General features: G+C 32.7%; 100 protein-coding genes and 1 tRNA gene (2 of these 101 only partly in view). 57 read left to right on the top strand and 44 right to left on the bottom strand.

From position 1 onward, the window contains the following. From R6X41_RS05085 to R6X41_RS05120, 8 genes are all read left to right on the top strand, one after another. Nucleotides 1-1,805: the 3' portion of a DEAD/DEAH box helicase gene (locus tag R6X41_RS05085; RefSeq protein ID WP_318498054.1), read on the top strand. 58 nt of this gene lie to the left of the window's left edge; the window shows 1,805 of its 1,863 coding nt (coding positions 59-1,863); its start codon lies off the left edge, out of view; the stop codon is at nt 1,803-1,805. An 85-nt stretch (nt 1,806-1,890) separates the two neighbouring features. After that, entirely contained in the window at nt 1,891-2,658 is a 768-nt protein-coding gene (locus R6X41_RS05090; RefSeq protein ID WP_318498056.1) for a carboxypeptidase-like regulatory domain-containing protein, read from the top strand. Nucleotides 2,659-3,012: 354 nt separating this feature from the next. Further along, the gene (locus tag R6X41_RS05095; protein WP_318498058.1) at nt 3,013-4,782 is read left to right on the top strand and encodes an AMP-dependent synthetase/ligase; all 1,770 of its coding nucleotides are present in this window, start codon (nt 3,013-3,015) and stop codon (nt 4,780-4,782) included. Between the two features lie 121 nt (nt 4,783-4,903). Continuing rightward, complete coding sequence (locus R6X41_RS05100) at nt 4,904-5,356, top strand: MarR family winged helix-turn-helix transcriptional regulator (protein ID WP_318498060.1); 453 nt, start codon at nt 4,904-4,906, stop codon at nt 5,354-5,356. Between the two features lies 1 nt (nt 5,357). Next, entirely contained in the window at nt 5,358-7,766 is a 2,409-nt protein-coding gene (locus R6X41_RS05105) for a 3-hydroxyacyl-CoA dehydrogenase/enoyl-CoA hydratase family protein (protein ID WP_318498062.1), read from the top strand. A 112-nt stretch (nt 7,767-7,878) separates the two neighbouring features. Beyond that, nucleotides 7,879-9,069, top strand: coding sequence for an acetyl-CoA C-acyltransferase (locus tag R6X41_RS05110; protein WP_318498064.1), 1,191 nt, complete (start codon nt 7,879-7,881; stop codon nt 9,067-9,069). A 38-nt stretch (nt 9,070-9,107) separates the two neighbouring features. Then, the gene (locus tag R6X41_RS05115) at nt 9,108-9,464 is read left to right on the top strand and encodes a four helix bundle protein (protein WP_318498066.1); all 357 of its coding nucleotides are present in this window, start codon (nt 9,108-9,110) and stop codon (nt 9,462-9,464) included. Nucleotides 9,465-9,542: 78 nt separating this feature from the next. Beyond that, the gene (locus tag R6X41_RS05120) at nt 9,543-11,351 is read left to right on the top strand and encodes an acyl-CoA dehydrogenase FadE (RefSeq protein ID WP_318498068.1); all 1,809 of its coding nucleotides are present in this window, start codon (nt 9,543-9,545) and stop codon (nt 11,349-11,351) included. A 110-nt stretch (nt 11,352-11,461) separates the two neighbouring features. Here the strand turns inward: R6X41_RS05120 and R6X41_RS05125 are convergent, their stop codons facing one another. Continuing rightward, a complete protein-coding gene (locus tag R6X41_RS05125) occupies nt 11,462-13,288 on the bottom strand; it encodes a glycoside hydrolase family 15 protein (protein ID WP_318498069.1) in 1,827 nt (608 codons plus the stop codon). A 79-nt stretch (nt 13,289-13,367) separates the two neighbouring features. Here R6X41_RS05125 and R6X41_RS05130 point away from each other — a divergent pair, with 79 nt between their 5' ends. Together R6X41_RS05130 and R6X41_RS05135 are read left to right on the top strand one after the other, a co-directional pair. Further along, complete coding sequence (locus R6X41_RS05130; protein ID WP_318498071.1) at nt 13,368-15,578, top strand: bifunctional alpha,alpha-trehalose-phosphate synthase (UDP-forming)/trehalose-phosphatase; 2,211 nt, start codon at nt 13,368-13,370, stop codon at nt 15,576-15,578. A 16-nt stretch (nt 15,579-15,594) separates the two neighbouring features. Beyond that, nucleotides 15,595-17,256 (top strand): M1 family metallopeptidase, encoded by a 1,662-nt coding sequence (locus tag R6X41_RS05135; RefSeq protein ID WP_318498073.1) that lies wholly within the window; start codon nt 15,595-15,597, stop codon nt 17,254-17,256. A 104-nt stretch (nt 17,257-17,360) separates the two neighbouring features. On the opposite strand, the gene R6X41_RS05140 is transcribed toward R6X41_RS05135, so the two are convergent. From R6X41_RS05140 to R6X41_RS05150, 3 genes are all read right to left on the bottom strand, one after another. Beyond that, a complete protein-coding gene (locus R6X41_RS05140) occupies nt 17,361-18,827 on the bottom strand; it encodes a sigma 54-interacting transcriptional regulator (protein WP_318498075.1) in 1,467 nt (488 codons plus the stop codon). Between the two features lie 93 nt (nt 18,828-18,920). Then, nucleotides 18,921-20,045, bottom strand: a complete 1,125-nt coding sequence (locus R6X41_RS05145) for a vWA domain-containing protein (RefSeq protein ID WP_318498077.1) — start codon at nt 20,043-20,045, stop codon at nt 18,921-18,923. 130 nt (nt 20,046-20,175) lie between these two features. Then, the gene (locus tag R6X41_RS05150) at nt 20,176-20,760 is read right to left on the bottom strand and encodes a Crp/Fnr family transcriptional regulator (RefSeq protein ID WP_318498079.1); all 585 of its coding nucleotides are present in this window, start codon (nt 20,758-20,760) and stop codon (nt 20,176-20,178) included. A gap of 187 nt (nt 20,761-20,947) precedes the next feature. Here R6X41_RS05150 and R6X41_RS05155 point away from each other — a divergent pair, with 187 nt between their 5' ends. The 13 genes from R6X41_RS05155 (at nt 20,948) to R6X41_RS05215 (ending at nt 35,804) form a co-directional block, all read left to right on the top strand. Then, the gene (locus R6X41_RS05155) at nt 20,948-23,335 is read left to right on the top strand and encodes a heavy metal translocating P-type ATPase (protein WP_318498080.1); all 2,388 of its coding nucleotides are present in this window, start codon (nt 20,948-20,950) and stop codon (nt 23,333-23,335) included. 74 nt (nt 23,336-23,409) lie between these two features. Next, complete coding sequence (ccoS, locus tag R6X41_RS05160; protein ID WP_318498082.1) at nt 23,410-23,595, top strand: cbb3-type cytochrome oxidase assembly protein CcoS; 186 nt, start codon at nt 23,410-23,412, stop codon at nt 23,593-23,595. A gap of 12 nt (nt 23,596-23,607) precedes the next feature. Next, entirely contained in the window at nt 23,608-25,788 is a 2,181-nt protein-coding gene (gene ccoN / locus R6X41_RS05165; protein WP_318498084.1) for a cytochrome-c oxidase, cbb3-type subunit I, read from the top strand. Between the two features lie 17 nt (nt 25,789-25,805). Beyond that, nucleotides 25,806-26,000 (top strand): CcoQ/FixQ family Cbb3-type cytochrome c oxidase assembly chaperone, encoded by a 195-nt coding sequence (locus R6X41_RS05170; RefSeq protein WP_318498085.1) that lies wholly within the window; start codon nt 25,806-25,808, stop codon nt 25,998-26,000. Beyond that, a complete protein-coding gene (locus R6X41_RS05175) occupies nt 25,997-26,884 on the top strand; it encodes a cbb3-type cytochrome c oxidase N-terminal domain-containing protein (RefSeq protein WP_318498087.1) in 888 nt (295 codons plus the stop codon). Before R6X41_RS05170 ends, R6X41_RS05175 begins: the two co-directional genes overlap by 4 nt. A 36-nt stretch (nt 26,885-26,920) precedes the next feature. After that, nucleotides 26,921-28,345, top strand: coding sequence for a cytochrome c oxidase accessory protein CcoG (gene ccoG, locus R6X41_RS05180; RefSeq protein WP_318498089.1), 1,425 nt, complete (start codon nt 26,921-26,923; stop codon nt 28,343-28,345). Between the two features lie 21 nt (nt 28,346-28,366). Next, entirely contained in the window at nt 28,367-28,813 is a 447-nt protein-coding gene (locus tag R6X41_RS05185; RefSeq protein WP_318498090.1) for a FixH family protein, read from the top strand. Continuing rightward, the gene (locus tag R6X41_RS05190) at nt 28,814-29,518 is read left to right on the top strand and encodes a sulfite exporter TauE/SafE family protein (RefSeq protein ID WP_318498091.1); all 705 of its coding nucleotides are present in this window, start codon (nt 28,814-28,816) and stop codon (nt 29,516-29,518) included. A gap of 397 nt (nt 29,519-29,915) precedes the next feature. After that, the gene (locus R6X41_RS05195) at nt 29,916-30,542 is read left to right on the top strand and encodes a YceI family protein (protein ID WP_318498093.1); all 627 of its coding nucleotides are present in this window, start codon (nt 29,916-29,918) and stop codon (nt 30,540-30,542) included. A gap of 95 nt (nt 30,543-30,637) precedes the next feature. After that, entirely contained in the window at nt 30,638-31,168 is a 531-nt protein-coding gene (locus tag R6X41_RS05200) for an RNA polymerase sigma factor (protein ID WP_318498095.1), read from the top strand. 1 nt (nt 31,169) lies between these two features. Beyond that, nucleotides 31,170-31,982, top strand: a complete 813-nt coding sequence (locus R6X41_RS05205) for an anti-sigma factor (RefSeq protein ID WP_318498096.1) — start codon at nt 31,170-31,172, stop codon at nt 31,980-31,982. 361 nt (nt 31,983-32,343) lie between these two features. Next, nucleotides 32,344-35,091, top strand: a complete 2,748-nt coding sequence (locus tag R6X41_RS05210; protein ID WP_318498098.1) for a class I SAM-dependent DNA methyltransferase — start codon at nt 32,344-32,346, stop codon at nt 35,089-35,091. A gap of 185 nt (nt 35,092-35,276) precedes the next feature. Next, on the top strand, nt 35,277-35,804 hold the full coding sequence (locus tag R6X41_RS05215) for a hypothetical protein (protein WP_318498100.1): 528 nt from the start codon (nt 35,277-35,279) through the stop codon (nt 35,802-35,804). A gap of 136 nt (nt 35,805-35,940) precedes the next feature. Here R6X41_RS05215 and R6X41_RS05220 read toward each other — a convergent pair whose 3' ends face one another. From R6X41_RS05220 to R6X41_RS05230, 3 genes are all read right to left on the bottom strand, one after another. Then, a complete protein-coding gene (locus tag R6X41_RS05220) occupies nt 35,941-37,236 on the bottom strand; it encodes a tetratricopeptide repeat protein (RefSeq protein WP_318498102.1) in 1,296 nt (431 codons plus the stop codon). 70 nt (nt 37,237-37,306) lie between these two features. After that, complete coding sequence (locus tag R6X41_RS05225; RefSeq protein ID WP_318498104.1) at nt 37,307-37,867, bottom strand: DUF4331 family protein; 561 nt, start codon at nt 37,865-37,867, stop codon at nt 37,307-37,309. A 22-nt stretch (nt 37,868-37,889) separates the two neighbouring features. Next, nucleotides 37,890-38,540 carry a DUF4331 family protein gene (locus tag R6X41_RS05230; RefSeq protein WP_318498105.1) on the bottom strand — a complete coding sequence of 217 codons (651 nt, stop codon included), beginning with the start codon at nt 38,538-38,540 and terminating at the stop codon, nt 37,890-37,892. A gap of 151 nt (nt 38,541-38,691) precedes the next feature. Here R6X41_RS05230 and R6X41_RS05235 point away from each other — a divergent pair, with 151 nt between their 5' ends. After that, entirely contained in the window at nt 38,692-39,876 is a 1,185-nt protein-coding gene (locus tag R6X41_RS05235) for an LETM1-related biofilm-associated protein (RefSeq protein ID WP_318498107.1), read from the top strand. 19 nt (nt 39,877-39,895) lie between these two features. Here R6X41_RS05235 and R6X41_RS05240 read toward each other — a convergent pair whose 3' ends face one another. From R6X41_RS05240 to R6X41_RS05260, 5 genes are all read right to left on the bottom strand, one after another. Next, nucleotides 39,896-40,651 (bottom strand): LytR/AlgR family response regulator transcription factor, encoded by a 756-nt coding sequence (locus R6X41_RS05240; RefSeq protein ID WP_318498109.1) that lies wholly within the window; start codon nt 40,649-40,651, stop codon nt 39,896-39,898. 122 nt (nt 40,652-40,773) lie between these two features. Then, entirely contained in the window at nt 40,774-41,088 is a 315-nt protein-coding gene (locus R6X41_RS05245; protein ID WP_318498111.1) for a 2TM domain-containing protein, read from the bottom strand. After that, the gene (locus R6X41_RS05250; RefSeq protein WP_318498113.1) at nt 41,088-42,422 is read right to left on the bottom strand and encodes a 2TM domain-containing protein; all 1,335 of its coding nucleotides are present in this window, start codon (nt 42,420-42,422) and stop codon (nt 41,088-41,090) included. Before R6X41_RS05250 ends, R6X41_RS05245 begins: the two co-directional genes overlap by 1 nt. A gap of 13 nt (nt 42,423-42,435) precedes the next feature. After that, a complete protein-coding gene (locus R6X41_RS05255; protein WP_318498115.1) occupies nt 42,436-43,056 on the bottom strand; it encodes a tetratricopeptide repeat protein in 621 nt (206 codons plus the stop codon). Between the two features lie 138 nt (nt 43,057-43,194). Next, nucleotides 43,195-45,357: a TonB-dependent receptor gene (locus tag R6X41_RS05260; protein ID WP_318498117.1), complete on the bottom strand. Its 2,163-nt coding sequence runs from the start codon at nt 45,355-45,357 to the stop codon at nt 43,195-43,197. 268 nt (nt 45,358-45,625) lie between these two features. Here R6X41_RS05260 and R6X41_RS05265 point away from each other — a divergent pair, with 268 nt between their 5' ends. The 12 genes from R6X41_RS05265 (at nt 45,626) to R6X41_RS05320 (ending at nt 57,777) form a co-directional block, all read left to right on the top strand. Then, nucleotides 45,626-46,294, top strand: coding sequence for a lysoplasmalogenase (locus R6X41_RS05265; RefSeq protein ID WP_318498119.1), 669 nt, complete (start codon nt 45,626-45,628; stop codon nt 46,292-46,294). Nucleotides 46,295-46,556: 262 nt separating this feature from the next. Then, on the top strand, nt 46,557-47,051 hold the full coding sequence (locus R6X41_RS05270; protein ID WP_318498120.1) for an RNA polymerase sigma factor: 495 nt from the start codon (nt 46,557-46,559) through the stop codon (nt 47,049-47,051). A 4-nt stretch (nt 47,052-47,055) separates the two neighbouring features. Beyond that, nucleotides 47,056-47,700 carry a DUF8845 family protein gene (locus R6X41_RS05275; RefSeq protein ID WP_318498122.1) on the top strand — a complete coding sequence of 215 codons (645 nt, stop codon included), beginning with the start codon at nt 47,056-47,058 and terminating at the stop codon, nt 47,698-47,700. Nucleotides 47,701-48,309: 609 nt separating this feature from the next. After that, on the top strand, nt 48,310-50,754 hold the full coding sequence (gene thrA / locus R6X41_RS05280) for a bifunctional aspartate kinase/homoserine dehydrogenase I (protein ID WP_318498124.1): 2,445 nt from the start codon (nt 48,310-48,312) through the stop codon (nt 50,752-50,754). A 59-nt stretch (nt 50,755-50,813) separates the two neighbouring features. After that, nucleotides 50,814-51,737, top strand: coding sequence for a homoserine kinase (locus R6X41_RS05285; protein WP_318498126.1), 924 nt, complete (start codon nt 50,814-50,816; stop codon nt 51,735-51,737). Nucleotides 51,738-51,783: 46 nt separating this feature from the next. Further along, nucleotides 51,784-53,082: a threonine synthase gene (gene thrC / locus R6X41_RS05290; protein WP_318498128.1), complete on the top strand. Its 1,299-nt coding sequence runs from the start codon at nt 51,784-51,786 to the stop codon at nt 53,080-53,082. A gap of 285 nt (nt 53,083-53,367) precedes the next feature. Continuing rightward, nucleotides 53,368-54,438: a glycine cleavage system aminomethyltransferase GcvT gene (gene gcvT / locus R6X41_RS05295; RefSeq protein WP_318498130.1), complete on the top strand. Its 1,071-nt coding sequence runs from the start codon at nt 53,368-53,370 to the stop codon at nt 54,436-54,438. 29 nt (nt 54,439-54,467) lie between these two features. After that, nucleotides 54,468-55,298: a sugar nucleotide-binding protein gene (locus tag R6X41_RS05300; RefSeq protein ID WP_318498132.1), complete on the top strand. Its 831-nt coding sequence runs from the start codon at nt 54,468-54,470 to the stop codon at nt 55,296-55,298. Between the two features lie 54 nt (nt 55,299-55,352). After that, on the top strand, nt 55,353-55,646 hold the full coding sequence (locus tag R6X41_RS05305) for a 4a-hydroxytetrahydrobiopterin dehydratase (RefSeq protein ID WP_318498134.1): 294 nt from the start codon (nt 55,353-55,355) through the stop codon (nt 55,644-55,646). Nucleotides 55,647-55,717: 71 nt separating this feature from the next. Beyond that, entirely contained in the window at nt 55,718-56,449 is a 732-nt protein-coding gene (locus tag R6X41_RS05310; RefSeq protein ID WP_318498136.1) for a YebC/PmpR family DNA-binding transcriptional regulator, read from the top strand. Between the two features lie 165 nt (nt 56,450-56,614). Then, nucleotides 56,615-57,397 (top strand): DUF3050 domain-containing protein, encoded by a 783-nt coding sequence (locus tag R6X41_RS05315; protein ID WP_318498137.1) that lies wholly within the window; start codon nt 56,615-56,617, stop codon nt 57,395-57,397. Between the two features lie 53 nt (nt 57,398-57,450). Further along, a complete protein-coding gene (locus R6X41_RS05320) occupies nt 57,451-57,777 on the top strand; it encodes a DMT family transporter (RefSeq protein ID WP_318498139.1) in 327 nt (108 codons plus the stop codon). On the opposite strand, the gene R6X41_RS05325 is transcribed toward R6X41_RS05320, so the two are convergent. From R6X41_RS05325 to R6X41_RS05350, 6 genes are all read right to left on the bottom strand, one after another. Further along, nucleotides 57,774-58,325: a 1-acyl-sn-glycerol-3-phosphate acyltransferase gene (locus R6X41_RS05325; RefSeq protein WP_318498262.1), complete on the bottom strand. Its 552-nt coding sequence runs from the start codon at nt 58,323-58,325 to the stop codon at nt 57,774-57,776. The two genes, R6X41_RS05320 and R6X41_RS05325, sit on opposite strands and share 4 nt — an antisense overlap. A 20-nt stretch (nt 58,326-58,345) precedes the next feature. Beyond that, entirely contained in the window at nt 58,346-59,428 is a 1,083-nt protein-coding gene (locus tag R6X41_RS05330; protein WP_318498141.1) for an iron-containing alcohol dehydrogenase family protein, read from the bottom strand. Nucleotides 59,429-59,458: 30 nt separating this feature from the next. After that, nucleotides 59,459-60,163, bottom strand: coding sequence for an HAD family hydrolase (locus R6X41_RS05335; RefSeq protein ID WP_318498143.1), 705 nt, complete (start codon nt 60,161-60,163; stop codon nt 59,459-59,461). Beyond that, nucleotides 60,154-60,882 carry a 3-deoxy-manno-octulosonate cytidylyltransferase gene (kdsB, locus tag R6X41_RS05340; protein ID WP_318498145.1) on the bottom strand — a complete coding sequence of 243 codons (729 nt, stop codon included), beginning with the start codon at nt 60,880-60,882 and terminating at the stop codon, nt 60,154-60,156. Before kdsB ends, R6X41_RS05335 begins: the two co-directional genes overlap by 10 nt. 294 nt (nt 60,883-61,176) lie before the next feature. Then, a complete protein-coding gene (locus tag R6X41_RS05345; RefSeq protein ID WP_318498147.1) occupies nt 61,177-61,983 on the bottom strand; it encodes a lysophospholipid acyltransferase family protein in 807 nt (268 codons plus the stop codon). Between the two features lie 42 nt (nt 61,984-62,025). Continuing rightward, entirely contained in the window at nt 62,026-62,673 is a 648-nt protein-coding gene (locus R6X41_RS05350; protein WP_318498149.1) for an NUDIX hydrolase, read from the bottom strand. A 2-nt stretch (nt 62,674-62,675) separates the two neighbouring features. Between R6X41_RS05350 and R6X41_RS05355 the strand changes: the two genes are divergently transcribed. After that, nucleotides 62,676-63,389 carry a peptidylprolyl isomerase gene (locus tag R6X41_RS05355; RefSeq protein ID WP_318498150.1) on the top strand — a complete coding sequence of 238 codons (714 nt, stop codon included), beginning with the start codon at nt 62,676-62,678 and terminating at the stop codon, nt 63,387-63,389. Here R6X41_RS05355 and R6X41_RS05360 read toward each other — a convergent pair. Next, nucleotides 63,382-63,993, bottom strand: a complete 612-nt coding sequence (locus tag R6X41_RS05360; protein WP_318498151.1) for a trimeric intracellular cation channel family protein — start codon at nt 63,991-63,993, stop codon at nt 63,382-63,384. The genes R6X41_RS05355 and R6X41_RS05360 overlap by 8 nt on opposite strands. A gap of 134 nt (nt 63,994-64,127) precedes the next feature. Then, the gene (locus R6X41_RS05365; RefSeq protein ID WP_318498153.1) at nt 64,128-64,610 is read right to left on the bottom strand and encodes a Dps family protein; all 483 of its coding nucleotides are present in this window, start codon (nt 64,608-64,610) and stop codon (nt 64,128-64,130) included. Nucleotides 64,611-64,710: 100 nt separating this feature from the next. Between R6X41_RS05365 and R6X41_RS05370 the strand changes: the two genes are divergently transcribed. Further along, entirely contained in the window at nt 64,711-65,655 is a 945-nt protein-coding gene (locus tag R6X41_RS05370) for a LysR substrate-binding domain-containing protein (RefSeq protein WP_318498155.1), read from the top strand. Nucleotides 65,656-65,900: 245 nt separating this feature from the next. On the opposite strand, the gene R6X41_RS05375 is transcribed toward R6X41_RS05370, so the two are convergent. The 4 genes from R6X41_RS05375 to R6X41_RS05390 all read right to left on the bottom strand — a co-directional run bounded on the left by R6X41_RS05375 (nt 65,901) and on the right by R6X41_RS05390 (nt 68,737). Beyond that, a complete protein-coding gene (locus tag R6X41_RS05375) occupies nt 65,901-66,098 on the bottom strand; it encodes a hypothetical protein (RefSeq protein WP_318498156.1) in 198 nt (65 codons plus the stop codon). Nucleotides 66,099-66,231: 133 nt separating this feature from the next. Further along, a complete protein-coding gene (locus R6X41_RS05380; protein WP_318498157.1) occupies nt 66,232-67,029 on the bottom strand; it encodes a TIGR00266 family protein in 798 nt (265 codons plus the stop codon). A gap of 144 nt (nt 67,030-67,173) precedes the next feature. Next, nucleotides 67,174-68,064 carry a DUF6268 family outer membrane beta-barrel protein gene (locus tag R6X41_RS05385; protein ID WP_318498158.1) on the bottom strand — a complete coding sequence of 297 codons (891 nt, stop codon included), beginning with the start codon at nt 68,062-68,064 and terminating at the stop codon, nt 67,174-67,176. A gap of 217 nt (nt 68,065-68,281) precedes the next feature. Continuing rightward, nucleotides 68,282-68,737: a DUF4442 domain-containing protein gene (locus tag R6X41_RS05390; RefSeq protein ID WP_318498160.1), complete on the bottom strand. Its 456-nt coding sequence runs from the start codon at nt 68,735-68,737 to the stop codon at nt 68,282-68,284. Between the two features lie 143 nt (nt 68,738-68,880). Here R6X41_RS05390 and R6X41_RS05395 point away from each other — a divergent pair, with 143 nt between their 5' ends. The 4 genes from R6X41_RS05395 to R6X41_RS05410 all read left to right on the top strand — a co-directional run bounded on the left by R6X41_RS05395 (nt 68,881) and on the right by R6X41_RS05410 (nt 71,973). Then, nucleotides 68,881-69,252: a hypothetical protein gene (locus R6X41_RS05395; protein WP_318498162.1), complete on the top strand. Its 372-nt coding sequence runs from the start codon at nt 68,881-68,883 to the stop codon at nt 69,250-69,252. A gap of 25 nt (nt 69,253-69,277) precedes the next feature. Next, nucleotides 69,278-69,724, top strand: a complete 447-nt coding sequence (locus R6X41_RS05400; RefSeq protein WP_318498164.1) for a DUF4870 domain-containing protein — start codon at nt 69,278-69,280, stop codon at nt 69,722-69,724. 127 nt (nt 69,725-69,851) lie between these two features. Beyond that, a complete protein-coding gene (locus R6X41_RS05405) occupies nt 69,852-70,196 on the top strand; it encodes a PadR family transcriptional regulator (RefSeq protein WP_318498166.1) in 345 nt (114 codons plus the stop codon). Then, entirely contained in the window at nt 70,189-71,973 is a 1,785-nt protein-coding gene (locus R6X41_RS05410) for a PspC domain-containing protein (protein WP_318498168.1), read from the top strand. The genes R6X41_RS05405 and R6X41_RS05410 overlap by 8 nt, the downstream gene beginning before the upstream one ends. Before the next feature lie 172 nt (nt 71,974-72,145). Here the strand turns inward: R6X41_RS05410 and trxB are convergent, their stop codons facing one another. The 4 genes from trxB to R6X41_RS05430 form a co-directional block, all read right to left on the bottom strand. After that, nucleotides 72,146-73,108 (bottom strand): thioredoxin-disulfide reductase, encoded by a 963-nt coding sequence (gene trxB, locus R6X41_RS05415; RefSeq protein WP_318498170.1) that lies wholly within the window; start codon nt 73,106-73,108, stop codon nt 72,146-72,148. A 320-nt stretch (nt 73,109-73,428) separates the two neighbouring features. Further along, nucleotides 73,429-73,632 carry a hypothetical protein gene (locus tag R6X41_RS05420; protein ID WP_318498172.1) on the bottom strand — a complete coding sequence of 68 codons (204 nt, stop codon included), beginning with the start codon at nt 73,630-73,632 and terminating at the stop codon, nt 73,429-73,431. A gap of 3 nt (nt 73,633-73,635) precedes the next feature. Beyond that, nucleotides 73,636-73,983 (bottom strand): hypothetical protein, encoded by a 348-nt coding sequence (locus tag R6X41_RS05425; RefSeq protein ID WP_318498173.1) that lies wholly within the window; start codon nt 73,981-73,983, stop codon nt 73,636-73,638. A 3-nt stretch (nt 73,984-73,986) separates the two neighbouring features. Then, nucleotides 73,987-74,349 carry a YtxH domain-containing protein gene (locus tag R6X41_RS05430; protein ID WP_318498175.1) on the bottom strand — a complete coding sequence of 121 codons (363 nt, stop codon included), beginning with the start codon at nt 74,347-74,349 and terminating at the stop codon, nt 73,987-73,989. A gap of 443 nt (nt 74,350-74,792) precedes the next feature. On the opposite strand from R6X41_RS05430, the gene galK reads away from it, so the two are divergent. Continuing rightward, nucleotides 74,793-75,944 (top strand): galactokinase, encoded by a 1,152-nt coding sequence (galK, locus tag R6X41_RS05435; protein WP_318498177.1) that lies wholly within the window; start codon nt 74,793-74,795, stop codon nt 75,942-75,944. A gap of 78 nt (nt 75,945-76,022) precedes the next feature. On the opposite strand, the gene R6X41_RS05440 is transcribed toward galK, so the two are convergent. The 8 genes from R6X41_RS05440 to R6X41_RS05475 all read right to left on the bottom strand — a co-directional run bounded on the left by R6X41_RS05440 (nt 76,023) and on the right by R6X41_RS05475 (nt 87,531). After that, nucleotides 76,023-77,834 carry a hypothetical protein gene (locus tag R6X41_RS05440; protein WP_318498179.1) on the bottom strand — a complete coding sequence of 604 codons (1,812 nt, stop codon included), beginning with the start codon at nt 77,832-77,834 and terminating at the stop codon, nt 76,023-76,025. A gap of 314 nt (nt 77,835-78,148) precedes the next feature. Continuing rightward, the gene (locus R6X41_RS05445) at nt 78,149-78,676 is read right to left on the bottom strand and encodes a hypothetical protein (RefSeq protein ID WP_318498181.1); all 528 of its coding nucleotides are present in this window, start codon (nt 78,674-78,676) and stop codon (nt 78,149-78,151) included. 269 nt (nt 78,677-78,945) lie between these two features. Next, a complete protein-coding gene (locus R6X41_RS05450; protein ID WP_318498183.1) occupies nt 78,946-79,917 on the bottom strand; it encodes a Gfo/Idh/MocA family protein in 972 nt (323 codons plus the stop codon). Between the two features lie 214 nt (nt 79,918-80,131). Continuing rightward, nucleotides 80,132-83,611, bottom strand: a complete 3,480-nt coding sequence (locus R6X41_RS05455) for a PPi-type phosphoenolpyruvate carboxykinase family protein (protein ID WP_318498185.1) — start codon at nt 83,609-83,611, stop codon at nt 80,132-80,134. A 606-nt stretch (nt 83,612-84,217) separates the two neighbouring features. Further along, a tRNA-Arg gene (locus R6X41_RS05460) sits at nt 84,218-84,291 on the bottom strand. 241 nt (nt 84,292-84,532) lie between these two features. After that, nucleotides 84,533-85,201, bottom strand: a complete 669-nt coding sequence (locus tag R6X41_RS05465) for a bifunctional 4-hydroxy-2-oxoglutarate aldolase/2-dehydro-3-deoxy-phosphogluconate aldolase (protein WP_318498186.1) — start codon at nt 85,199-85,201, stop codon at nt 84,533-84,535. A gap of 18 nt (nt 85,202-85,219) precedes the next feature. Beyond that, entirely contained in the window at nt 85,220-86,437 is a 1,218-nt protein-coding gene (locus tag R6X41_RS05470; RefSeq protein ID WP_318498188.1) for a 6-phosphofructokinase, read from the bottom strand. A 47-nt stretch (nt 86,438-86,484) separates the two neighbouring features. Next, a complete protein-coding gene (locus R6X41_RS05475) occupies nt 86,485-87,531 on the bottom strand; it encodes a sugar kinase (protein ID WP_318498190.1) in 1,047 nt (348 codons plus the stop codon). A gap of 231 nt (nt 87,532-87,762) precedes the next feature. Here R6X41_RS05475 and R6X41_RS05480 point away from each other — a divergent pair, with 231 nt between their 5' ends. The 5 genes from R6X41_RS05480 to R6X41_RS05500 all read left to right on the top strand — a co-directional run bounded on the left by R6X41_RS05480 (nt 87,763) and on the right by R6X41_RS05500 (nt 93,032). Beyond that, on the top strand, nt 87,763-88,800 hold the full coding sequence (locus R6X41_RS05480) for a LacI family DNA-binding transcriptional regulator (RefSeq protein WP_318498264.1): 1,038 nt from the start codon (nt 87,763-87,765) through the stop codon (nt 88,798-88,800). Nucleotides 88,801-89,507: 707 nt separating this feature from the next. Next, a complete protein-coding gene (locus tag R6X41_RS05485) occupies nt 89,508-89,849 on the top strand; it encodes a hypothetical protein (protein WP_318498192.1) in 342 nt (113 codons plus the stop codon). 69 nt (nt 89,850-89,918) lie between these two features. Further along, nucleotides 89,919-90,266 carry a hypothetical protein gene (locus R6X41_RS05490; protein WP_318498194.1) on the top strand — a complete coding sequence of 116 codons (348 nt, stop codon included), beginning with the start codon at nt 89,919-89,921 and terminating at the stop codon, nt 90,264-90,266. Between the two features lie 62 nt (nt 90,267-90,328). Continuing rightward, nucleotides 90,329-92,554, top strand: a complete 2,226-nt coding sequence (locus R6X41_RS05495; RefSeq protein ID WP_318498196.1) for a TonB-dependent receptor plug domain-containing protein — start codon at nt 90,329-90,331, stop codon at nt 92,552-92,554. Nucleotides 92,555-92,888: 334 nt separating this feature from the next. Beyond that, nucleotides 92,889-93,032 (top strand): hypothetical protein, encoded by a 144-nt coding sequence (locus R6X41_RS05500; protein WP_318498198.1) that lies wholly within the window; start codon nt 92,889-92,891, stop codon nt 93,030-93,032. A gap of 149 nt (nt 93,033-93,181) precedes the next feature. Here R6X41_RS05500 and R6X41_RS05505 read toward each other — a convergent pair whose 3' ends face one another. Then, the gene (locus R6X41_RS05505; protein WP_318498199.1) at nt 93,182-93,721 is read right to left on the bottom strand and encodes an acyl-CoA thioesterase; all 540 of its coding nucleotides are present in this window, start codon (nt 93,719-93,721) and stop codon (nt 93,182-93,184) included. A 589-nt stretch (nt 93,722-94,310) separates the two neighbouring features. Here R6X41_RS05505 and R6X41_RS05510 point away from each other — a divergent pair. Further along, on the top strand, nt 94,311-95,180 hold the full coding sequence (locus R6X41_RS05510) for a DUF808 domain-containing protein (protein WP_318498201.1): 870 nt from the start codon (nt 94,311-94,313) through the stop codon (nt 95,178-95,180). 665 nt (nt 95,181-95,845) lie between these two features. Here R6X41_RS05510 and R6X41_RS05515 read toward each other — a convergent pair. The 3 genes from R6X41_RS05515 to rhaD form a co-directional block, all read right to left on the bottom strand. Further along, nucleotides 95,846-97,159 carry an FGGY family carbohydrate kinase gene (locus R6X41_RS05515; protein WP_318498203.1) on the bottom strand — a complete coding sequence of 438 codons (1,314 nt, stop codon included), beginning with the start codon at nt 97,157-97,159 and terminating at the stop codon, nt 95,846-95,848. A gap of 256 nt (nt 97,160-97,415) precedes the next feature. After that, nucleotides 97,416-99,203, bottom strand: a complete 1,788-nt coding sequence (locus tag R6X41_RS05520) for an L-fucose isomerase (RefSeq protein WP_318498205.1) — start codon at nt 99,201-99,203, stop codon at nt 97,416-97,418. Between the two features lie 18 nt (nt 99,204-99,221). Beyond that, nucleotides 99,222-100,016, bottom strand: coding sequence for a rhamnulose-1-phosphate aldolase (rhaD, locus tag R6X41_RS05525; RefSeq protein ID WP_318498207.1), 795 nt, complete (start codon nt 100,014-100,016; stop codon nt 99,222-99,224). Between the two features lie 101 nt (nt 100,017-100,117). On the opposite strand from rhaD, the gene R6X41_RS05530 reads away from it, so the two are divergent. The 8 genes from R6X41_RS05530 (at nt 100,118) to R6X41_RS05565 (ending at nt 110,398) form a co-directional block, all read left to right on the top strand. Then, entirely contained in the window at nt 100,118-101,017 is a 900-nt protein-coding gene (locus R6X41_RS05530; protein ID WP_318498209.1) for an AraC family transcriptional regulator, read from the top strand. Nucleotides 101,018-101,526: 509 nt separating this feature from the next. Beyond that, nucleotides 101,527-102,966, top strand: a complete 1,440-nt coding sequence (aldA, locus tag R6X41_RS05535) for an aldehyde dehydrogenase (protein ID WP_318498211.1) — start codon at nt 101,527-101,529, stop codon at nt 102,964-102,966. Nucleotides 102,967-103,073: 107 nt separating this feature from the next. Continuing rightward, entirely contained in the window at nt 103,074-104,375 is a 1,302-nt protein-coding gene (gene fucP / locus R6X41_RS05540) for an L-fucose:H+ symporter permease (protein WP_318498213.1), read from the top strand. A 277-nt stretch (nt 104,376-104,652) separates the two neighbouring features. Next, nucleotides 104,653-105,801, top strand: a complete 1,149-nt coding sequence (locus tag R6X41_RS05545; RefSeq protein WP_318498214.1) for an alpha-hydroxy acid oxidase — start codon at nt 104,653-104,655, stop codon at nt 105,799-105,801. Nucleotides 105,802-106,227: 426 nt separating this feature from the next. Then, nucleotides 106,228-107,355 carry a hypothetical protein gene (locus R6X41_RS05550; RefSeq protein ID WP_318498216.1) on the top strand — a complete coding sequence of 376 codons (1,128 nt, stop codon included), beginning with the start codon at nt 106,228-106,230 and terminating at the stop codon, nt 107,353-107,355. A 93-nt stretch (nt 107,356-107,448) separates the two neighbouring features. Then, on the top strand, nt 107,449-108,147 hold the full coding sequence (locus R6X41_RS05555) for a DUF5041 domain-containing protein (protein WP_318498218.1): 699 nt from the start codon (nt 107,449-107,451) through the stop codon (nt 108,145-108,147). Between the two features lie 112 nt (nt 108,148-108,259). Further along, on the top strand, nt 108,260-109,606 hold the full coding sequence (locus R6X41_RS05560) for a sensor histidine kinase (RefSeq protein WP_318498220.1): 1,347 nt from the start codon (nt 108,260-108,262) through the stop codon (nt 109,604-109,606). A 39-nt stretch (nt 109,607-109,645) separates the two neighbouring features. Continuing rightward, nucleotides 109,646-110,398, top strand: a complete 753-nt coding sequence (locus R6X41_RS05565; protein WP_318498221.1) for a LytR/AlgR family response regulator transcription factor — start codon at nt 109,646-109,648, stop codon at nt 110,396-110,398. Between the two features lie 1,019 nt (nt 110,399-111,417). Here the strand turns inward: R6X41_RS05565 and R6X41_RS05570 are convergent. From R6X41_RS05570 to R6X41_RS05585, 4 genes are all read right to left on the bottom strand, one after another. Further along, the gene (locus R6X41_RS05570) at nt 111,418-112,455 is read right to left on the bottom strand and encodes a family 43 glycosylhydrolase (protein WP_318498222.1); all 1,038 of its coding nucleotides are present in this window, start codon (nt 112,453-112,455) and stop codon (nt 111,418-111,420) included. An 11-nt stretch (nt 112,456-112,466) separates the two neighbouring features. Further along, complete coding sequence (locus R6X41_RS05575; RefSeq protein ID WP_318498224.1) at nt 112,467-113,669, bottom strand: DUF6786 family protein; 1,203 nt, start codon at nt 113,667-113,669, stop codon at nt 112,467-112,469. Nucleotides 113,670-113,816: 147 nt separating this feature from the next. Further along, a complete protein-coding gene (locus R6X41_RS05580; protein ID WP_318498226.1) occupies nt 113,817-114,788 on the bottom strand; it encodes a type I phosphomannose isomerase catalytic subunit in 972 nt (323 codons plus the stop codon). A gap of 73 nt (nt 114,789-114,861) precedes the next feature. Continuing rightward, a protein-coding gene (locus R6X41_RS05585; RefSeq protein WP_318498227.1) for a BT3233 family polysaccharide utilization protein crosses the window boundary here: on the bottom strand, nt 114,862-115,343 show its final stretch. 709 nt of this gene lie beyond the right edge of the window; only the last 482 of its 1,191 coding nucleotides appear in the window; the start codon falls outside the window, past its right edge; the stop codon is at nt 114,862-114,864.

Raw genomic sequence — 115,343 nt, forward strand, 5'->3', positions numbered from 1 at the left:
TGGGATTTGAAACTCCTAGTGAAGTACAAGCCAAAGCCATTCCCCTTTTATTAGAAAAAGAAATTGATTTAGTTGCATTAGCTCAAACAGGAACAGGTAAAACTGCTGCTTTTGGATTTCCAATGTTACAAAAAATTGATATCAATAGCAGAACAACTCAAGGATTAATCTTATCACCTACTCGTGAACTTTGTTTACAAATTACTAACGAAATTAAAGCTTACGGTAAATACTGTAGTGGTTTAAATGTAGTTGCAATTTATGGTGGATCTAGTATCCAAGACCAAGCAAGAGACGTAAAACGCGGTGCTCAAATTATTGTTGCAACACCTGGTAGAATGAAAGATATGATTAGCCGTAATATGGTTGATATTTCTAAAATCACATATAGTGTACTTGATGAAGCAGATGAAATGCTTAACATGGGTTTCAAAGAAGATATTACTGATATCTTATCACACACACCTAAAGACAAAAATACATGGTTGTTTTCTGCAACGATGCCTAAAGAGGTTTCGACTATTGCAAAAAAATTCATGCAAAACCCTACCGAAATTACTGTAGGAAATAAAAATGAAGGTAGTACTCAAGTATCTCACGAATACTATTTAGTAAATGCTAGAGATCGTTACCAAGCCTTAAAACGTTTGGCAGATGCTAATCCAGATATTTTCTCTGTTATTTTCTGTAGAACAAAACGTGATACTCAAAAAGTTGCAGAACAACTTATTGAAGACGGTTACAACGCAGGAGCACTTCACGGTGACTTAAGCCAAAACCAACGTGATTTAGTAATGAAATCGTTTAGAAACCAACAAATCCAAATGCTTGTTGCAACAGATGTTGCTGCTCGTGGAATTGATGTAGACGATATTACTCACGTAATTAACTACCAGTTACCTGACGAAATCGAAACTTACAATCACCGTAGTGGTCGTACAGGACGTGCAGGTAAAACAGGTATCTCTATGGTAATTGTTTCTAAAAGTGAAGTTAGAAAGATTAAAAGCATAGAGCGTATCATTAAAAAAGAATTCATCAAAAAAGAAATTCCAGAAGGAATGGAAATTTGTGAAGTTCAATTAATGTCGTTAGCTAATAAAATACACAATACAGAAATTAATCCTGAAATTGATAAGCATCTAGATAGCATTAATTCATTATTTGCAGATACATCTAAAGATGAATTAATTCAGAAATTTTTCTCTGTAGAGTTTACACGTTTCTATAACTACTACCAAAAATCTAAAAATTTAAACGTAGCTGAAGGAAATTCTAGAGATAGAGAAGATAGAGAGGGTAGAGAACAAGTAAGTAACGATAATGCTGCACGTTTCTTTATAAATGTAGGTACTCGCGATGGTTACGACTGGATGAAATTAAAAGATTTCTTAAAAGAAGTTCTTGAATTAGGTCGTGATGATGTCTTTAAAGTTGATGTTAAAGAGAGTTTTTCTTTCTTTAATACAGAAAAAGAGATTGCACCTAAAGTATTAGCTTTCTTTACAGACTTTAAACACGACGGACGTTTTGTTAATGTTGAAGAAACAGAAAACAAAGGTGGCGGTAGTCGTGGCGGAAATAGAAGTCGTGGCGGCGGAAGCGGCGGCGGTGGTCGTAGAGACAGAAAAGAATCTGGAGGATCTGGTGGTTTTAGAGGAGAAAGACGTTCTAAACCTAGCGGAGATGGAAGAAGAAGAAGTTCTGATTCAGAATCTAGACCAAAACGTTCTAGTTCTGGGTTTAATTCAGAAAAAAGTAGTGATTCATCGTCTTCATCAAGACCAAGACGTTCTAGACGCTAAGAAATTTGTTAATTTTAAGTCAAAAGAATAAGTCTTTTTCTAAATTGTTATTTAGTTTACTACTTTTATACCTTACAAAATTATAATGAAATATATATTTATCCTTTTAACCCTATTATTAACATCGACAACCGTCTTAGCACAAGATAACAAAAATGTAATTGGGGTAATTATTAATGGTTCAACAGACGAACCATTAGAAGGAGTAAATATTGTAAACATTAATCAGGTTACAGGTAGTACAACTGATTCGAAAGGTGAATTTGAAATTACTGCAAAAGTAAACGATACACTTCACCTATCTTATTTAGGATTTAAATCGATTAAAGTTAAGGTAACAAACGACTGGATAAAATTTGGGAGTTCGACAATTGCTTTAACCGAATTAGCACTAGCTTTAGAAGAGGTTGTTGTAAATCAATTTAGACTAACAGGGTATTTAGAAGTCGATATTAAGCAAGTTTCTATCAACAATAATTACCAGTATAGTATTTCTGGATTACAAAACGGATACGAAGCAGGTAGAGGTTCTAGCGTAAACAGTCTTTTAAGCTCTATTTTTAACCCGGCAGATTTCCTGTATAATATTTTTGGAGATAAGCCTCAGGAAATGAAAAAGCTGAAACAAATGAAACAGAGTGACGAAATTCGAGATTTATTAGCGTCTCGTTTCGATCGTGAAATGTTAACTGTTTTATTACAAGTGGACCGCGTAGATTTAGACGAAATTGTTAGACAATGTAAATATTCCTCAGATTTTATAAATTCGGCAAACGATCTTCAAATACTCGACGCCATTAGTGGCTGTTACGAAGAGTATAAGATACTAAGTCGGGGTCGGAAAAAATCATAATTTTAAAACTCATAATCAAGACTGTCTTTAAAAAGACAGTCTTTTTTTTGCCTTTTTTTCAGTAAGTAGCCATTTTAAAGTTTAGAATAAGTTGAAAGTTTAGAAATAACATCTCTCCCCTACTTATATTCCTAAAATCTATCAAAAGGAATTGTATATATTAAATCCCAACTAACCACACGAAAAGAAAAATTAAAGTTTTTATAAAAAACTCCACAATTATTAAATTCTTACTATATTGTCACTTTAAAAACAAGATTAACAATATTTTTGTTCACACATTCCTATTAATTTATTATTTGCAAAGTCTTTTATAAATTTATACTTTGCATTATAGATTCACATTAACGATTCATGACAAACATAACACGACTATTTGACTTCCCGTATTATCAGTTGGAAAAGTATAATTTAGACAAATCCTTAACTACGAAATACGGTGACTCTTGGGTTTCAATATCTACTCAAGAATATATCGATCAAGCAAACACTATTAGCCGTGGCTTACTCCGTCTTGGAGTAAAACCAAACGACAAAATAGCTGTAATATCGTCTACAAACAGAACAGAATGGAATGTTATGGATGTGGGAGTACTACAAATAGGAGCTCAAAACGTACCTATATATCCAACAATCTCAGAAACTGATTACGAGTATATTTTAAATCATTCTGAAGCAACGTATTGCTTTGTTTCAGATATAGAGGTGTTAGATAAAATAAATATGATTAAAGGAAACACACAGTTAAAAGGTGTGTATACTTTTGATACTATTGAAAATGAAAGTAGTTGGAAGGATATATTAGCTTTAGGAAAGGACACATCGAATCAAATTGATGTTGAAGCCATGAAAGCCAATGTTAAGTCTGATGATTTAGCGACTATAATTTATACATCAGGAACTACCGGTACACCAAAAGGTGTAATGTTATCCCACAAAAATATTGTCTCTAATGTTATAGCCAGTGAAAAACGAGTGCCATTTCATCATGGAAAATCACGAGCGTTAAGCTTTTTACCTATCTGCCATGTTTTTGAACGCATGCTTCTGTATTTATATCAGTATTGTGGTGTTGAAATTTATTTTGCACAGTCTATTGATAAAATGAGCGACAACATGAAAGAAATTCATCCTCATGTAATGTCTGCAGTACCAAGATTATATGAAAAAGTATACGATAAAATTGTAGCTAAAGGAAGTGAGTTAACTGGAATTAAAAAAGCTTTATTCTTTTGGGCAATAGATCTAGGTCTTAAATACGAACCTTATGGCAAGAATGGATGGTGGTACGAAAAGCAATTAGGCTTAGCTCGAAAATTAATTTTCAGTAAATGGAAAGAAGGTTTAGGTGGAGATATGGAACTTATGGTTTCAGGAAGTGCACCTTTACAAGCACGACTAACGCGTACATTTGCTGCTGCAGGAATACCAATTATGGAAGGTTATGGCTTAACAGAAACCTCTCCTGTAGTATCTGTAAACGACCAAAGAAATCATGGATTTAAAATTGGTACAGTTGGAAAATTAATTGATAATGTTGAAGTTAAAATAGCCGAAGATGGTGAAATCCTTGTAAAAGGTCCAAACGTTATGATAGGCTATTATAAAGATCCAGTAAAATCTGCAGAAGTCATGACTGGAGATTATTTCCATACAGGAGATATTGGAGAAATTTGCGAAGATGGCTTCTTGAAAATTACCGATCGTAAAAAGGAAATCTTTAAAACTAGCGGTGGTAAATATGTTGCACCTGCTGTTATTGAAAACCAATTAAAACAATCTCGTTTTATAGAGCAAGTAATGGTTATTGGTGAAGGTGAAAAAATGCCAGCAGCCTTAATTCAGCCAAATTTCGAATTCATTAAAGAATGGGCAAAACGCCATAATATTGATGTAAGTGATACGGTAGCTTTATGTAAAGACGAACGATTATTAGATCGTATTCAGAAAGAGATTGATTATTCTAACAAAGATTTTGGTAAGTGGGAACAAATAAAAGTCTTTAAAATCACTCCGGAAGTATGGTCTATAGAAGGCGGGCAACTTACTCCTACTTTAAAGTTAAAACGAAAAATCATCAAAGAAATTTACAAACCATTGATAGAATCTATATATCGTCCTTAAATTATTAAACTCCTTATTCTTTTAAGGAGTTTTTTTCTGCTTTATTTTTAGTTAAATTTTTACTATTTATTATGCATGCATAATATTTTTTATTATATTTGAGTGAGACTAAAAAAGAATAATGAAAGATAAAACAATCGATTATGTTTTGCGAACCACCTGGTTAGCTGTTACAAAAATGTACAACGAACAAGGTCATAAATTTGATAGCACAATGGCTACAGGATTCGCTTTATTAAGTATCGATCCAGAAAAAGGAACACCCTCAACCTCCTTGGGTCCCAAAATGGGAATGGAAGCCACAAGTTTATCTAGAATTATAAAAAACTTAGAAAAACAAGGACTTATAGAACGGAAACCAAATCCTGAAGATGGACGAGGCGTTTTAATTTATTTAACCGAATTGGGTAAAGAAAAAAGGGGCTTCTCTAGAGATCGCGTTTTAATCTTCAACGAAGCAATTAGAAAAAATATTTCAGCCGAAAAAATTGACCATTTTTACGAAGTTGCAGAAGTCATAAACGATTTAATATCAAATAAAAAAATATATAATAACGAAAGCATTTTAAAATAAAATGAGTACACGTAGAATAAAAAAAGTAGCCGTTATAGGTTCCGGTATTATGGGTAGTGGTATAGCATGTCATTTCGCCAATATTGGTGTAGACGTACTATTACTAGACATTGTACCTCGAGAACTTAATGCTACAGAACAAGCAAAAGGACTTACTTTACAAGATAAAGTGGTTAGAAACAGAATGGTTAACGATTCGCTTACAGCAGCTTTAAAATCGAAGCCCTCACCTATTTATCATCAAAAATTTGCCAACCGTATTAATACTGGTAATTTAGAAGATGATATAGCAAAAGTGAAGGACGTCGATTGGATAATTGAAGTTGTTGTTGAACGTTTAGATATCAAGAAACTCGTTTTCGAGAATCTTGAAAAACACAGAACACCAGGCACTTTAATTACTTCGAATACATCTGGTATTCCTATTCATTTTATGAGTGAAGGCCGTTCTGAAGATTTTCAGAAACATTTCTGTGGAACTCACTTTTTTAATCCTGCACGTTACTTAAAATTATTCGAAATCATTCCTGGACCACAAACTAGTCCTGAAGTTTTAGATTTCTTAAGTGGATATGGTGAACAGTTTTTAGGAAAAACATCTGTTGTTGCTAAAGACACACCTGCGTTTATTGGAAACCGTGTTGGAATCTTCAGTATCATGAGCTTATTCCATGCTGTTAAAGACATGGATTTAACTATTGAGGAAGTCGATAAATTAACAGGTCCTGTTATTGGTCGTCCTAAATCGGCAACCTTCCGTACTGTAGATGTTGTCGGATTAGACACCTTAGTTCATGTTGCTAATGGATTGTATGATAACGTCCCTAAAGACGAACGTCACGACCTATTCAAACTACCAGAATTCATCAGTAAAATGATGGAAAATAAATGGTTAGGAAGTAAAACTAAACAAGGATTTTATAAATTAGAACGTCATAAAGATGGATCTAAAGATATTTTGTCACTTGACCTAAATACTTTAGAATATCGTCCAAACAAAAAAGCAAATTTTGCAACTTTAGAATTAACGAAAACGATTGATAAGGTTGTAGATCGTTTTAAAGTACTCGTTTCTGGAAAAGATAAAGCAGGAGATTTTTACAGAAAGAACTTTGCTGCCCTATTCGCTTATGCATCTAATAGAATTCCTGAAATCACAAACGAATTATATAAGATTGACGATGCCATGAAAGCTGGTTTTGGATGGGAACATGGTCCCTTCCAAATTTGGGATGCCATTGGTGTAGAAAAAGGAATTAAAATCATGAAAACTGAAGGTTTTGAACCTGCTGCATGGGTTAACGATATGCTAGCCTCTGGAGTTTCATCTTTCTATGCTATAAAAGAAGGTGCGTCTTACTTTTATGATATTCCGTCTAAAAAATTAGGAAAAATTCCTGGTCAAGATGCTTTTATCATCTTAAATAATATAAGAAAGTCTAAAGAAGTCTTTAAAAACTCAGGTGTCGTTATTGAAGACCTAGGCGATGGTATTTTGAACTGCGAATTCCAATCTAAAATGAACACTATTGGTGGAGATGTTTTAGCCGGAATTAACAAAGCTATTGATTTAGCTGAAAAAGACTTCCAAGGTTTAGTTGTCGGAAATCAAGGTGCAAACTTCTCTGTTGGAGCAAACATCGGAATGATTTTTATGATGGCTGCCGAACAAGAATACGATGAGTTAAACATGGCAATTAAGTATTTTCAAGATACAATGATGCGTATGCGCTACTCATCAATCCCTACTATTTCTGCTCCTCATGGTATGGCACTCGGAGGTGGATGTGAATTATCACTCCACGCCGATAAAGTTGTCGCTGCAGCAGAAACCTATATGGGTCTTGTAGAATTTGGAGTTGGAGTAATCCCTGGTGGGGGTGGTTCTAAAGAAATGACTTTAAGAGCTCAGGACACCTTTAAAAAAGGAGATGTAGAATTAAATACACTTCAAGAATACTTTTTAACTGTTGGAATGGCCAAAGTATCAACCTCAGCATATGAAGCTTTCGATTTAGGTTTACTTCAACACGGTAAAGATGTCGTAGTTGTAAATAGAGACAGACAAATTGCAACAGCAAAATCGCATGCTAAATTAATGGCTGAATCTGGATATACGCAACCTATAAAACGTACCGATATTAAAGTGTTAGGAAAACAAGCTTTAGGAATGTTCTTAGTAGGCACAGATTCGATGGAAGCTAGTAAATTTATTAGTGCACACGATCAGAAAATAGCTAATAAACTAGCTTATGTTATGGCTGGTGGAGATTTATCTGAACCCACTTTAGTAAACGAACAGTACTTATTAGATTTAGAACGTGAAGCTTTTTTAAGTCTATGTACAGAACGTAAAACTTTAGAACGTATTCAACATATGTTGAAAACAGGAAAACCTTTACGTAATTAAAATCCCATCCCAGCCTTCCCAAAGAAAGGAAACGCGATGGATAAAAAATATTTTTAATCTTAAATAACCCGCAAAAATTCCCTCTCCTTTGAGAGGGTAGGGAGAGGAAAAAATGAAACAAGCATATATAGTAAAAGCATATAGAACCGCAGTTGGTAAAGCACCAAAAGGCGTGTTCCGTTTTAAAAGAACCGATGAACTGGCTGCAGAAACCATCAAATATATGATGAAGGAATTGCCAGAATTAGACCCTAAACGTATCGACGATGTTATTGTTGGTAACGCAATGCCAGAAGGCTCACAAGGACTTAACATGGCACGATTAATATCTTTAATGGGATTAGATATTGTAGATGTTCCTGGTGTTACCGTAAATCGTTTTTGTTCTTCAGGAATTGAAACTATTGGTATGGCAACAGCAAAAATTCAATCGGGAATGGCAGATTGTATTATCGCTGGTGGAGCAGAAAGCATGAGTGCCGTACCTATGACAGGATTCAAACCTGAATTAAATTACGACATTGTAAAAGCTGGTCACGAAGATTACTACTGGGGCATGGGAAATACAGCAGAAGCTGTTGCAACACAATTTAAAGTATCTAGAGAAGACCAAGATGAGTTTGCTTACAACTCCCATATGAAAGCGCTAAAAGCTCAAGCTGAAAATCGTTTTCAAGATCAGATTGTACCCATAGAGATTAATGAAACTTATGTTGATGCTAATGGTAAAAAAGCAACAAAAACGTATACAGTAACTAAAGACGAAGGTCCTCGTGCAGGAACAAGTATAGAAGCTTTATCAAAATTAAGAGCAGTATTTGCCGCTGGCGGAAGTGTAACTGCTGGAAATTCATCTCAAATGAGTGATGGTGCAGCATTTGTAATGGTAATGAGCGAAGACATGGTAAAAGAATTAGGTCTTCAACCCATTGCACGCTTAGTAAATTATGCAGCTGCCGGAGTAGAACCTCGTATCATGGGAATTGGTCCTGTTAAAGCCATTCCTAAAGCATTAAAACAAGCAGGATTAAAACAAAGCGATTTGGAGTTAATAGAATTAAACGAAGCTTTTGCTTCACAATCTCTAGCTGTAATTCGTGAATTAGATTTAAACCCTGGGATTGTTAATGTAAACGGAGGTGCCATTGCTTTAGGTCATCCACTTGGTTGTACAGGAGCTAAACTTTCAGTACAATTATTTGATGAAATGCGTAAACGTGATATGAAAGGAAAATACGGTGCCGTAACCATGTGCGTAGGTACTGGACAAGGTGCATGTGGAATCTTTGAATTTTTGAATTAATAATTTAAGAAGCTAGACTATTAGAATCAAGACACAAGATGATGCACAACTTCAAAAAATTAAAAATTTGGACAGAAAGCATGGAACTTGTTTCAGAATCTTACGCTATAACGCGAACGTTTCCTTCATTTGAGACCTATGGATTATCAAGTCAAATGAATAGATGTGCCGTTTCTATTCCTTCAAATATAGCTGAAGGGACTAGCAAAAGTTCTGATAAACATTTTAATAAATATTTAGAAGATAGTTTAGGTTCTGCTTTTGAATGGGAAACTCAACTAAATATTGCATTTAAAGAAAATTATATTTCAGAAATACAATTCGAAAATCTAGAACAAAAAATAAAAGACATACAAAAAATGATTTCAAGCTTCAAATCCAGACTAAAAACATAAGTCTTGATTCTTGATTCTTGATTCTTGATTCTTGAATCTTGAATCTAGTAATCATAAAAAAAACAAACAACTAAAAACATGGAAACTACACAAAAAGATATAATAAGAGGAGGACAATTTCTTGTAAGAGAAACCCTTTGTGAAGACATATTTACTCCGGAAGATTTCACCGAAGAACAAACAATGATGAAAGAGGCCGTTATGGAGTTTAACGACCGTGAAATCATTCCGCATAAAGCAAGATTCGAGGCTAAAGACTATGCCCTAACTGAAGACGTTATGCGTAAAGCCGCAGAACTTGGATTCCTTGGTGTTTCTGTTCCCGAGGAGTACGGTGGACTAGGAATGGGATTTGTATCGACCATGTTAACTTGCGATTATATCTCTAGCGGAACAGGTTCTTTTAGTACCGCTTTCGGGGCACATACTGGTATTGGTACCATGCCAATCACGCTTTATGGAACTGAAGAACAAAAACAAAAATACGTTCCTAAATTAGCAACAGGTGAATGGTTTGGAGCTTATGCTTTAACAGAACCAGGCGCTGGTAGTGATGCTAATTCCGGAAAAACAACCGCTAAACTTTCTGAAGACGGAAAATCGTATGCGATTAACGGACAGAAAATGTGGATTTCAAATGCAGGTTTTTGCAGTTTAATGATTGTTTTTGCACGTATTGAAGATGATAAAAACATTACAGGTTTCATAGTCGAATTTGATAAAAACAGTCCGAACGGTATTACTTTAGGAGAGGAAGAACATAAATTAGGTATTCGTGCTTCTTCTACCCGTCAAGTATTTTTTAGTGACACCATTGTGCCTGCAGAAAACATGTTAGCTGGTCGTGGCGAAGGTTTTAAAATCGCTATGAACGCTTTAAATATTGGCCGTATTAAGCTAGCTGCTGCATGTTTAGACTCTCAACGTCGTATTACCACAATTGCTGTGAAATATGCCAACGAGCGTAAACAATTTAAAACACCTATTTCCGACTTTGGTGCAATAAAAGTGAAACTAGCAGAAATGGCAACGAATTCGTATGTTGGTGAATCGGCTTCATATAGAGCTGCAAAAAATATTGAAGATCGTATTGCAATGCGCCAAGCTGCCGGAAATACACATCAAGAAGCAGAATTAAAAGGTGTTGAAGAATACGCTATTGAATGTTCTATTTTAAAAGTAGCTGTTTCTGAAGATGTACAGCATTGTGCAGATGAAGGAATTCAAATTTTTGGTGGAATGGGATTCTCTGAAGACACCCCTATGGAAGCGGCTTGGAGAGATGCTCGTATTGCTAGAATTTACGAAGGTACAAACGAAATTAATCGTATGCTTTGCGTTGGAATGTTAGTTAAGAAAGCAATGAAAGGTCATGTAGATTTATTAGGTCCTGCAATGAAAGTTCAAGAAGACCTAATGGGTATTCCTTCTTTTGAAACTCCAGATTTCTCTGAATTATTTTCAGAAGAAAAAACAATGATTGTTAAACTGAAAAAAGTATTCTTAATGGTAGCCGGTGCTGCAGTTCAAAAATTTGGACCAGACTTAGAACAACATCAACAATTATTAATGGCGGCTTCAGATATTTTAATTGAAATTTATATGGCAGAATCTGCTATATTGAGAACTGAAAAGAACGCTAAACGTTTTGGAGAAGACTCTCAAAAAGAACAAATCGCGATGTCTAAATTATATTTATATCAGGCTGTAGATATTGTTGAGAAAAAAGGAAAAGAGAGTATTATTTCTTTTGCTGAAGGCGATGAACAACGTATGATGTTAATGGGACTTAAACGTTTTACAAAATATGTTAACTACCCAGACATCGTAGATTTAAGAAACGAAATCGCAGAAAAAATAAAATCAGAAAACAAATATTGTTTCTAAAAATAATGTGTGACTAATTCAATTTTTTATTTTAAAAGGCCAATTCAATGCTAAGAATTGGCCTTCTATTTTTATACTGTTTTTAACAAACTAATCGTTCAAATTATACATTATAAAATATCACTGTCATCTGCATGATCACGCATAGATACCATTACTTTTTCTTCATCGGTAACATTCGATAAGTTTATTGCGGTTTCTATTAATGCTAAATGAGAATAAGCTTGCGGGAAATTACCAAGCAATCTTTTAGTTTCAAAATCAATATCTTCACTAAACAATCCTAAATGATTACTATATGTTAGTAATTGATCGAAAAGTGTTTTTGCTTTTTGCTCCTCTCCTATTTTGTACAAGCTATTAATAAACCAAAATGTACAAATGGTAAACGATGAAGAAGGCAATCCGAAATCGTCTTTGTTCTTATATCTATATAACAACCCGTCGTTACTTAAATCACGCTCAATCCCTTTTACAGTACTCACATATTTAGGGTCTTTTGCATCTATAAAACCATAAGGTTCCATAAGTAAAACCGAAGCATCTAAATCGTCCGAACCATAAGATTGTGTAAATGCTTGCACTTTTTCGTTCCAAGCATTAGTCATAATATCTTTCTTAATTTCTTCTTCTAAAGGTTTCCATTTTTTCAACTTTGCAGTTTTACCTAAAATTTCAGCAACCTTAATTGCTTTATCTATAGCAACCCAACACAATACTTTCGAGAATGTAAAATGACGTTCTTCTGTTCTAAACTCCCAAATTCCTTTATCTGCTTCCTTCCAATGTTTTTCAACCACCCAGACAATACCTTTTGTAATGGTCCAAATTTCTTCACCATTTTCAATATCAGTACTAAAGTTAACCAATTGCTGATGAATAACATCCATCAAAATACCATAAATATCGTTCTGTCTTTGCTCGTAAGCAGCATTTCCAACACGTACTGGTTTAGAGTTTTTATAACCGCTTAAATGGTCTAACGTTTCTTCGGTTAATTTCTTCTCCTTATTAATACCATACATAATCTGAAGCTTCTCATCTTTATCTGGTATTAAATCGATAATGAAGTTTAAATAGCGCTTCGCAATATTTTTATGCCCTAAATGCGATACTACTTTCACGACCATAGATGCATCTCGAATCCAACAAAAACGATAATCCCAGTTACGTACTTCCCCAATTGTTTCTGGTAAAGATGTCGTTGCAGCAGCTAGGACAGCTCCTGATTTATCATAAGTTAATAACTTTAATGTAATGGCACTTCTAGCAATTTCTTCGTTATAACGATCGTAAGACGGCGTACTATCCATCCAATTTAACCAATATACTTTGGTACGTTCGTATTCAACATAAGCCTTTTGAACATCTGGCTTAAATATTTTCTCGTTATAACCAATTAAAAAATAAGCGTCCTTAGTAAGCTCAATTTCTTTTGCATTTACTACGGCATCTTTATTTAAATCAGTATAAAGAAATAGCGTGTCAAATTTTTCCTTATCAGTTAAACTTACAATAAAATCCTCCTTTACATATGTATTTGTTTCTCCTAATGCATATTCTAATTTCGGAGCATAATCTACAGTAAATTTTGGATGTCCAGTTCTATATTTCAGAAATCGGATAATTTCTGGTGGCGATTGGTAACCTCCTGCAGTTTTATGATATCTGGGCATAAAATCCATAATATCGAAAGCATCAGCTCCATTACTAAAAGAAGTTACTAAAATGGCTGTTTTACCAAGGTATTTTTGTGTTATTGTATAACTTTCATCTACTGAAATCCCAAAATGACCTCCAATATTTTCATCTAAAAGTTTAGCAAAAACCGAACTTGAATCGAATTCGGGTAAACAACACCAATCTATAGATCCTGTTTTTGAAACGAGTGCAGCACTTCGGCAATTTCCTATAATTCCATAATCTAAATTATTCATTAAATCTTATTTTACATGGTTAGCAACCTATTTTTCTTTAAATTAACGAAAAACTTATTGCTAATCAAAATTCAACTCAATGAATAAAACAATAATCGTCTCCAACAGACTCCCTTTACAAGTAAAATTAGAAGATTCTAAGCTAGATATAAAACCTAGCATAGGTGGTTTAGCTACAGGAATGAAGTCTGTACACACCGAAGGCAATGGCATTTGGGTAGGTTGGTCTGGATTAACAGAAGATCAATTAACGCCCGATTTACGAAAGGATGTAAAAAAAGCAGTTTCCAAAGAAAAATGTGTGACTGTTCCCTTAACAACTGAAGATGTAGATAATTTTTATCTCGGCTTTAGTAATAAAACACTTTGGCCCCTATTTCATTATTTTATGGAATATACCTCTTTTGAACGTGCAGAATGGGAATCGTACAAGGAGGTAAATCAGAAATTCGCCGATGTCGTTCTCGAAAATGTTAACGATGGAGATACCGTTTGGATCCATGATTATCAGTTATTATTATTACCTAAATTAATTCGAGATAAAAAACCTAATATTTCTATAGGATTCTTTTTACATATACCATTTCCTTCCTTTGAAATTTTCAGAACATTTCCTTGGCGTGAAGAATTATTAGAAGGTATGCTTGGTGCCGATTTAATTGGTTTCCATACTTACGATTACGAGCGTCATTTTTTAAGTTCAATAAAACGTATTTTAAGACTCGAAGTTAATTTTAATAATATTGATTATCACGAGCGCACAGTAAAAGTAGATTCGTTTCCTATGGGAATTGATTACAATAAATTCTACAATGCAGCATTAGTTAACGATAAACAGCATCAAAAAGAACGTTCGGAATTACAACGCCGATTAGACGAGCACATAAAATCTGATTCCGATGCTAAAATTATACTATCTATAGATCGCTTAGATTACACTAAAGGTATCCCCAAACGACTAAGAGCTTTCGAATATTTCTTAACCAAATACCCGGAATACAAAGAAAAGGTTAGACTAATTCTTTTGGCTGTTCCTTCTCGTTCTAACGTGCCTCAATATCAAAAACTGAAACGTGAAACAGATGAATTAGTAGGTCGTATAAATGGAGAGTTTTCAACTGTAAGTTGGACACCTGTATGGTATTTTTATCGTTCTATGCCTTTCGAGAATTTAATCGATTTATACACAACTTCGGATATTGCGTTAATTACACCTATTCGAGATGGAATGAATTTGGTTGCGAAAGAATATGTAGCGACACGTACAAATCAAGATGGTGTACTTATTTTAAGTGAAATGACAGGAGCTTCTAAAGAAATGAATGAAGCCTTATTAATAAATCCTAATAATTTCGATCAAATAGCAGACACGATTAAGCAAGCTATTGAAATGCCAATTGAAGAACAGCGAACCAGAATTAAAATTCTTCAAGAACGATTAGAACGTTACAGCGTTGAAAAATGGGCTGAAGAATTTTTAAAAGCATTAACATTAACAAAAGAAAAGGAAGATGTATTTATCTCTAAACGCTTAAATTCTTCTCTAAAAAACACTATTTCTAAAGCCTTCAAATCGGCAAAAAAGAAACTTGTATTATTAGATTTTGATGGCACGCTAGTTGGTTTTAAAGACAACCCGAAAGACTGTAAACCTGACACAGAATTATTCGAATTATTAGATAATATAAATGCAAACGAAGGCATTAAACTTGTGATTATTAGTGGAAGAGATCGCGAAACTTTCGAAGAGTGGTTTGCAGGAAAAGATTACACTTTAGTTACAGACCATGGTGTTTGGTTAAAAGAAAAAGGTAAAGATTGGATGATGTTAGAACATCTTAAAAACGATTGGATGGAAAACATTCTTCCCGTTCTAGAAACGTTTGTAGACAGAACACCAGGAACTTTTGTTGAAAAGAAAAAATATTCTTTAGCATGGCATTATAGAAAAACAGATCCAGAATTAGCTCAAACAAGAACAATAGAACTAAATACAGTACTAAATAGTTTGATTGAAAATCATGGACTTACCGTTTTAAAAGGAAATAAAGTAACCGAAATTAAAAGCAGTAATGTTAATAAAGGTCGTGCGGCAGCGCGCTTATTAACACAAGATAATTACGACTTTATGTTTGCCATAGGAGACGACTGGACAGACGAATATATGTTTGAAGAATTACCAGATTCCGCTTATACTGTAAAAGTTGGCTTTAAGAAAACAAGTGCCAAATACCATATTAAAAACACAGATGAAGTTCGCGAATTATTAAAATCATTTACAAAACTTTAAATTTCATTTTATTTATATGCAAGTACTAGCAACAAAATTACGCTTTATAACATATGTTGTTCTTTTACTTTTCGGATTAAGTGGTTATGCCCAGGATGGGCTTTTTAAACATCAAGATAATTACTCACATCAAGACACGCTTCGCGGTAGTATTACTCCGGAGCGAGCTTGGTGGGATTTAACATATTATCATTTAAATGTAGAAGTTAAGCCTTCCGAAAAATTTATTTCAGGAAAAAACACGATTCAATATACTGTTTTAGAACCAGCAAATGTGTTACAAATAGATTTACAAGACCCCTTAAAAATCACGAAAGTAGTGCAGGATGGTGAAATATTACAGGTAATTGATGATGGAAACGCTCATTTTATAACCCTAATAAAAACCCAAAATAAAGGCGACAGTAATAGCATTGATGTGTATTACGAAGGTCTACCTAAGGAAGCAGAAAACGCACCTTGGGATGGAGGTTTCTCTTGGAAAAAAGACGCTAACGGAAACGATTTTGTTGCCACATCTTGTCAAGGTTTAGGCGCAAGTGTTTGGTGGCCATGCAAAGACCATATGTACGACGAAGTAGACAGCATGGATATTAGTGTCACAACTCCTAAGGGTTTAATGGATGTCTCTAATGGGAAACTTACCGCCGTAGACACACTAAGCGATGGTCGTAAAACGTTTACATGGTCGGTTAAAAACCCAATAAATAATTATGGTGTAAACGTAAATATTGGTGATTACGTTCATTTTTCTGAAATCTATCCCGGAGAGGATGGACCTTTAGATATGAATTATTATGTATTGAAAGACAATCTTGAAAAAGCAAAAAAACAGTTTACAGATGCGCCTAAAATGATGAAAGCTTTCGAACATTGGTTCGGTCCGTATCCGTTTTACGAAGATGGATTTAAATTGGTTGAAGTCCCTTATTTAGGTATGGAACACCAAAGCTCTGTTACTTATGGAAATAATTTTCAAAATGGCTATTTAGGTCGTGATTTATCTGGTACAGGTTGGGGATTAAAATTCGATTTTATTATTATTCACGAATCTGGACATGAATGGTTTGCTAATAATATTACAGATATTGATATCGCCGATATGTGGATTCACGAAAGTTTTACAGCCTATTCAGAAAATTTATTTGTAGATTATTATTACGGCAAAGAAGCGTCAGCTGAATATGTTATTGGAACACGTAAATCTATTTTAAACGACAAACCTATTATTGGTGTTTACGATGTAAATAGCGAGGGCTCTGGCGACATGTATTACAAAGGAGCGAATATGATCCATACTTTACGTCAACTTACTGATGATGATGAAAAATGGCGTAAAATTTTACGCGGGATGAATAAAACATTTTATCATCAAACGGTAAGTACTGCACAAATTGAAAATTATTTAAGTGCAGAAACAGGTATCGACTTAACCGCATTTTTTAATCAGTATTTAAGAGATGTTCGTATTCCTACTTTAGAATACAAGTTTGATAATAGTACTTTAAAATACAGATGGATAAACATAGTAGATGGTTTCGATATGCCTATTCAAGTTACTCTAGACAGTAAGTCGCAATGGCTCTACCCTACTGCGGAATGGAAAACTATACCTGTGAAAGATAAAACTTTAGTTATTGATCCTGATTTTTATGTCGATTCTAAAGCGTTAGAATAATTACACTGGTTGCTTCGTAAGATAAACCTGGATTAAATTTTAAAACGAAAACGCCATCCTTAAAAGATGGCGTTTTTTATATGTTATAAATCTGATTATTTTATTTATAGGCCGCTAATATAACTTCCGTAAGGATCTTTAAACTGAATACCTTCTGTGTAACGGTATTTGCTTAATTTATTATACTGTACCAAACCCCAGAGTACAAATTCTTTTACAAAATAAATCTCGTTTTCTTTTAAATCGGGTTGATGTGCTTTCAATAAATCATTTAAGGGAGTAATAGCATCTAAAGTTGATTTGTATGTTGCATCATCTAAATCGTCTAACAATTCAAATCCTTCCGAATTATTAAAAAACCATGAGACAATAGCATCATAGGGCGATTCTTCATTTTGTTTTTCTAACTTTTCAATTTTCGGAAAAAACTTAGGAAACATGGTTTTCACAGCATCTCCTATTAAATTAAAAGCCACTACTGAAGCCCCTTCTTGCTCACCTTCGTAAACTAATTCTACCTTTCCCGTTATTGCAGGAATAATACCAACAAAATCTCCTAAGCGAACCGTTGTCTTTTTGTCACCTGAAATCAGGGCTCTACGTTCGGCTGTACTTACTAAATTTTCTAGAGCGGTAATTCCTAAACGGGCACTAACCCCACTTTTCGCATCAATAAATTCGTTATCACGTGCTTCGAAAACAATTTGCTCTAAAATATCTTTAGCTAATTCTGGAATACTAACTAAAGCAGTCTGACTTTCATTTAACTTGGCTTCTTGCTGCGTTATTTTTTTAGCCGTTTCTATATCTACTGGATAATGCGTAATTATTTGCGAACCAATTCTATCCTTTAAAGGCGTAACTATACTTCCGCGATTGGTATAATCTTCAGGATTAGCTGTAAACACAAACTGAATATCTAGAGGTAATCGCAATTTAAATCCACGGATTTGAATATCACCTTCCTGAAGTATATTAAACAGTGCTACCTGAATTCTAGCTTGTAAATCTGGTAATTCGTTAATTACAAAAATACAGCGGTTGGCTCTCGGAATCATCCCATAATGTATCACGCGATCGTCTGCATAACTCAATTTTAAATGTGCTGCTTTTATAGGATCTACATCTCCAATAAGATCAGCAACTGTAACATCTGGCGTCGCTAATTTTTCTGCAAAACGTTCACTTCTAGGCAACCAAGTAATTGGTGTATCATCTCCTTTTTCTTGAACTAATTCTGTAGCAAATCTAGAAATGGGACGCAACGGATCGTCATTAATTTCAGAACCTTCTACAACCGGAATATAATCGTCTAACAAATTCACCATTAAACGGGCTAACCGTGTTTTTGCTTGTCCGCGTAATCCTAACAAGTTTATATTATGTCGGGATAAAATAGCACGTTCTAATTCTGGAACGACTGTGTTTTCATAGCCGTGCACACCTTCAAAAGTAACGTCGTCTTTCTTTAATTTTTCAATTAAATTATCTCGTAATTCATCTTTAATCGACTTACTTTTATATCCTGAAGCTTTTAATGCTCCTAATGTCTTTATATTTTCAATTTTCATTATTTTGTTTTTTAAGCATTTGCTATTCGCTTTACTTATATTTTAAAAATCTAAAATCGCTTTTAGAATGGTACTATTATAAAGTATTATTTATTAACCTTTAATTCGTTTTTTTCTATTGGTTTCATAATCTTCAAAAATCATTTCTCCCAATCCTTTTAATCCCGTGTAAAAAGCCTTCCCTTGATTGGCTTTTGTAAATTCACGAACAAACTGTGTTAAATATGGATCTTTTGCAATCATGAATGTAGTGATAGGAATATGCAACCTCCTAGCCTGCTGTGCTGAATCGTAGCATTTGTTGACAATAAAATCGTCTAATCCCATACTGTTTTTATAATACTGCCCGTCTGGCATACGCAAGCAACTGGGTTTTCCATCGGTAATCATAAAAATCTGTTTATTGGTATGTCGTTTACGTCGTAAAACATCCATAGCCAATTGTAAACCAGCCACAGTATTTGTATGATATGGTCCGACTTTTAAATACGGTAAATCTTTAATTTTGATAAGCCACGCATCGTTTCCAAAAACCAAAATATCTAAAGTATCTTTTGGGTATCGAGTCGTGATTAATTCAGCCAATGCCATCGCAACCTTTTTAGCAGGGGTAATACGATCTTCACCATAAAGAATCATACTGTGACTAATATCTATCATGAGCACCGTACTCATTTGCGATTTATGAAGTGTATCTTCGACCACCAAGTCATCTTCGGTAAGATTAAAACTTCCGATACCGTGATTAATTTGAGCGTTTTTTAAACTCTCTGTGATTGAGACTTTATCTAAAGCATCTCCAAACTGATACCCTCTAAATTCTCCCGTATGCTCGTCGCCAGCACCAATAGATTTACTTTTATGGTTTCCAGAGCCGCTACGTTTTAGTTTTCCGAAGATATTATTTAACGCTTGCTGCCTAATGGCACGTTCTGTTTTAGGAGTAATTTTAGTACCGCCTGTACCATCTTCGTCAATATCATCTTTTATATACCCTTTCTTTTTTAGATCTTCAATAAAATCATCTATGGTATACTCTGCTGTTGTAAGATGGTATTCTTTATCTAAGTCGCGCAACCAACTAATGGCCTCATCAAAATCGCCAGAAGTATGCGTAATTAGTTCTTTAAATATTTCAAAAAGTGTATCGAATGGAGATTGATTCTTCGCTTCGAAAACCTGAAATACGAACCCTTTTTTGTGAATTGTTTTTTTCATAGCATTATAAAAATACTAATTTATCGGATAAATCTACGGGCTTTCACATAATATTATAATTGAAAAAAGTTGAATCACTTTTTACGGTCATTCAACTTTATATATTTTAAAATTTAGCTTAGATTCTGGCCTATTCCATCACTTCTAATTCTTCGTGATTCAGAATTTGTATACGCTTCCCTGAGGTTTTTATTAAGCCCTCCTTTTTAAACTGAGACAAAGTTCTGATTACAGATTCTGTTGCTGTACCCACAATACTAGCAAAATCGTCGCGAGATAAAGGCACTTTTAAATAGTTGCTTTCATCTACTCCAAAATTATCATTTAAATATAAAATAATATCTGCTAGACGTTTTCTAACCGATTTTTGAGCCATGTTTACAATAGCAGTTTCAGCTTCTTTTAAATCTATAGCCATGCGCTTTAACATGCTAAAAGAAAAATCATTATTTTTTACTAAATCCTGTAATATTTCTTGTTTAGGAATGTAACACACTTCCATATCGTTTAATGCCGTAGCCGATAAATTTGCAGCTTGATTAATAATTACAGAACGTTGCCCTAAAAGCTCTCCTTTAATCACCAATTTTACAACTTGTTCTTTTCCCTTTTCTGTTAATTTGGTTAATTTGCAAACACCCGAGCTTATGCAATACACTCCATTAAGTACCTCTCCTTCTTTAAAAATAACTTCACCTTTTTTAATTTGTTTCATTATTTTAGAACAAGATATGGATTTTATTTCCTCACCCTTCAACACTTTTAAAGCACTAAGCTTTCTCACCATGCATTGTTCGCAATCCGCCATTTATTAAATATTTAATTCCTTACAAAAGTAGTGAAACCATGACAAATATCATATTTTTGCATGCTGCTATTTTAAACCTTTGATTAAAAAAAAAATGGATAAAATTTCCGAAGATAAAACATGCTTTCATTGTGGTAATAGCTGTGATACTGTTGAGATTAACTTCGATGACAAGTCATTTTGCTGTAACGGTTGTAAAACGGTTTATGAAATTTTTTCAGAAAGTAATCTTACGGCCTATTATGATATACAGAAATCTCCCGGAGCGATACCTAAAATTAACGAAGGTAAATTCGACTTTTTAAAAGATGCACAAATTTTAGAAAAATTACTAGAATTTAACGACGACTCCATTCAAATCGCAACATTATACATTCCACATATTCATTGTAGTTCTTGTATTTGGATTTTAGAAAATTTACATAAACTGAAACCTGAAATTACAAGTTCTCAAGTAAATTTTAATAAAAAAACTGTTCGCATAACATATCAAACTAAAACAACATCGCTTAAAGATGTCGTGCTTCTTTTAAGTACAATAGGTTACGAGCCCTATATTAGTTTAGATGATTATAGCGATGGGAAAAAACATATTAATAGATCCATAATTTACAAGTTAGGAATTGCTGGTTTTGCTTTTGGAAATGTGATGTTTTTATCGTTTCCAGAATATTTTGAAGTCAATGAATTCTGGCTAGACCAATACAAACCCGTTTTTAGATGGATGATGTTTGCCTTCTCACTTCCTGTTGTGTTTTATGCGGGCCGAGATTATTTTATTTCGGCATATAAGGGACTTCGGGCTGGACTTTTAAATATAGACGTGCCAATTGCAATTGGTATTGTTGTCCTTTTTCTGCGCAGTACAATCGAAATCATGTTCGATCTTGGACAAGGTTTTTTCGACAGTTTAACCGGACTTGTGTTCTTTTTATTATTAGGGAAATTTTTTCAGCAGAAAACCTATTCATTTTTATCGTTCGAACGTGATTACAAATCGTATTTCCCTATTGCGGTGACTAAAATTATATCTGAAACTGAAGAAATTCCAATTCAGATTTACGATATCAAAAAAGGGGATCGTTTACTAATTAGAAATGAAGAATTAATTCCAGTTGATGGTATTTTAATTAAAGGAAAAGCATCTATTGATTACAGTTTTGTTACCGGAGAGTCTGAAACTATAAGTAAAACCTCTGGGGATAAATTATTTGCAGGTGGAAAACAAACCTCTGGAAGTATCGAAATGGAAGCGGTAAAAGAAGTGAAGCAAAGTTATCTTACACAACTTTGGAGTCACGATGTTTTTAATAAGAATAAAGAAGAAGCGTTTGTTAATTTAACAAACACAATTAGTAAACGTTTTACAGTTTCAATTTTAAGTATTGCTGTTATTTCAACTGTGTTTTGGCTGTTTTACGACGCGAGTAAAGCGATGAATGTCTTTACTGCTGTCCTTATTATTGCTTGTCCGTGTGCTTTGGCTTTGGCTGCACCTTTTACCTTTGGAAACATGCTACGCATATTTGGTAGACATAAATTTTATTTAAAAAACGCTAGTGTTATTGAGCAATTAGCTGCTATAAACACTATTATATTCGATAAAACAGGGACTATTACTTCAAACAAAAAAAGCACAGCAACTTATCATGGTGTGCCGTTAACTTCAGACGAAGAACGTTTATTAAAAAACACTTTACGTGGCTCTAATCACCCATTAAGCAGAACGCTTTACGATATTTTAAAAGCGAACGAAATTGTTACTTTAGATTCGTTTGAAGAACACATCGGACAAGGGTTACAGGCTACCATAAAACATAATGCAATTAAAATAGGTTCGGCAAATTTTGTTGGAAAGAAAGAACTTCAAAAATCTTTAAATACCAGTGTACACATTAGTAGCAACGATGATTATAAAGGAAAATTCACCTTTTTTAATAGTTATAGGACAGGACTTTCAAAACTTTTTAATGATTTAAAGCAACAGTATGATTTGGTTATTCTTTCTGGTGATAATGAAGGCGAATTAAATAATTTAAAAAAATTATTACCTACAAAAACCAAATTATTATTTAACCAGAAACCTGAAGACAAATTAGAATACATTAAATATCATCAAACTGAAGGCGCCAAAGTTTTAATGGTTGGCGATGGTTTAAACGATTCAGGAGCTTTAGCACAAAGTGAAGTTGGTATTGCACTTTCAGAAAACATTAATATTTTTTCTCCTGCATGCGATGGTATTATGGATGCTTCAGTTTTTCATAAATTAGAACAATTCTTAATAGCATCAAAAGCGGCGATTAAAATTATAAAATGGAGTTTTTTATTATCTTTATTCTATAATTTAATAGGCCTATATTTTGCTGTAACTGGGCAGCTTGCACCCGTTGTTGCAGCGATACTAATGCCACTAAGTTCCATAAGTATAGTTGTATTTACTACGCTTTGTACCAATTGGGTTGGAAGAAAACTAATATAGCACAACTAAAACATGATAAATGTCATATTTTGAAAGCACCGAGCCTATTACTTTTACAGATTAATTGAGTAAAAATGAGTGTAATTTATATATTATTAGGAGTGAGTGTAATCGTCGCATTAATCTTTTTTGTTGCATTTATTTTTGCAGTAAAAAGCGGACAATACGACGATAGTTATACGCCTTCCGTTCGCATGCTCTTTGATGACGAATTAATTCAAGAAAAAACCGAAAAAACTACACTAACCAAAAAAGAATAATTAACTATCACTATGGAAATACAACAATTCTACTACGATAATAAAATCGTAAAAAAATTCATTTATGCAACCATTTTTTGGGGTGTAATTGGAATGGTAGTAGGTTTACTACTCGCATTCTTATTTATATTTCCTAATCTTACCGATGGCATTTCTTGGTTAAGTTTCGGTCGTTTAAGACCTTTACACACCAATGCTGTTATTTTTGCATTTGTTGGTAATGCCATTTTTGCAGGTGTTTATTATTCCTCACAACGTCTTCTTAAAGCCAGAATGGCGAGCGATGCTTTAAGTAGTATAAATTTTTGGGGTTGGCAATTAATTATTGTTGCAGCCGCAATTACACTTCCGTTAGGTTATACGTCTTCTAAAGAATATGCCGAATTAGAATGGCCTATAGATATAGCTATTGCTGTGGTTTGGGTCGTATTTGGATGGAATTTAATTGCAACCATTTTAAAACGTAGACAACGTCACTTATATGTCGCCATTTGGTTTTACATAGCAACCTTTGTTACTGTTGCTGTTTTGCACATATTTAACAGTTTAGAATTACCTGTAAGCGCATTTAAAAGTTACTCGGTTTATGCAGGTGTTCAGGATGCCTTAGTACAATGGTGGTATGGCCATAATGCTGTAGCATTCTTTTTAACAACACCTTTCTTAGGTTTAATGTATTATTTTGTTCCTAAAGCAGCAAACAGACCTGTATATTCTTATAAATTATCTATTGTTCACTTTTGGTCTTTAATTTTTATATATATCTGGGCTGGACCTCACCACTTATTATATACTGCACTACCAGAATGGGCACAAAATTTAGGTGTTGCATTTTCAGTAATGTTATTAATGCCGTCTTGGGGAGGTATGATTAACGGATTGTTAACCTTAAGAGGTGCTTGGGATAAAGTAAGAACCGACCCTGTTTTAAAATTTTTCGTAGTAGCCATTACAGGTTATGGTATGGCCACTTTTGAGGGTCCACTTTTATCACTTAAAAACGTAAATGCAGTTGGTCATTATACAGACTGGATTATTGCGCACGTACACGTTGGTGCTTTAGCATGGAACGGGTTCTTTGCTTTTGGTATGATTTACTGGTTAGTGCCTAGATTATTCAAAACAAAATTACATTCTACAAAACTTGCAAACCTTCATTTTTGGATAGGAACTTTAGGTATTGTAATGTATGCGCTTCCTTTATATGTTGCAGGATTTTTACAAGCAAGTATGTGGAATCAATTCAATCCTGATGGGACTTTAGTGTATGGTAACTTTTTAGAAACCGTTACTGAAATTATGCCAATGTATGCAATGCGTGCTATAGGAGGAACTCTATACTTAACAGGTATGATTGTTTTGGTATATAACATATTTATAACCGTAAAACGTGGTTCTGAAGTTACAGACGAATTAGCAGAAGCTCCTGCTTTAGAGCGTGTTTCTAAAAGACGTCTTGCCGGAGAACCTTTTCATACTTGGTTAGAACGTAAGCCAATTCAATTAACAATTTTAGCAACCATCGCTATTTTAATTGGAGGTGTTATTCAAATTGTACCAACCATAATGGTTAAGTCTAATATCCCAACAATTAGTAGTGTAAAACCTTATACAGCTTTAGAACTTGAAGGTCGAGATATATATATTCGTGAAGGTTGTGTGGGGTGTCACTCACAAATGATTAGACCATTTAGAAGTGAAGTTGAGCGTTATGGTGAATACTCTAAAGCTGGTGAATATGTTTACGATCACCCATTCCTTTGGGGAAGTAAACGTACCGGTCCAGATTTACATCGTATTGGAGGAAAATATTCGGATAACTGGCATTTAAATCACATGTATGATCCACAAAGTACTTCGAGTGGTTCTATCATGCCTGCTTACCAATGGATTGTTAGAGATGAATTAGATAAATCTAATACAGAAACTAAAATGGAAGCTATGGTTACTTTAGGTGTGCCTTATTCTGATGAAGAAATTGCTAATGCACAACAAAGTATGTTAGATCAAGGAACAGCGATAGAAAAGAATCTTTATAGCGATCCTGATTTTGCTGAAACGTACGAAAATGACAAAAAATCGGCTGCCGAAAGTGGTTCTGATTTTATTGAGATGAGAAATCGTGAAATAGTAGCTGTTATTGCTTACTTACAACGATTAGGAACAGATATTAAAGTAAAAGAAGTAGAATAAATTAAAAACAATTAATCATGTTAAGCTTCGTAAAAAACTATATGGATAGTATCGCGGGAATAGAAATATACCCGATACTATCGTTATTAATATTCTTCGGCTTTTTTGTTGTCTTATTTTGGTGGGTATTAACTGCTAAAAAAGACTATATAGATACCGTGAGCAACCTTCCTTTTGAAAACGATAACCACCAAAATGAAACCACATTATGAGAAAACACATACCAACTTACGTAAGAGTACCTGTCCTGTTCTTTCTAATAGCCGGATTAATTGAATATTTTGTTGATTCAGGTAACGAACCCGCTTTTATAAAATATCCAATAGTATTGGTGTTTTTAATTTTGGTTTTAGTTGTTATAGTTTCAATTGAAGGTATTGTATCTGCTCTAGACAATGTGTTATTTCAAAGTTTAGATGACGCTGCCAAGGCTAGATACATCGCGAATAACACAAAAACACCTAAACTTTTTCTGTGGATAAAAAACACTTACATTAATCTATTAGGTCAGAAACCAATATCTCAAGAAAGTGAAATCGTACTTCACCATGATTATGATGGTATTCGCGAATTAGACAACCAACTTCCGCCATGGTGGAAATATGCTTTCATTATATCTATTATTTTCGCTTTTGCTTATATGCTTAAATATGAAGTTTTTAATGGTGATACACAAATTGATGAGTATGAAACAGAACTTGCAGATGCAAGAATTTCTATTGAAGAATACAAAAAAAACGCTAAAGATTTAGTTGATGCAAACTCTGTAGTCTTACTAACAGATGCTTCAGATTTAGGAGCTGGGAAAGTTATATTCGAAACAAACTGTGTTGCTTGTCATATGGCAGATGGTGGTGGAGGTATTGGACCAAACCTAACCGATAACAATTGGATTTTAGGTGGAGGAATTAAAAATGTTTTCCACACAGTAAGTGAAGGTGGTCGTGCTGGTAAAGGTATGATTGCTTGGAAACAAAGTTTAAAACCTGCACAAATTGCACAGGTATCAAGCTATGTTTTAAGTTTACAAGGCACAACTCCTGCAAAACCTAAAGATGCAGAAGGTGATGTTTGGGTAGACGACACAGCAAAATAACTGATACAATTACAAAAGTAAAAATACCCTAAAATAATGGAAACACCAGAACACGAAGCATTTCGAGATTCTATAGGCACCTTAACCGAAGACGGAAAACGAGCGTGGGTATTTCCTAAAAAACCTAAAGGAAAATTTTACGACAAGCGTAAGCTTGTTAGTTATATCTTATTAATACTTTTAATTGTTTCGCCGTTTATAAAATTAAACGGCAATCAATTTTTAATGTTTAACGTATTAGAACGCCGATTTAATATTTTCGGATTTCCATTTTGGCCTCAAGATTTTAAACTCTTTGTGGTTTCTATGCTTATAGGGGTTGTATTTCTTTCGTTATTTACAGTAGCATTTGGTCGTATTTTCTGTGGTTGGATTTGTCCGCAAACTATTTTTATGGAAATGGTTTTCCGAAGAATAGAATATTGGATAGATGGAGATCGTGGTAAACAAATGCGTTTAGATCGTCAGCCTTGGAATGGTGAAAAAATAAGAAAACGCCTTTTAAAATGGTTTCTATTTCTTGTCATTTCATTCTTTATTGCAAATGTATTCCTCGCCTATTTAATTGGTGGAGACGAAGTCTTAAGTTACATAAAAGAAGGTCCTATAAATCACTTAAGCTCATTAATATCATTATTAATTTTTACAGCTGTTTTCTACTTTGTTTTTACATGGTTTAGAGAACAAGTCTGCATTATTGCTTGTCCTTACGGCCGACTTCAAGGTGTTTTATTAGACGACAAATCTATTATTGTGGCCTACGACCATAAACGTGGTGAAGGTGAAAACGGTAGAAAAAAATTCCGTAAAAACGAAGATCGCGAAGCATTAGGACATGGAGACTGTATTGATTGCTACCAATGTGTACACGTCTGCCCTACAGGAATAGATATTAGAAACGGAACACAATTAGAATGTGTAAACTGTACAGCTTGTATCGATGAGTGCGACACTATTATGGATAGCATTGGCTACCCTAGAGGTTTGATTAGATACGCTAGTGAGGATGAAATCGAAAAGAAAGAAAAATTTAAATTTACTACGCGTCTAAAAGGTTATTCTGCTGTATTAATTATTTTAACAGTCGTTTGGGGTGGTATGCTATTTTCTAGAAATGATTTAGAAGCAACAGTTCTAAGATTACCTGGACAATTATATCAGCATAAAGAAAACAATATTATTAGTAATGTATTTACTTATAAATTGATTAACAAAACGAATGATGAAATTGACGATGTGTCTTTTAAATTAGTTGATTATCCTGGCGAATTAAAATTGGTATCTACATCTGATACTTTTATTGTGCCTGGACAAGGTTTAGCTGAAGGCACACTATTTATAGAAATTAAACAATCGGACTTAAAAGGTGATAAAAACAAACTCACACTCGAAGTTTATAGTCACGACAAATTAATAGAAACCACTACAGTTAGCTTCTTAGGACCAAGAAGCTACAAATAATTTTTACTAAAGCTTATCATCATGAAAATTAATTGGGGAACAGGAATTATTATTGCTTTTGTACTTTTTATCGGATTCATAATGTATTTTGTTGTGAACATGCTTACTGGAGATCGATTCAATCACGATTTAGTGGTAGAAGATTATTATAAGCAAGAATTGTCTTTACAAAACGAAATTGATAAAGAACAAAATGCCCAAACATTAGCTGAAAATTTATCTTGGGAACACACTAACGAAGGTATTCTTATTCAATTTCCAGAATCGATTAGTGAAACTCAAATTTCTGGAACGGTAACTTTATACAGACCTTCTAACAAAACTTTAGATTTTCAACTACCAATTGTCTTAAATAACCATACGGTATTAATTCCTAAAGACAAGCTTGTAGACGGACGTTGGAATCTTACAGTCGACTGGAAAAACAATGGTTCTAGCTACCTTTATAAACAACATTTAGTCTACTAAATGTTTATATCTGCCTTTATATTTGGCCTTTTAGGAAGCTTTCATTGTATAGGTATGTGCGGTCCAATTGCGTTTATGCTTCCTGTAGACAGAAGTAATCCGGTTAAAAAAGTGACTCAGATATTTACATATCATTTCGGACGGCTTTTAGCTTATAGCATCATCGGATTGATTTTTGGTTTTCTTGGTAAAGGCTTATACATTTTCGGACTTCAGCAAAAATTATCAATACTAGTTGGTGTGTTATTAATTGTTATTGTACTCCTACCCTATAAGACCTTCAGCAAATACAATTTTTCAAAACCGCTCTTTAAGATCATTTCAAAAGTAAAAAAAGGAATGGGCGTTGCGCTTCAGAAAAAAACAGCGGACACCTTTTTAACCATAGGATTTCTAAACGGTTTCTTACCTTGCGGCTTGGTATACATGGCCGTATTATCTTCTATTGCAACAGCACATCCTTTAAAGGGTGCTTTATATATGTTTTTATTCGGATTAGGAACTATTCCGTTAATGACAACGGCTATATACTTTGGAAATATGCTAAGTGCTTTAGCGAAGAAACGTATTCAAAAATTAATACCTGTATTTGTAATTATTATAGGTGTATTATTCATTATTAGAGGCCTCGGACTTGGTATTCCTTATATGTCACCAAAAATTAATACAGATACTGTAGAAAGTACGATGGAATGCATAGAATAAAAAAAGGAGTTATTTTACATGTAAAATAACTCCTTTTTTAAACTAAAAATTAACTAACAAACTTTTTTAATTCTATTTTATAACCAACCAAATTATAATAGAACTGTTTTGAAAAAAACTAACTAAACTATTTATTACTGTAAATTTAAGCTCTTAGTTAGTACTACACAAATTTGCAATTAAAATTTACCTTTTATTTAACAGCTACTGTTAAAGGCTTCTAAATTTTACACTAATAAAACTCTGAATACTAAAAGTCCTTAACATACAATAGTATTCTGCTCTGAATTATCGAACAACTAGATCGAATTAAATAATTTATTTAGCTAGTACTATCATTTGAATTTGATTAAATATTCTGTAATTTCGAAATCCAATTTTAATAAAAATTTCTATCATGAAAAAAATAACAATTTTAATGGCAGCATTCGCTCTTACTTTCGCGACAGCCTGTAAATCTGACAAAAAAGAAACTGTAACACCTAACGATCCTATAGAAGAAACAGCACGATTCGTAATTAAACCAGAAGGTACTACTGTAAACTGGACTGCTTATAAAACCACAGCAAAGACTCCCGTATCTGGCGTGTTTACAACATTAGATTTCGAACCTCACACGGGATCTTCTGCTCAAGAAGCATTAAACGGTGTTAAATTCTCTATTCCTGTAAGCAGTATTTTCTCTAAAGATTCTCTTCGTGACACGAAATTACAAACGTTCTTTTTCGATGTCATGGCAGATACCAAATTCTTAAAAGGAACATTAAAAACAACTTCTGCAACAGAAGCTATAGCGACTATTACTATGAATGGAGAAACGCATGATTTACCATTAACTTATACCACAACAGAAGATAGACGTATTTCTCTTAACGGTGTTATGCTATTAAAAGACTGGAATGCTCTTGACGCTTTAGCAACTCTACATAAAGCATGTGAAGTGTTACATACAGGTACCGATGGTGTTAGCAAGACTTGGGACGAAGTCGCTATTAATATAGATACTTATTTAAGAGAAAACTAAATGCTCTAAAATCAAAATTGATAAAAGAAGGCTGTTTTACGACAGCTTTTTTTTATGGAATAAATTGACTAATTTCATCCCATACAAATAACTATATGCAGTTAGAAACCCTTATTGAACAATTTCAGAAAAAAGACGAAAAGGCTTTTGAAGCGTTATATAATATGTACGCCACAAATATTCATGGCGTTATTTATAATATCGTTCGAGATCAAGATATTGCCGAAGAAATTATGCAAGATGTTTTTATAAAAGCTTGGCATAAAGCCGAAAGCTATTCTGCTGAAAAAGGACGTTTTTTTACTTGGATTTTAAATATCGCTCGTAATGCTGCAATCGACAAAACAAGGTCTAAATCTTTTAAGAACAAAAAACAAAACCTTGATGCTCAATTTTTCGTAGATATATTACAACACAGTGATAACCTAGACGAAAAAACTGATGCTATTGGTATTGGAAAATTTGTGAGCAAGCTGGCAAAAAAATGTATTGAAGTTATAGAGTTGTTATACTTTAAAGGATACACCCAAAAAGAAGCTTCAGAAACTTTAGAGATGCCTATTGGCACCATTAAAACGAGAAACAGAAATTGTATTAACGAATTACGAACAATGGTCTTAAACTAATATGGATATTAATAAATATATAAATTCTGGTATTTTAGAACTGTATGTTGCAGGTGCACTTTCTGATGAAGAAAATAAAGAGGTGTATACGCTCATGCAGAAACATCCTGAAGTTTTAACTGAAGTTTTACTTATAGAGTCTGCAATTTTAAAACTTACCGAAGCTACAGCACCGAAAAACGCTGTTTTAGATTTTAATCCGATTGCTGAAAAAATTCGTAAACCAAATACAGAAACCAAAGTTATAAATATTACACCTGCTAAACGCAGAACCAATTGGCTAGGTTACACAGGTTGGGCAGCTGCCGTAGTATTAGCTGGAGGATTATTTTGGGCAACAGAACAGAACTCAACATTACAAACTCAAATTAATGTTACCGAATTGGACAACGAATTCCTTGAACAACAAATTGAGATTACAAACTCCGATTTAAAAGAAGCAGATAACTTAATTTCTATTTTACGTGATAAGAATGTTTTAGCCATTCCGCTTGGAGGACAAGCCGTTTACCCCGAAGCCTATGCAAAAGTGTATTGGGATAAAACAACCGAAAACATTTATTTAGATGCACAAGGTTTACCGGAACCACCTGAAGGCAAAGTCTATCAGGTTTGGTCGTTAACTTTAGATCCGTTAACACCAACAAGTTTAGGTACTCTAGATGATTTTGTTTCCGACGATAATAAGATCTTTACTATTGAAAACGCAAATGCATCTGAAGCCTTTGGTATTACTTTAGAGCCTGCCGGAGGAAGCAGCTCTCCTACTCTAGAGCAATTGTATACTCTTGGTACAGTAGCGTCTGTGTCTTAAAAACTCGAGATATTTCTAAAAACTAGAAAAGACATATATAAAACAGCCCAGAATTAAGACTAAACCTCTTCATTCTGGGCTTTCTTTATTGTAATAGAATGTCCGGTACTAAATACTCACTGATCATTTTTGACACCTTTGCACCATTTCAATATGTGTACGAATTATTAGCTGTTTTTTTTTAGAAATACCCTCTTCTGCTTACTGTATATTATGTAAATTGTATCTACACTTTAAACATTAGTTTATCCAGGTAATAGCAATTCTAAAAATGGGCTTTTATTTGTATATAACTAGTTGTAGCCAATGTCGGAAAAAACCAAAATCGAGAAAAAAACGAACTTAAAAACAAACTAACTGAATGGCATTAAGCTGGAATGAGATAAAAGACAGAGCTTTAAAATTCACAAAAGAATGGGAAGGAGAAAGCCGAGAGAGGGCCGAAAAGGATTCCTTCTGGAATGACTTTTTTAACGTGTTCGGGATTTCGCGAAGACGGCTTGCAACTTTTGAAGAACCAGTCAAAAAACTAAGCGGAAATCAAGGATTTATAGACCTATTTTGGAAAGGAACTTTACTTGTAGAGCACAAATCAAGAGGGAAAAATCTTGACAGCGCATTTGAACAAGCTACTGATTATTTTCATGGAATAAAAGAACATGATTTACCTAAGTATGTTTTAGTTTCTGATTTTGAAAAATTTAAACTTTATGACCTTGATGACAATGAAGAGTTTGAATTTAAATTAGACGAATTACATAAGAACATAAAACTATTTGGGTTTATAGCAGGGTATCAAAAAAGAGCCTTTAAAGATGAAGATCCCGTTAATATAAAAGCTGCAGAACTCATGGGAAAGCTCCATGATCAACTTGAAGAAAGCGGATATGAAGGTCATCCTTTAGAAGTTTTTTTGGTTAGATTGCTTTTCTGCCTTTTCGCAGATGATACTGGAATTTTTGAAAAAGACACATTCAAAGAATTTATTGAAGTCAAAACGAATGAAGATGGTAGTGATTTAGGAGCTTGGCTGGCTCAATTTTTTCAAGTCTTAAATACACCTGTAGAAAAACGATTTAAGAATTTAGACGAACATTTAGTTGGCTTCCCATACGTAAATGGGAAATTGTTTGAAGAAGCATTACCCATTTCTTCATTTAACTCTGAAATGCGTGAAATGCTATTGGTTTGCAGCGCCTTGAATTGGGGGTTAATTTCTCCAGCCATTTTTGGAAGTATGTTCCAAAGTGTAATGAATCCACAAGAACGAAGAAATTTAGGAGCACATTATACTTCCGAAAAAAGTATACTAAAGTTAATTAAACCTCTATTTCTAGATGAATTATACAATGAATTTAAAAAAGTAAAAAGCAATAAAAACAAACTCAAAGAATTTCATCAGAAGTTAGGGACACTTGAATTCCTTGACCCCGCATGTGGTTGTGGTAATTTTTTAATCATTACATACCGTGAACTACGGTTGTTAGAACTGCAAGTTCTGAAAGCCCTATACGGTTCACAGCAAGTAATTGGAATTGACCAAATCATGAATGTTGACGTTGATCAATTCTATGGTATCGAATATGACGAATTCCCTGCTCGTATATCGGAGGTAGCAATGTGGTTAATGGACCACCAAATGAATTTAAGAATTTCAGAGGAGTTTGGTTTATACTATGCTCGTTTGCCATTAAAAAAATCAGCCACCATTATTCATGGTAATGCTCTTCAATTAGCATGGGAGGATATCATTTCACCAGAAAATCTAAGTTTTATTTTAGGAAACCCTCCATTCTTAGGCCACCACTACCAAAGCGCTGAGCAAAAGGCTGATTTGGAAAATGTGTTTTCAGGAAGAAAAGGGATTAAAGTATTGGATTATGTTGCATGTTGGTATAAAAAAGCCGCGACGTATATCGAACAAATTAGTGATTCGAAAATTAAGGTTGCGTTTGTTTCCACCAACTCGATTACTCAAGGAGAACAAGCTGCCCTACTTTGGCAAGACCTTATAAATAATCATCATATTAATATACATTTTGCTCATCAGACCTTTAAGTGGGGTAACGAAGCAAAAGGTGTCGCTGGAGTTCATGTAGTCATTATTGGATTTTCCAATTATAGCGTTAAAAACAAGGTGCTTTTCGAATATGCTAGCTTTTCAAGTGACCCACATTTCAGGTCTGTTAAAAATATCAGCCCATATTTGGTTGAAGGTCCAGACGTAACAATTTCAAATAAAAGCAAGCCGATTTGTGATGTCCCTCGTATGATTTGGGGTAATAAACCTACTGATGGAGGTAACTTTTTATTTGATAATGAAGAAGAAAAAAACGCTTTTATTGCGAAAGAGACAAAAGCTACACCATGGATTAGACCCTTTGTAAGCGGCCGTGATTTTTTAAACAATCATTTTCGCTATTGTTTATGGCTTAAAGACATAGCACCAAGTGAATTAAGGAAACTTCCAAATACTCTAATAAGAGTTGAAGGTGTCAAACAAATGAGATTAGCAAGTAAAGCTCAATTAACTAGAAATAAAGCAAATACACCAACGATTTTCGCTCAAATATCTCAGCCAGAAACAGATTACATTGCGATACCCGAAGTTTCTTCAGAAAACAGAAGATATATTCCAATGGGATACATGCCCTCAAAAGTAATTGCTAGTAATACCGTGCAGATGGTACCCAATGGTACTTTATTTGTTTTCGGTGTTTTGACCTCATTTATGCATATGACTTGGACAAAGGCAGTCTGCGGTAGACTAGAATCAAGATTAAGGTATTCAAATACAATTGTCTACAATAATTTCCCATGGCCTAAAGAGCCAAGTGTCAAAAATAAAAATTCTGTAGAAGCAAAGGCTCAGAAAGTGTTAGATACAAGAGGTGAATTCCCTGAAAGTAATCTTGCTGATCTATATGATCCATTGACCATGCCTCCTAAACTAGTTAAAGCACATCAGGATTTAGATAAAGCAGTTGATTTGTGTTATAGACCACAAGAATTTACGAATGAAAATGCGAGAATTGAATACCTATTTGACTTGTATAATCAATATACAGAACCATTATTAAACGAAAAGAAAACGAAGAAACAGAAATAAAACACTGGGCACAACAAAGTACTGTAATAAAACATATGTAAAATCTATATATTTTTTCAGCAAACTACTTCTCCAACCAACTCTATAAATCTGAGCTTACTTTTACGGTAACAATCTAAAATATTAAAATTTTGTTAAAACGGTATAGTTCTTGATTTTAACTAACAACTATAAATCAAGTTATTATGAGAAACCTTTTCTTTATTTTTACGCTATTCTTAATAGTAAGTTGTGGCAGTAAAACAGATAAACCAAATCATTCTATAATTGGAAAGGAATTTCAAAAATTCGAACACATAAATGCTTTAGCAGATTATACTAAAATATCTGACACCTCCTTTTATGATAATACATTTCACGAACCCATGTATGGCATACTGCATTTACAAAATCAGAACCATAATTTACTCCTATTTAAAAGTATTGCTCGCGACTCCATTAATACTATAACTTATACCGTTTTAGACACCTTAGAAATTAAAGACCTGAATACACCTGAAGTTATAAGCATTGGTTATTGTGAATTTAATGAAGAGCAGAACATCAACTTGATTTCGCTTGTAGATAAAACGGATAGCCTATATATTCAGAATATTAAAAAAGTATGGCAAGCGAATACTGAAACTCATAAGATAGAACCTATAATCGATTTCACAGGTTTGAATTGTATCAATGAGTCCTATGAAGTATTAGATCATCCAAAACTGAAATAACGCACTGCTAAGCCAAATTTTCCTACTTTAAAAAATCTCTCAATATCATAATACCTCAACGAAAAAGGGTTTGTTATTAAAATAACAAACCCTTTTCTCTAACAAAAAAACCACCAACAAAAACTATTTCAAGTTTTTAAATATTTTTAATGTGTTGTATTGCCACTGGACCTAATTCGTAAGACGCAGACAACAATTCCTTTTTTAATGCTTTAGCTTCTGCTATTTTACCATTTTCTTTATAAATAACAGCAACATGACTTAATATTGAAGGTTCAAAACTCTTGTCTTTAACATGTGCTTCTACAATATCTAAAGCCATTTTTTTATCACCATTTTTATAATAACTCCAAGCCAATAAATCGTAAGAATGAGGTGTCGGTCTGTTTTCGACTTCTTTCTTTGCTAATTTTAAAGCCGAATCGAAAACCTGTAAATCGTCTGTATATACTAAAGTATTGTAAGCATTATACATGTCTCCATATTTTTCATTTCCAACTGCTTTTAGATAAGAATTTATATGATTCTTTTTTGAAGTATCATCTCCCATATACTCAGAGATTTCGGCTTTTAACAATTCGTAATCTGGCGTTTTATGATTCTGAGTCACTTTGTTTAAAATACGCATAGCTTCCTCAGGATTTTTATCGTTTGAATACGCAATCCAGGCGATACCTTTTTTAGAATACGCATCTGAAGGATCTATCTCCAATGCTTTTAAATAATATTGATACGATTTCTCAATCTGCCCATCATGTCCATAGAAATCTGCAATATTGGTATACACCCATTGTTTTGTGTTTGGGTTTTTAGAATTCTCAGCCATGGCTAATGCTTTTTCCATATATTTAATTGCACCTTCTAAATTCCCTTCATGGTCTTGCCATTTTGCTAAACGTATAACATAGTCAAAATCATTAAAATCCTGAATTTCAATTAAATATTTTTTAGCTTCAACTGTATTTCCTAATTCTAAATACACATCAAAAAGCATATTTTGAGTGCCTTTTAAATGTTCACCAATAGCTTCTGCTTTTTTCAAAAGAGATAAAGATTCTTTAAAACGGTGTTGCGAAATATAATTTCTAGATAAGGCTCTTAAATAGCCTGAATTATTATAATTTGTACGAGAATTAGCTTCAACTAAATCGTTTTCAGCTTCAATTAAATAATCAATATTACCCGTTATTTTAAACTTAGAAGATAAAGACGCCGCTTTCTTAAGTAGGTATGGAAACTGATTTGGGTGATTTTTTAATTTAGCACTCCAAAAAGCATAATCAGCTTCTACAGATAACAGCGTCTTTTGATCTTCCGTTTCTAAATAGGTATTATAGTCGCTCGTTTGAGCTATTTTTTTATCTTCAGAGGTATTGCAACTAAAACAAATTAGTGCTAATACCATAAGATTTATGAGTTGTAATGTTTTCATGATGTTGTGTTTTTGTTAGTAAAAACAATAGGACAAATCTAAATCTGTCCTATTGAACAATTGAATTAGTCTACCAAGCCGAAGCTAAGTATGGAAAAGAACTTAAAAATGCTTTATCGTTAGCATCTACATTGTCGTTTGAAAGTCCTGGGTTTTCTGTAAAATCTTCACCTCCAAAAATCAATAACAATTCAACAGTAATCACATCGTCTGTCAAAGCTCTACCTGTTAATACATTTTCACCATCGTAGAAGGTTGTTGTTCCATCTAAAGACACTGTTAACACATCGGTTGCTAAAAGCCCCGTAAATGTTGCTGCATCTAATCCTAAAGCATTTTTATCGCCTTCCATTGCGTAAGCAGGACTTAATCCTTCTAAGTTGGTTTGAAACATGCTTTGAAATGCAGCACCTTGGCTTGAAGGAATCGTTACATTAAATTGATCTTTTGCTGAAGGTGACACAAAAACCGTATTTACGGCTGGTCTTCCCATTTGATCGGCTTGCATATAAGTTCCTGTAAAATCAGGTCCTACTGGATCTATGGTCATATTATTATCATCGTCGTTCGAGCAGTTAAACGATAGTATTGAAACGCCTACTGCTAATAGCATATATTTTAAAGTTTTCATATTGTGTGTTTTTAAATATTAATTATTGTTTTGTTTTAGACTCTACCCAAGTGTTTATCATTCCAGAACCACCAATCATGTTTTTTGGCACTTCGATAACAACAGACATTACATTACTTCCTGCAAAGGTGTCGCTTCCCATTTCGTTAAAACGTGTAGCATTTCCAGAGATAATTTCTGTGTACTGTGCAAAATCCATAAAGAAAGGATCGTCTCTTGGTCCTGCGAAAAATTGCATTCCATTACTGCTTCCAATAATAGCAGTAGATCCGTATGGTGTAATATCTACCATAGCTGTAGTTCCCATGGTTTCAATTTTACTACTTAATCCTGATGCTGTAGGTTTAACTGGACCGAAGAAATACATTTTGCCATCGCGTGGAATTGCTTGAATAACCCAGTCTTCAATTTTATCATCGTTAGTATCGATGTTAATTTCGATTAAAGTACTTTCATTAAACATTGCATCTTTTGATGCCGACGGACTTAACAACCCTTGTACATTTGCTACAAACACTAAATTTTCTGTGTTTTCACCTTGAAAGGCATAAAAGTCTGTAATATCACTTGTACCACCTTTAACTGCTGGAGCGTCGATATGATCGGCTGCTACCATAAAGAAACCTGCTATTGACAAAGCTCCGATTCCTAAAATAATTTTAATTGTTTTCATAATAATTGAGATTTTTAGTTAATGTATTTTTTGTTTCTCAGTCATACCTACGAAAAAAAGAAAGGGTCGGTTTTGTTAAAATTATGTTAATGCAAAAAAATTGAATATTTAACCTTTAAAAACTACATTTGTAACACTAATAAAAAACGGCATGAACCCATCGGCTAATGGCTGGATAAAAAAACTGATTAAAGAGTTATCCAACCAAACCCTACTAGACAATCCTACAGATTACGACTTTTATAAGGCGTTCAGAAATTCGGGGTTTATCTATGGCTATAATATTAAAGTGGTAAACGACTACATTATTAATACAGACCTTACTGAAGAAGAGTTGTGTAAAGTTAATTTATGTATTGCGTTTATAAACACGCATAAAACTAGTGGAGTAGAAAATGATCTTTTTGAAAGTATTATTGATTTTTACACGGCTATAAACGAAAACAAAACCTCTTTCTTAGGAGACCTTTTAGGTCGAGATTCTGCTGAAATATTAGTTGAAAAGATAATGCATAAACGTATTCAAATACATGAAAACGTAATCTCTAAAAACTTCAATCACTATATTACTAATGTATTATTATATATAGATATTATTGCTTACGATCATTTCTTAAAATCAAAATCTATAACAAAATCGTATTTAGAGACTTTAGAATCGACAATAATCACCATAGTTATAGAGGCTTTAAATTTAAAATCTGAAAAGAGCAATTACGATAAGAGTTTAATTGAATTGTTTGAATCGTCTTTACGTTACGAACAAATAGGACAATTAACATATGCGGAAGCCATACAGAATGCAAAAAAACTAAATCACAATTTATACTATTTAGATATTGCATGTATGGCAGCGTGGAGCGACTCTTGGATAGAACCTGCAGAAGCTGAATTTCTTGAAAACCTTAGTGAAGCACTACATATTAAAAATGATGACCGTAACGAATCTTTAAACTCTATTAATCTGTTTTTTAATTCCAACCGTAATAAAATCCCATTATTAAGTGCTAAGAATGTGGTAAAAAGTTTCTACAACAGGTCTTCGCAAATGGTTAGCAAACTTATTATGAGAAACAGTCATCGGTTATTAAGGGAATTACGAGACAGTAAGGAGTTAATGGTTTTATTATCTAAATCTACCGTCCGAGACCTAACACCTCAAGAACAAAAAAAGGTAAATGAGCAACTCTTAGATATTTTTAAAAGTATTCCGAGTTTAGCTATATTTCTACTTCCTGGAGGTACTATTTTATTGCCAATCGTCATTAAGTTTATCCCTAAATTATTACCTTCTGCTTTTGATGACAATCGTATTGAAGAAGAAGACGAAGATTAAACGCAACCTTTTAGAAACACTATTCCAACCAATCTTTAAACGTTTTTACACGTTCTCTAGCTACAATTACCTGATCGTCTTTATACGAGTTTAGTTTAATTTCTAATCGTGAATTGGTATAGTTTACCATATCTGAAATTGTATTAATATTCACGATAAATTTTCTGCTCACTCTAAAAAATATTTGAGGCTCTAGATCATTTTCTAACTGATCTAAAGTCGTATTCAAGATATAATTTCGCCCTGTTGTTGTATGCAAATACGTCCCTTTATTTTCGCTGTAAAAACACTCGATATCCTCACTATTTATCAGTTTTAAATGCTGACCAACTTGCACCGAAAATCGTTTTTTGTATTGACGATCTAAAGGATTTACCAATAAGTTTTTTATATCATTAAAATCTAAAATCACTTGCTCTTGTTTCGGGATTCGGGATTTAAACTTCTCTACAGCCTGCTCTAAATCATCCTCATCTATTGGTTTAAGCAAATAATCTATACTATTCAATTTAAATGCTTTAAGCGCATACTCGTCATAAGCTGTGGTGAAAATTATAGCTGATTTTATGTCTACACTTTCAAAGATCTCGAACGATAGACCATCACTTAACTGAATATCTAAAAAGATAAGATCTGGATGTTCGTTGTTTTGAAACCATGTAATGGACTCTTCTACCGAATGCAACATCACATCTGCTTGTAAATTTAACTGAGATAACATACGCTGTAAACGCCTTGCAGATGGTTTTTCGTCTTCTATAATAATGACTTTCATAAGAGGTTCTGTTTTCTAATGTTTAGATGAATAATGATTGGTACTGCGTGAGCGATTGCAGCAAGCTACCATGTAGCGTGGAAAGTGCGGTTTTGGAGCTTTAGCCGAAAAACACGCCCAAATTACTCCCATTTATGGTTTTTCTCTTTTTCCATAATTTCCTTAATTTTATCGTCTTCCCAGTTTTTTCCAACTACTATCGATGGTAAAAACACAGATAATCCATGTGCTAATAAACCGATACCCCAAAACCCAAGCGTAGCGAAATTATGCCATTGAAAATAGCTCTCTCCGGGTTCTAAATTTTGCACATTTATAACAACAATCATAAGATTAATAACCACATAAACTAAGGCATGAGAGTAGAAGCCGCGTATACGTTTAACTTGTTTTTTAGCGCGATCGTATCGCTCCTGTTCGAAATATGAATGTTCCATTATTTCCAATTTTTTTGTTGTTTTTCATTTTCTAATATCTCTTGTATTTTACGTTCTTCCCAAGATTTACCATAACCAAATACAGCGAATCCATGAAAAATAAGTCCCATTCCCCAACCTAACATTGGAAACCAAAACCATTGAAAATTCGATGACGTTTTGTAATTTAAAAAGATTAAAAACGGAATAACCACACAGTAAGATACTAAGTTACCATAAAATCCTTTTATTTCCTCTACACGTTTTTTTGCACGATAATACGCGTCTTGTTCGTTATAATTATTTTTTGTTGTTTCCATAATTGAAATGCGTTTTGTTAATATTGGTAGTTGCACCGCGAAATAATCTTCGGTTTCATCTACCAACACTTTTCTGTTTGTTAATATGGCGTAACGATTTACAATATTTTGTAAGCCTACTCCTTTTCTGGTTTGTAAAACCTCTTTCTTTTGTAAATTATTCTTAACTACTAAGACATTGTCTTCTATAGTTATAGTGATTTCTAATGGTTTTTGCTCACTTACAATATTGTGTTTTATTGTGTTTTCTAACAATAATTGTAAAGATAACGGCACCACTTTAGCCTCTGGATTATCATATTCTGTGGGTAAATTGAATATTATGCTGTTCTCGAAGCGCATTTTGAGCAAATTCATATACGTTTTTGCAAATTTCAATTCTTCTTCGACTGTAACTAATTCTTTATCCTTTTGTTCTAAAACATAGCGGTATATTTTTGATAAAGACACTGTAAAACGTTGGGCACTATGTGGGTTTTCTTCGATTAAAGACGTTAACACATTTAAGCTATTGAATAGAAAATGTGGATCGATCTGATTTTTTAAACTCTCGAATTGCGCACTTGCCGTGCCCGCAATAACCTTTTGTTCTTTAAGTTTTTGCTTCTGATACGCATTGTAGTAATAGACAATATGAAATATTACAACAATGCTCATCGTCATCCAGAAACCAAAAATATAATCTGATAAGCGTTCGTTTGCCACAAACTCACTAAACGACTGCCCCTGATACACCATTCTGGCAAAACCATGAATAATGAATAGTCCCGTAATAGTTATTAATGATGCTCCAATAAAACCTACGACTAGCCTTAAAATATGCTGATTCGCTTTCCATGTGAGCTTCGATAAATAATCAAAAAAAGCCATATTAGAATACCCCAACACAAAAGCATACAGTTGGTAGAACACAAAATCTATAAAGAAATCATTAACCGAATTATAATTAAATCCGCTAAACCACATATTCCCTATTAGGTATACCACGCAACCTATTCCGAATGTAATCGCTATACTTTTTACTGATTTAATCATATTCTAATTCTTATTATTTACATGATGCTAACACTTGCTGCGCGCGCTCTTTCCCCCACTGTGGATGAAATGATGTTTCCGGTTTAAAGTTAGCAAAAAGTTCTAATGCCTGTGCGATATCTTTACAAAACGGTACTGTATCTTGACCGAAATACTTCGCACTTCCCATGCCCCATTCTGCTTTACCTAATACAACCATTGGGTTTTTGGGAGCCAAAGCATAAGCCTTATTATAAAGTTCTGTAATCTTAGCAGAATATTTTCTACCGTAGGTCATCCCATCGAACGCCACCCAGTTGGTGTAAATCTGAGCCTGTAAGACCATGATATCTGCATTATTGGGGCTGATGGCTTTCGAAGTGTTTAAATAGGCCTGAGCCTTCTCTAAATTAGCTTTAAGCAACGTTACATCTTGCTCTCCCCAGCTCTTTAAACTGTTTAATTGTGCCACATAGTAATTTGGCAACCATTGGTCTGGTTCTGCTGCGGCAACACGCTCAAAAAGCTGTTCTGCTTCAGTAACGTTGTTGTCTTGCCATAACGCAAAAGCATTTTCCATACCTTTTTCAAAATTTGATTGTGAGTTAGTTATTAGGTTGACTAACAACACCGATAAAAGAATTAAATGTTTCATACTGTTTGGTTTATTAATTGTTATACAGCAAATATCTATTGAAACTCCTGGTTTTAAAAAACCGAAATACTGAACTGTTGTTTTTATATGATGAACTGTTTATCGTGAAATAATAAGCCCAAAATCACCGAAAGAAGTTTATAAATTATCTAACTGATTGTCTTTACTATTTTCGCTAATGGTCCAGAAAAAGCCAATAAAGAAGAACTGATCGGCGGCTGGTGTTAAAGCACGTCTATCGTAAACACCATTGCTATTTGGAGTATTTGCATATTGATAGCCGTTAACGTTTTTAAAATCGAGCACATTACTTACTGCCAGATATAAAATCTTTTGAGGACTAACCAAATACGCCCAGTTTAAGCTTAAGCTATTAAACGCTTTCGTTTTTTGATTTAGAAATCCTGTTTCATTCGGATTTGTGTAGGTCCGTCCAGAAGCTAAACTGTAACTAAAACCAATCTGACTTCTCCAACTATCTATCCAGTATTTTCCAACCACAGAAATATTGTGTGCATTCGCGAAATTAGGCTGCGCAGCTATCGGATAATTCTTATAATCGCGTTCGGTATCCAAGTACGAATAGCTTACCCAATAATCGAAATTTTTAAATGTTTTACCATCTCTAAAAAACAAATCTATACCCTTTGCATAACCGTATCCCTTATTATTAAAGACACTGGAATAACTTGCGTATTCAATATCGTATTTAACCAAATTAGTATAGTCTTTATAATAAGCTTCCGCACGAAACAAGCGCCCTTCACTATTAAACTGATAATTTAATATAAAATGATTAGTTTCTTCTGAATCAATATTTTGAACAAACTTTAAAATGTCATTATTTGGATTTTGATAAAACGAACCATAAGCCAGAGACACCTGACTTTTAACTGACGTTTTATACGCTAACGATACACGAGGCGAAACTTCAAAAGCACTAAAAAGTGTATTATATTCCGCCCTCAACCCCGCCTTTAAAGCCAGATTCTTTGTAAAGACAACATCAGCTTCTGCAAATGCTGCAGTGATATTCGTATTGAATCCATAGGATTCAGAATCGATAGCAACAGACGAATACGTTTCATTAAAATGGGTTAGAAAATACTCCGTTCCAAAATTCAACTTAATCCGATTATTGATGCGATAATTCAATCTAAATTTAGCATGAATCGAATGTTCTACACCCTTAATTTCATCATCTATAACACCTACATCAGAATTATTATTGGTATAACTAGCTCCTCCAAAAACAGACCAATTAGAGCTCAACTCCCCTTGATAAGATGAGTTGACATACAAATTCTTGTTTTTTAATTGATAATGAATTCCTTCTGTAAAATTGATATCGTCTTGAGTCAATTCAAACTGACTAAATTCGAAAGCTGAGTACAATTTAAACAACCCTTTATTTAATTTTTTACGATACACGGCCTCTCCGGAAAAACTTTCATACGGTTTATCCCATTCGTTTCTATCCGGAAACATCGCCATATAAGGCGCCAAATTCATATACGATGCATTTACACTTAAGGAACTTTTATCCCATTTTTTAGTATGCCCTAATGCTCCTCCTACAGTCATTAAACCGATATCTGTTTTACTTTGCTCCGGTTCATCAATCGTATTTAACAACAACACGCTAGACAAGGCCTGACCATATTGAGCAGAATACCCACCAGTTGAAAATGTTATCCCATCAAATAAAAATGGAGAATACCGCCCTCTAGACGGCACGTTATTAGCTGTAGGCGTATATGGTGTAAACACACGAATCCCATCAATAAAAATCTGAGTTTCATCGGCTTCTCCTCCTCTCACAAACAACCTCCCATCCTCGGCAACGGTTGTCGTCCCTGGCAACGTTTGCAAAGCACCTACAAAATCACCCATAGCACTTGCGGTAGTCACCACATCTAACGCTGACAATGCATTAACCTTACTATTATCCCCTGCAGAAAATGTTCCTGCAGACAACACCACAGCATCTAAAGTATTCACATCTTCTCGAAGTTTTATCTCAACATCCTGAAAGGAAGACACATCAGCAGATTTATTAAAAGTTTCATAACTTAAAAAGGACACTATTAAGATCTGAATACCTACTTCTGACGTTTTAAAACTAAAATTCCCTGACGCATCACTAGTACCACCATCGTAAGACCCTTCAAAATATACATTAGCCCCAGAAATCGGATTATTTTTTGAATCTGTTACCCGACCTGAAATTAATGTTTGAGACATCCCTATACTGACACTCATTAAACAGGCTATATTTAGAAGATATTGTAACACTTTCATCTTGTGATTGTTTGGTTTAGCAATACAAAAATGAAACAGAACAAAGGGTTTTAAAACTAAAGAAAACCAAACTGTTATATATTAAGGATGAATTGTAATAACAAGACTATATCACAATCTGAAAGACTAACACAACAAAATATCACTAATAACAATGCAAGAAAAGCTCAAAGACAAAAAACACATATGTTAATGAATAAGTAAACCAATCTTAAATTAATAGTGAGCTTTTGAATATATTTGACAGAACTAACTCTTTACTAACCATATGCTTACTAAAACCGATTATAAATTCGTTAAAATATACTTATTGGTATTGGTTTTCGAATTGGTTTTTACTAATATCAGCAGTTTATCTGCAATACATTATATCACCAAACCGGCGCTACTTGTAACATTGATTATGTTTTTCTACAAAACAAGCAAATCAATAGACCCATTTGTAAAACGTTTCACTCTATTGGGTTTAATATTTTCCTTAATTGGAGATATATTATTGATGTTTGACAACATTAATTCTATGTTTTTCACACTAGGATTAAGTGCTTTTCTAATAGCACATATCATGTATATTTTAGTCTTTTTAAAAGATCGCAGAGCATACAAAAAGGGTTTCTTTTTCCTTGTAGCCCTCACACTTTATGGACTAATTTTCCTGCACTTCTTAAAACCCAATTTAGGCTCGTTACTAACTCCTGTTATAATCTATGTTCTCGCAATTTTAGGCATGACAACTACAGCTTTTTTAAGACAAAAAAAAGGCTCGGAAACCTCATATTATCTCATCCTAATTGGCGCATTATTATTTATGTTGTCTGATAGTTTACTTGCGATACACAAATTTATAAACCCCATTCCGTTCGAACACATCTTAATTATGTCAACTTACGGCATTGCTCAATTACTATTGGTTCTAGGTATTCAAAAATCATCATAGATTTTACTTATAACAAACACTCAAAAATCTATTTATGAAATACTTATACATACTCACCTATATTCATAGTTTAACAAATAACAGTGACAATTAGTAGAAAAATGTATCAATTTAGAAACGTAATCGACATACAATTTAATTCAAAACCACTAAACAAGGGGTTCTTTTTTTATTGAGCACCGTGCGATACTATCATCTAATTTTATTACACTTGTAACAATTTCAGTATAAAAGATACTAATACCTTAATCAACCTTCCGACTTGAATAAAGACCAAGAACATAACTTTATAGAATTGCTTGAAAAGCATCAAAATATCGTTCATAAAGTGTGCCGTTTGTACACTAATGATTATGATGCTCACAACGATTTATTTCAAGAAATCACCATCCAACTTTGGAAAGCCTATCCTAAGTTTCGTGGTGATGCAAAATTCAGCACTTGGATGTATCGTATAGGATTAAATACGGCTATAACTTTATATCGAAAATCAAAAAGAAGGGTAGAAACTCAAGATTTCGACGCTGTACAATTTAGAATAAAAGCAGAAGATTATGACGATACCGAAGAAGAACAATTAAAACTGCTTTACAGTGCCGTAAAACAACTTAACGACATTGAAAAAGCGCTTGTTTTCCTGTATTTAGAAGACAAAAATTACAAAGAAATTAGTGATACTATGGGTATTAGCGAAGTGAATGCCAGAGTGAAGATGAATCGTGTGAAAACAAAATTAAGAACCATATTAAATCCGTAAGCCTATGGATGAGTTAGACTTATTAAAAAAGGACTGGAACAAAACGGAAAATCAGAATTTTCCTAAATTGTCTTATAACGATATTTACAAAATGCTATTAAAGAAATCCTCTTCTATCGTGAAATGGATTTTTATTATAAGCTTATTAGAGTTCTTATTTTGGACCATAATCTCTTTATCTATAAAAGATACAGAAAAAATGACTCGCCTTAAAGAAACTGATGCTGGCACCATCTTATCAGGCTTAACAGTATTGAGTTACATTATTTTATTCTACTTCTTTTATTTGTTTTACAGGAACTACAGGAAAATTTCTGCTACAGATAATGCAAAAATCTTAATGGAAAACATTTTAAAAACAAGAAGAACCATTAAACATTATGTTTTGTTCAATCTGTTATTCATTATTATATCTACAATTGTAGTTTTATTAATCGAATTTAAGCAGGATGAGCTCTTAATCTCTCGTGTTAACGAAGCTGCTACAAATGGGAACACCCTCCTATTTTACTCTAAATTAATATTAATTACAGCTGCCATTTTAACTGTTACTATTGGGCTTTTATTAGGATTTTATTGGCTTATCTATGGAATTCTTCTTAAGCGCCTAAATAAAAACTACAAAGAATTAAAAAAAATGGATTTATAAAGATGGATATGCAGACGAGTAGAGCTACATTGTTTTTTAGCATCTATAAACAACACTCACTAACCTACTTAACAAACTTAAAACCAACAGCATACTCTCTACCTGTTTTAGAAATGTTTTATTTATTTAGTACCTTTTAATTTCGGGCTATGTGATAGCGTATCAATAATTACCCATATCCTTTTTTTTGACCCTAGCAAAGCTGAAATAGAAAATCTAAAAAAAACAATACCACATTCACAAAACAACTAGCAATAGTCTTAAAAAGATCATTAGAGAATATTCAATTATATAGACTTAAATTGTATTTAAATAAACGATTTAAGCTTAACAGTAAATAATCTGTAAAAAATTATAATACATTTTTTTATAAGACTAAAAGTAATACATTTGAGAAGTTTAGTAGTAAAAGATGCAAAATACAGAAAACAGAATCCAATTTATTTCAAGACTAACTAGCGTTGGTAGCATTGCTATTATTATTACTTCAATTACAAACACTATTACCCCTTGGGGTAATTAATTATATTTCTTCCGTCCACACAATTTGTAATATCATGTTACAATATCAAAATATTAAGCTATTAAATTTATACAATCTACTTTAAAATGAAAGTATTAAAATTCGGAGGAACATCTGTAGGGTCCTCAAAAAATATAACTAACGTCGTATCTATCTTAACCAAATATGCTCAAACAGATAAAGTTATTTGTGTTGTTTCAGCAGTTGGCGGAATTACCGATAAACTATTAGAAGCGGGCCAATTAGCACAATCTAAAAACAGTGCCTATTCGGAGACTTTTTCAAATATAAAATCTATTCATTTAAACATTATCAAGGAATTAATACCTACTAATAATGAAACTGTTTTAAAGACTATAGAAACGAAATTAGAAGCTTTAAAAAACCTTTTAGATGGTATTTATTTAATTAATGAATTATCGCCTAAAACATCTGATAAATTAGTAAGTTTTGGAGAGTTAATGTCATCGTACATTATCGCTGAAACCTTAAAAAGTAAAGGTGCCAATGCCGAACGTAAAAACAGCCAAGAGTTAATTACTACTAACTCTAATTTCACGAAAGCAGATGTAAATTACGGCATTACAAACACCAATATTCAAGAATACTTTAAGGATAGTACTTTTGATATCACCATCTTACCTGGATTTATTTCAAAATCGATTACTGGAGAAATTACAACTTTAGGTCGCGGTGGTTCAGATTTTACTGCAGCTATTGTTGCTGCGGCTTTAAATGTTGAGCAATTAGAAATCTGGACAGATGTTAGCGGTATGTATACTGCAAACCCTAAAATGGTAAAGCAAGCGCTTCCTATCGATAAATTATCCTATCAAGAAGCAATGGAACTTTCTCATTTTGGTGCGAAAGTTTTATATCCACCAACAGTTCAACCCGTATTGAATTTACAAATTCCTATTCATATAAAAAACACCTTAGATCCGGATGCCGTTGGAACTATTATTTCTAAAGACAGTAATAATGTAAACAACACCGCTAAGGGAATTACTAATATTAGCAATATTGCGTTGTTAACGCTTCAAGGAAATGGAATGGTTGGAATCCCAGGATTCTCAAGACGATTATTCCAAACTTTGGCTCAAGAAAAAATAAACGTGATTTTAATCACGCAAGCATCTTCAGAACATTCTATTTGTTTTGGAATTGATGAATTAGATGCTGTTTCTGCAAAAGCAGCTATTGATGCTGAATTTGAAAATGAAATTTCTTTAAAGAAAATCGACCCTATTTTAGTTGAAAGTAACTTATCTATTATTGCTTTAATTGGCGATAGTATGAAAAGCCATCAAGGTATTAGCGGTAAAATGTTTAGCGCATTAGGAAAAAACAACATTAATATTAGAGCAATTGCTCAAGGCGCTTCAGAACGTAATATTTCTGCAGTTATCGCTCAAAAAGATGTTAAAAAAGCATTGAATATTTTACATGAAGTATTCTTTGAAGGTAATATTAAACAACTAAATGTTTTTATTACAGGTGTTGGAAATGTAGGAGAACGTTTAGTTGAGCAAATTAAACAACAACGTAAATACTTAAAAGAAAACCTAAAAATCAATCTTCGTGTTGTTGGACTTTCTAACTCTAGAAAAATGATTTTTAATGATGAAGGCTTATCGTTAAAAAACTGGAAAGAACAGTTAGTTGATGGTGAAGAAGCGACTTTAGAAGGCTTTTACGAATCTGTAAAGAATTTAAATTTACGTAACAGTGTATTTGTAGATGTTACTGCAAATAAAGATGTTGCAGACTTATATGCCATGTATTTAAAACAGAGCATTGCGGTTGTAGCATGTAATAAAATTGCCTGTTCTAGTAAATTAGAAAAATATAAAGAATTAAAACAATTATCGTTTAAATACAATGCGCCTTATTTATTTGAAACCAATGTTGGCGCAGGATTACCGGTAATTGACACCTTAAATAATTTAATTGCTTCTGGCGATAAAGTAACCTCTATACAAGCCGTTCTATCTGGAAGTTTAAACTTTGTGTTTAATAACTTTAACGATACAACTAAATTTTACGATGTTGTTAAACAAGCTGCTGCTGAAGGTTACACAGAACCAGATCCACGTATTGATTTAAGTGGTGTAGATGTTGCTAGAAAGATATTAATTCTTGCACGTGAGAGTGGTACAGAAATGAATTTAGAAGATATCGAGAACACACCATTTCTTTCTGAATCTGGTATGAAAAGTGATACCGTCCCTGATTTTTATGACACATTAATTGCAGACGAAGATCATTACCAAAAATTATACGCTTCAGCGAAAGCAAACAACAGTCAGTTAAAATATGTTGCCGAATTTAACAACGGAGTAGCTAAAGTTGGATTGAAAGAAATTCCTCAAGGGCATCCATTTTATAATTTAGAAGGGAAAGATAATATCGTTATGTTTTACACGAAACGTTACCCAGAGCAACCTATGATTATTAAAGGTGCTGGAGCTGGTGCAGATGTTACTGCTTCTGGTTTATTTGCTGACATAATACGTACTGGAAACAACTAATTTTAATCTCAAGACAATTTTTATCCAAGGATTTTAATAAAGTTGTCGCTTTAGAACACATGAACGAAATAAGAATATTTTCACCGGCTACCGTAGCAAACGTCTCTTGCGGATTTGATGTTTTAGGCTTTTGTTTAGACAGTGTCGGTGATGAAATGGTGATACGTAAAACCGATAAAAAAGGAATTTTTATTACTAAAATTGAAGGTTACGATTTACCATTCGAGGCTGAAAAGAATGTTGCAGGCGTTTCCGCTTTAGCGATGTACGAAGACGCTAAACCTGATTTTGGTTTCGAAATAGAAATCTATAAAAAAATTAAACCAGGAAGTGGTGTTGGTAGTAGTTCTGCAAGTGCTGCTGGTAGCGTGTATGGGATGAACGTTTTATTAGGATCGCCTTATACCAATACCGAGCTGTCTTACTTTGCTATGAAAGGAGAAGCTTTAGCCAGCCAAAGTGAACATGCAGATAATATTGCTCCTGCCCTATTTGGTGGTTTTACTTTAGTAAAAAGTGTCTCGCCTTTAGAGATTTTAGAGATTCCTACGCCTGACAATTTATATGCAACAATTATTCACCCACAGATTGAAATTAAAACCTCTGAAGCACGTGCGATTTTACCTAAAGAAGTATCTTTAAAAGATGCCATTTCACAATGGGCAAACGTAGGAAGTTTAATTCATGGTTTACACACCAGTAATTATGGATTGATTGAACGCTCGTTACACGATTCTATTGTAGAGCCTTACAGAAGTAAATTAATTCCGTTGTACCACGATGTAAAAGCCGCTGCTAAAACTGCAGGTGCTTTAGGAAGTGGAATTTCGGGTTCTGGACCTTCTATTTTTACACTTTGTGAAGGCCTTGATTCTGCAAAAAAAGTAGAACAAGCTATTCGTAAAGTATATGCTAATAGTGAAATTGAATTCGATACTTACGTGTCGAAAATTAATGCTGAAGGCATGAAAATCCTGAAGTAATACCAGTAAAAAGAAAAAAGCTTAGACAAAAACCAAAACAAACGCTATGAATTATTTTAGTTTAAACAAAGAAGCTCCAAACACAACATTTAAGGATGCTGTAGTTAGAGGACTTGCTCCAGACCGAGGTTTATATTTCCCAGAAACCATAACACCTTTACCTGAAGCATTTTTCAAGAATATCAATAATTTTTCAAATTCAGAAATTGCTTTCGAAGCGATTAAACAATTTGTGTCTCCAGAAATACCTGAAGCAGATTTGAAAAAAATTATTGATGAGACTTTATCTTTCGATTTTCCGATTGTAGAACTAAATAAAAACATATCGTTTTTAGAGCTATTTCATGGTCCTACCATGGCTTTTAAAGATGTTGGAGCCCGTTTTATGGCACGTTGTTTAAGTCATTTTTCTAAAGAAAACGAAAAACAAGACATAACTGTTTTAGTTGCGACATCTGGTGATACTGGAGGCGCTGTTGCAAACGGATTTTTAGGAGTTAAAGGTGTTAAAGTAGTGATTCTATATCCGAGCGGAAAAGTAAGCGATATTCAAGAAAAGCAATTAACAACTTTAAAAAAGAACATTACAGCTTTAGAAGTTGATGGTACGTTTGACGATTGCCAAGATATGGTGAAGCAAGCCTTCTTAGATACAGAATTAACAGACCACATGAAATTAACGTCTGCCAACTCTATTAATGTAGCACGTTGGTTACCGCAATTGTTTTATTTTATGTTTGCTTACAAAGCACTTCATTCTAAATACGATAATTTAGTGTTTTCTATTCCTAGTGGAAACTTCGGAAATGTTTGTGCGGGTATGATGGCACAACAATTAGGATTACCTGTTAAGCATTTTATAGCGTCAAACAACGAAAATAATGTTGTGACCAGATTCCTAGAATCAGAAAGCTACGACGTAAAACCATCTGTTCAAACCATTTCTAATGCCATGGATGTTGGAAACCCAAGTAACTTTGTAAGAATTCAAGAAATTTACAAAAACGATTTCAAAACATTAAAAGAGAATCTTTCATCTTATAGTTTTACAGACGATGAAACAAAAGTTGCAATGAAAGAGATTTATAACGAATTTAGTTATGTTGCAGATCCGCACGGCGCTGTTGGATATTTAGGCGCCAAAAATTATATTGAAATGCATCCAGATGCACATTGTGTGTGTTTAGAAACAGCACATCCAACCAAATTCTTAGATGTTGTTGGCGAAGTTATCAGAGAAAACATTGAACTTCCATCTCAAATAGTAGCAGTTATGGACAAAAAGAAAAAATCAATTAAAATTAGTTCATATACCAATTTAAAAGAATACCTTTTAAATCGCTAAGAAAAACCAATTCAAAATAAAAAAATGGTCATAAACGTAAATGTTATGGCCATTTTTTATTTCTATATTTTCCATTCTGCTTTTAATCAAAAATAATATCAATTAGCTAGAAATACACTTAGCATATACTTAAATGATTCATTCATAAAAGCATATTATATTTAAGGATTATTGCAATTCAAATTCAGTTTTAAACCACTCATGATTTAACGGTATTTTATATACTGCAATCCTTTAAAACAGATAAAATTCTATACTTTTGCTCAACATTCAATTAGACTTATAATGAAAAACACAGCTTTAACAACAACACACGAAGCTCTTGGAGCAAAAATGGTTCCTTTTGCGGGATATAATATGCCTGTTCAATATGCCGGTGTTATAATAGAACATGAAACGGTTAGAAAATCAGTTGGAGTTTTCGATGTGAGTCATATGGGAGAATTCTTAATTGAAGGGCCAAATGCCTTAGCTTTAATTCAAAAAGTAAGCAGTAACGACGCTAGTAAATTAACAATTGGAAAAGCACAATATAGTTACTTACCTAATGATGATGGTGGAGTTGTAGACGATTTAATCATTTATAAAATAAAGGAAGAAACCTATTTATTAGTGGTTAACGCTAGTAACATTGAAAAGGATTGGAAATGGATTTCATCTAAAAACGATGTTGAGGCAAATATGCGCGATTTAAGTGAAGAATATTCTCTTTTAGCGATTCAAGGGCCAAAAGCAATTGAAGCTATGCAACAATTAACAAGTGTTGATTTATCTGCAATTAAATTTTATAATTTCGAAATAGGGAATTTTGCAGGAATTGAACATGTTATTATTTCTGCGACTGGATATACCGGAAGCGGTGGTTTTGAAATTTATTGTAAAAACAGTGAAGCCAAACAAATTTGGGATCAAGTTGTTGAAGCTGGAGCAAAACCAATCGGACTAGCTGCACGTGATACTCTGCGTTTAGAAATGGGGTATTGTTTATACGGAAATGATTTAGACGACACGACCTCTCCTATTGAAGCAGGTTTAGGATGGGTAACAAAATTTACTAAAAAATTCACAAACTCTGAAGCTTTATTAGCTCAGAAAACTGAGGGTGTTAAAAACAAATTAGTTGCTTTTACATTAGACGAACGTGGTATTCCTCGTCATGGTTACGATATTGTCGATACCAATGGAATTAAAATTGGTGTGGTAACATCAGGAACCATGTCTCCCTCTTTAGGAATTGGTATTGGTCTGGGATATATCCCTAAAGATTTAGCAATTGTAGATGGTAAAATACATATTCAGATTCGTAAAAATGCTGTTCCTGCAACAATTGTAAAACTTCCATTTTACAAAGGATAAAAAGTTAAACTTCTCAGGAAGCAGATAGAATGAACGAGAGCAGAAGTAAACATAGAATCTTAATTTTAGGAGCAAGCGGCTTTATTGGCAATGCCATATATAAAGAGCTTTGCTCCTATTTTAATACATTTGGAACCTTCAATACGGCTAGAGAGGAGTTTGATAACAATCAGCATTTTTTACAATATAATGTTGAAGAAGACGATGTTTTTGAAATTCTTGAAGCCATTCGTCCAACCGTAATTATTTCTGCCTTACGTGGCGATTTTTCTGCACAAGTTATTGCCCATAATCATATGGCAGAATATATTTTAGCAACCAACACCAGATTATTTTTTATATCGTCTGCAAATGTATTTGATGCCTATAGCCAGTTTCCGAGTTACGAAATAGACAAAACTTTAAGTCATAGTATTTACGGGCATTTCAAAATTAAAATTGAGAACATGCTAATGCGCCTACCTGCAAAGCAAGTCTCTATTTTAAGATTACCAATGGTTTTCGGAGCACAATCTCCTAGAATTAAAGAACTAAAGCAGCATTTACACGACAAGACTCCTATAGAAGTATTTCCAAATTTAATAATGAATGTAACAACAGATTCTAAAATTACACAGCAAATTCATTATTTAATCAACAGAAATAAATATGGAATCTATCATTTAGGAAGTTCAGACTTAGTACATCATGACGAATTTATAAGGGAAATCGTTTCATCTTTAGGGCTTTATAACCCTATTATAAAACAAGTTTACACCTCAAATAACGACAGATATTTAGCCGTTTTACCAAAAGAAAATCTATTACCCAAACACTTACAAGTTTTAAGTAAACAAATCTTAACAGAATTAGAAGTGTAATGGTTTTTAACATTAAAAATCACTATTTTTAATAGCAAAAAAATGAAACTTATTATGAGCAAATTATCAGAACAAGATATCGAAAAGCGTTTATTACAATTTCCAGAATGGGAATATTATGAGGACGCACTACATGCCGAATTTGAATTCGAAAACTTTAAAGATTGTTTTAGTGCAATGAGTAGAATTGCTTTCGATTGCGAAGCATTAAACCATCATCCAGAATGGACTAATGTATACAATGTGCTTACAGTTTCTTTAACTACACACAGCGAGAATGGTGTTACAGAAAAAGATTTTAAATTAGCTGAAGCTATCGAAGCCATAGTAGAACCTGAGGAAGATTAAACTTAACAGAGTTAGCATAATTTTTTTAAATTTGCAACCAACTTAATACAAAATTAAAATACACATAAGAAATGGGAAGAGCTTTTGAATTTCGTAAAGCACGCAAAATGAAACGTTGGTCTGCCATGAGTAAAGCTTTTACTCGTATTGGTAAAGACATTGTAATGGCAGTAAAAGATGGTGGTCCTGATCCCGATAGCAACTCTAGATTAAGGGCAGTTATTCAAAATGCGAAGTCCATTAACATGCCTAAAGACAATGTAGAACGTGCCATAAAACGTGCTAGCGACAAGAGTTTAGGCGATTTTAAAGAAGTTCTTTTTGAAGGTTACGCACCTCATGGAATTGCTATTTTAGTTGAAACTGCAACCGATAATAATACGCGTACAGTTGCAAATGTGCGTAGTTACTTTAATAAATGCGACGGTAGCCTAGGAACTTCTGGTTCTGTAGTGTTTATGTTCGACCATACGTGTAATTTTAGAATTGATGGCGAAGGCTTAGATCCTGAGGAATTAGAATTAGAATTTATCGATTTTGGTGCAGAAGAAATATTTGCAGACGAAGATGGTATTTTAATTTACGCGCCTTTTGAAAATTTTGGAGCTATTCAAGCAGAATTAGAATCTAGAAAAATTGAAATTTTATCATCTGGTTTCGAACGTATTCCGCAAATATCAAAAGAATTATCTGCTGAAGATGCTGCTGATGTAGAAAAGCTTTTAGAAAAACTTGAAGAGGACGATGATGTGCAAAATGTGTATCATACGATGCAAGAATCTTCTGAAGAAGAAGAAGAATAAAATATTTAAAAATATAAAACTAAAAGAGGACCTTGTGTCCTCTTTTTTTATTCCAATTATAACCTTTATTCATTATAACTATGAATAAATTTTTTAAACATATAAATAAGTGATGAGGGTTTCGTAAATTTGGCATCCATAAATTATTCATTTAGCAATCAAAGTATGGCTTATATTAAGCGTATAGAATCAGAATTATCGGAATTACAATACGAGATCCGTCATCATAAATTATACGATGTACTTCAAACTACCGAAGACGTAAAACTATTCATGGAGCATCATGTATATACGACTTGGGACTTTATGTCGCTATTAAAAACTTTACAATTACAGTTTGCAACTTTTAAATTGCCATGGGTACCGAATAAAAATCCTGAGATTTTTAAGTTTATAAATGAAATCGTTGCTGCAGAAGAAAGTGATGTTAACGAATTAGGACAAACCAAAAGTCATTTTGAAATGTACCTAGATTGTATGGAACAAATTGGAGCAAACACAACACTTATAACCACTTATACCGAACTTATAGAAAATAATATTCCTGTTTCCAAAGCAGCAAATTTGGTATATATTCCCGGTTTTATAAAAGATTTTATTGAGTTTACTTTTAAAATTATTGAAACTAAAAAGCCTCACCTTATGGCTGCAGTCTTTATTTTTGGAAGAGAAGATATTAATTCTGAAAAAGTCTTAAAAGTCGTTAGCAACATTGAAACTGATGAAACACCTTGCACAAAACTAACTTTCTTATTAAATAGGTACTTGTATTTAAAGCAGGACAATCATCGTAGTGTAGCTTATAAAATGCTTACAGAATTATGTGGTACAGACTTGGTGAAATGGGAAGAAGTTTTACTAGTTGCAAAACAAGCTCTAGAACACAGAATGATTCTCTGGGACAATATTTTCAACATTATAATCTCTAATAAAGAGGAATTGGTTTAATTCAAAAATTTTAGTGTATTACCCTTTCTCAGTACTTCACAATTAATTAAACTATGAATTGGATTCTACTTATAATTGCCGGTTTATTTGAAGTGGGTTTTGCCACTTGTTTAGGAAAAGCAAAATATGCTGAAGGCAATATCGCTACGTATTGGTACCTTGGATTCTTAGTATGTTTAACCTTTAGCATGGTACTTTTGGTAAAAGCGACCGAAACTTTACCCATAGGAACTGCTTATGCTGTTTGGACAGGAATTGGTGCCGTAGGAACCGTTTTAGTTGGAATATTTATATTTAAAGAACCAGTCGATTTTTGGCGTGTATTCTTTATATCGACCTTAATTCTTTCAATAATTGGGTTGAAATTTGTGTCGCATTAATCGGTTTCAAAACTATACTCAGGCACTTTACCTTTTACGCCTTTAAAGAATGCATGCATGAATTTAAAATCGGCTTCCATATTATCTGTTGGATAAAATGGTTTTGAGATCACGTTTTGTTTTTTTCCAAAATCGAACGTAATCATTACTATTGGCACATTAGCTTCTCTAGCAATATAATAAAATCCTGTTTTCCATTCTTTTACTTTTTTTCGCGTGCCTTCTGGAGCTATATTTAATCGGAACTCATCTCGTGTTTCAAATAATTTTGCAATAGTTTGAACTTTGTTTTGCCCCGGAGTTCTGTCTAAGGCTACTCCTCCAACCTTTTTGAGATACCAACCTACAACGCCTTTAAACAACTCATCTTTAGCCACAAAATTTATAGGTGTATCTTTAATTTTCCTTAAAAGTAAACCAATATAAAAATCGTGCCAACTGGTATGAGGCACAGCAATTACAAGATACTTCTTTAAATCTGCAGGAAAATCACCTATAAGTTTCCATTTCAATAGTTTAAAATATATAAACTTATATAGCGATTTCATCATAATTTACTCTTTTAGATTTACATCTGTTCGTACATACTACGTAACTTTGCTCTTGTTATGGTTTTATGCCAATTACTTCCAAGTGCATTTTCCCAAAGCGGAACTAAACCTAAGGCAACATCTATCATGATTTCAAAATCACTATCACTTAAATCTTTACAAATACCTTGTGGCAGTTCGATGTTGTGTTTGGCTTTCATCTCTTTAAAGAGTTTTACTCCTTCTGGGTAAAATTCATCTAAATGATCGAATACAATACAATTACCAACACCGTGTTTTGTTCCTAATAAATAAGATAAACCATAACTTAGCGCATGTGCAATTCCCACTTGAGAATACGCAATACTCATACCGCCATGCCAAGAAGCCATCATTAGCTTATCTTGCGCTTCTTCCGGTTTTAAATCATCACTCAAGAAAATCTCTTTACATAACTCTAAAGCTTTTTCACCATAACTTTGGCTAAATGCATTTAGATAAGTTCCAGTTAACGACTCTATACAATGAATATAACAATCCATACCTGTATAAAACCATTGTTGTGTTGGCACATCGGCAATTAATTCGGGGTCTAAGACCACTTGATCAAAGGGTGTGTAATCTGAATTAATTCCTAGTTTTTTCTCCGGGCCAGTTAAAACAGTAGTTCGAGAAACTTCAGATCCTGTACCCGAAATAGTTGGAATGCCGACATGATAAATAGCTGGATTTTTAACTAAATCCCAACCTTGATATTCACTAGTTTCACCTGTATTGGTTAACATAATAGACACCGCTTTTGCTAAATCTAACAGTGTACCGCCACCAATACCTATTATTCCTGAAGGACGGTCTTTAAATTTTAAAATGATATGTTCTACTAACGCATCAACTTGCGATGTTTTAGGTTCATCTTCTGCCGATATAAAAATGACTTCATCTTCGTATGATAATGGAATTCTAGACGTTATTTTCTCATTGCCTATAAAAACATCATCGACTAAAAATATAAATGGAGCATTTACATTTAAGCGTTTAAGAAGTAAAATTTCTTCTAATTGATTAAAACTACCACGTCCAAAAACTACATTGGACACCATTGGAAAATTTCTAAAATTCATTATAAAATGGGTAAGAATGTATATTATTTCTTATTTTAAAAACTGTAACAAATCTGTTAATCGTTGTACAGTTTTATAGGCCTTGCCGTTTGTTTCTTGTTCTGTAACCTGTTCGTGTGCCCAAGTGGTATGAAATGGGACATGTATGGCTTGTGCTTTTATATTTATTAATGGTAAAATATCTGATTTTAAGGAATTACCTACCATTAAAAACTCGGTGGGATTGATGTCTAAATGATTCAATAAATTAGAATAATTAGCTTCTTTCTTATCGCTAACAACTTCTATATGATGAAAATAATGTAACAATCCAGATTGTTTTAATTTGCGTTCCTGGTCTAATAAATCGCCTTTAGTAATCACAATTAAGCGATACGATTCCGATAGGGTTTTTAAAACAGATTCTACGCCGTCTAACAATTCTACAGGTTTATTAATCATATCTTTTCCAATGTCTAAAATTGCTTTTATCGTAGTATTAGACACGGTATTATTAGATATTTCTAAGGCCATTTCGACCATGGATAAAACAAAACCTTTTATGCCATAACCATATATAGGTAGGTTTTTAAGTTCCATTTTAAACAATTCTTGATCAATCTGGTTTATGGTTTCAAATTTAGATAATAGCTTACCAAATTCAGCTTCGGCATCTCTAAAATAGGTTTCGTTAACCCAAAGCGTATCATCGGCATCAAAACCAATAACTTTAATGTTACTGTAATCTATTTCCATAATTTCTTAGCGCGTTCTAGATCTTCTGGCGTATCAATCTCTACACCTTGCACATCTGTTTCTACCATTTTAATGCGTTTACCATACTCTAAATACCGGATACATTCAATTTTTTCTGAAGCCTCTAAAGGTTTCATTGGTAATTTATAAAAATCTAGAATGGCATCTTTTCTAAAGGCATAAACGCCTTTATGTTTAAAATATTTTACATCAACATCTTGATCTCTTGGATATGGAATTGGGCTTCTTGAGAAGTATAATGCAAAATTAAAATTATCGACAATTACTTTTACCGTATTCGGATTATTAATTTCGTCTTGTTCTGTAATATGGACCATTAATGAAGCCAAATCGATTTGCTTTTCGGCATCATCTTTAAATACTTCAATCAATTTTCGTAATGATTCTACGTCAGTAAACGGCTCGTCTCCTTGTACATTAACCACGATATCAATATCTAAAGACTCCACAGCTTCTGCAATTCTATCACTTCCGCATTCGTGTTCTTTAATACTCATTATGGCTTTTCCGCCATTATTTAAAATCTCTTTATAAATAATATCGCTATCGGTAACCACAATTACATCATCAAACAACTTCGTAGCCACAGTAGCTTCGTAAGTACGCAGAATCACTGTTTTCCCGCCTAAATCTTGCATTAATTTTCCTGGAAATCGAGATGCGCTATAACGCGCAGGAATCATTGAAATTATTTTCATATAATAAAACTAAATCTAAAATCAAAAATAGGACTTTTATAGTAGAATTTAGGTGTACTAGATACTAAAATTTTTAGGACTTATTAGATTTAAGAGCTGTTCCATTATCAACTTAACAATTAGAATTAAGTCTTTTAAAATAAGTTTGGTTTTTAGATCGTTCAGTTTTAAATACCAAACAAAAAAATAAGTAAAGCCTGAAACTAAACTAGTTTTAAGGTTATAAATCACCAATCAGGATAGTCGCTATTATGCTGAAATATATAATTTACGGATTACACTTTTAAAAGCTAATTAAGACGCTGAATATTTTCTTTTATTGTTTAGTTCTTCTACTTCTTGAATTTGTTTTTTGGTAAGCACTTTTAAAAATGAAGGATGTTGTTCTATTGAATATTCAATTTTCTCAACAATATCATCAATAGTATCATTTTTATAATCGATATCTAAAGGCGCTTTAATCTCTATAGATTGAAGAATATTTTTTTTCTTGATACGTAATCCTTTTTTATCAAAAGAACGCCTAAAACCATCTATAACTACAGGAATTACAATTGGCTCGTATCTTTTTATAATGTGAGCTGTACCTTTTCTAATAGGCTTAAAAGGTGTTGTAGTCCCTTGTGGAAATGTAATTACCCAACCATCTTTTAAAGCTTTAGCTATACTAGAAATATCACTCATTTTAACTTGCCTATTCACATCCTTACCTTCTGCTCTCCAAGTACGTTCTATACTAATCGACCCTGCATAAGCAAAAATTTTAGGCAATAAACCAGATTTCATAGTTTCTTTAGCAGCCACATAATACAAGTTAAGTTTTGGGTTCCAGATATAACCGATATTCTTAATAGAATCGTCTCGTCCGCTAAGACTCGCATTAAACACATGAAACATCGCTACAACATCGGCAAAATATGTTTGATGATTAGATATGAAAAGTACGTTCTGATTTGGAAGGTTTCTAATAATTTCTGAACCCTCGATATGAAGCTCATTAAATCCTCTAAATCGTCTATGGGTTATAATACCTAAGTATCTAATAATCCATTTTTTGAATAAAAGTATATGTCCGAAAGGATTTCGTTTGAACAATCCCATGATGTTTGATTTTTTTTATAATTAAACAAATGTAGGAAAAAGTCAAGGATAACGCACTTCTTTTAAAATGTCTTTTATTTCGCTCAACATCATTGCTGTTGCCCCCCAAACTACATGGCCTTGTAAAACAAACGCTGGGACATCAATTTTTGTGGTGTAAGACGTTGTTACTGTTTTAATAACCACATTTTTTTCACTTAAAAATTCCGACAACGGAACTTCAATTATAGCATCTACTTCGGCATCTTGTTTTAAGAAGTTTGGTGTTTTTTTAGTAATTCCAATAAATGGTTGTACTATAAAATGGCTTGGCGGAATATAAATGTCGGTGGTTTTTCGCCACACTTCTATGTTTTGTTCTGGCACACCAACCTCTTCAAAGGTTTCTCGAATAGCTGCTGTTTTAAGAGAATCGTCTTCAGGCTCTAGCTTTCCTCCAGGAAATCCAATTTGAGCAGAATGCACACCTTTATATGTGTTTCTAAGAATTAATACCAGCATCGTTTCATGTGTTGTATTTGGGTAAAATAAAGACATAACTGCTGCTTTTCTAGCGGTTTTCATCTTTATTTTACTATCATCTACAAGTTCTTTACGAAAAGGAGGAGACATTTTAAACTGAGATGCTTCGGCTGGAAGCGGTATATTTTCTATTTTTGATCTTAGCTTTATAAAATCATCAAAATTCATTTATGAGATTCTTAGTATATTGTTGTTTATTTTTTCTTCTATTTAATTGTGAAGATACACATTCTAAAAAAAATAATGCAGGAAAACCTACAATTGTAACTCCTGTAAAAAAACCTATAAAGACAGATACAATTTCGGAGATTACCGAAGAAAAACGCGATTTCCCTGTTCTAACAGACGATAATGCTATGGAATTTTTTCTTCAGTATGAAAAGAAAAACAAAGAGAATAAGGTTAGAATTACCACTAATTATGGGATTATAGACATTCTCCTTTTTAACGAAACCAAATTCCACAGAGCCAACTTTATTTATTTAACAAAACAAGAGTATTTTACAAATACGCAATTTTATCGCGTTGTAGAAAACTTTATTATACAAGGCGGAAGTAGCGACGATGTAGAAATTTCAAAACGCAGAACTAAAATAGGAAGATATCTTTTACCTACAGATTCGAAACGTGGTTTTAAACACGACAGAGGTGTAATTTCTATGCCGAGTAGCGATATCGATAATCCATATAAATTAGCATCTCCTTTTGAGTTTTTTATTGTACAGGCAGAACATGGCGCACATCATTTAAACGGTGATTACACCATCTTTGGAAAAGTAATTAATGGGATGGATGTGGTTGATAAAATATCGGAAGTTGAAACCGACAATAGAGAATGGCCTATTCAAAATATATATATTGAGAAGGTTGAAATTATTAACTAGCTTCGTTTCTATATAAATTTGGGAGACTAATTTTAAAACGCACAGCCAATAACCGAATTACAATTATTATTAAACCTGATATTAAAAAAGTAAAATTACCCTCTATTGGTAATTTTCGTAATAGAAAAAACGACAATCCTCCCATTATACAGGCTGTAGCATAAATTTCTTTTCTAAAAATCACTGGAATCTCATTACATAAAATATCACGCATTACACCTCCAAAACACGCAGTCATAGTACCTAGAGCAATACAAACTATTGGGTGTAAACCTTCATTTAATCCTTTTTCTATACCAACAAGTGTATATAAACCAATTCCGATGGTATCGAATAAAAACAAAGATGTTCTTAAATAATCAATTTTACGTTTCAGGATAACAGCAATAACAGTTGAAGCTATAATCACATATACATAGGTCATGTTTTCCATCCAAGAAACAGGAGTATGGCCAATAAGCACATCTCGCAATGTACCACCTCCTACTGCCGTAACGAAGGCAATAATTAAAATTCCAAAAGCATCCATACGTTTACTTAACGCAACTAAAACTCCAGAAATAGCGAACGATATGGTACCTAAAATATCAAGAATATAAAACATACAAAACCAATTAAATTAAAGCCTTTATAATCAAGGTGTCAAATGTTATAATTAAATAGTGATTTACAAAATCTAAAGCATAAAAAACCCTTTAAAAAAATGTTTTAAAGGGTTTTAAAATATTTTAAAATGAATTACACAGTAGTTTCTCCCAACCATGCTTTCATCATCCAAATTGTTTTTTCTTGTTCGGTAATAAAATCACTCATCATAGAGTTTGTACCTTCATCACCAGCAGCATCAGATTTATCTAAAATATCTCTTTCAATTTTTAATAAAATAGAAAGGGAATTTACAATAAGTTCAACAGCTTTATCGTCTGCAGATACATTTTTACCTACTGGTACTTCAGCTAGTTTAACATAATCATTAAACGTATGTAAAGGTGTTTCTCCTAAAGTTAATATACGCTCTGCAACGGCATCAACTTTTAAGTTTGCATCTGTATACAATTCTTCGAACTTAACGTGTAATTCAAAAAACTGCTTTCCTTTAATATTCCAATGGATACCTCTTAAATTTTGATAGTACGTCTGAAAGTTTGCTAATAAACCATTTAAATCTGTTGCTAAATCTTTAGTTTTTTTAGAATCTAATCCTAATATATTAAGTCCCATAATTTATGTTTTTTGTTGATACAAATTTAGTCTATAATTAACATAATTTATAATCAGTTTTATTGATTGATTTTATAGTTTTATAGTCTAAACCTATACCATGACGATTACACAATTAATTTACGTTTTGGCTGTTGCCGAAAATCAAAATTTCACTAAGGCTGCAGAAAAATGTTTTGTAACTCAACCTACACTAAGTATGCAAATTCAAAAGTTAGAAGATGAGCTAGATGTCTTAATTTTTGATCGTGGTAAGAAACCAATTGAATTGACAGAAGTTGGTAGAAAGATTGTGAATCAGGCAAAAAACATTGTTAACGAATCGTACAGAATTAAAGATATTGTAGACCAACAAAAAGGGTTTATTGGTGGCGAATTTAAATTAGGAATTATTCCAACCGTAATGCCGACCTTATTACCAATGTTTTTAAATGCCTTTATTAAGAAGCATCCAAAAGTTAAGCTTATTATTGAAGAATTAACTACTGAAGAAATTATTTCTCGATTAAACGAAGGTCATTTAGATGCCGCCATTGCTGCAACACCTTTAGAATCTGAGAATATAAAGGAACGTGTATTATATTTTGAACCCTTTGTCGCTTACGTTCCTCAAAACCACAGATTGCATAATACTACTCATATTACACCAAGCGATCTTGATATTGATGATATGCTTTTATTAGAAGACGGACACTGTTTTAGAAATGGTATTTTAAACATTTGTAAAACGTTTAAACAACATACCGATGATAATTTCCAATTAGAAAGCGGTAGTATTGAAACGTTAATTAAACTCTCTAACGAAGGTTTAGGGATGACTTTACTTCCCTATTTACATACTTTAGATTTGAATGAAAATGCTCAAAAAAATCTAAAATACTTTAACGAGCCCTCACCTGCCAGAGAAGTGAGTTTAATTTATCATAAAAGTGAATTAAAAATACAAATTATAGAAGCCCTACAAACTATAATCTCTGGTGTAATTCGCGGAGCAATAGCTTTTCAGAATGTAAAAATTGTGAGTCCATTATCGAAAAAAAAATAATTTAGATTCTGTATTAAATTTAAAAATCAGACTTGTACCAAATACATGTTTTTTTTAAAACCAACTACACTCGAAACAACGCATAGAGGTATTGTACTGGTAATATTTTAACCTTAGTTAAAAAACCAAAAATCTGTATTTTAGATTTGCTATTTCTCGGGAATGGCAGTTTCATTGCAAAACTCTTAGGAATTCTTTTCAATTAAAGTAAAAAAAAAAGCAACTATTTCTAGTTGCTTTTAAAATTATGCTTTTAAATAAATCAAACATTTATTTAAATCTGGGTTTTGTAATACTATAGATTCGATAAAAATCTTAAGCTCTTCAATTTCGTAAGGTAATAAACGTTGAAGGGCTTTTTGTACTTCTTTACAAAACAACGTAGTATCAAAACTAACTTTATCCAGTATCGTTTTAGTATACTCGAACATTGCTCTAGCCATATGTATTTAATTTAGGTTTAGTGATTTTTTTTTAAATAAGTAGAAGTGTTCTATAGGCAACTATAACGTTTTAAATTCATCTTAAAAATAAAGATTATAATCTTAATATTTTCTTAAAACTAAAATAAAATTGTTAAAACCTGTTGTCTCCATTCAATAAATCTCCTAATCCTCCTAGTACACTACCTTCCCCTTTATTATTATTCCCTTTTGGTAAGGCTGCAAGAACACGACCTGCTAACCTACTAAATGGTAAAGATTGTACATATACAGTTCCAGGACCTGTTAGTGTTGCAAAAAACAAACCTTCGCCTCCAAAAACGGTATTTTTAATGCCACCAATAAATTCAATATCGTAATCAATATCTTTTGTAAAACCAACAATACATCCGGTATCTACTCGTAGTTTCTCTCCGGATTTTAAATGCTTGGTCGCCAATGTTCCTCCTGCATGAACAAAAGCCATACCATCACCCTCTAATTTTTGCATGATAAAACCTTCACCACCAAACAATCCGCGTCCTAAACGTTTAGAAAATTCTATGCCTACACTTACACCCTTCGCGGCACATAAAAAAGCATCCTTTTGGCATATAATTTTCCCATCAAATTTAGTAAGATCTACAGCAAGTATTTTACCTGGATATGGAGATGCAAAAGACACAGAACGTTTATTTGGCTGTGTATTATAAAAAACGGTCATAAATAGACTTTCTCCTGTAAGTAAACGCTTTCCTGCTCCGAAAATAGAATCTAAAAGTCCTTCATTTTGTTTTGATCCATCTCCAAATATGGTTTCCATTTTAATACCTTCATGCATCATCATAAAACTACCAGCTTCGGCAACAACACCTTCATTTTGGTCGAGTTCTATTTCTACATATTGCATCTCTTCACCATAAATATGATAATCTATTTCATGTGCTCTCATAATATCTCATTTTTTAGGGTTATACTATATATGTAGTTTAATTAATTATTATGTTACAATAAACATCTAATTTTAAAATAAACAAATACCTAAACTTTATGATAATCACATCTAATTGTTAAGATTTCACGGCGCTCAACTTGTTTAATACAGGCTCTTAATTGTTGAGTTGTCTTTAAACTTGTACTTCACTCCTACATTTAGATAAAAACTGTTTGAGGCATCAAAATCGTAAACCGTATTGTTGCTATAATCTTGAATCTTTAGACTGTTATACATAGAATACCCTCCGTTAACACTCGCTTCGAAATTCTGTAAAAAATTATAGTTATACCCCAAACCAAGTAAGTAACTCGTTTGTCTTAACGTACCATAATAATCTTCTTTATAAATCTCTACACCGTCATTAATATTTCCCGTAAACCCAGTAAGTGTTGCAAACCCCTCAAAATTGTGATGATCTGATAAAGACCATTTAACACGAGCATCTGGAAAACCTATTTTATAAGCCCAAGCATCGTCTAATCTTTTAGTATATGCAAATACAGGAATTGGATAATACAGTCCATATTGTATATCGTAGGCTGCTCCTAGTGTCCAAATAGCATTATTGGTCTCGTCATACTTTTCGAAAGTTGCTCTTGCATTAAAAAAAAGATCTTCAGAACTTATGTCGTTCTGCCCGAAGTTTGACGAAACCTGAGATTCTCCCATTACATTTATAGACCAAGTATCGCTTAAACGGCGTTGGTAAGCCAATTTAAAACTAAACGTGTTAAAATCTTCGATCTCATCTGTTTCAAAAGGCACATCACTATCCACGTAAATAAAATTCGTGTTTTGAAATTTTCCGCCAACAGTTAATTTCTCTTTACTTGTATTTATTAAAAGAATATTTATTCCTGCCTCTAGTTTAGTAATATCGGTTACATCTGTACCTGGAAACATTTCTCCTTTTAAATATACGCCGTCTACTTCTTGAGCATATGTCATTTTAGCCCCTATAACGAGCAATAGAATTAATATCTTTTTCATAATAAATTACTTAAATTTTAAGAGCGATTCAATCCGTTCTACGGACAAAACTCAATAAAATTTAAAGTAAAATAAAAACTATTAGACAAGAATAAGTAGTCTCTAGAACAACTCAGGGATTTAGTCGACCAAATATAATGGGCTTGTATAAATCTGGCACTCATTATAAGGAAAGCTAAGATTCACCATATTATCTAATCTAGAGAAACAAACAATTTCACCCCTTTACTTTAACGGTCCATTCAAAATTAAAAGTAGAAACTTCTACACCTTCCGCATTAGTGCCAACCGATTTTAGCCATACGGTTTGCCCCTCTCCTGTTGCGATAGCTGTAGCAATAGTTTCTTTTACTTTATCTCCTTCATCACATACAAACGTAATACGACCTGTTGCTTTTTTTGAAAAACTAGCTGTATTACTCAAGACTAACATGGATATTTTTTTACCACTTTTACTGATTTCAGAAATCATTAAAGCACCAGTAGTAAGTTCTGCCGCCATACCTTGCACGGCCCAAAACATCGATTTAAATGGGTTTTGATTTATCCACCTATGTTTTACTGTCACGATGCATTTTTCGTTGTCTATATGTTTTGAACGCACTCCACATATAAAGGCAGCGGGTAACTTCAGCATTAAATAGCTATTCAGTTTTGAAGGAGTTAATGTCATAATACAAATTAGTTTCAGTAAAAATATCGAAAAATATCGAGAATACATTTGTTAATTTTATGTTAAAATACACTACTATGTTTTGCATAATACCTTTTTTTAAACATATATTTGCATAGACAACTATTATATACTTTTTAAACATGAAGAAAATCGGTTTCATTTTTACATTATTGGGTTTTATTTCTATACTGAATTGTACTAATGCAAAAGACAAATTGTCGTTTATTTATAATCTAGAACAAAGCATAGCAAGTGAATACAACACAGACCAAATAGAAATAAAAGTGAATGAAGATGAAGGCAATATAGACATGCTAATTATAATAACCGATCCTAAATTCAATAATTATAGTGAGAAACAAAAGCATAATATGGCTAAAATAATTGGAGAGTTTGCTTTAAAATCTGAAAAAGAAACATCAAAAACAAAGACTGGAGAATTACTATTTAAAAACGAAACCAATATGCTTCTATACAAAACAACAGACTCCGAACATTACAAAATGTATTAATCCACCACCCATTAAATTAAAAACTATGCTCGACACCCACCAAAAAAATATCGCTACTTTTATTCATCTCTCTACCTTTTCTAGATTCATTTTTCCATTAGGAAATTTTATTGCACCCGTAGTATTATGGATTGCCAACAAAGACAAATCTGAGTTTATAGATAATCACGGGAAGGAAGCTATCAATTTTCAGATTAGTATTTTATTATACACTGTTGTTCTGGGCATGATAACCGTACCTTTTTTTCTATTCAATATATTTAGTGGATTCGATATTATCGATTTTAATATGTTCGATAGCATTCATATAAATATAGGTAAACCTTCTCCCCTATTATATTTAGGAGGTGCTTTAGGCGGACTGGCAATTATTGGGTTTATAGTGGAGTTAGCCTTAATAGTAAGAGCCAGTTTAAAAGCCAAAGACGGCGAAGCGTATCATTATCCATGTACAATACATTTCATCAAATAATCAACCATCAATCAAATCAAAAAAATGAACAGTTTAAATCTAAAATGCATTAAAACATGACTCAAATAATTTTAATACCATTTAGTCAAACAAAGTGTCTTACATACACTTTTAAATACATAAACAGATGAAAATAGAAAACACAAAAGCTCAAATGCGCAAGGGTGTTTTAGAATACTGCATCTTATCTGTATTAAAAGATGACGACGCTTATGTAGCAGAAATTCTACAAACCTTAAAAGACGCCAAGATGCTAGTGGTAGAAGGCACCATATATCCGTTGCTAACGCGTCTAAAAAACGCAGGACTTCTTAATTACCGTTGGGAAGAATCGACCTCGGGACCACCACGTAAATATTACGGTTTAACCGAAACCGGAAAATTATTTCTAAGTGAATTAAACACCACTTGGAGTGAATTACAAAACGCAGTAAACCTAGTAACCAGCCAAAAAAATAACAGCAATGAATAAGACCGTCAACATAAATTTAGCAGGTACATTTTTCCACATAGATGAAGATGCTTACCAAAAATTACAACGCTATCTTGAGGCTATTAAACGTTCATTTACCGACTCTCAAGGCCGTTCTGAAATCATTGCTGATATTGAAGCACGTATAGCAGAATTGTTTAGCGAACGTGTTAAGCACGACAAGCAAGTAATAAGCTCGAAAGAAGTAGACGATGTTATTTCTATAATGGGGCAGCCAGAAGATTATCTTGTAGACGATGAGATTTTTGAAGACGAACCTTTTACTCAGTCAAGTTCTAAGGCGAACAAAAAACTCTACAGAGATACGAGCAACTCATACATTGGAGGTGTAGCTTCTGGAATTTCCCACTATTTAGGTATAGATGCCATCTGGGTTCGCTTAATTTGGGTTTTATTGTCATTCGGATCTGGAGGAACTTTTATTTTGATTTATATTCTATTCTGGATTTTAGTTCCAGAAGCACTAACAACTGCAGAAAAACTAACCATGACAGGAGAACCTGTTAATATTAGCAACATCGAAAAAAAAATTAAAAAAGGATTTGAAGACGTTTCAGACACCGTAAAAAATGTAGATTACGAGAAATACGGCAGTAAAGTAAAGTCGTCTTCTAAGTCATTTTTTGATGCAATTGGAGACATTATTATGTTTTTTCTAAGGCTATTCGCTAAGTTTATAGGTGTTATTTTAGTCGTTATTGGGGCTGTTACTATTTTCGGATTACTCATTAGCTTGATATCTTTAGGAACATCTTCATTATTTCAACCTTGGTGGATGGATTATCCAGATGCTCTAAACACAACAGGTTTACCTATTTGGTTGGGCTCAATATTGCTGTTTTTCGCTATAGGGATTCCGTTCTTTTTTGTACTCTATTTAGGATTGAAAATTCTAATTGATAATCTGAAGTCTATTGGTAAAGTGGCAAAATTCACGCTTTTAGGTATTTGGTTAATTTCTTTAATTGCAGCCTTTACCGTTGGAGCTAAACTAACATCAGATCACGCTTTAGAATCTATTGTGACTAAGAAGGAATCTTTAGTTTACAATACTGCCGATACCTTGCGTATTAAAATGGTAATGAATTCTAAATACGACCGTCGTATTCGAAGAAGTTATGATTTTAAAATTGCTTATAATGATAATGACCAAAAAATAATTGTAGCCCGAGATATTAAATTAGTCGTTCGATCTTCTAAAGACAGTGTGGCTTCGATTCATATTGAAAAGGAGTCTAAAGGAGCTAATTACTTGGATGCAAAAAAATACGCTGAAAAGATTACTTATGGATACAGCATAGAAAATAATGAATTGTTATTAGACAGTTATTTACTAACAGATTACGAGAACAAATATAGAGATCAAAATGTTCAGATTATATTATACCTTCCAGAAGGTACATATGTAAATCTTAATAGAAATATGCGCTCATTTTTACATTATGAAAGTTCTCCAGATAATATTATAAGTTATGATAATTCTAACCACACGCTTAAAATATTAGATGACTCTATTGAATGCTTGAATTGTTATGACATTGAAGAAGGTGATGACGAAGATGATGATTTCATCGACTTAAATATTAATAATGATAACGGCTCTGTAAAAATTAACAGTGAAGGCATTAAAATTAAAAATGATAACGTCGATATTCAAATAGGAAGTGATGGTGTTAAGGCAAAAAGTAGCGAAGTCAATGTAAATATTAATGAAGACGGCATCAATATTACATCAGACAAGGACAATCAAAATTAATTTCATCAATCAATCAATCAATCAATCAATCAATCAATCAATCAATCAATATGGAAACCTTAATCACATTTATTACCACACTAATACTTGATATTTTGTGTTAGAGTCAGATTAAAAAAAGAAACCCGAGTATAAAATTATACTCGGGTTTTTAAATAGTGTTCTTTTTTGATTAAGCCTCTACTTCAACCTCTTTAGAGGCTAAATAACGTTCTGCATCTAAGGCTGCCATACATCCTGTACCAGCAGCTGTAATTGCTTGTCTGTACACATGATCTGCAGCATCTCCAGATACAAATACACCTTCGATATTTGTTTTAGAAGACCCCGGTTTATTAATAATATAACCCGTTTCGTCTAAGTCTAAAAAGCCTTTAAAAATATCTGTATTTGGTTTATGGCCAATAGCTACGAAAAATCCTGTTGCAGGTACTTCTTTAAGTTCGTTAGTTTTGTTGTTTTTAATTAAAACTCCAGTAACCACTTGTCCATCTCCCAAAACTTCTTCCGTTTCAGAGTTGAATAAAATCTCTATATTTTCAGTTTTCTTAACTCTGTTAGTCATAATTTTAGATGCTCTAAATTCATCACGTCTTACTAACATGGTTACTTTTTTACATAATTTAGATAAATAATGCGCTTCTTCGCAAGCAGAATCTCCAGCACCAACAATAACAACTTCTTGATTTCTGTAAAAGAATCCATCACAAACAGCACAAGCAGATACTCCACCTCCTAGTAAAAGGTATTTTTGCTCTGAAGGTATACCTAAATATTTGGCAGTAGCTCCAGTAGAAATAATAACAGTTTCTGCGTGAATTTCTTGAGTTTCATTAACCCAAACTTTATGCACATCTCCTGAAAAATCAACTTTAGCTACCCAACCATCACGAATATCTGAACCAAAACGTTTTGCTTGTTCTTGTAACTGAATCATCATATCTGGACCTGTAATACCGTCTGGGTACCCAGGAAAATTTTCTACTTCATTTGTTGTGGTTAATTGACCACCAGGTTGCATTCCTTGGTATAATACTGGAAACATATTAGCTCTAGCCGCATAAATAGCTGCAGTATATCCCGCAGGACCAGAACCCACTATAAGGCACTTTACTTTCTCAATAGTATCAGACATAATTTCTTATCTTTTAATTACAACAAAAGTAGAATTTTTGAGACAATCCTTACCGTTTAAGTTATTAAAAGTTATTATCAACTTATAGAAACAATTGATAGTCTTACTATTATTTAAAATCCAAGCATAAAAAAGAGCTTCATATACGAAACCCATAATTATAATTCTAAAAACATCAACTCAAAAGTGAGCATATTACAGACCTTAAAATCAATTAATTAAAACAAAAAACCTAATAGGAAAAGAATAATCTTTTACTTATTAGGTGTAATATTTTAATAATGAAATAGTAATCTTAAGCTTTCAATTAACTGAAAACCTTACTTAAACATTTTTTTAATAAACATTAAAGACCCTACCTTACCTATATAATTAAGAACTGTTTGTATCCAATTTAAAGGATTTAAATCTTCTTTAACATCTTCTTTTAAACCTTTCATTTCTTCCCAAGCAATTTGGCGTTCTAAATCCAAACGTTTAAGTTCCAGTTTAATCTCTTCGAAATTTTTAAATTCTTTCTTCATAAATTAATCAAAAAAGTTTTCAGACATAACTTCTATAAATTTCTGATCTATACGATGTCTTAATAAATAAATAAAAAGGGCTATTAATAAAAACAAGCCACCAACAATTAAGGCACCTAGCGCAAAATTATCGAGCCAATACCCAATTGCTATTGCTCCAGAAATTGCTAAAAATAAAAAAGCAATAAATAAAATAGATCCAATCAACAGCATCTTACCAAAAAGGCTCATCGCCCCTGTTAGCTGTTGAAATATTTTTAATTTTAAATATTGGTGAGAAGTCTCTATATACCTCTCACCAACATCTTTTGCTTTATTTGAAGTCTCATTTAAAGATTCAAAAACATTCATATATTATGATTTTTGAAATTTCTTATTATGCTCTTTTAGATTAGCTAATTTTTTTTCAAGACTTGAAATAACATCATCTGCTTTATGGCTAGCATCTGTCACTATAGACTCTAATTGTTCGTCTAAAGTACCTCTTTTACCTTCCATTGCATGGCTTACTTTTTCTTTCAAATCATGTGCACTAGCACTTACTTTATCTTTCAAATCGTGAGCACTATTATTCATCTTATCTGCTGCAGCCGAAGCTTCTTTTGACAGACGTTTTCTTGTTTTACTACCTTCATCTGGGGCATAAAGAATTCCAATTAATGCTCCTATTGCTGTTCCAGCTAAAAGACCTAAAACGGCGTTTCCACTTTTACTCATAACTTTATGTTTTAAATGATTAATTATACATTTCCGGTTTCTATTAAACCATTATCAAATTTACATAATATTAAGACACAAATCGTATAATAAACCACAATTTTAAGTTAAACACTATAAATTTTTTACTTAATCTAAAAAGAAACAAAACACCTTAAAACCAATACTTTACATTAAAATTTATTATTAAATCTCGTAGATACATTCTATTAAACATATTGATTGAATCGCTTTTGTTTTTAACGCAAAAAAGCAATAATTTTATAAAGACAACATCTTGATACACCAAATTACAATAAAAAACGACTAACTGCTTTTCCTAAATTAATTAATGCTCATTTTGGCTATTTCAACCTAAATAGGTGAATTAATAAGAGTAAATTGCACGCTATAAAATTATAAAAAATCATATACAAAATCAGCTGTATTTTATCAATAATATAATGACACAACAACTAATTAAAACCATTGCCGAATCTTTTCAAACCAATTTTAAAACAACGCCTATATTAGTATTCTCTCCTGGCCGAATTAACCTAATAGGTGAACATACCGATTATAATGAAGGTTTTGTTTTTCCTGCTGCTATAGATAAAGGTATTGTTGCGGCTGTACAAAAATCTGAGACAGATACATGTACAGCTTTTGCTTTCGACATGAATGAATCTTACACCTTTAGTTTAAACGATATTATACCTATACCAAACGGTGGCTGGAGAAATTATGTGATTGGTGTTGTTTCTGAAATTCAGAAAAAAGGAATTACAGTCGCTCCTTTCAACATTGCTTTTGGGGGTAATATTCCTGAAGGCGCTGGTTTATCATCATCAGCGGCATTAGAAAATAGTGTAGTTTTCTGCTTAAATGAATTGTTTACATTAGGATTAACAAAATCTGAAATGATCTTAATTTCACAACAAGCAGAACATAATTTTGCAGGAGTACGTTGCGGAATTATGGATCAGTACGCGAGTATGTTTGGCATAAAAGACCACGCTTTACTTCTAGATTGTAGATCGCAAGTGGCTAGACCTATTCGTATTGAACTTAACGACTATCAATTATTATTAATAAATACAAACGTAAAGCACAATCTATCTGAAGCTGCTTATAACGATAGAAGACTTGTTTGTGAAAACATCTGTAAATTATTTAATATACCATCTTTAAGATACGCTAATGCAGGCGATATATTAAAAGTAAGACGCCGAGTTAAAGAAGAAGATTACCAAAAAGCGCTTTATGTTGTTCAAGAAAATTCTCGTGTTTTAAAAGCTGTTGAAGCTCTAAAATCAAATGACTTAGAACGTTTAGGAGAGCTGTTCTTTGAGTCTCATAATGGATTAAGACATCAATTTTATGTAAGTTGTCGTGAATTAGATTTCCTTGTAGACCTCGCCAAAGAAAACGACAACATTATTGGCGCACGTATGATGGGCGGTGGCTTTGGTGGCTGTACAATTAATATTGTAAAAAAATCTGCATTGGCAGATATTCAAGACCGTATTTCAAAACTATACAAAGAAAAATTCAACACAGATTGCTCATTTTATAATGTCAATTTATCCGAAGGCACACATTTAGTAACTCTATAATTATATTACTTTATTTTAGACATAAAAAGCCTTGCACTACTGCAAGGCTTTTATTTATTTGGAGCTTAATATAAAAGACTAGGCAACAATTTGCATGGCATCTTCCACTCTTAAACTAAGTGCTTTTAATCTGTTTAATTCGGTTTCTAAACCTGCATAAATTGAATTTTTAGAAACTTCAAAATAATCTTTAGTTTGGTCTAACAGCTCTTCGTAATACTTTACACCTCCTTTTAAATTCTCAATAAATGTCAGGAAATATTTTTCTTCTCTTTTATTTGAAATTATAGGAGAGTCATTAAACTTGTCTGTAATATAATCCACGTAAATCGACAATTCTTTTACAAAAAGATTAGGACGATTAGGTGAAACTATATTTTTTATTTCACCATAAATATGAGATGTCATTTCTTTTAAACTCATTATTCTTGAGAAATACGCCATGTTTGGTCCAGGACAAATGGATACTCCTGTACCTTCAACTTTTGTGTCTAAATTATATTTTAATAATGTAGATGTGCTTAAGCCTACGCATACACAAGACTTTACTGTTATCTTATCTAGTGCTTTTTTATAACCAAGCTCATCTAATCCTTGCTCGTCTAATTGCTTAATTTTTAAATGCTGATATTGTCTTGAAGCAGTACATAATCCCTCTTCAGAAAACTCTTTATTTAAAGCCACATACATTTTAGGACACGCACTTCCCGGTCTGTTTTTTTCAATATTTCTATATTTCTCATCGTCTTTAGTATTTCCTCTCATACTATTAAAAGGAATTCCTAAAGGAGAAATATCGCTTAAATACAGATCCTCTTCTTTAGCTTTTATCAACTTTTGTAGTGTTGCGTCGTCTACAGAAGTCGCTTCGGGAACCAATAAAAATGGTGTACCCCAACCTATTGAGTCTAAATTATATTTACTTAGCAAAAATTCATGTTCTTCTGATGTTCCAACCCCACCTTGAGCTGTAATTTTTACAGGCAATGCTATTTCAGGAACGTCGTATGCTTTAGCTTCTAATGCTTTTGTTAGTAATTCATGAAGCTCGTTTGTTAGGACCTGTTTGTTAACTGTAAATTCGTTTAAGATTGGCCCTAGTAATAATCCATTAGTTGCAAAGGCATGTCCACCACAATTTAATCCAGATTCAATTCTAAATTCGGAAACCCAAATTCCTTTTTTGGCTAAGATTTTACCTTGAATTAATGCAGATCTATAATCGCTTACTTTAAGAATCACTTTCTTTTTAATGTAACCTGTAGCATCTGGATAGAAATCTTTAAAATTTTCGATATAACTGAATAAATGCGGATTCATACCTGCCGATAAAATTAAAGACGAGCTTAAGTTAGAATTGGCATACCCTCTTAATGCCGAGTGGGCATCGTTATACTCTACAGGTAATTTTTCTTTATCCTTAAAATTGTCCTTATCAACTTTAGTCATGATATTAACATCTATACTTCCTTTTACTAAGTTCTCTGAAAAGAATTTCTTTGCTTTATCTAAATTGAACGTTCCCGAAATAGCATTTACAAACTGAGATTTTATCTCTGAAGTACTAGGTAATAAATTCAAATAATTTTTAAGTTCTTCTGTGTACGATTTGTTAACTTCTTTTAGCTGATTAAATTTTTCTTCAGTCACGTCGTGAATCATATTTAAATATGATGTTATACGTTTTGCTCTAAAATCTGGTTGCGAATTATCTATTTCATTATAAGGTAACTCAAACATATTGCAGTACATTTTACGAAGCTTTTCAAGTAAAATATCATCTACTAAAGATATAGCCGAATCAATTCCTAAATGAGACACTTTTAGTGGTGTATCAACAGTAAACCCGATTCCCATTACAGGTATATGAAAGGAATGTAATTTTTTCATTTTATTTGTTTTTGGTTATTCTTTTTCTTGACAAAAAGATTTACAAAAATCAGATATTTAAGACACATAAATTATGATAATTATCATGTTTTAAGGTTCTTATAACACAACCAACAGTGTATTCATCTAATAAGTAACAGCTGTTTTGAAAACAAAATGATGTGTAAATTAGCAACCAATTCTCCTATCTTCTAATTCCACAACTCTCCTAAATAGTATAGTAACTGATTTAAAATAATTTAAGTTAAACTGTTTTAAACAAAAAAAAGACCACCTTTTCGGCAGTCTTTAAATACATTTTATTAGATCTAAATTTAGATTTTATAAGCAAAACCGGCACCAACTGCAGATAAATTTAAATCATCTCCGCTAATACCTTTGTAGTACCCATAAATATCAAAAGTTCCGTTAGTCCAACCAAATTTACCTTGATAGTATACACCACCATTATAATCGTTGTCTAAGTTAAAAGCAGGTTCTAAATCGCCAGTATCCACACCAAAAGCATAACCTAAGTCTGCTGTAAGAAATAAATTATTGTATTCACCTCTAGCAGATCCAGCAACAGTTGCGAAAGAAAAGTCGTCTATTCCAATATTTGGTAAATTATCTATTTCAATATCATCTCCCGAAAATGTTGTATAACTACCTGCTGCACCAATTGCTAAATTTTCTCTAACTTGAAATAAATAAGATAAATCTGCTCCATAATTAAAGTTTGAAACATCATTAGCATCACCTAATGGAACTCCACCATGAATACCAACTCTAAAACCTTCTTGAGCAGATGCACTTAAGGTAATTCCAAAAATTGCAACACAAACTATTAATAATTTTTTCATGATTATATTTGTTTTAAATTATAATCAAATGTAGAAATTCCATAATAATCACTTTTTAAAAAAGCAGGCTCCAAAATTCAAAAACAGCAAGGAAATTGATAAATATTTACAAAAAATTCAAGGTCTTAATAATTATAAAAAATAAAAATCTCTAGAAATTGTTAATTCTCTAGAGACTACGAAAAAGACTACATTTATGAAAATTTTAACGACTAGTCCTACAGTACACTTGTCTTGAATTTCAACAAATTGTTTTAGATAAGTTTGAATTAATGAGATGTAAATGCATCCATAATTTCAGTCACTTTAAGCGCTTCTTCTGCCGAACATGGATTTTCTCCTTGGCCTAAAAAATAATCAACAACAGCCGATATCATTGGTTGTTGTACGTGTTTTGGATTATTAAAATTGAAACTATACGCTTCTCCATTTTTATAATATTTTACGACTTCACCAAAGAAAGAAAAGACTATTCTACCCTCGGTTCCATAAATAATACATTCATCTTTTTGATCTGCTTCAGCGCTATTAAAAGACCAAACTCCACGACATTGAATGCCGTTTTTAAATTGAATAATACCGTTTACAATAGTATCGGCTTCTTGATTATTTTTACTCCTTGAAAATCCTATTGCCGATGTATAATCTCCGAAATAGGTATACATTAAATCCAACTGATGTGGTGCTAAATCGTGAAACAACCCACCTCCAGACACTTTAGGATCGAGTCGCCAAGGCACATCTGATTTCGCTATAAGATTCGATTTTCTAGATTGTAATATTTGAATATCGGCAAACAGAACCTCCCCTATTTTATTCTCACATAATAGCTCCTTAACTTTTAAAAAAGCTGGTAGATGACGTCTGTAATGCGCAACCGTTAATTTTGTTTTAGATCTCTTTAAAGCTACCACAATTTGTTTGGCTTCAGTTGTATTTAACGCCATAGGTTTTTCTAAATACACATGCTTTCCTGCATTAATGGCATCTAATGTATATTGTAAATGAGATGCCGGTGGCGTAGCAATGTACACCGCATTTATATCTGGATCTTCCAGAATTTGAGCTGCATTATCGTACCAATATTTAACATTATGTCGCTTGGCAAAATCTTCAGCTTTAGCTAGATTTCTTCTCATCACGGCCTTTAGTTCCGAATGTTCAATTCTAGAAAAAGCGGGTCCACTTTTAACTTCAGCGACATCGCCACAACCAATAATACCCCAAACAATTTTATTCATGCTTAACTCTTTTATAATCCTACTTTTGTATTTCAATTCAAATTTAATGATTTCAAATCAAACCCCATTTCGATTCGAAAAGCGACAGGCTATTGAATTCTAAATAAGTGGAGTTTATACTTAATGGTTATTCTAATAACCAAAAAAAAGCTTGAGGCGAACCTCAAGCTTTTATATACTTACACAGTTAAAACTGCATATTATCTATTCAAAATTATTTACGATACAATGGATCTACACCTATTGTTCCTTCTAATCCTTCTAAATATTCTGCTGTATTAGCTTCATTATACAAATCTTTAACTTTTTGTAAACGACTAGATAAATCCATTTCTGCAACTAGTTGTTTATTTCCTGGGCTAGAGATAAATGTTTCTAAATAATTAATTTGTTTCGTATAAAAACTGATGTCTTTTTGTTGTTTCAACTTCAGTCTTTCTTTATACCAATCGCTGTTAATTATATAATCTCTTTCGAAATAACCTCTTAATTCAGGATCGCTCATTTCTTTACCTTCGTAGTTTCCGTAAGCCATCATATGTAAAAGAATTTTTAATGGAGGAACAGCAGCTTCAATACTACCATCTTCAAAATATCTTAAAGCTACTTTTTGTTGTGCTTCAACAATATTGTTAATTCCATCTACATAATCGTCCATCCCTTGTAATTCTGGTTTAAGCATTTTTTCGTTAAACACAGCGTTAGGTTCATCGAAAATACGATTTAAACATCTTAAAGAGAATTGTTTTGTAATACGGTATCCAAGTCTACTTCCTAAAATTTTCTGACCATTATATTCAAAATCTTCAAGTTTTTCAAGAGCTCCGTCTTTAATTAAGAATTTAGGATCTCTGTCTTGAGGCTCTAAACGTGCCCAAATTTCAGGGATTAAAATACTAATATCGTGATCTACTTTATTTTCTCCTCCAACATAACCGGCAGCTGTACTAAACGCATTAGATTCTGTTAGGATGTGAGATAATAACGCATTATTTAAATCTGTAGTTGGCGTTAACATATTAAAAGGTCCTTTTGTTAAAGCGCCTTCAGACCCTGCTCCTGTTGTAGATGGTGATTTACCTGTAAGACTACAAATAAAGTCCATAAACAATTCTGGAGTTTCTTGATAATGAATTGGGTTGTAAACTGCTAACGGACGAATTCCTGCTTTTGTATCTGCTGGGTTATTACGTCTTCCTGGTAATACAGCGTTTACAACATAGTTAATAGCATCTTCAGATTCTACTTTTCTGAATAAACGCATACCTACTTCGGCTAAATAACTTGCTTCAGATTCTTCTAAGAATATATTTTTCTCTAAATAACGAGGGTTTTTAGTTGGTTCTCCATCTACAATTCTTGTATGCGATGGTAAAGCAAAGTATTCTTCGTCGCTAGAGCTATTTACAACGCTCTCGATTAATTCTTTAACCGGTTGTGTATATTTATCGAAGTTAATTGTGTCTTCGTAAATTTCTATAGCATCTTTCTTAGTCAACATTTCGTAATTTGTAAGAAACACATTCTCTCCTACAATATCACGTTCTGCACCTTTATCATACCCACGAATAATAGCTTCATCTGGTCTTTGGAATAAGTGAGCTTCACAATTCGCAACGACTTTTAAACTCTTATTTGTATATTGTGGATTAAGGTATTTAAAGTTATTTCTCGGTAATGTTATAGACGCAGAAATATCATCTTCCATCTGGATTTTTAAACTTGCAGAAAAATCAGATCTTAATTTGTTTAACAACCAATTTCCTTCTTGATTAAAACCAATACGTACATAACTACCAACTACTGGATTATTTAAGTACTTAAGACCTGTACCTTTTTGACCATTAACAATATCTACAGATACACTATCTTTCCAATTTAAAGCCCCATGATCTTGACGATACAGACGCTTAATAAATAATACTAAAGATCTAATGTGTACTGGTATGTTTGTTACAAATTCGTTATACTCGTCTGTAAACACATCTAAAGGTTGTAATAATCTTACAGCAGAACCTAATGTTCTTTTAGAACTTAAAAACGGTCCTGATGGTGGTAAAGTTGGATCGTAATTTCTCCATCTTTTAGAGTAATCGTACTCTATAATTTCGTCAGCTTTTTTAAAGTCGGCATCAATATCAATAATGTTGAAATTACTATATGTAATTGCATTTTTCATTGATTTAGAAATCTCAGACTTTCCTCCACCTGAAACTGTACAAGGTTTATGACAAAATACACCCTCTGGAGCTGTAGCTACAAGTCTCCAAAGCGCAACAGCATCGTGTTTTTCTAATTTAAACTTATGCCCTGATGGATGAACATATGTTTTATTCGGATTTAAAAGGATACGTTGATCTGTATCATTATACATCCAAGTAATATCATTTGTATTCGTATTTATGTATGCGTTTTCAGGAACATAAACGATGTTTGGATATTTCTTATCTATCGCGTAATTCCCTTCTTTTACATCAATTCTATCTCCTAAAAAGTTTTTAACATCTTCGAAGCTATAAATATTTCCGTATTTATTCGAGAATCCAATACCATTTACAATATCTCCCATAACACCTCTTGGGTAAGCAACAGCTCCTCCAGAATGTTCTTCTTCTACTAAACCAAATAAGTTAGCAGAATAACTAATTTGAGTTTTAATTTCTTTTTTAGAGTATCCGAAATAGTTGTCAGCAATAAGCGTAACCACTACACCTCTATCATCTCTACATGTTAATTTAAAAGCGCCACCTTCGTTATATAAATCGTTCGCATCTTTCCAACACATACCATCTTTTCTCTGACGCTCTGAAGCATCATCATAATGTGGTAAACCAACATCTTTTTTCTTAAGTGTTTTTAATTGCGGAGCAAGGATTACACAACCTGTATGTCCTGTCCAATGTTCAGTATCTAAAGCTGCATCGTTTTGTACAAGAGAGGGATCTCCAGCATTTCCAAAAATAGATTCAACGAAATCTAAATTACTTACTAATGTTCCTGGTGCAAAAAAGCGTACTTCTAAGCTCTTTTTAGTGATCACTCCTTTTACTTCTGGGCAAACCATTGGTCTCATTAACATAGACACCATAACTTTGGCTTCTTCCTTTTGTTTAGCAGTAAACGGTAATGTTTTTAACTCATCAGAAGGATTAATTGCAGCATTTAATAAATGTGCAAATGTAATTTTTGGTACTTCAAATTTATCTAATGGTACAGGCAAACTACCTTCTACAATATGAAATGTACCTTTAGTTGTTCTTTTATCATGAACTGGGTTATTTAAAACCCCTTGTTTTACTCTATATGATGAAATATCATCACTTACAAACGTATCTCCATTTGGAGGTAAACTAACCTCACGAGCATGACCCGCCTGATTTAAAACTAAAGTATCGTTTGGTAACTTTAACGATGCATTAAAAGGTATTTCTTTTAAATAATCATCTATAAAAGACTGTATTCGACTATCTACAGGAGATAAATGATCTGACAATATTCTTGACTTTTCACGAAAACTCTTAATTAATCCATTTGTTAGTTTTTGAAAATTTGGATTACTATATGCAATTTCTGCATTTTCGTCGTCATTATAAATAGGTTGTCCTAAAGCAGCTAACTGAAGGTTTATATACCTTATAGTGTCTTTTCTGCTTCGAATTACGGCCTCATTATTAGCATTTTTTTCTCTACTCATGTTATTTGTAAATTTAAAATCGATGATACTTTTTAACACACAATTTATTACATCTCTATACAATTTAGCCGTGCTTTTTTGAATATAAATTTTAGCTAAATTAAAGTGATGGAAATCATTATTTCTATTAAAATTAAATGGAATTTTTCTGATTAGTTTTTTGAATCATTTATAGTTTAAAAATTAAATGAATTTTTTACAAGAAACTATATCTTTTATTCTAGGTAAATTTAGTTAATACAGAAGAAAAAAACTAATTAGTTTTAGGTTAAAATGGTTGTAAACAGGCTAAAAACAAACAACTTGAATCTAATTAGAATCATTCTTAATAGTGAGAATTTACGATAAATTCTTTCAAACGTTTTCGTTCTACACATGATATTTTCGGGTAATAAAACATGATAATTGTCATGTAATTGATAAACTTTTAAACTTATTTAGAAGTCTGAATAAATTAGGAAATTTCAGCGATTGAAGCCGAAAAATAAATAGATTTTTGGACTTTGAAAATTATATAAGACTCCGAACTGATATGAAGATAAAAGAGATCCTTTATAAAAGTGATCTAAAACAAAAAAAGCTTCCGATTTCTCGAAAGCTTTTTTGTGATGGCAGAAGGATTCGAACCTTCGACCGCCTGCTTAGAAGGCAGGTGCTCTATCCAACTGAGCTATGCCACCATTCAAGAACAACAAGTGTTCTGAAAGGGCTTTTTTCGAAATATATAATTTCTCAAAAGCTGTGCAAATATAAGCTGATTTATAAAACTACACAACATAAAATGTGATAAATTTTAAAAAATATTCTTTCTAGTATTTATGTACTTAATTTCTAGACACATCGCTATTCTACAAACAAATTAAACACAAAAAGGACCGTCTTTAAAGACAGTCCTTTATTATAATATAAATTGAAAAATGATTATTTTCTAACCGCTTTTACGATAGCTAATGCCTTTTTTACATCTTGCTCTAATTTCGCGTAATCTTTATTAGCGATAATATCTTTAGAAATTAATTGAGATCCCATTCCAACACAAGTTACACCTGCATCAAACCATCCTTTTAAGTTTTCCTCTGTTGGAGAAACACCACCAGTTGGCATAACACTTGTCCAAGGTTGTGGGCCTTTAATTCCTTTTACAAATTGAGGTCCGTAGATATCACCAGGGAATAATTTTACGATTTCACATCCTAATTCTTCAGCTCTAGTAATTTCTGTTAAAGTACCGCATCCAGGAGACCATAATACTTTTTTACGGTTACAAGCAATTGCGATATCTTCTCTTAAAACTGGAGTAACAATAAAGTTTGCACCTAACGCCATGTATAAAGAAGCTGCACCCGCATCTGTAACAGAACCAACACCCATTATCATACCTGGTAATTCTTTAATAGCATATTTAGTTAATTCACCAAAAACTTCGTGAGCGAAATCTCCACGAGCTGTGAATTCCATCAATCTTGCTCCACCATCGTAACAAGCTTTTAATACATTTTTACTTAAGTCAAGGTCATTACTAAAGAATAAAGGAATCATTCCAGTTTCTTTCATTGTCTGAGCTACTTCTAATCTTGAAAATTGTGCCATTTTGTTATGTTTAAATTTTTAATTCCAGTTTAAGATTTTTTTGAAATCGTATGCTTCTGGATTTGGTAAATATTTTTTTGCTTTTTCGTAATCTTTCTCTTTAAGATAAAATAGATTATTTATAAAAAGCTGAGCCATATCTGAATTGATATCGACTAATCTTGGTGGTATTTTTCCGTTTTCATCTTCAAAATCCTTTAAATATAAAGGCGTAATATCACCCTTTGAGTTTGCACTCACTATACAACCTGAAATGCCTTGATCGAATAACTTTTTAACACCTATTCCCAATAAAGAGCATAATGTTAAATCGAATGCTATAGGATTACAACATCTTAATTCGTAACCAAGTTCTACTGGTCTAGATTTTACTTTTAATCCGATCTCTTTCAATTTTAATTGTAACAGATAGTTAAAAATATGTGATTTACTTACATTTCCTAATTCCGGATGACCGTGATCGTCGTAAGTAAAATTAATACCGGAATTTATAATTTCTTCTTCTTCCATAAAATGAAAAACACCTTCACTTACTAAAGCTACGCCATACTCGACACCCTCCAGTTTACATTTCACGATAGAAGACACTATCATATTAATAATCTTCTCGAAAGTAATTTTTGTTTTGTTAAACATTTCTGGAATAATCATCATTTGAAAATGACATGCTGAAGCGATTCCAAAAGCTAAATGTCCTGCCGAACGTCCCATTGCAGACATAACAAACCAGTTTTCGCTGGTTCTTGCATCTTCATACACCGTATTACCAATTCTAACACCTTCGTCTTTGGCTGTATGAAAACCAAATGTTGGATTTCTATCTGGCAAAGGCAAATCGTTATCTATAGTTTTAGGAACGTGTACATGAGCTACTTCTAACTCTTGCGAATGAAGATATTTGGTTAATCTATTGGCGGTAGATGCTGTATCGTCGCCGCCAATAGTTACCAATAATTTTACATTATTCTTTTTGAAAAAATCTGAATTAAAATCACTGTCTTTCGGTTTAAATCTACTCATAATTAAAGTAGAACCTCCACGACTAAAAATACGATCTGCATGATGAAAGTTAAAAACCTTTACTTCTGGTTCTTCTGAAAGCAATCCTTGAAAACCGTGATGTACGCCTATAACCTTATAACCATCTTTCATAAAAGTTTTGGCTACTGTACTTATAACAGTATTTATTCCAGGTGCAGGACCACCACCGCAAATAATTGCAATTGATTTTTTCATGTACTAATCGAGTTTGTTTGTTTTGATTTTAATGTTTCAGTTGGTTATTATCTAGCAACACGCCCAGAAGCGTCTCCACCCATAAGTTTGTTAACTTCAGCAACAGTAGCTAAGTTAGCATCACCTTTAATTGTATGTTTTAAACAAGATGCAGCAACTGCGAAGTCTAATGCATTTTGATCGTTATCTGGGTAAGTTAATAATCCGTAGATTAAACCTCCCATAAAAGAATCTCCACCACCTACTCTATCTACGATATCAGTAATTTGGTATTGACGTGTTTCTAACATTGTTTTTCCATCGTATAAAACTCCAGCCCAAGTGTTGTGAGATGCAGAGATAGATCCTCTTAATGTAGTAATTACTTTTTTCGCTTTAGGAAATTTTTCCATCATTTGCTTACAAACAGATAAGAACGCTTCAGCTTTAACATCGTGTCCTGCAGTTTGAACAGCAGCACCATCAGGCTTAATTCCGAAGTGCATTTCAGCATCTTCTTCATTTCCTAAAACAACATCACAATAAGACGTTAATTCTGTCATTACAGCTTCTCTATGCGCATCGTCACAGTAGTTCCATAATTTAGCACGGTAATTTAAATCTGTCGAGATTGTAATTCCTTTTGCACTTGCAGCTTTAACAGCTTCTAAACAAACATCTGCAGAACTTTGAGAGATTGCAGGAGTAATACCAGTCCAATGGAACCATTCAGCACCATCAAAAACAGCATCCCAATCTACCATTCCTGATTGAATATCAGCCATAGAAGAATGTGCTCTATCGTAAACCACTTTACTTCCTCTTGATACTGCACCAGTTTCTAAGAAATAAATTCCTAAACGATCTCCACCCCAAACAATTTTATCAACACCAACACCTCTTTTACGCATTTCCATCATTGCACACTCACCAATATCATTTTTTGGTAAACGTGTTACAAAATCGCAAGAAATACCATAGTTAGCTAATGATACTGCTACGTTAGATTCTCCTCCACCATATACAACATCAAAATTGTTAGCTTGAGAAAATCTTAAAAATCCTTGAGGAGCTAATCTTAACATGATTTCTCCAAACGTTACTACTTTACTCATTTTTTTAATTTATATTAATTAAGTTTATTTTTCTTGAGAAATAGTTAAATTCCTCTACATCACTTTTCTAAGGGTAAAACTATTAAATTATTTTCATCTATGCAAACGTTTGTTCAATTCTTTTAAAAGTTGACTGAAATTGTGAAAATAATTGAATTGATTTCCGTTTACCTCACCATGTTAGACCAAAAATAATATCTTTGTTTAAACGAATGATTTCAATTTCGTTACATTTTGAAAAAGAAAACCACCATAAAAGATATTGCTAATGTTTTAAACATTACACCTTCTGCTGTTTCTAGAGCCCTACACGACCACCCTAGAATAAGTGACAAAACTAAGGCTGCAGTAAAAAAAGTTGCTGAAGAATTAGATTATCAGCCAAACCATTTGGCGTCTGCACTTAGAAGTGGAAAAAGTAAATTAGTTGGAATAATTGTGGCCAAAACCAACAGTTATTTCTTTTCTTCTGTTGTTGAAAATATTGAAAATGAATTAAATAAAAAAGGCTACAATCTTATCATTACTCAGTCTAATGAATCTTACGAAAAAGAATGTAGAAATATTGATGCCCTTTTACAAACTCAAGTAGATGGTATTATTGCGTCTTTAGCTAACGAAACAGTAAATTTTGATTATTACAAAAAAATTAAAGACAAAGGAATTCCCCTTATTTTGTTCGATCGTGGTGAAAATGATATTGGTGTAGATTATATAGGTATAGATGATTACCAAAGTAGTAATATTGTTGTAAATCATTTGGTAGAGCAAGGCTGTAAACGTATTGCACATATCGCAGGATTTAGTCATACGCGAATTTATCAAAACAGAATTAGAGGATATAAGGACGCATTAAGAAAACATAAACTACCTGAAGATGATTCGCTTTTAATAGAGTGCAGTTTAACTATTGAAGAAGGTCGAGCCAAAATGTTGCAGCTTTTAAAACTCCCAGAATTACCAGATGCTGTGTATGCTGCTGGCGATTATGCTGCTTTGGGTGCTTTACAAGTTTTGCAGGAAAATAATATTAAAGTACCTCAGCAAATTGCTTTGGTTGGTTTTAGTAACGAACCTTTTACATCTTTAGTAACCCCTTCTATCACTTCTATTTATCAGCATAATAAAGAAATTGGAAAACTTGTTGCCAAACAATTTTTAATTCGTGTAAAAGACAAAAATTATAAACCTGTATTGCATAAAATTATTTTAGAACCCGAGTTAATTATAAGAGATTCTTCTAGAGTACTTGATTTAAAGGAGGAATAGATTTTATTTTTTCGTGAACCGATGATCTATTGTAGTTGCTAATGAGTGAAATCATTCTTCTGCAACATTATTTAATTTACATTCGTTTTGCTAGCTTGTGTAATAATGTGTTCACGAATCAACTCAAAACAACTTTTTGTTTTTTGGAGTCCATATCTCACTCCGTTTTTAACTTAAAAAGTTCTATACAGACTTCCCTTTAATCTCCAAACCTGTTGCATACCATCTAACCTATCGTCTTTGTAATTATAGCTACACGCTAAATTTCCATCTTCAAACCAGTTTTTATAAGCACCTTCTTTTTTCTAATTATCATAATGGTTTTAAATTTTAAACTCCCTTTACGTTCCAAATATCCAAGTTGAATCCCTGAAGAAACCCCATTATCATATGTTCTAATTTGTAGGGTCTTCTAATGAATAAAAATTTTAGTCAAAAGTATCATGGCTTTTTTAAAAGCGAAAGTTTTAGCGTTTTTTACTATTAATCTTTCATTTACAATTATGTTATTGATTTTTTTAAACCTCAATAATAATCATAAAGAAAATCTGCTTAAAAAGAATATATACAATATATTAGGTACGATGAAAATTTAGTTTTAAACTATTTAGAAAGTTAAGTAATGCTAATAGATATTAGATTTTAAATTAATTCATATAACCTATAAAAAATAAGTCGATAGAATTTTATAGATTTGTAATTACGTAATGAAACTTTTAACTTACATATTAGCCTTTATGGTAATTTCGCTCTCAGTAAAAACTGGGAACGCTGACGTTTTGTTAACTGTAGAGACGCAGAAATCGTGTTGTTCTCTTAAATCTGTAGCGCCTTCAAACAATAAAGATTCTGAACATAAAAACGAAAATCAAAGTAATAATACATGTAATCCATTTCAGGCATGCTGTTCATGTCTATTAATTTGTTTTAATTTTCCGTTTTCTCCAGTAGAACATATAGACATTTCAACCGAACAATTTTTCGGATATCAATCCTTTTTAGCTTCACAATTCATTTCTGACTTTTGGCAGCCGCCACAAACTGTTTAATATCAATTATAATATTACCGAATCTATTTTCGATTCAAACATTTATTAAACACGTAAAAATCAGAACACATGAAATTATCACATATCTTAACTTTAGCAATTACATTCACATTAGCATCTACTACCGCAACTTTTGCACAATCTGCAGTAGAAAAAACAGAAATCACAACGTCTACTAAAACAATCTCAACCAAAGTAAAAGGGATAACTTGTTCAAGTGACTTAAAAACAATTTCGGCAAACGTTAAGAAACTAAATGGTGTGTCCGCATGTACTGCAGGAAAGACTGGACCTACTACACAATTTGAAATTGCCTTTAATCCGTCATTAGTATCACAAGAAGACATCTTTATGGCTATTCAAAATACTGGTGGGTGCGAAAATCCAAACGACAGACCTTACAAAGTAAAACAGTAAACACTTTTTTAGTAAGGCACGTTATACATGTGCCTTGCTTTTTTCACATTTAAAACAACGCAATGAAAATATTCATATTCATTGTTGGTTTACTGTTGCCGTATGTTTTGTCGTCCCAGCATATTTCAGGAACAATAATCAACAATAATAACGAACCACTTGTTGGCGCTAGTGTGCATTGGAAAAACACTGCCATTGGAACAATAACCGATATTGATGGGCATTTTAAACTAACCTCTAAAAACATTTCAGAAAAAACACTTATCGCCAGTTATGTTGGCCATACTTCAGAGACGCTAAACATAACGGATCAAACCGTTGTAAATTTCACGCTTTACGAATCTGAATCTCTAAATGAAGTCGTAATAAAAAGTAAAAGAGATGGTGTTATTATTTCAAGTTTAAGTCCGATAAAAACCGAACTCATTACAAAAACAGAATTAGCAAAAGCGGCTTGTTGTGATTTAGCCGGCTGTTTTGAAACGCAAACTACTGTACAAGCGCAAACAACGAATGTGGTAACAAACTCCAAGGAACTTCGTATCCTTGGCCTTTCGGGTGTTTATAATCAGGTGCTAATAAATGGTTTCCCCATGATTCAGGGACTAACATACACCTATGGTATAAGTAGTATTCCTGGAACTTTAGTCGATAATATATACATATCTAAAGGCGCAAATAGTGTGTTGCAAGGCTATGAAGGTATAAGTGGGCAAATAAATGTAGAAACAATAGATCCTAATAACACAGATATGCTTTTGCTTAATGCCTATATAAATAGTTTTGCGGAAAAGCATTTTAATGCCAATTATGCCTTTACAAAAGGAAAGTGGAGCAACATTACCGCTGTTTCTACAGTACAGCCAGCAAATGATTTTGACAAAGACCACGATACGTTTCTAGATGTCGCTAAACTAACACGTTATATGGTGTTCAACAATTTAAGCTATGGGAATGAAGCACAATGGGGCTGGAGTGGAGAATTAGGATTACGTTTTGTAAATGAACAACGTATTGGAGGACAAACCTTTTTTGATCCAGAAACGGACAAAGGTAGTCATGAAGTTTATGGGCAAACGGTAAATTACAATCAGCCAGAAATTTGGGCGAGAGCAGCATATCGTTTAAACGATCAACATAATTTATTATTCCAGGCCTCTAGTTTTTATCAGAACCAAAACTCTTATTTTGGAACCGTAAAATACGATGCTGAACAAACCAATTTTTATGCAAATCTTCAGTACGAATTTATTTATGACGCAAACATATTAAAAACAGGCGTCAGTTTTAGACATTTAAATATTAATGAAGAGGTTGCTTTTACATACAATAGCTTACAAAGAACCTATGCTGGAGATTATTATAGAAATGAAAATGTAGTTGGTGTATTTGCTGAAAATACTATGACTTTATTCGACGGTAAATTGAATTGGATTTTAGGATTACGTGTAGACAATCATAATGTATTTGGCACAAAAGTTACACCACGAACACTATTAAAGTATGATATTACACCAAAAACAATAATCCGTGCAAATATTGGTACGGGATGGAGAACTGTGAATTTATTCAGTGAAAATATTGGTCTATTAGTAAGTTCTAGAGATATTATTTTTAAAGAAGAATTGTTGCCTGAACAAGCGCTTAACACAGGAATAAATTTTACACAGAAATTCGATACGCCATTTATGTCTGGTTTTTTTAGTGCAGATTACTATCATACTAATTTCACAAACCAAGTATTTCCAGATTACGATACCGATCCAACAAAAGCTTACATTGGAAATTTTACAGGAAAAAGTGTTAGTAATGTATTTCAGGCAGAAGTATCTTTAAATTTTTGGCAGCAACTAGACTTTAAAATAGGTTATAGTTTCTTAGATGTCTATCGTATAATTGATGGTCAAAAAGAGGTCCTTCCTTTTAATCCTAATGATAATATTGTAACGTCCTTAGGTTTCAATCCACGGTCTAATAAATTTAGAATAGACATGAATTTCCATTGGTATGGAGTGCAGAGATTACCAGACACCCAAAGTAATCCTATAGAATTTAGAAGACCAGATTACTCTGAAGATTACTCGATTTTAAACGCACAATTCACATATAATTTAAATAGTGTTGAATTGTATGCAGGTTGCGAAAATATTTTTGATTTCAGACAAGATCAGCCTATTTTAAGTTGGGAAGATCCTTTTGGAGAATATTTTGACACCAGTTCCGTTTGGGGACCAACTCGCGGAAGAGAGTTTTATTTAGGTGTTCGATATAAAATCCCTGGCAAATAAAATGTAACATATCAGATTATAAAATCGGAGTTAAAGTTTAAAGCATATGCTTTTTCATAAATCAAGTTTCGGCAGTGTAATTATTGAAAAGCAAATACCTAAAATGTAATCTTACATGGCCACCTATCAATTTAAACGTGAACAATTTTTCAATCAGCCTATCGAAGTATTATGGGAATTAGTTATGAAGAAATAGACAATTATTTCACAGCACAACTGCACGGGTTTAACGGCAAGAATGATTATTACGAAAAAGTATCCTCAGAGTTTATTCTGAAAAACATTACACCCCTGTTCTTATTATATATGCTTTAGACGAGCCATTTTTAGGTGAATGTTGTATCCACTATCTCAAGCCAAAGAAAGTGAATTTGTCTATTTAGAAATTCCGAAATATGGTGGACATTTTGCATTTTTATTAAAAAACGCTCCATATTCTTATGCTGAAGTTCGTGCTTTCGATTTTTTTCAATTCTGAACTCAATTTAATAAATTGAACGTGTTGAAAAAAATTAACTGATATAAGTACTAATTTTATAAATAACACTCTGTGCCAGATATCTCGACCTACAAAAGCCTATGTTTAAAATTTAAACATAGGCTTTTGTAGGTTTATAAATAAGTTCTTTACAACTCAATTTTAACGTTGTGTTCTCTAACTTCATCTATATATTCAGCCATTTTAAAATCTACAGAATTAAAATTCTCACTGCGTTTACGGGCTTGTTTTTGTCTTTTAATGCTACGCGCAAATCGTCTTATGCTATCTTCAGTATCTAAAATCAATCCAGGCACTTCAACACTATTGTATGTTTTATCTTTCGCTACCATAGTAAAATAAGACGAATTACAATGCTTAATTACACCCGTATGAATATCTTCCGATTCTACACGTAGACCTATTACCATAGACGTTCTCCCCGTGTAATTAATTGATGCTTTTAAGGTTACCAACTCCCCCACTGCTATCGCATTTAAAAAATCGACTTTATTAACCGAAGCTGTAACCGAATAATGTCCGGAATGTTTAGAAGCACAAGCAAACGCGATTTGATCCATTAAATTTAAAATAAATCCGCCATGAATATTTCCTCTAAAATTCGAGTGAGAGGGTAACATTAATTGGGTCATTGTAATTTGGGATTCTTCTATGCGCTTAAATATCATAATTCTTAGTTTGTAGTCTTTTCAACTTTTAAAAGTAATTATTTTTCCGATAACGCCACACATATAGAAGGATTACTATTAATTTCGAATTATTAACAACGATGTACTAATAATACATCATGATTAAATCATTAAAAATCAGAATCGAATAATAAAACGGAGTGCATTTGATTATCTGTTATGATATTTTATAAATTTTGCCATACTCAGAATTACTCATTCGAACATGATTTGTATGAATAGTAAGTCTAGATATAGGTATCGAAGAGCAATCTAAAAACAGTATTAAGAAAGAATGTTACTGTTTGTATTAAACTTTTTATTAGAGTCTATAAATAAGTGGTTTAAAAGGTAAAATACTGATTACCTCAATTGACTGATCCGTTTTTATATATTACGTTATGATTTAAAAACAAAAAGAATTTTCTGAACACATTTCTTATCTAGTTATATTTATTTCGAATTGCGTTACAACATAATATATAAACGTATTACTTTAGCACTCGTTTACATCGCAATAATTAGATTTGCGTTATAGAATTTAATGATTCTTAAAACTTAACATTTTAACCACACAAATAATATTTTAATGGCTTCAGGTTTTTTTGCATTACTAGACGATATCGCTGCACTAATGGACGACGTGGCAACCATGGGGAAATTAGCAACTAAGAAAACAGCTGGAATTTTAGGAGATGATTTAGCGGTGAATGCTGAAAAAGCATCCGGATTTGTATCGTCTAGAGAAATTCCTGTATTGTGGGCCATAACCAAAGGATCACTTAAAAATAAATTGATAATTTTACCCTTTGCATTTTTATTAAGTGCATTCTTACCTCCTGCAATCCCAATTATTCTAACATTAGGCGGACTTTATTTAGCGTACGAAGGTGCTGAAAAAATACACGAATACTTCTTCCCTCATCCTCATAATATTGATGCCATCATTGAAGCAGAAACAGAAGCTGATTTATTAAGACTTGAAAAGGAAAAAATTAAAGCAGCCATTGTAACCGATTTTATTCTGTCTGTAGAGATTGTAATTATCGCCTTAGGATCAGTTGTTGGACAACCCATACTTACACAAGTTATTGTGGTTTCTATTGTAGCCCTAATAGCAACTGTAGGCGTTTATGGTATTGTAGCACTCATTGTTAGGATGGATGATTTCGGATTAAAACTTATAAATTTAAACGAAAAAGAAAACAGTTTCTCAGATAAAGTTGGTCACCTTTTGGTTAACGCACTTCCTTGGGTAATTAAAGGTCTTGGATTTGTTGGAACTATCGCCTTATTGCTCGTTTCTGGTGGAATATTCGTTCATAACATTCCTTATTTACACGACTTATTTCATGCATTGCCAAGTATTTTATCAGAATTTATTTCAGGAACTGTAATTGGTTTTATTGTTTTACTTCTTGTCAATCTATTTAAAAAATTGAAACCAAAGAAAGACTAACATTACATAATTACAGAACGCTAGTTTTATAAGTGTTTAACTCTCTGAGCGTATATCACTTTCATTATATATAATAAAATAATCGTGTCCTAAATAATATTATATGTTCATTTTTTTCATTGATAAAAAGATCCTTCGACTACGCTCTGGATAAACCAAGCCAAAAAAATCTAGGCTTACGAACTTTTATCTAAATTTTTCGTTCACTATCTAAATTTAAAGAACTCGCTACTAAAAATCAACAATATAGAAACATACGTTTAGCTCAAACAGCTTTAAATTTCGCGATACTTTCTCTTCAAATTTTACGATAAATTTTCGATAGGCCAACCAAAAAAACAAAATTCAACTTATGTAGAAAAAGTACCTCCCTCAGCGCAAGTAATTCAATAAAGTCAGCACCGGTCAATATTTTTTAAAAAAGAGATTAATCGTTTAGGACACGATTAATTATAAACCTAAAATCTATAACACAAAAAAACTTTGCTGTATCTGCAAAGCTTTTTTTGTAAGGCTTTCAAAAAGTTATATGCTGAATGAATCAGTTACAAAGAGTGCCCTACTATAAGATCGCTCTTTTACTCTTCTCCTAAATTTTTTAATACAACAGGTCCGATTAAACTTAATGGTGATAAATAAATTATTCTACTTTATAACATAATTTATTATTTTAAATAATCCTTCATTAATAATGCTGCACCCAAAGCACTTTCGTTTTTGCAATCCGAAATTTTTATGGTAATGCTAGGTTTCAACAATTCTAAAAACTTGATAAAAATTCTGTTTCTATTAAATCCTCCTGAAATATAGACGTCTTTTAACACCGCTTTTTCGTCTGAAATTAATTCAATAGCTTTAATCACTTTTTTACTTATTTCATAAATTAATTGAAAATAAGCCGTTTCATAAGACTGAAACTTTTGCAACAACTCTGGATGTGCTTCAAAATCGCTATCTATACCTTCCGATAGAAACACACGTGCATCTTGATCTATTAATGTATTACAAAGTGTTTCATTTAAAACTAAGTCTATATGCGTATTTATATCTACTTTAAAATAGTCGCTTAAGGCTTTGATATATACTTCATGAATGCGTCCTAAAAACTGCATGGACGATTTTACTTGTTGCTTTTCTGGTGTCATAAAACACAAGCAATTATTCTGAAGTTGGTGCTGTGTTAGGGTTTCTTTACTAAACGGATTCATAGCAATGATCCATGTTCCGGTAGAAAGTAAAATAAAATCGCTCTCGTCTTCTTTCTTTAATAATGGTATAATTGAAGATGAACTGTCGTGTAAACCTGATCCTACAGCAATTTGCTCTCCATTTATTTCTGTAATTACAGCTTCTGTTCCTTTACAGGGTTGTGGCAACTCAATATCCTCATCTTTCAACCAGTTATGATATTGCATAGTATCGTAATCCCAAGTCGCTGTATGTGCACCTACCGAAGTAAAATCGGCAGTTATTTTTTTTGTGAATAGATAACTTAAATATTGTGGGTAATGTAAGATGGATGAAACTTGCTCCCAAATTTCGGGTTTATTCCGCTTAAGCGACAACATCTGAATTCCCGTATTAAGCATTCCATAAGCCGGAGATGCAGTTTTTCTTGAAAACTCTTCTACTCCACCCTGAGATTCGTAAAAACTCTGATAATCGTCAAGATTTAATGGTTTTAAATAATTATAAAGTGGCGTTATCCGTTTGCCATCTTTATCTAAATAGACTAATGAAGCGCCATGTGTAGAAAAATTTATAGCTTTTATACGATATAAACCTTGTTCTTGTATTTGCTTAATTCCATTCTTTATCCAACGTTCAATAGCCTCTATATCGTCACAACAAAATCCATCATCATCTTTAACCTCTTCAAATTGAATACTATTTTGAGATACTACCTGAAAAAGGTTGTCAAATAAAAATATCTTTTTGTTGGTTTTTCCTATATCTATAACGGCTATAACGTGTTTCATGTGTATAAATTTTTGTTCTAATCCCGATACCTTAGGGATGATTTTTTAACTAAACATGAAGCCATTATATCTATCTCAAAAACGGCTTAATTTCATGTTTTTATTTGGACTATTTAAGGTAGATAAAGCCTTCCCTCCAATAGTTATTACACTATTAAAGGGATAATCTTTATCATTTTTTTAATAAAAAAGGGGTGTTAATATTTAATCATTAGTTCAAACAAAATACACGTTTGAATAATCTTGTAATTAAATATTAGTGTTTAAACCCGTATAATGGGCCGTAGTTTTCGCATGCTCTATAATCTGAACCTTCTAGGTTTTCACCAAAAGCGGACCATGCACTTGGTCTGAATACGTCGTCTTCAGAAACATTATGCATATTTACAGGAATACGTAACATTGCTGCTAACGAAATTAAATCGGCACCAATATGTCCGTGAGAAATTGCACCGTGGTTAGCGCCCCATTTTGCCATTACAGTATACACATCCTTAAATGCGCCTTTTCCAGTAGTTCTAGGTACGAACCAAGTTGTTGGCCAAGTTGGATTTGTTCTTTCGTCTAATACATAGTGTACATCTTCCGGCAACTCCACACTCCATCCTTCTGCAATTTGTAAGACAGGTCCAATTCCTTTTATCAAGTTTAATCTACACATTGTAATAGGCATAGTTCCTTTAGTTTTGAACTGAGAAGAGAATCCTCCTCCTCTAAAGTATTCGAAAATTGCAGCTGGCCATTTTGTGTTATCCAAACATTTTTGAACTTCATCTTCTGTAATTTCCCAGAACGGTTTCATTGTTGGATTTCCTTCAGCATCTGTTTGTTCTGCTGTTGCATCTAACGTAGTAGAACCTGAATTAATTAAATGAATAATTCCATGTTCTGCAATTCCTGATAATTTCTTACCTGTAACGCGTTCTACAGATTCTGGACTCCAGTATGTACGTACATCCGAGAATAACTGAGCTTTATTAGTCAATAAGTGACCAAACAACATAGATATAGCATTTAAACAATCGTTTTCTGTTGCAAAGGTATACGCTTGACGAATACCGTTCCAGTCGAAAGATGAGTTTAATATAGACTCTGTATAATCTGCGTTTGGCTGATAATCTGTCCACTGGCGTTGTCCTTGGAAACCTCCCATAATGGCATTTCTACCTTTAGACTCTTCACCAAATCCCATCTCTTTAAGTTTAGGATTTCCGTTCATTAAATCTTTACAGATTAAAGTCATTTTTACAACTTTTTCCCAGTCCTTATCTTTATCTTCATTAGATTTTTGAGTTTCAGGTGTGTTGTAATCTTTCCCTTCAGTACAGTTTTCTTTGGTCCAAGCTAATGCTTTCTTGTATTCATCTTGGTCAAAAATATTGTTATCAATACGTCTTAAAAGTTCGACAGATTCTACAAACTCTGCTCTTACTCCTAAATAATCTTGCAAAAAGTTTACATCGACCATAGAACCAGCGATACCCATAGAACTATATCCTATAGATAAATACGATTTACCGTTCATTTGAGCTACTGCTAAACCTCCTTTTACAAAACGTAGAATTTTCTCAGATACATCTTGAGGAATGGATTGATCGCCTCCATCTTGAACTTCTTTACCATAGATTCCAAAAGCTGGTAATCCGCGTTGAGAATATCCTGCTAAAGCTGCTGCTAAATATACAGCACCTGGTCTTTCTGTACCATTAAATCCCCAAACTGCTTTAGGTGTTAATGGGTCTGTATCCATAACTTCTGTACCATAACACCAACATGGCGTTACTGTTAAAGACACCTCTACACCTTCTCTTTTAAATTTATCTGCACAAGCTGCTGCGTCTGCAACACCTCCAATGGTAGTATCTGCGATAACACACTCTACTCTTTCTCCACTTGGGAAACGTAATGTTTCTTCAATTAATTTTGCGGCCGCTTTGGCCATATCCATTGTTTGAACCTCTAAAGATTCTCTAACACCTAATTCACGTCCGTCAATAACAGGACGAATTCCTACTTTCGGTAGTCTACCAATTAATCTACTCATCTCTATAATGCTTTTATATTATGTAAATTGTTCTAATTCTGTTAACTGCTCGTTAGATAAACCTGCTGGTTTAAATCCTGCAGCCCAACACATCATTAACATTTTCGCACCTTTATTTGCAACATCTAAAAAGTCCCAAGCCTTCATAACATCTGGTGCAGTAGAAGTTGCTCCATGTTTTTCCCATAGCGAAACATTTCTTGTTTTAAACGCATCAATAGTTACTTTTGCTAAGGCTGCAGTACTAGATAACGCATATGGTGTACAGTGAATTCCTTTTGGTACAAATACTTTTACCTCTGGACACATCATCCAAATTTGTCTATTCAACTCTTCTTCATTGTCAAATAATTCGTGGTGACTCATACAAATCAATTCTAATGGATGTGTATGCACTACCGCTAAGTTTTCTGGATGGTGTTGTGAATTAAACAAATGGATACTTGCATGAGAAATCAATTCGCAAGTCGGTCCGAAATTAGGTCTGTTTCCTCCCCAAATAATAGAATAAGCAGTTGCAGCTTCATTAATATAAAGAATACAAGACGCTTCTTCTAATTTATCTACTAAATCTCTTAAGTAACAACCTGTACCTGTAATGTACAAAACAAACCCTCCTGCTTCTTTTGGAAAATCGAAAGGCACTTCTTCTCCTATACCTTGAATATCTTCTTTAGCAAAAAAAGAAGTTAAATTCATAGAAATATTACCTGCATTTCGTTCTGCCCATTCTCGTTGCCATAAGTAGCCTGCTACTGTAGATACTTTTTTTAATTCAGCATCTACTTCTATTGGAAGTTTTAAAGTTTTCATAGTATTTAAATAATGTTTATACTACAAAAATAGTTACCCTATAGCTGCAAATAAATATTCAAAATCTGTATTTTCGTATCTAATTCAAACATTATTGAATTATGAAGTTTGTAAAAAACATTGAACTAGGAGACCCATCCTCTAATAAGCAAAATTTTATTGACCTTAAACTAAGGTTGATGTGTTGCAGATATTGGCTATTAAATTTATGGGATTGTCATGATATGGTTTTCCCTTTCTGGAGATTGTATTGGAATAAAAATGCAGGCGGACAATTAATCCACCAAGACACGATTTATGAGATGGATCCTAATTATATTTATATTATTCCACCATTTACATCCTTCTCTTCACAATTCAAAAAAAACCACAGACATAACACGGGAATACATGTTTCTGGAAAGCAATTCTCCGAAAATATAAAGGAAAAAGATTACCAAGAAAATTATTTAATCCATTTTTTTGTCCACTTTAATTTAGGAGTGCCTTTTGATAGTGTATATCCAGGGATTTTAAAAATTGAAATGACCGACTATTTAAAGGAGCGTTTAGAGTATTTAACGGAACGGTTAAAAGTTGAAAACAAAGACTTCAAACTTACCTTTAATTTAAAGCTTCAAGCTTTTATTAAAGAAGCACTAACCAATATTGGACCTGAGTTATGGAAAACAACCATTATTGATGAACGCGTTTTAAAAGTGATACGTTATGTTGAAGCTAACATCGAAAAAAAATTAAAAAATACAGAAATGTCTGCTTTAATAAATATGGCTCCAAACTCTTTTGCCCGTTTATTTAAAGAAGAAATGCATATTACACTTCACAATTTTATACAAAATAGAAAAATTGCGAAAGCCTGCGAATTCTTTGATCACACGAATAAATCTATAGAAGACGTTGCTTACAATTTAGGATTCTCGGATAGATACCACTTTTCAAGAATTTTTAAATCTGTTACAGGATTAACACCTGCAGTATATAAATCTGGAAAATACACCTAATTAGGTAGATCTTAATAATATAATTAAATTCCATAAGACGTTATGCCACTTGAGTTCTAAAATTCCTTTAGAGCAGCAACGACTTGTCTGAATTTAAAATTTGACATCGTTCTTTCAAAATCAGACTAAAATTGATACTTGAGCTAAACACTTCAAAACATGTCTAAGTTGAAATGTTTTAAGTACATGTTAGAAATCTAATATTTACCAAAAAACACAACAGCTATTCATCCTTAAAAACCAAACACATCAAATTCCTAAAAAGCAACGCATTAAAAGTCTAATTTTACAATAAAACACATAAAAGCCATCATGTTTCAAATCGAAAATGTTTAAATTACACATAAAATTGAAGGTAATGGATAAAATTTTTGAAACACATATCTTTAAGTTTGAAAATCACAAAATCATATTTTTTCTTTAAACCAAAGTTTACGCTCTGCATAGACAATAAGAATGAATACAATTAAGTTAAAATTATACAATAACGCTTAAAATTAAAAGACAATATGAAACCATTTGAACAGTTTATAAACGGAAAATTCATCAAATCAACATCAACAGATGTTATAGAAATTTTAAATCCTTGTACAGAAGAGGTTATCTCTTTGATGCCTATTGGAAGTGTAAAAGATGCCGAATTAGCATTAGACGCTGCTAAAGCTTCTCAGCATGCTTGGAAATCTCTTCCTGCGATTGAAAGAGCTGGATATTTAAACAAAATGGCGAATGTTATTCGTGATAACCGCGTGTTTTTAGCAGAAACGCTTGCTAGAGAACAAGCTAAGGTTATGGGATTAGCACAAGTAGAAATTGATGTCACTGCTGATTACTTTGATTACTATGCAGGTTTCGCGAGACGAATTGAAGGTGAAATTATACAAAGTGATCGTAGTAAAGAGCATATCTTTTTACATAAAGCACCAATTGGAGTAGCGGTTGGAATTTTACCTTGGAATTTCCCATTCTTTGTAATGGCAAGAAAAGTTGCAGGTTCTTTAATTACAGGTAACACTTGTGTAATTAATCCAAGTTCTATCGCACCTAATACGGTTATGGCATTTGCTAAATTAATCGAAAAAATAAAAATTCCTGCTGGTGTTTTAAATTATGTTTGTGGTAAAGGTAGTATTGTAGGTAATGCACTTTCATCAAGCCCAATCACAGGTATTATTAGCTTAACAGGTAGTGTTGGTGCTGGACAAATGGTAATGGAAGCAGCTGCTAAAAACATTACAAAAGTATCCTTAGAATTAGGTGGTAAAGCGCCTGCAATTGTTTGCGCTGATGCGAATTTAGAATTAGCCGTAAACGCTGTGGTGACTTCAAGAGTTACGTTTAGCGGACAAGTATGTAACTGTGCAGAACGTCTTTATGTAGAAGAATCTATTCATGACCAATTTTTGGATATGGTTGCTAAAAAAATGAAAACACTTACCGTAGAAGATGCGTTTTCTAAAAACAATCCAGATATGAGTGCTTTGGTTTCTAAAGCTCAATTTGATAAAGTTTCTGAAATGGTAGAATATGCTAAAAAAGAAGGTGCAGAAGTTGTAGTTGGTGGTACGAGAACTCCAGGATTTGATAAAGGTTATTTTTACCAACCAACGTTATTGACTAATATAAGACAAGAGATGCAAATTATTCAAGAAGAAGTATTTGGTCCTGTTTTACCAGTAATGAAATTTAGTACGCTTGACGAAGCAATTGCTTTAGCGAATGACTGTGAATTTGGATTAACCTCTTCTATCTTCTCGGAAAATTTTAACAAAGTAATGCATGCAGCAGAAGAATTACAATATGGAGAAACCTATATTAACAGAGAGCACTTTGAAGCTATTCAAGGATTCCACGCCGGTTGGAAAAAATCTGGAATTGGTGGAGCAGACGGGAAACATGGTATGGAAGAATACCTTCAAACTAAAGTGATTTACGCACAATACAGATAATTAATAATCGAAAGATAAACTAGTAAACACTATTCATCTATTTTGAGATATAAATATCTTTACTAGAATAGTGTTTACTTTTTAAACAAACTAACCAAATAACAATCATGAACACCCAAGAAAAAATCCCTGTAGTTTCTAAAGAGGTATTAATACCTTTTATAATTATCACCTCTTTATTTTCGCTTTGGGGTTTTGCAAATGATATTACTAATCCTATGGTTGCAGCATTTGCAACAGTTATGGAGATTTCTACAGCAAAAGCGGCTTTAGTGCAATTAGCTTTTTACGGTGGATATGCAACTATGGCAATACCTGCAGCTCTATTTGTTAGAAAATACAGTTACAAATCAGGTATACTTTTAGGTTTAACATTATACGCTATAGGTGCTTTATTATTTTACCCAGCTGCAGAATATGAAGTATTTGGTTTCTTTCTTGGTTCTTTATATATATTAACGTTTGGATTGGCATTTTTAGAAACAACCGCCAACCCATTTATTTTATCAATGGGAGATGAACGTACAGCAACACAACGTTTAAATTTAGCACAAGCATTTAATCCTATAGGGTCACTTTTCGGGATGTTTGTAGCCTCCAAATTTATACTTGTAGCTTTAGATTCTGATAAAAGAAACGAAGCAGGCGAATTAATTTTTACCACTTTAGGTGAAGCACAAAAAGCTATAATAAGAACCCACGATTTATCAATAATTAGAGATCCTTACGTTATTCTTGGATTTGTAGTCATTGCCATGCTTATTCTTATTTCGGTAACAAAAATGCCAAATACTAAAAAGAACGCAAAACATACCAGTGCTAAGTCATCCTTTCAAAGACTGTTTAAAAACGGAAAATATAAAGAAGGTGTTTTGGCGCAATTATTCTATGTAGCTGCACAAATTATGTGTTGGACATTTATAATTCAATATGCAGGAAACTTAGGAATACCTAAAGCAGAAGCACAAAATTATAACATTATTGCCATGACTATTTTCTTGGTCAGTCGTTTTATAAGTACCTTTTTAATGAAATACATAAATTCAAGAAAATTACTAATGATTTTCGCACTTTGTGCAATGGTAACCATCTCTGGTGTTATTTTAATTGAAGGTATGATTGGACTTTATTTATTAGTTGCAACCTCTGCATTTATGTCCTTAATGTTCCCTACTATTTACGGTATAGCATTAAATGGGCTAGAAGAAGACGACACTGCATTGGGTGCTGCCGGACTTGTTATGGCCATTGTTGGTGGGGCATTAATGCCTATATTACAAGGAACTTTAATAGATATTGATAAGATAGGCCCTTTTACAGGTGTGAATTTCTCTTTTATTCTACCATTTATATGTTTTTGTTTCATTGCAGTTTATGGTTATAGAACATTAAAAATTTATAAAGATTAATTATAGAATATACTGTTTGTCCATAAATTCAGGAAAACATTTTAGGATCTGACACTCAAGTAATGAACAGATATTATGAAAGAATCGTTTATTTATGAATACAGAAGCAGATAAAAACGTGTTTTTAGAGTTGCATTCATAATCAGATTATGAAAAATATAAATCATTACAAATTAAATCTTTAAGCAATAAATGTCAACTAGCACATCCTTATTCTTAAAAAGGACAAAAACAGGTTTTGATAAAAATACATCAATTAAAAGTATAGAATAATAGCATGGAAATAAAAATTAATCCTAAATATCCTTCCGTTACAGATTTAAGAAAAAGAGCGATGGTTAAGATGCCAAAATTTGCTTTTGAATATTTAGATGGAGGATGCAACGAAGATATTAATTTAGATAAAAATCGTTCCGACATTCAGAAAATAGAATTAATGCCTCAATATTTATCAAAATTTGATAAATCTGATTTAAAAACAGAATTGTTTGGGCATACTTACGATGCGCCTTTTGGAATAGCGCCAGTTGGTCTTCAAGGTTTAATGTGGCCAAACTCTCCAGAAATTTTAGCTAAAGCTGCGTTTGACCACAATGTTCCTTTTATATTAAGTACAGTGACTACCTCTAGTATTGAACGTATAGCAGAATTAACAGAAGGAAAATCTTGGTTTCAATTATATCACCCAGCAGAAGAAACGGTTAAAAGAGATTTATTAGATAGAGCTGCTCATGCAGGAACAGATGTTTTAGTAATATTAGCAGATGTCCCTACTTTTGGATACAGACCAAGAGATGTTCGAAATGGTTTAGCAATGCCACCATCTATGAGTATAAAAAATATTATTGAAGTTTTTAAAAAACCAGATTGGGCAATTCAAACTTTAATTCATGGTCAACCTGCATTTAAAACGATGGAAAAATATATGCCTAAAGGTTTAAATTTAAAAAAGTTAGGTGAATTCATGGATATAACTTTCTCTGGGCGATTAAATGAAGATAGAATCGCTTCAATTAGAGACCAGTGGAAAGGTAAATTAGTAATAAAAGGAATTGTTAATGAAATGGATGCTCAAAAAGCCATTAATTTGGGTGTTGATGGTTTAATTGTATCCAATCATGGCGGAAGACAATTGGATGCTGGGCAATCTTCTATTGTTCCCATGACACATTTAGCAAAAAAGTTTAAGAACGAAATAAAAATCATGGTAGATTCTGGTTTACGTGGTGGACCAGACATAGCTAGATCTATGGCAAATGGTGCAGAATTCACATTTATGGGACGTAGTTTTATGTATGGTGTTGGTGCACTAGGAAAAGATGGAGGAAATCACACGATTTCCTTAATGAAACGAGAATTTCAGCAAGTTATGGAACAAATTTGTTGTGAAAAAGTACAAGATTTACCAAAGCATTTAATAAAATAACAGATATTAAAAAACCCAAGAAATTATTATTTTTCTTGGGTTTCTTTTTGATTTTAGAAGACATAAGTTTTTATCTAAAATGTATTATAATCCTCTCCTTCTAAATGTCTTTCAGCAAATAGAAAATACTATTTCCTTGAAACAGTAAGGTCGTTAAAATTGTTTTCACCTTAAAACACGAACCAACAGCCGCATAATTGAACTTCTTTTTTATAGCATATTGAATTAGTAACTCGCAATTTTAATATTATATCAATAGGTAATGTATATTATGAAAAATTTAGAATCAAGCGAAGTACATCTCTAAATCCGCAAAATTGATTTCTAGCTAAATAAGTGCCAATACTCATTTTATATGGTCGAATTCTAATTGAGCCAATAACTAACAAAAGTTCTAAAGTATATTTACTTTAAACTTTTAGACTCATGAAAAATCAACTTTTACTTTTATTTATTTTACTATGTTCTGTCACTATAAATGCACAGAAAATTATAAATAATCCAGATTATATTTCTAGTAATATTAATGGAAATATAACCCAAGTAGAACTTACCGATACTGAAACTATACTTCATGTTCTTATAAAATCTCCTGTCGGTAGTTGGATAGCTATTCCTAAGGAAACCTATATAGAAGATGCTTCAGGTAAATCAAAACGACTATTTATCACCAAAACTGACGGCATTTCATTAACAGGAAAAAATTACATAAAAGATTCTGATGAAATAAGATTTAAATTGTACTTCCCTCCTTTAGAGAAAACTACAACCAAAATTAATTATGGAGAATCGAACAAAGGTGGCAATTGGTTTATTTATAAACTAGATCTTTCTAAGGACGGTGTTCATTTTATAGGGAATTCTAAAAAGATTTCTAATTATTCTATAGTTACAGGATATCCTGCAACCCCTAAGACTGTTAATGGTTGGAAAATTGAATCAGGTATCCAAAATCCCAACCAGCCAGATACTACATTTGTTTTTAATATGTATAAACTAGGAGGAAATAATAGCTTACTTCCTACAGATTTACCCGAATCGTTTTTCGGGAATTGGTATGATAAATACGGTACCTTGATTTTAATTTCGACTCCAGATTATTTGGTCTCCGATTATAGAGTTCAGTATTATCGAGATATTCAACAAATAGGAGATAATAAATTTAATATCATCAGTACTATGAAGTCATTCGAAGTTTTAAATATTGATTCTGAAAGTATGACTATTAGAACAGATCGTTTAATTACTTTAAAAAGAAAACCAAGTACGAACAGTGTTCCGAAATTTATTAAAGGAGATTGGTTGCATTGGCAAAATAAAAAGGAAATTAAAGTAACCGATGATTATTTTTATAATAACGACCATGGCGAATTAGGTGTTCACGATGTTGTTAAGAGTCGAATTGACCAAGTGGTAGAATCGGAATCTGGAAATGTTATATGGTTTGTATTATATCACGAAGGGAATTATAATTTATACAGTGTCCGTAAAACTGATGGCGAATATATTTTACAACCCAGAGGATTTACAGATGCCAGATATAAAAAAATATAATTACACTTAAATCTAACTAAAAAGGCAACCGGAAAAGAGCACTTTAGTTCCTGACTTTAGTTTCATATTCAAGACCTCTTAAAACCAAAATTTATGAAAATATTTTTATTAGTTCTGACCTTAATCCTCTTAACTTCTATGAATCTGGCTGCACAAAAGGGATTCACATTTACCACATCAAAAAGTCAAAATGAATATAAATTAGACAGCAGACCTCAGATTGAGAAAGAACATGATCCTGAAAAAGCCAAAAACATTGAGTTAATCGATTTAATAGAAATCTTAGAGTTTAAAGGCATACAAATTAACAAATTCAAACTAGGTGAATTTGTTAAATCTTATAAATTATATGTCATTGCAGACGAATTTTTAGATGGTAAAATGATTTCCTCCGACACCATACTAAATACAAGCAACACCTATACACATTTTGAATCTGAAACACCTTTTTACGACTACATAGACCAAATAACAGTAATTACTGAAGATATTCCTGAGGAAAATAAAAGTAAATTATCTATAAAAACCTATTCCGTTTCAATGTCTACTATTTTAGAAATGAAGCATACCAAAAAAGAAAATTATCTGAATTGGAGAAAATATGTGGACACGAAATGGGCACTAAACAAAAAAATCCCATTATTAATATATGCATCATCCTGGAGAGATGAAACATTTGGAATCAGCAGATTTTGTGGTGTGAATTACTTAAAAGAAAATGAAGAAGGAACTAACGAACTCTTAAATTATTCACCAAATTATGTCAAGATTTCGTATGTAGTAAGTGACTAAAATGGCAACACTTTAGCATCCACATCATAAAAATCGTTAATTTTAACTACACCCAACTGTGGTACGTATTTACGACACAAACGATAAAAATTAAGTCTAAATTTATAATTAATTGAAATTAACAAAACTCATTTTATTTTTACTCCTTTTTCCTTTAATAGCAACAGCGCAAGGGATAAGTATATTGCCATCTGAGCTTCCGGAAAACACTTTTGGAAGTTGGGTCAACAACAAAAATGAAGTGGTACTGATCGTCTCTCAAGATTACCTTGTAATAAACAAAGACCTATTTTATTATAATCAGATTGTTAAAGAAAACAATGTTTTAAATTTCACATGTACTTATAATTTTGACATAAAATATATTAGTTTAACAAAAATAGATTCCTCCAGCATTATTTTAGATGAAGGCTATAAAATAACAAAGCTAACTAAAGCTTTATCTCCCAGTACAACTACATTACCAATATCTTTTATCGGTAATTGGTATGCCCCCAATTCTAAATTAGAAATACAAGAAAACGACATTTTATTCGCTGATACGTCATATAAACTAGATTACGCCATTTCAGTAAATAATGCAGAGTATTATTTTGTATTATATTATGATAGCGAGTATTATTTTGCCTTTAACTATATAAACGATAACAGCCCGTTTATAAATATAAATTTTCCCGAACCCATTGTTTTAAAAAAGGAGTCTTTCTTTCAAAAGTATCTTTTTGCGTTTATTGCTTTCATAACTCTTGCATTTATAATTCTTGGGTATTCGCTTTTTAAATGGAAAATAGCCTTGACAAAAAAGAGAGAAGTTAACAAGCGTAAGTTTACAGAAATGCAACTAAAGAGTATTCGTTCTCAGATGAATCCTCATTTTATATTTAATGCCTTAAGTGCGATCCAAAACCTTATAAACAAAGGTGATAATGATCAAGCAAATCATTATTTAACCGAATTTTCTCAACTCTTGCGCTTAACCTTAGATAAAAGTGAAGCGGGATTGGTGCCTTTACAAGACGAAATAGAATCTATAAAAAAGTATCTTGAATTAGAAAAATTGCGTTTTCATTTTAATTACGAATTAAACATAGACCCAAATCTTGATTTACAACAAACCGAAATTCCAGCCATGCTCATTCAACCCTTTGTAGAGAATGCCATACTGCATGGTTTAATTGAAAAAGTAGGAGAAAAAAAATTAAGTCTCGTTTTTAAGTTGGAACATGACAATTTAGTATGTGTCATTAGAGATAATGGGATCGGGATTGAAACTGCCCAAGCAAAAAAAGACAAACATTTTAAGCGCGAAAAGTATGGCGTTAAATTAGCAAAAGATCGAATCGATTTAATTAACGAGAGCTATAATACAGATGCTAAAATCACAATTACAGATCTTTCAAAACACAATTCAGAACACACAGGGACTCAGGTAGAAATTTATATGCCCTTAAAATATTAAAAATCTATAAATTCTAATCGCCCACAAAAAGCAAACCACATGATAATTAGAAGTATCCTAATTGATGATGAAACTCACAATCTAGAGAACCTTAAAGGGTTATTAGAAAAGAACTGCCCAAATGTAGAGGTTGTAGGGATGGCAAACTCTGCTGACGATGGTCTGAAACTCATCTCGAAAGTACAACCAGATTTAGTTTTTTTAGATATTGAAATGCCCAATAAAAACGGTTTCGATATGTTGGAAGCTCTGGGTAACGTAACTTTTGAAGTTATTTTTGTTACGGCCTATAATAAATATGCGCTTAAAGCTGTAAAATCTTGTGCTTTGGACTATTTACTAAAACCCATAGCCATTTCGGAATTGAAAGAAGCAGTGTCTAAGGTTTCTGAAATCGTTTCAGAAAAGAAGGAAAATCAGAAATTAAAATTATTGGTTCAAAATTTAAAAAATATAAACCAACCTCAAAAAATCGCCTTACCAACAGCTGAAGAACTCTATTTTGTAACTATAAATGATATTATAAGATGTAAAAGCGAGAACAATTACACGCTTTTTTTTCTTACCGATGGCACTTCCATTCTCGTTTCTCGCACATTAAAAGAATGGGATGATTTGTTGGCTTCACATCAGTTTATTAGAACACACCAATCGCATTTAATTAATAGCATACACGTGAAATCTTATGTAAAAAAAGATGGTGGTTATATTTTAATGAATGATGGTAGTATAGTAAGTGTTTCTAAGCATAAGAAGGAGCAAACTTTAAATATGTTAGCCTCTTTAAGATAGACCTCAAAACATGGTTTATCGATTTAGAGTTAGCAAATACCATTTTGAATTAAAAGCAATAAGCTGCGCTATTTTATTAAAATAATGAGGCTTAGCAACAATAGCGTCCAAAACGATTAGTCTCTATTTCTTTAAAGTTGTACCGTTATTGACTTTATGGAGTTCCTTGTGCTGTGAGAAGTCCTTTTTCTATATAAGTTGAATTTTGTTTTTTTGGCTGGCCTATCGAAAATTTATCGTAAAATTTGAAGAGAAAGTATCGTAAAATTTAAAGCTGTTTGAGCTAAACGAAAGTATTTATATTATTGATTTTTAGTCGCGAGTTCTTTAAATTTAGATAGTGAACGAAAAATTTAGATAAAAGTTCGTAAGCCTAGATTTTTTTGGTTCGTTTTTTTATCAATGAAAAAAATGAACATTTAATAATTTTTAGGACACGATTGGCTTAGTAAACGTTTTAATTTAATTTTCTGAATATCCGTTTTTAGTCATAGTTAAATTTAACTGTCTTGCTGAACTAGATTAACTCCGTTGAATCTTCGATTTCAGCATCTCATTATTATATGTTTGTCAGCAAATTAGAACTGAGACCCTGAAACGAGTTCAGGGTAACGAGCGTTTTATGACTTATTACGGACAATCAAATTTAATTTTAAATCATTAAAAAACTCTAAATATAACGTCCCGTAACGAGCATGGTTCTACTCGCAACGCAAACCGTTTCGATAAAAGGGCCTTGGCTATAGGCATGATAAAAAAATAAATCTCTTGATTTACTAATCGGTCCAAATTTGGAGTCTTTACATGAGAACCTCCTAAAGGACCAATCGTATTAAACATTTGGTCGTCTGTAAAAAGAAATAAGATATTAGGTTTCTTATGAGTTCAACTCGCTGCCTTATTTTGAGCATTACTACTTATAAACATAGCCAAACTTACCACAAACACTATTTATTTTAATTTTATTTTTTTCATCATTAGTTATGATTTTTAAAATTTTATAAAACATTATTTTAAAGTTACTTCATTTCAAATCTTACAAGATAAGCAAGTCCTTTTTTAACTTTCATTGCAATACCCCAAACAGGTTTTTCAATTTCCAGATTACCGTCTTCCAAATCTCGACGATATAAACCTGGAGCTTTAGGAATATTTGATAGGCTATCCTGAAATATCGAAAAATGCAAACCATCCTCAGCATAATTAATGCTTTTACTTATTGAAGCGAGAGATGCGACCCCTTGATCCATTTTCCAAATTAAGACTTCGTGACTCTTATCTAAAAGTGAACCTTTATGTTTTACAAAAAGCCCTTCTGGATTTTCTGCAATTGCGACATTCATTTCAGTTAAACTTGGACCTTTCTCACCATCTACAATAGATCTACCTTTATAGTATAACCAAATCTTATTTTCCTTAACTAATAAGCTAGCATCGTCTATTCTATAACTGTCAAAATCTTTTGGTATATCACTTATTTCTAAAACAGGATTATGTTCTACTCTAGTAAAAGGACCGTCTGGGCTATCTGAAACGGCAAGACCAATGGCTGTAATATCTGTAGTGTGATTTCCTTCAAATTCATTTTTTAAATTTCCTGGAGTTGGCTTTACTCCTGTGTAATACAAATAATATTTACCTTGAAAAGCGAGTACATTAGGTGTAAAAACAGAATGGCTATCAAACTTATCTTGGTCTCCCAAACCGATGGACATCCCTTGCTCTTGCCAAGTATAACCTTCATCTTTCGAAGTTGCATACCAAATTGTTGCCCAATATCCAGAAGTTACAGGACTAACCATTTTGGAGTACCAAATATAATAAGTGTCTCCTACTTTAATAATATCACTATTGTCACGCCTATTATATAAACTATCGGATCCAATACCTGTAATATCTTGATATGTGAATCGGATTGGTTTTTTAAAATATTCCTTTGTCGTTTCTAATTCGGATTTAGACTTATCCTCAGTTTTATATTTACAACTTACAAATGTGATCAATGATGTTACTGCAAAAACAATTAATAAACTGACTCTCGTTTTGATTGATACCATCTTAAATTTAATTAAAACGCAGAAGTAATATCTTCAACAGTAATTCCAAAAACCTGTTTTATAATAGGATTTAATGCTTCAACATCGCCTTCAAAATGACAGGTTAATTGTATATGTGTTCCAGTTTCACCCGACTTCAACTCTAAAGCTGGTGATGATGTTTCTAGTTCGTAAAAAGGCCCTAATGGTTTTTCTCCAGGACTAGGAGCACCATCATTATACGCATTAATTACATCTCCAGAAAATGGGTCTTCTTGAATCTCCCACATCGAGTTTACGTAATCTGTTGCCTCTTGTGGCTTATTGTATTTTACTATCGTTAATATACCGTTTTCAGAATCGTAAGCCCCGAGTACATCTTTGGCTCTCTTAGGCGTTAATCCAATTTTACTACGATGTTTACCATCACCACTAAAATAAATAACGTTCTCCTTAACCACCAAACGATCTGAAGGTACTTTACCAAAATAAGTATCGTTAACGATGTCTCCAAGTTCTGCTTCATCTCCTGAGTGATAAGGAATAAACATGGTTGTATTTGGCGACGGATTATACATCCCTAACATCCAAATGGATAATAATCCACTATCTTTTATCCAATCTGTTTCACCTAAATTTGTGATTGAATTTGTGGTTTGATACCCAACAACTTTTATTTGATCTCCGATTGCATGGATTCCAAGTTCTTTTATCAAATCTGTTTTAGAGAGTATCGCAACTTCACGCTGAATTCCCATATCGAACTGAAAACCAGAATAGTTTTTTAATGAAGCTTCTTTTGTAAACACCACTTTATTTGAAGATTGAGTTTTCACATCAAAAGGCTCTAAATCGATAAGTTTTGGGGCATACCAATCTTCTAATGTAAACGATGCTCCTTTTTCAAAATAGATAGAATATTGTCCACCTTCTGGACCAAGCCAGAACCGCTCTTCACCGCCATATACATTAATATGCTCTAAAATGACCTTAGATTCAAACAATTCTCTATTAATCCAACCATAACTTCTTCCGCTAGTTCCAAATGCACTACTCGTCATTACTCGGCCTTGTAGCGCTGCAGAAATAGCGACTTTTGAATTGCTTGATGTATCAGAAAGTTGAATAACATCAATGTAGTCTTCCATAAAATCAACATCGTCTCCGTAATTAGATGGCGTTGTATTATTAACGTTTTCACTAATTGTATCTCGTGAAGGATTTTCTTTTTTCATTTCAGATTTCTTTTTAAATGTACATGATGTAAAAAACAAAAAGGAGCATAGAATGATTCCTATGCTCCTAAATGAATTTATTACGTAATCTTTTTTCATTTCAGTAAAATTATTATCTATCCTTAATTAAAAATATACGTTTATATTTTAATAATACACCTCCAAAACATCGGCGTTCTCAGATTTTAAAGTCACAGCATCTATGGCCGCTGGTAAAAAAACAGTTTCACCTTTAGAGATTATATAAGATGTATCGTTCCAAAGTAACTCTAAAATCCCTTCAACACAAATATAAATTACAAAAGAATCTAGATTAGAATAATTTTTTTTCATTTCGCCTTTTACATTTACAATATTGGTTTTAAAATAAGGTGAATGTACTAAGGTATTCGTTCCGTTTTCTGTTTTAGAATACTGTGTTTTATAGGTATCGCTTACACTGTAATCGATAACATCTACAGCCATTTCTGTATGTAATTCTCTTGTTTCTCCTGTTGTAGCATCTACACGTTCATAATCGTAAATACGATATGTTATATCTGAAGTTTGCTGAATTTCAGCCAATAATACACCAGAGCCAATAGCATGTATACGACCTGTTGGGATGTAATATGTATCGCCTTTAGAAACCACATCGTTATTAAGTACTTCTAAAATTTTCCCTGACTCTAAGGCTGCTACATAAGATGCTTTATCTACTTGCTGATTAAAACCAACAATTAATTCCGAGTCTTTTTCAGCTTCCATAACATACCACATTTCATTTTTACCAAACGAATCGTGTCTTATTTTAGCGATTTCATTACTTGGATGTACTTGTATAGACAATGGCGTTTTTGCATCGATAAACTTAATTAATAATGGAAAATCTGTTCCGAATGCCTTGTAAACTGTTTCTCCTACAACTTCTGCCTTAAATTCTTCGGTTAAAGCCTTTAAGGTTTTTCCTGCTAATGCACCTTCACTAACTACAGTTTCATCGCCTTTAACATCAGAAATCTCCCAAGATTCTCCAATACTTTGGTCTTGATAATCTTTATGTAATACGGTTCTTAGTTTTTCTCCTCCCCAAATTCTGTATTTGTAAAGCGGTGTAAATTTTATTGGATATAATCCCATCTTTTATTTTGTGTTAAACTCGAAGAAGGTTTCAAAACCTTAATTTTGAAACCTTCTTAAATTTGGTTTATTATTATTTGTTAAACGTAACTTCTAAAGGTGAATTAATTTTTCGTGAAAACTCACTCAAATAGTTCTCCCATAATTCTTTAGTTGGATATTGTTTAGATTCTTTCCAAGCAAAACCTGCGTAATATACGACTTTATTGTCATTAACTTTAAGTTGGGCAAACAGATTACTACGATCTTGCATATTGGTAACATAATATTCTGAATCTGTCATGACACCCTGAGTGGTAACTATAGCTGTTCCAATTTCTGAATCAAAATAATTAGGTTCCCAATACGAAATCCATCCTTCTTCTACATTTTCAGTAATCATACCGTCGTTTTCATGTAAAGTTAATCCAATAGATAATTCATCGGTACCTTGGACATGAATTTCAAATCTTGACAAATTATTTCCGTAATCTAAAGAAATATGTTTCTCTTCTGAAATCACATTACCGTTAGCATCCCAATCTGCATAGTTTAAAATAAAACTTGTTCTAATAG

The organism is Formosa sejongensis (assembly GCF_033447105.1).
Lineage (GTDB): Bacteria > Bacteroidota > Bacteroidia > Flavobacteriales > Flavobacteriaceae > Formosa.

Coding starts and splice junctions, on each gene's coding strand:
- R6X41_RS05090 (WP_318498056.1), top strand. CDS start 1,891: ATGAAATATATATTTATCCTTTTAACCCTATTATTAACATCGACAACC.
- R6X41_RS05095 (WP_318498058.1), top strand. CDS start 3,013: ATGACAAACATAACACGACTATTTGACTTCCCGTATTATCAGTTGGAA.
- R6X41_RS05100 (WP_318498060.1), top strand. CDS start 4,904: ATGAAAGATAAAACAATCGATTATGTTTTGCGAACCACCTGGTTAGCT.
- R6X41_RS05105 (WP_318498062.1), top strand. CDS start 5,358: ATGAGTACACGTAGAATAAAAAAAGTAGCCGTTATAGGTTCCGGTATT.
- R6X41_RS05110 (WP_318498064.1), top strand. CDS start 7,879: ATGAAACAAGCATATATAGTAAAAGCATATAGAACCGCAGTTGGTAAA.
- R6X41_RS05115 (WP_318498066.1), top strand. CDS start 9,108: ATGATGCACAACTTCAAAAAATTAAAAATTTGGACAGAAAGCATGGAA.
- R6X41_RS05120 (WP_318498068.1), top strand. CDS start 9,543: ATGGAAACTACACAAAAAGATATAATAAGAGGAGGACAATTTCTTGTA.
- R6X41_RS05125 (WP_318498069.1), bottom strand. CDS start 13,288: ATGAATAATTTAGATTATGGAATTATAGGAAATTGCCGAAGTGCTGCA.
- R6X41_RS05130 (WP_318498071.1), top strand. CDS start 13,368: ATGAATAAAACAATAATCGTCTCCAACAGACTCCCTTTACAAGTAAAA.
- R6X41_RS05135 (WP_318498073.1), top strand. CDS start 15,595: ATGCAAGTACTAGCAACAAAATTACGCTTTATAACATATGTTGTTCTT.
- R6X41_RS05140 (WP_318498075.1), bottom strand. CDS start 18,827: ATGAAAATTGAAAATATAAAGACATTAGGAGCATTAAAAGCTTCAGGA.
- R6X41_RS05145 (WP_318498077.1), bottom strand. CDS start 20,045: ATGAAAAAAACAATTCACAAAAAAGGGTTCGTATTTCAGGTTTTCGAA.
- R6X41_RS05150 (WP_318498079.1), bottom strand. CDS start 20,760: ATGAAACAAATTAAAAAAGGTGAAGTTATTTTTAAAGAAGGAGAGGTA.
- R6X41_RS05155 (WP_318498080.1), top strand. CDS start 20,948: ATGGATAAAATTTCCGAAGATAAAACATGCTTTCATTGTGGTAATAGC.
- ccoS (WP_318498082.1), top strand. CDS start 23,410: ATGAGTGTAATTTATATATTATTAGGAGTGAGTGTAATCGTCGCATTA.
- ccoN (WP_318498084.1), top strand. CDS start 23,608: ATGGAAATACAACAATTCTACTACGATAATAAAATCGTAAAAAAATTC.
- R6X41_RS05170 (WP_318498085.1), top strand. CDS start 25,806: ATGTTAAGCTTCGTAAAAAACTATATGGATAGTATCGCGGGAATAGAA.
- R6X41_RS05175 (WP_318498087.1), top strand. CDS start 25,997: ATGAGAAAACACATACCAACTTACGTAAGAGTACCTGTCCTGTTCTTT.
- ccoG (WP_318498089.1), top strand. CDS start 26,921: ATGGAAACACCAGAACACGAAGCATTTCGAGATTCTATAGGCACCTTA.
- R6X41_RS05185 (WP_318498090.1), top strand. CDS start 28,367: ATGAAAATTAATTGGGGAACAGGAATTATTATTGCTTTTGTACTTTTT.
- R6X41_RS05190 (WP_318498091.1), top strand. CDS start 28,814: ATGTTTATATCTGCCTTTATATTTGGCCTTTTAGGAAGCTTTCATTGT.
- R6X41_RS05195 (WP_318498093.1), top strand. CDS start 29,916: ATGAAAAAAATAACAATTTTAATGGCAGCATTCGCTCTTACTTTCGCG.
- R6X41_RS05200 (WP_318498095.1), top strand. CDS start 30,638: ATGCAGTTAGAAACCCTTATTGAACAATTTCAGAAAAAAGACGAAAAG.
- R6X41_RS05205 (WP_318498096.1), top strand. CDS start 31,170: ATGGATATTAATAAATATATAAATTCTGGTATTTTAGAACTGTATGTT.
- R6X41_RS05210 (WP_318498098.1), top strand. CDS start 32,344: ATGGCATTAAGCTGGAATGAGATAAAAGACAGAGCTTTAAAATTCACA.
- R6X41_RS05215 (WP_318498100.1), top strand. CDS start 35,277: ATGAGAAACCTTTTCTTTATTTTTACGCTATTCTTAATAGTAAGTTGT.
- R6X41_RS05220 (WP_318498102.1), bottom strand. CDS start 37,236: ATGAAAACATTACAACTCATAAATCTTATGGTATTAGCACTAATTTGT.
- R6X41_RS05225 (WP_318498104.1), bottom strand. CDS start 37,867: ATGAAAACTTTAAAATATATGCTATTAGCAGTAGGCGTTTCAATACTA.
- R6X41_RS05230 (WP_318498105.1), bottom strand. CDS start 38,540: ATGAAAACAATTAAAATTATTTTAGGAATCGGAGCTTTGTCAATAGCA.
- R6X41_RS05235 (WP_318498107.1), top strand. CDS start 38,692: ATGAACCCATCGGCTAATGGCTGGATAAAAAAACTGATTAAAGAGTTA.
- R6X41_RS05240 (WP_318498109.1), bottom strand. CDS start 40,651: ATGAAAGTCATTATTATAGAAGACGAAAAACCATCTGCAAGGCGTTTA.
- R6X41_RS05245 (WP_318498111.1), bottom strand. CDS start 41,088: ATGGAACATTCATATTTCGAACAGGAGCGATACGATCGCGCTAAAAAA.
- R6X41_RS05250 (WP_318498113.1), bottom strand. CDS start 42,422: ATGATTAAATCAGTAAAAAGTATAGCGATTACATTCGGAATAGGTTGC.
- R6X41_RS05255 (WP_318498115.1), bottom strand. CDS start 43,056: ATGAAACATTTAATTCTTTTATCGGTGTTGTTAGTCAACCTAATAACT.
- R6X41_RS05260 (WP_318498117.1), bottom strand. CDS start 45,357: ATGAAAGTGTTACAATATCTTCTAAATATAGCCTGTTTAATGAGTGTC.
- R6X41_RS05265 (WP_318498119.1), top strand. CDS start 45,626: ATGCTTACTAAAACCGATTATAAATTCGTTAAAATATACTTATTGGTA.
- R6X41_RS05275 (WP_318498122.1), top strand. CDS start 47,056: ATGGATGAGTTAGACTTATTAAAAAAGGACTGGAACAAAACGGAAAAT.
- thrA (WP_318498124.1), top strand. CDS start 48,310: ATGAAAGTATTAAAATTCGGAGGAACATCTGTAGGGTCCTCAAAAAAT.
- R6X41_RS05285 (WP_318498126.1), top strand. CDS start 50,814: ATGAACGAAATAAGAATATTTTCACCGGCTACCGTAGCAAACGTCTCT.
- thrC (WP_318498128.1), top strand. CDS start 51,784: ATGAATTATTTTAGTTTAAACAAAGAAGCTCCAAACACAACATTTAAG.
- gcvT (WP_318498130.1), top strand. CDS start 53,368: ATGAAAAACACAGCTTTAACAACAACACACGAAGCTCTTGGAGCAAAA.
- R6X41_RS05300 (WP_318498132.1), top strand. CDS start 54,468: ATGAACGAGAGCAGAAGTAAACATAGAATCTTAATTTTAGGAGCAAGC.
- R6X41_RS05305 (WP_318498134.1), top strand. CDS start 55,353: ATGAGCAAATTATCAGAACAAGATATCGAAAAGCGTTTATTACAATTT.
- R6X41_RS05310 (WP_318498136.1), top strand. CDS start 55,718: ATGGGAAGAGCTTTTGAATTTCGTAAAGCACGCAAAATGAAACGTTGG.
- R6X41_RS05315 (WP_318498137.1), top strand. CDS start 56,615: ATGGCTTATATTAAGCGTATAGAATCAGAATTATCGGAATTACAATAC.
- R6X41_RS05320 (WP_318498139.1), top strand. CDS start 57,451: ATGAATTGGATTCTACTTATAATTGCCGGTTTATTTGAAGTGGGTTTT.
- R6X41_RS05325 (WP_318498262.1), bottom strand. CDS start 58,325: ATGAAATCGCTATATAAGTTTATATATTTTAAACTATTGAAATGGAAA.
- R6X41_RS05330 (WP_318498141.1), bottom strand. CDS start 59,428: ATGAATTTTAGAAATTTTCCAATGGTGTCCAATGTAGTTTTTGGACGT.
- R6X41_RS05335 (WP_318498143.1), bottom strand. CDS start 60,163: ATGGAAATAGATTACAGTAACATTAAAGTTATTGGTTTTGATGCCGAT.
- kdsB (WP_318498145.1), bottom strand. CDS start 60,882: ATGAAAATAATTTCAATGATTCCTGCGCGTTATAGCGCATCTCGATTT.
- R6X41_RS05345 (WP_318498147.1), bottom strand. CDS start 61,983: ATGGGATTGTTCAAACGAAATCCTTTCGGACATATACTTTTATTCAAA.
- R6X41_RS05350 (WP_318498149.1), bottom strand. CDS start 62,673: ATGAATTTTGATGATTTTATAAAGCTAAGATCAAAAATAGAAAATATA.
- R6X41_RS05355 (WP_318498150.1), top strand. CDS start 62,676: ATGAGATTCTTAGTATATTGTTGTTTATTTTTTCTTCTATTTAATTGT.
- R6X41_RS05360 (WP_318498151.1), bottom strand. CDS start 63,993: ATGTTTTATATTCTTGATATTTTAGGTACCATATCGTTCGCTATTTCT.
- R6X41_RS05365 (WP_318498153.1), bottom strand. CDS start 64,610: ATGGGACTTAATATATTAGGATTAGATTCTAAAAAAACTAAAGATTTA.
- R6X41_RS05370 (WP_318498155.1), top strand. CDS start 64,711: ATGACGATTACACAATTAATTTACGTTTTGGCTGTTGCCGAAAATCAA.
- R6X41_RS05375 (WP_318498156.1), bottom strand. CDS start 66,098: ATGGCTAGAGCAATGTTCGAGTATACTAAAACGATACTGGATAAAGTT.
- R6X41_RS05380 (WP_318498157.1), bottom strand. CDS start 67,029: ATGAGAGCACATGAAATAGATTATCATATTTATGGTGAAGAGATGCAA.
- R6X41_RS05385 (WP_318498158.1), bottom strand. CDS start 68,064: ATGAAAAAGATATTAATTCTATTGCTCGTTATAGGGGCTAAAATGACA.
- R6X41_RS05390 (WP_318498160.1), bottom strand. CDS start 68,737: ATGACATTAACTCCTTCAAAACTGAATAGCTATTTAATGCTGAAGTTA.
- R6X41_RS05395 (WP_318498162.1), top strand. CDS start 68,881: ATGAAGAAAATCGGTTTCATTTTTACATTATTGGGTTTTATTTCTATA.
- R6X41_RS05400 (WP_318498164.1), top strand. CDS start 69,278: ATGCTCGACACCCACCAAAAAAATATCGCTACTTTTATTCATCTCTCT.
- R6X41_RS05405 (WP_318498166.1), top strand. CDS start 69,852: ATGAAAATAGAAAACACAAAAGCTCAAATGCGCAAGGGTGTTTTAGAA.
- R6X41_RS05410 (WP_318498168.1), top strand. CDS start 70,189: ATGAATAAGACCGTCAACATAAATTTAGCAGGTACATTTTTCCACATA.
- trxB (WP_318498170.1), bottom strand. CDS start 73,108: ATGTCTGATACTATTGAGAAAGTAAAGTGCCTTATAGTGGGTTCTGGT.
- R6X41_RS05420 (WP_318498172.1), bottom strand. CDS start 73,632: ATGAAGAAAGAATTTAAAAATTTCGAAGAGATTAAACTGGAACTTAAA.
- R6X41_RS05425 (WP_318498173.1), bottom strand. CDS start 73,983: ATGAATGTTTTTGAATCTTTAAATGAGACTTCAAATAAAGCAAAAGAT.
- R6X41_RS05430 (WP_318498175.1), bottom strand. CDS start 74,349: ATGAGTAAAAGTGGAAACGCCGTTTTAGGTCTTTTAGCTGGAACAGCA.
- galK (WP_318498177.1), top strand. CDS start 74,793: ATGACACAACAACTAATTAAAACCATTGCCGAATCTTTTCAAACCAAT.
- R6X41_RS05440 (WP_318498179.1), bottom strand. CDS start 77,834: ATGAAAAAATTACATTCCTTTCATATACCTGTAATGGGAATCGGGTTT.
- R6X41_RS05445 (WP_318498181.1), bottom strand. CDS start 78,676: ATGAAAAAATTATTAATAGTTTGTGTTGCAATTTTTGGAATTACCTTA.
- R6X41_RS05450 (WP_318498183.1), bottom strand. CDS start 79,917: ATGAATAAAATTGTTTGGGGTATTATTGGTTGTGGCGATGTCGCTGAA.
- R6X41_RS05455 (WP_318498185.1), bottom strand. CDS start 83,611: ATGAGTAGAGAAAAAAATGCTAATAATGAGGCCGTAATTCGAAGCAGA.
- R6X41_RS05465 (WP_318498186.1), bottom strand. CDS start 85,201: ATGGCACAATTTTCAAGATTAGAAGTAGCTCAGACAATGAAAGAAACT.
- R6X41_RS05470 (WP_318498188.1), bottom strand. CDS start 86,437: ATGAAAAAATCAATTGCAATTATTTGCGGTGGTGGTCCTGCACCTGGA.
- R6X41_RS05475 (WP_318498190.1), bottom strand. CDS start 87,531: ATGAGTAAAGTAGTAACGTTTGGAGAAATCATGTTAAGATTAGCTCCT.
- R6X41_RS05485 (WP_318498192.1), top strand. CDS start 89,508: ATGAAACTTTTAACTTACATATTAGCCTTTATGGTAATTTCGCTCTCA.
- R6X41_RS05490 (WP_318498194.1), top strand. CDS start 89,919: ATGAAATTATCACATATCTTAACTTTAGCAATTACATTCACATTAGCA.
- R6X41_RS05495 (WP_318498196.1), top strand. CDS start 90,329: ATGAAAATATTCATATTCATTGTTGGTTTACTGTTGCCGTATGTTTTG.
- R6X41_RS05500 (WP_318498198.1), top strand. CDS start 92,889: ATGTTGTATCCACTATCTCAAGCCAAAGAAAGTGAATTTGTCTATTTA.
- R6X41_RS05505 (WP_318498199.1), bottom strand. CDS start 93,721: ATGATATTTAAGCGCATAGAAGAATCCCAAATTACAATGACCCAATTA.
- R6X41_RS05510 (WP_318498201.1), top strand. CDS start 94,311: ATGGCTTCAGGTTTTTTTGCATTACTAGACGATATCGCTGCACTAATG.
- R6X41_RS05515 (WP_318498203.1), bottom strand. CDS start 97,159: ATGAAACACGTTATAGCCGTTATAGATATAGGAAAAACCAACAAAAAG.
- R6X41_RS05520 (WP_318498205.1), bottom strand. CDS start 99,203: ATGAGTAGATTAATTGGTAGACTACCGAAAGTAGGAATTCGTCCTGTT.
- rhaD (WP_318498207.1), bottom strand. CDS start 100,016: ATGAAAACTTTAAAACTTCCAATAGAAGTAGATGCTGAATTAAAAAAA.
- R6X41_RS05530 (WP_318498209.1), top strand. CDS start 100,118: ATGAAGTTTGTAAAAAACATTGAACTAGGAGACCCATCCTCTAATAAG.
- aldA (WP_318498211.1), top strand. CDS start 101,527: ATGAAACCATTTGAACAGTTTATAAACGGAAAATTCATCAAATCAACA.
- fucP (WP_318498213.1), top strand. CDS start 103,074: ATGAACACCCAAGAAAAAATCCCTGTAGTTTCTAAAGAGGTATTAATA.
- R6X41_RS05545 (WP_318498214.1), top strand. CDS start 104,653: ATGGAAATAAAAATTAATCCTAAATATCCTTCCGTTACAGATTTAAGA.
- R6X41_RS05550 (WP_318498216.1), top strand. CDS start 106,228: ATGAAAAATCAACTTTTACTTTTATTTATTTTACTATGTTCTGTCACT.
- R6X41_RS05555 (WP_318498218.1), top strand. CDS start 107,449: ATGAAAATATTTTTATTAGTTCTGACCTTAATCCTCTTAACTTCTATG.
- R6X41_RS05565 (WP_318498221.1), top strand. CDS start 109,646: ATGATAATTAGAAGTATCCTAATTGATGATGAAACTCACAATCTAGAG.
- R6X41_RS05570 (WP_318498222.1), bottom strand. CDS start 112,455: ATGGTATCAATCAAAACGAGAGTCAGTTTATTAATTGTTTTTGCAGTA.
- R6X41_RS05575 (WP_318498224.1), bottom strand. CDS start 113,669: ATGAAAAAAGAAAATCCTTCACGAGATACAATTAGTGAAAACGTTAAT.
- R6X41_RS05580 (WP_318498226.1), bottom strand. CDS start 114,788: ATGGGATTATATCCAATAAAATTTACACCGCTTTACAAATACAGAATT.